We start from the raw sequence: 109,359 nt of genomic DNA on the forward strand, positions 1-109,359 counted from the left end.
CCCGATCCGGTGCTTGAGCCCGTCGAGCAGGACACCAGCCCGCCTGTGGTCGACACCGAGGCACATCATTTCCGCACCTTCCGCCAGCTTTGGAACGGCGGCGAACGCCGTGCGGCCTATGCGCTGGTGCAGGCCGGCCAGTTCGCGGAGGACGAGTTTTCAGCCCTGCTGAACGAGTTCCCCGACCTTCTCAAGATCATCAACAGCTAAGGGCCGAGCCCTTCAGGAGTCAGAAAATGGCCGATAACGAAATCCCGATGATCCGGGTCATCAGCTTCAAGACCTCATATGAGAACCGCCCCATCAAGGGCGATCCGGTCACCGAAAAGTGCGATGCGAAGGGCTACAAGGTCGATGTCAGCGGCCGGCGCCTGACCGAGCTCCAGGCCGTCGACTATGTGACCTATTCCCCGTCGCACTCGCCGCTCAACACCCGCACCACGGAGCGCGTGCATCTGCTCATTCCCGATCCAGACCGCATGGGCCTCGATCAGGATGGCGAGAAGCTGCGCTTCATGACGCACCGGTGGAACCAGATCGAGCCGGCCTATCGCGCGTTCAAGGAAGGCGCCGAAATCCCGATCAACGGCACACCGCTGGCCGCATGGTCCGGCGTCACGCCCGAGCAGGCCGATGTGTTGCGCACGTCCGGCATCCGCACGGTCGAGGAAGTCCGCGACATGACGGAAGGCCAGGCCGACAAGGTGCGCCTGCCGAACATGCGCGACATGCGCAAGCAGGCCAAGCTGTTCCTCGAGAACACCGACACCGCCAAGGCCGCCGAGCGCGAAGCCGCCAAGGACGCCACAATCGCCGAACTGGTCGAGCGCCAGGCAGCGATGGAAGCGATGATCGAGGAACTGACCAAGCCCAAGGGCAAGGCTGAAAAGGTCGCCTGATGGCAATTCTCGATGTGGTGCAAGGTGCTGCGACCGTCCTCGGCCTCGACGTGCCGACACAGGTCTATGGCAACACCGCACGAGAAATGGTCGAAATGCAGGACCTTGCCAACGTCATGGCGTCGGAGATTGCCGACGCTTATGACTGGCAGAAATTGCTGATCTACAACACGTTCACCGGCGACGGGATTGCATCGACGTTCGATCTCCCGGCCGACTATAGCCGCATGCAGAAATCGTCCTCGCTGTGGTCCTCGCGCTGGCTGTGGAGGACGAACCACCTCACCAGCCCCGATCTGTGGACCCAGCTTCAGGTGACGCCCGTCGCCTCGGTCAATGGCTATTGGATCATCTTCGGTGACCAGTTTCACCAATGGCCGGTCATGGCCGCCGGCGAGACGGTGAAATTCTTCTACGTCTCCAACCAGATCGTGCTGGCAAGCAACGCATCGCTGAAGACCGAATTCACGGAAGACGCCGACACCTTCCGGCTCGATGAGCGCCTGCTCAAGCTCGCTATCATCTACCGGTGGAAGCAGAACAAGGGCCAGGCATACGAGCAGTGGTTTGACGACTATCAGACCTTGCTTTTGCGCAACATGGACAAGGACAGCGGCTCGAAGCCCGTCATTTCCGGCCAGCCGCCGCTTAGCTGGCGCGGCCGCAACATCGCGTGGCCAGGCACGGTCACAGGTGCCCCGTGAGGGTTGAGCGCTTCCCCGGCAAGCGCAAGGCCGTCCCGCTTCAGGCGAGGGCGCAGGCGCAACCCTACACCTTTGGCGCTCCCGTCGCCGGCTGGGTGACGAACCGCAGCCTTGTGAAGTCGGCGCCGTTCTCCGCGCACACGCTTGAAAACTGGTTCCCGACCTCCACCGGCATTGCCTTGCGTGGTGGATCGATCAAGCGCGCCACGATCTCGGCGCTCCCCGTCGAAAGCTTCATCACCTACAATGCCGGCGGCACCAAGAAACTCTGGGCCTGTGATGCGAACACCATCCGCGATGTGACCAGCCCGGCCGATCCGGTGACGCCGCCGGCCGCCGATGTTTCCGGGCAGACCTCTGGCTATTATGCCTACGTGAATTTCACCACGTCGGGCGATAGCTTCGTGGTCGCGGTCAACGGCACCGACTTCATGCAGCTTTACAGCCAGACTTTCGGCTGGTCGGCTGTCAACGGCTTGGCCACTTATCGCCTCAACTTCGATGCGCAGACGGTCAATTTCCCAAGCTCTGGCACGGTGACGGGCGGGACGAGCGGCGCAACCGCGACCATCGTCAAGAACGTCGACAACGGCACCACTGGCTCCCTGCTGGTTCAGTCGATCACCGGCACGTTCCAGGACAACGAGACCATCACCGGTGGCGGCGGTTCGGCCAAGGCGGATATTCCGACCGGCGTTGTTCAGGTCTCGGCAGCGATCACAGGCGTCAACACGTCCTTGCTCTCGCATGTCTGGCTCTACCGTAACCGGCTGTTCTTCATCGAAGGCGGCACGATGCGCGCCCGTTATCTCCCGGTGGACAGCGTGACGGGCGCGATCGGAACGTTGAACCTGTCGGGCGTCTTCCAGCGCGGCGGCTCGCTGCTGTTCGGCGCAACCTGGTCGATGGAAACCGGCAACGGCATCGATGACAAGTGCGTCTTCATCACCACGGAAGGCGAGGCGGCGATTTATGAGGGCTCAAACCCAGCCGGGGCAACCGCGGCGGATTGGAACCTTGTCGGGCGCTATGACATCACGACGCCCATGGGCAAGCGCGGCACGATGCGCGCCGGTGGCGATCTGATCATCCTCACCAAGGAAGGGTTGGTCCCGATCTCGGCGGCGATCACCAAGGATGCCGCCGCCCTGTCGCTGGCCGCCATCTCTCGCAATATCGAGCCGGACTGGAAGCGAGAGGCCGCGCGCCGCTCCTCGATGCCGTGGGAGATCATCAAGTGGCCCGATATGAACTATGCCATCGTCTCCCTGCCGATCACCTCGACCGGTCAGGAATCGTGGGCGTTCGTCGTCAATCTCGAAACCGGCGCCTGGTGCAAGTTCGTCGGCTGGCCGACACGCTGCCTTGAACTACACAATTCCCGGCTGTTCTTCGGCACCAACGACGGCAAGGTGTTCGAGGCCGAGATCAACGGCACCGACGATACCGGCCCGATCTACTACACCTATATCGGCAATCCCGACCACATGAAAAGCATGGGCCGGCTGAAGACGGTGCGCGAGGCTCGAGCGACGTTTCTAAGCGCCACGCCGTACATCCCGAAGATCTCGATTTCGGTCAACTATGCCATCACCTTGCCGTCTGCCCCGACTTCAGCCGATGGCGGCACGCTCGACCTGTGGGATTCCGGCCTGTGGGATACGGCGAAGTGGGACCAGGCCGCGCCGGTGGCATCCGTCGGTGGCGGCCAGTGGCAGTCGATCGGCAAGACCGGCTACGTGGTCCAGCCTCAGTTGCAGATCACCGGCTCGCTTTCCTACCGGCCGAACACCGAATTCGTGCAGATGGACGTGACCTACGAAAACGGAGGCGTTGTCGTATGAGCTACGATATCGCCATCGAGGATTTCAGCGCGGCATGGGCTGAACTCGAACCGCTGTGCAGGACGCACTACGGCGAGATGCAGGCGCGCATGGCGGCCGAAGGCATGGCGATCGGCGATTTCAAGCCGCGTGTGTCGACCTATGCCGGCGCGCCTCATCTGCTCTGCTTCGTGGTCAGGACCGAGGGCGAGGCCGTCGGCTACGCCTTCATCTGGGTCACGCAGGACATGCACAATTCCGAACTGATCGGCATGGAAGACACGATCTATATTCGCCCGGATCACCGAAACGGCATCGGCCGCCGTTTCACCAAGCATATCCTGTCCGACCTTAAGGCGCGCGGGTGTCAGCGAGCGCATGTGACCATCGCAACGGATCTTCGTGTCGCAAAGATGTGCGAACGGGTCGGTTTCAAGCGTTCGGCCATCGCCATGACATATTTCCTTCAGGAGCAATAAAATGTGCGCCCCATCAGCACCGGCCCCGCCCGATCCGAAAGAGACAGCAGCGGCATCGACCGGGACGAACGTATCGACTGCCATCGCGAACGCCAACCTCCAGAACGTCAATCAGGTCACGCCTGACGGTTCGCTGACGTATACGCAGACGGGAACCTATACCCAGAAAGACCCATACACCGGCCAAAGCTACGAAATTCCGCGCTACACCGCCACGCAGACGCTTTCGCCCGAGCAACAGGCAATCAAGGCGCAGTCGGACGCGTCCAAGCTCAACCTGAGCACGCTGGCCAATGACCAGTCGGGCTTTCTGAAGGATTACATGTCGAAGCCGTTCGACGGCTCGAACGATGCGACCGAAGCGCGGCTGATCGACCTTGGCAGCAAGCGTCTTCAGCCCATGCTGGACCAACGCCGCGCAGCCAACGAAGCCGACCTTCTCAACCGTGGCATCCGGCCCGGATCGGATAATTACGCGGCCGCGCAGACGCAGCAGGGGCAGAACGAAAACGACGCCTACAACTCACTGATCCTCAACGGGCACGGTCAAGCTTTCTCGGAAGGCCAGGCAACGCGCAACCAGCCGATCAATGAAATCACGGCGTTGCTGTCCGGTTCTCAGGTGTCGCAGCCAAACCTGATCAACCCGAACATGCCGACGATCCCGACCACGGACACCGCCGGCCTGATCAACAAGAATTACGACCAGAAGCTTCAGGCATGGCAGCAGGACGTGGCCAGCCAGAACGGCATTCTGGGCGGCCTGTTCGGTCTCGGCGCGTCGGCGATCAAGTATTCCGACCGCCGGCTGAAGCGTAATATTCGCGCCATTGGCGCCTATGCCAACGGGCTGACGAAGTACGCCTTCGATTATATCTGGGGCGGCTCTGACATCGGTGTGATGGCTGATGAGGTTCGCGCGTTCCGCCCGTGGGCTGTGCGCCAGGTTTGCGGCTTCGATGCGGTCGACTATGAAAGGGCACTTGCATGAGCGTCCAGCCGTCTTTCATCTTCGGTGGGAACACTGGTGTTTCGTCGCCGGAAGAGCTTGCCAGGCTGCGCGCCATCGCGGACGCGCTTTCCGCGCCGCGCGCGCCGAAAAACGTCGGCGAGGGGCTTTCAGCGATCGGCGATGCTCTCGGCTATCGCTTGACCGAGGGCAAAGCCGACAAGATGCAGGCGGCCGGCGATGCCAGCGCGTCCAGCGCCATTGCACAGGCGCTCGGCGGCAGCATGTTCCCGGCGGCTCCCGGTGGTGGCTCGGCACCCTCGGGCGCTGCGCCCGCGCCTGACGGCACCTTGCCTTCGGTCGATGTCAGCAAGGCCGCCCAAGGCTCTGTCGATCCTCAGACGATCTATGCCGGCCTGAAGGCGCGCGGCTTGAACGATGCGCAGGCTTTCGCCACACTCGGCAACTGGAAGCAGGAGAGCGAGTTTCGCCCCGGCGCGATCAACCCCGGAGAGGGCGCGGTCGGTTTCACGCAATGGCGCGAGGGTCGCAAGTCCTCGCTGGAGAACTTCGCCAAGGCAACCGGCCGCTCGGCCAACGATCCCGAAACGCAGATGGATTTCTATGTGCGCGAGGCGGGCATTGTCCCAGATAAGACCGGAACTGTGGTTGTCGATCCCGGTGGCTCGGCTTTTGCCAAGGCGACCGATATCCAAGGCGCAAACCGCGCGCTGAAGGGCTTCATCCGCTATGGCTCGCCATACGACAAGGGCGGCGAGGGCACGCGGCTTGCCAACGCGCTGGCCTATCAAAAGCGTTTCGGCTCGCAGGGCGGCGGTGGCGTTGCTGCTGCGCTCGCCGGTCCCCAGCCCCAGCAAGTCGCATCACTCGATCCCAGCGTCGGCATGCCGCCGGCTCCCAGCCCGGTTGCGGCGGCTCTCCAGCTACCCCAGCAAGGCCCGATCCCGCAGGGGCGTCCCGATGTCGTCGCCGCGCTCAATGGTGCGCCTGCACCACAGCCGGGCGATGTTGGCGGCCCTGGCGCCACCACGCCCGCCGGTCAGCGCGTCCTCGGCCAGATGATGAGCCCGCTTCCGATGGGCGGCAACGCCATGCAGATGCAGCCGCCAGCAGGAGCCCCGGTCGCACCGCCACTGCCTTCCAGCCAGATTGCGCCCGAACCCATGGCCGCCGCGCCCGCGCCGCAAGCGCAGCCAGCGCCCGACAATCTGCCGGTCATGGCTGGCGGGAGCGCGGACGCCATCCAACCAGGCCAAGGCGGCCCGAGCGTGCAGCAGCTCATGCAGGCCGCGCAAAACCCTTGGCTGAAGCCGGAACAGCGCGCGCTCGTCAACGGCCTTCTCGCACAGAAGATGAAGCAGAACGATCCGGCCACGCTGCTCGAGATGGAAAAGAACCGTCTCGACATGGAGAAGACGCGCATCGAGACCGAGCGCCTGCGTAATCCGCAGATGACGCCGGCCGAAAAAGCGCGCCTCGACCTCGACACGCAGAAATTCCAGGCAGACCAGAAAAAACTGATGGAGCTTTCGCCGGGAACGACCGTGTTCGATCCCGCCACGCGCGCGCCGGTCTATTCGGCGCCGAAGGAAACCGCCAAGCCAGCCGGCGTGCAGGAATACGAATACGCCAAGCAGCAGGGTTTCCCCGGCACCTACCAGGACTGGGAAGCATCGAAAAAGGGAGGCATGAGTTTCCAGACCAACCCCGATGGAACCGTGACATTCCAGCAGGGCGGAAACATCAAGCCGATGACCGAGGCGCAGAGCAAGGACACCACCTTCGCGACCCGCGCGGCCGGCGCTCTGCCGCTGCTCGACAAATACGGCGATGCGCTTACCAGCTTCGGCGGAAACCTCGCCGCCAACAGCGGCAAGATCGGCAATTATATGAAGTCGCCAGAATACCAGCAGGCCGAGCAGGCGGGCAAGGAATTCCTGCAAGCCATCCTGCGCAAGGATACGGGTGCCGCGATCACGGCCGGCGAGACGGCGGAATATGGCTCCGTCTATCTCCCCAGCCCCGGCGATAGCCCAGAATTGCTGGCGCAGAAGAAGGCATCCCGCACCCGCGCGCTCGAAGCGATGAAGGCCGGCATGACGCCGCAAGCGGTGCTGGCGCAGGAAAAGGCGCTTGCCGCCTCGCCGAACGCCCCGGATGCCGCAGCGCCAGTAGGCGGAGCGCCGAAGGCCGGCGCAGTCGAGGACGGCTATCGCTTCAAGGGCGGTGATCCGGCCGACAAGAACAATTGGGAGCCCGTGCAATAATGGCCGGTCCTTGGGAGAAATATGGGGCACCCAGCCCGGCGCCAGCCGCCCCGGCCGCGCCTTGGGAGAAATACGGTAAGCCCGCCACGCCCGAAGCCCCGACCGCAGAGCAGCCATCGACTTTGCTCGATATGGCCAAGTCCGGCCTTTCCGGTGTGCGCCAGGGTATCGAAAGCGGCATTGGCGGCTTCGGCGATGTTGGCAAATATCAGGACAGCATCGCGCAATGGGCGGCCGGCAAGCTGGGAGCTTCGCCCGAGACAGCCGCAAAGATCGGCTCTGTCGCCGGCCACCTCACGGCTATCCCCTTCGCGCCGTCGACAAGCGAGATCAGGAGCGTCACCGAGCCGGTGATCGGCAAACCCTACGAGCCGAAAACGACGGCGGGGGAATACGCTCGAACCGTCGGCGAGTTCGCGCCCGCTGCCTTGATCCCGAACGGCGCGGCAAGCTTGCCACAGCGCTTGATCATGCAGGCATTGCTGCCAGGCGTCGGCAGCGAGGCCGCCGGCCAGTTGACGGAAGGAACCAAGGCGGAGCCATTCGCGCGCATCGCGGGCGCCTTGGCGGGCGGCATGCTGCCGAGCGTTGCCGGCCGGGTTATCTCCCCGTTCCCGAACAGCCCCGAGCGCGAGGCCCTTGCGCAGACGTTGACCGGAGAAGGCGTCGACCTCACCGCCGGTCAGCGCACTGGCAGCAACATGCTGCGCTATGCCGAGAGTGAACTCGGCGGTGGCGCCGCGGCGAACATGATGGACCGGCAGGGCGAACAGTTCACCCATGCCGCTTTGTCGCGCGCCGGCATCGCCGCCAACCGCGCAACACCGGAAGTGATCGACGGCGCTTTCAACCGGATCGGCCAGCAATTCGATGACCTTGCCGCCCGCAACCGGCTGGTGCCTGACCAGCAGATGATCGGCGATCTGCGCAACACCATCAACGAATACGGCAACCTGGTGCCCGAGAGTGCCCGTGCGCCGATCGTTGAAAACCTCACCAACGACATCGTTTCGACCATCCGCGCCAATGGTCAGATCCCCGGCGATTCCTATCAATCGCTGACCTCACGTATCGCGCGTGCCGCTCGGGCGACTAAAGACCCCGAGCTTGGCAGCGCGTTGCGCGGCATTCGCGAGACGCTGGACGACGCCATGGAACGTAGCATCCAGGCCACCAACCCGGCCGATGCCGGCGCATGGCAGGATGCGCGCAACCAGTATCGCAATCTGCTGACCATTGAGAAGGCCGCGACCGGTGCAGGGGAAAACGCGGCGGCCGGCATCATCTCGCCGTCGGCGCTGCGCAATGCCACGGTCAACCAGAGCCGCCGGGCCTATGCGCGAGGCGATGGGGATTTCGCCGATCTTGCCCGCGCTGGCGAAGGCGTGATGAAAGCGCTCCCGCAATCGGGCACCGCGCCGCGAGCAGCTGTCAGGGGCGCATTCTCGACCGTAGGCGGCATTGCCGGCGCCGCTGGCGGCGGTGGCGTTCCTGGTGGGGTGCTTGGCGCGCTTGCTGGCGCTGCCCTCCCGCCTTTGGCCGGCAGGGCTATCCTGTCGGATGTTGGGCGGGCATATCTCGGGAACCAGGCGGCGGCTGGCCTACCGACTTCTGATCCGCGCACGGCCGCGATTATCGCCGCGCTGCTGAACCGACCTGACGCCAGCCGGCTTCTGTCGCCCCCGTCGAACTAGATCGATCGACTTCGACAGCAGCCATGTCACGGCCATTGCGAGGAACCCGGCATTGACCGAGGCGACGAACGGGTTGTCCATCCATTGGTACTGGACGTTCGCGAATAGGAAACCCATCGCCACGATGATCTGGAGAAGCCGCCAGCCCATCAATAGCAATTGGTGTTGACGACGCCACCCATGCCGGGCGTCGAGGTACAATTGATTGGGCGGTGCGCTGCTGCGTTGCGCTGCATGTTGGCGCCAGCGGCGGCCAGGCCATCGCCAAGACGCCGGCGCGCGTCAGCGTTTGCCTGCCGGGTAGCGACTTCCCGATTAACTTCCTGTTGCATGCAAGCATCGAACTCCGGTGAGCCTTGCGGGGCACCTTCCGCCGCGCATCGTTTGTGCAGCTCGAGCGCAAGAGCCTTCGTTTCGGCGTAGCTCATCTGTTGAATCGGCTTCGATTGACAGCCTGAAATGGCGATCGCCAAGACGAAAATCAAGCATCTGTTCATTTCGCATCCCCCGCCTGCACCATCGCAGAAATCTTGCCGAGATGGAAGTAGGAGCCTCAATGCCGCGCGCTGGTGGAGTATACTCAGCCCCTCCGGGCACAACGGCAGTCCCGAACACGACGGTTGCGAGCGCGCCTTACAACGCCCTTGTCGCCGATCTCGTAGCCGATGCCAACGCGGCGCGGCCGGTCACGGCTGGCGGCACTGGATCCGGGACAGCCGTCGGCGGCAATGACAACCTGAACGTTGCCGGCGCAAGCATCGCCTCGGCCTCCACCGTCAACCTGGCCAACGCCACCGGTGTTGCACTCACCATCACCGGAACGGTGACAATCACCAGCTTCGGCACACTCGCGGCCGGCGCCGAGCGCGTGTTGACCTTCGCCGGCATCCTGACGCTCACCTACAACGCAACGTCGATGATCCTGCCGGGTGCGGCCAACATCGTCACGGCAGCGAACGACGTTGCAACCATGCGGTCGCTTGGCGGCGGTAATTGGCAATGCGTGAGCTACCAGCGGGCAAATGGCGGCCTTATTGTCAACACGCTGGTCCAGCCGACGCTGACACTGAAGCAGAGCGCCGCGCCGACGCCAACCGCGGAAGGCGATATCCAGTGGGACACCGACGATAACGCCATTGCGATCGGCGACAGCGCCGCAACGCAGCTTTTCTTGCCGATCCCGGCCTCAACGGCGGCAGGCGATATCGAATATTTCTCAGGAGCCAAGGCCAAGGCGAGGCTTGCCAAAGGCACGGCGGGCCAATCGCTCGTCATGAATGCCGGCGCGACTGCGCCAGCATGGGGCGGGAGCCGTGTCACAGGAACTCCGGTTGCATCAACCTCGGGCACGGCGATCGATTTCACCGGCATCCCCGCATGGGCGACACAGGTAGTCATCGCATTGGCCGGGGTGTCGACCTCCGGGTCGTCGTCACTGCTCCTCAGACTCGGTTCCTCTGGTGGCGTAGAGGCGACAGGCTATGTTGGCGCCACTACGAATCCCGGAAACAATGGCACCACACTTGGAACCAACCATTCGACCGGATTCATTGTTTCAACTTTCGCCGCAGCCGAGAATGTCAGTGGCCTGCTGACCCTTAGCTTATTGGACGCCGCAGCCAACCAATGGGCGTATGGAGGCAGCGTTGGCAACGGTGTGGTCGCTTATACTGCTGGTGGCGGCGGCAACAAGTCTCTCGCAGGCGTGCTCGATCGCGTCAGGCTGACCACGATCAATGGGACTGACACCTTCGACGCCGGCAAGGTCAACATTTCGTGGATGTAGCTTGGCCGAAATGCGCCTCCCATTCGACTTTCGGGCCGCCTTCGAAGTCGTCGGCTTTAACCTTTTGCGGCTCCTTTGGCGGTGGTTTCGGCGGCTTCGGAGCAAGTCTCTCGGCAGTATTGGGCATGTAATCCCCCATCGCGACCAGCTTTTATAGCAGAATCCGAAGCGGGAAGCGAACGAAAAGGAAGAGAAATGGACCGCAATTTCGCTAAAGCGCTGGCCCTGGTCCTGAAATCCGAAGGCGGATGGTCGGACAACCCGGCCGATCCCGGCGGCGCCACAATGCGCGGCGTCACTCTGGCGAATTTCCGCCTCTATGTCCAGCAGAACGCCACCAAGGACGATCTGCGCAACATCACGCCCGAGCAGATCAGCACGGTTTACCGGCGCTTTTATTGGGATGCGGTGCTTGGCGCGGAACTGCCCGACGGCGTTGACTATGCCGTGTTTGATTTCGCCGTGAACAGCGGGCCGGGCAGGGCGGCAAAATACCTCCAGCAAGTCGTCGGCGTCCAGGTCGACGGGCGTATCGGCCCGGCCACGCTCAAGGCCACGCGCGCCATGCTGTCGTCAACCGTCATCGATGAGATTTGCGACCGGCGCTTGAGCTTCCTCCAGGGTCTTGGCACATGGGGAACCTTCGGCAAAGGCTGGGCCGCCCGCGTAAAGTCGGTGCGCGAGCAAGCGCTGATCATGGCCGCGCAGCCGGCCACCTCGCAACCCAGCATTCCCGCGCCTTCCGCGCCGATTCCCGCGCCGCAGCCGGCCGCCCCGCGCGGGCCGCAACCGCTGCCCGCCAAGCCCCCGTCCAAGACCGGAGCGGCTGTCAGCGTCCTCGCCCTGCTCGTCATGGCGCTCGCCGGCTTCTGGAGCCATATCACCGCCTTTTTCGGGAGCATCTTCCAATGAAATGGTTCAACTCCAACAGCTTTCACAACTTCATCAACACGCTGATCCTCATCATCAGCGCCGTGGCCGGGTTCGACTGGACCATGTTCGGCATCCAGCCGGAAATGGCTCTGAAGGTCACCGGCACGCTGGCGCTGCTCAAGCTGGTCATCAACGCGGTGCGCGACGGGCCGAGCGGCATGGTTGCGCCACCGCCGCCGGCCGAGGAGAAGTGAGATGGAAAGTCTCGGATCGGCAATCGGCACCATGGTCGTCTTTTTGGCCAGTGTAGCCGCGTTCGGTGTGATGGCCTTGGCGTCCGGTCTCGGGCTGGCCCTTTGGTCAATTTGGCTTCCGATCACGCTCTGGCAGGCGATAGCCGTCATGGCCGCCTTCGGCTGCTGTGGCGTGTTCTTGATATCGAGGATCAAATGACCGCGCTCCTCGGCTTCATCCTCACCAACCCGACAATCATCGGCATCGGCGCAGCAATCGTTGCGGTAGCCGGCGCATTCATCAAGGGGCGGCTGTCCGGGGCATCCGCCGAGCGCCACCGGCAGGCGGTGGAAACTGCCGCCGCCGCCACAGAAGCCCAGAAGATCGATGACGCCGTGGCAGGGCGCCCGCCAGCAGACAACCGGAAGGAACTGGGTCAGTGGTCAAAGAGTTAGACTACATGTCGCCATGTTTTCAGATTGACGACATCGGCGATTGTGCGCGGTGCGACGCGGTACTTTTTAGCCAGCATAGAGCGGCTTAACGGCGATGCCCGGATGTCTCGGATATCGCGGTCGTTCAGTCGCGCGTTGTGATGATCTTCGCCTTGTTGCCGCGTCCCATGAGCGAGCATGTCGCCAAAGTTTTGTTCGTGGGTTGCCCACCTCAGGTGACGAGGGTGGACGCATCCCAAATGGCCATTTCCGCAGGAATGAGCCGCCTCGTGTTTGGCGGTTGGTGCGGGGCCGTTGCGATGCGCGCACGATACTCTGTGGGCATAGTCCCGTATCCCTCCCCAGTAGACTTGGCCGTATCCAGCGTCGTTCCTACCGAATGGCCACAAGATACAATCACCATCCCTTGGGTCTGATGCGAAGAGCTTCTCTAGAAACCGAGCGGGCTCGCCTTTCTCTCGGCCAACCTTAAGAGGGTCCCCATGCCTATACCAACCCATGTGGTGTCTTTTACACCATCCGCGACAGACGGCCGGCTTGCCGCAATCAGGAATCGAGCATATTCGGGGAGTAGCCATGTGGAGCCTCCTGAGCTTCAGTGGTTAGAACCCGCTCGCAGCGCTCGTAACGCTCGGCGGGTTCGCTATTTGTACCAAAGAACTGTGAGCGCCGCTATCAGATTTGCGCGCTTGTTCTGTTTCTGCGCGACGGCATTTGTAAGTGCATGCACCACTTCTTCAGGGAGTTTTTGCGCCGTAGAGCATCCGATCCGCCCGACCAAGGCAGAAGTCGCCACGCTCTCGGATGCATCGGTCTCGGCGATCTTGGCTCATAACCGCAAGGGCGAAAAGCTTTGCGGCTGGAAGCCATAGCAGTGCATCAAAGGGCAGCAAGACATGGTGGATGAAACGATGGACGGCGATCTGAGGAGCCGCATGGTCAGTGCTGAACACCGAGGCGCAGAGCATGCGCAGCGGCTCACTGCGCTGGAGACCTGGAAGCAGCAGACAGACGTTTCCGACGCCCGCAAGGAAGAGCAGTGGAAAGCCATGAACGTCAAGATTGATCATGTTGGCAAGGGCGTCAACGAGGTCCAAGGCACGCTCAAATGGATCGGCCGCACGATCATTGGTGGGATTCTCGCCGCGGTGCTGGTGTTTATGGTCAAAGGCGGCTTCGCCCCCTGATCTTCCCCACTCCCTAGCCCTGCACTATATCGGCTCCATGAGCACTCTCGCGGAGATCAAAGCAGCAGGTGAAGGGCTGATGGCGAACTGTGCCGGGCCAAACTGCGGGCATGGAAAGCCGCTACCCCTGGATATGCTCATAGAGCGCTACGGCGCCGACTATGACATGATCGGTGAAACCCGGATTGCCAAGGCCTGCAAATGCGAGCGGTGCGGCCACAAGGGTGCTGTGATCCACATCATGGCGAACCATGCTCCTGTCGGCTATCGCGAGGTGAAGGGCCGATGACAGGCGGCAACGGATACGTGGCGTAAACGTCGCCGGTGTTCCGCAGGATCGCATTGACCTGATCGTTCATCGGCTTCATGCTAAGGTAGAAGCGGCTGTCTTTTTCTGACGCCACTTCGGGCAACTCTCTCTACCATTTCCGGTGTCTTTTCCTCCGCAGGCATGGCATAGAGCGGCTCTACCACGGCGTTAGTGCAGCCCTTGACATAAGCCAGCCGGTTGTTCGCGCCGTGCTCAGCATCTTCGCGCGTCAGATAGAATGACATCGCCGTGTTGTTCGTGATGACACGGTAAGCGGCTGGCGCAGATCTGGGCACAGCCTCTCGTAGCGTCTCCATCGTCTCGTCATGCAAATTCATGATGCTTTTGGTCAGCTTGCTCATTGCCTTCTCCATGGTGACAGCGCATTTACAAAGTGCTCTAAGGTCCGCCGAACCTGATTCAGTGGAACGATTTATGAACACGTGCGAAAAGGACCACTTCGCGAAGTGCTCTCTTGCCGGAGTTGTGCGGGTTTGGGTGAGGAGCCCATAGTTTACACCGAAGATGTCGGCGGTTCGAGTCCGTCATCGCCCACCAGATTTCGCATCATCGGCTGGCCGCTTTTTGTGAAGGGTGCCGCGAAAAGAGACCCCGGGCCAAGATTTGAACGTAGATGTGATGCGTTTTTGGATATTCCCTGTTCGTCGTAACATCGTCGTCTCGCTGGTCGGATGTCTGTTGGTGGCGGGCTGCTTCGACGTGAAGCAGGATCTGGCATTCCGGCGCGATGGGACCGCGACGGCCAATATCCGGATAGCGGTGGATGCCTCGCTGTTGGCGATGGCCAAGAACGCGAACGGCAAATGGTGCAGTTCCGACAAGCTGTTGTCGTCGCCGGGCATAACCGGAACCGCCGAGCAGAAAACCGAGGGCAGCGATGAGGTCTGCTCGCTGTTTTTCTCCGGCAAGACGGACGATCTCGTTGCGGCTCTTTCGAACGCCAATATCGGAGGAGACAAGAAGCAGGGCGTGCAGCTCAATCGAGTAGGGGACAATTACGAATTCGTCGTCAATTTCCCCAGTCTCAAGCCAACCGACAAGTATGCCGACGATCCGATGGCGCAAGGGCTGCAGACCCTCATATTGGCGAAGATGTCAGGCAGGCACATTGCATGGACGGTGACGGCTCCGCGCATCATCGAGACAAGTGGCACGATATCGGATGACGGACGCACGGCATCCTATTCTCGACCGCTTGCATCGGCATTTTCCAGCGATCGGCCGACGACATTTCGCGCCGTGTTCTCGCTGGAACCGCCCGGAATGCTCGAACAGCTGTTCAACTGGTTTCGGTAAGCCTTTGCAGGAAGCCGCGGAACGGCGACGGAAAGAGCGGCGACTTTTCCTCGCGGGTTAAGGAATCACGGCGGCGCCATCCGGAAATCCTTGCCTTCGGGCAGTAACTGCCCGCCGTCGACGACGATGGTCGTGCCGGTGATGTAGCTGGCATCGTCCGAGGCCAGGAACAGGAAGGCATTGGCGACGTCGCGCGGACTGCCGAGGCGGCCGAGCGGGATGGAATCCTCCATGTTCTTGATATAGGCGGCGCCGCGATGCTGCTGGATGGCCTCCGTGAGGATGTTGCCGGGCTCGACGCCGTTGACGGTGATGCCGTAGCCGGAGAATTCCAGCGCCGCCGCCCGGATGAAGCCGTTGATGCCGGCCTTGCTGGCCGAATAATGGCCATGGCCGGGACTGGTCACGTGCGGGCCGGTGATGGAGGAGGTGTAGAGCATGCGCCCGGAGCGCTGCGCCTTCATTGGCACCAGTGCGGCGCGGCTGGCATTGAACGTGCCGCGCAGATTGACGGCCATCACGCGGTCCCAGTCGTCGGCACTGGTGTTTTCGATCAGTTGCCAGGGATAGATACCGGCATTCTGCACGATGATGTCGAGGCGGCCGTGATGCTTCAGCGCCAGTGCCACCGCGGCCTCCGCGTCGGCCATTTGCGAGATGTCGGTGCGGATGAAGGGGACGCCCAGTTCGTCGGCTGTCGCTTGTCCGGCCCCGGCCTCGGCGTCGGCGAGTACCAGACTTGCGCCTTCCTCGGCGAAGCGCAGCGCGATTCCCTTGCCGATGCCGCGCGCGCTGCCGACGATCAGCGCCACCTTGTCCTTCAGTCTTCCGGTCATGCGAGCCGTCCTGTCATGCGAGTCTTTGGCGAATGGTTTGCTTGAATGCGTCGAGCAGCACCGCGGCCAGCACCAGGAGGCCATGGATGACCTGGGTGAAGTTGGCCGGCAGTCCCATCAGGTTGATCGCCGTGTTGATGGCCGAGAGCAGGAGCACGCCGGCATAGACGCCGGGCAGGGTGCCGACGCCGCCTTTCAGGCTGACGCCGCCGATGACGACCGCGGCAAAGGCGTTGAACAGCAGCCCGACGCCGAGGTTTGCCGTGGCGCCGGAGGTGCGGATCGCCAGCAGCCAGCCGGCAAGGCCGGCGATGGCGCCGGCAAGCACGAAGGCGATGATGAGGTTGCGGTTCACCCGGATGCCGGCGCGGAAGGTCGCCGTCTCGTTGCCGCCGATCATCACGAGGTGCCGGCCGAACGGCGTCTTGGCCATGATCAGCGAGAAGACGACGAAACAGGCGATGGCGATCCAGGCCGTCAGCGGCAGGCCGATCAGCCGCTGAATGCCGAACCAGCGGATGGCGGGTGCCAGATCCTGAGCCGAGCGGCCGCCCGAAATGACCAGCACCAGGCCGCGCACCCAGATGTAGGACGCCAGCGTGATGATGAAGGCGCTCATCTTGACCTTGACCACCAGAAACCCGTTGAAGGCGCCGATGAGACCGCCGACGGCCAGGGCCAGCAGCAGCGACGCAGGGACCATCAGCCATTCCGGGTGCAATTGGATGCCAAGGCCGATGCCCGACGAGCAGAACAGGATGCCCACCGCCATGGCGCTGAGCGCCGCGACGGATTCGACCGACAGGTCCATGTGCCCGGCGATGATGACCAGCGCCAGGCCGATCGACATGACGCCGAGCACGCTCGAGGCCTCGATGATGTTGGCGAAGATGCCGAGCTGGAAATAGCTCGGGATGAAGATGGAGAAGACCACCAGCACGAAGACCAGCATGAACCAGACAAGGTTGTCGAGGACGAACTCCAGGGCATGGCGGGTGCGGGGGTTCATGAGCTGATCCGGCTGGCGCATGAACCCCGAAAACTCGATTTCGGCGAGGATCTTGCGCGGATTGATGTTGCGGAGAAGCGGCTCCGGACCAGCTTGGTCCGGAGCACCTTATGCGGTCGGCCTATTCGACCGGTTTGACGGTATCCGTCGGCGCCTTCTGGTTGCCCCAGAAGGCCGGATTGTCGACGTTTTCCTTGGTGATGGCGGCACCCGGGATCTTGATGTTCGGCCCCCACGCTTCCTTGGTCACGGTCGATTTCAGGCCCAGCACGTCATAGTCGCCGGGCTTGATCTCCTGCTTGTTGGCGACCTTGTCCATGAACATGGCGACGGCCGCGGCCTGCGCGTAGAGCGGCTGCTCGACTTCGACGTTGAGCCAACCCTTGCGGATCAGGTCGAGGCCGACCGGCGCGCCATTCGAGCTCATCAGCATGACGTCGCCCGGCTTTTTGCCGGCGGCCTCGAGCGAGGCGACGGCGGCGACCGAGAGATGCGCGGCATGGCTGAAGATCAGGTCGATGTCGGGGTTGGCCAGCATCTGGTCGGCGACGATGGTGCCGGCGTTGCTGGCTTCCCATTGCATGGCCGGCAGCGAGATGATCTTGACGTCCGGGAACGCCTTCATCTTCTCCTCGAAACCCTTCTGGATGTCGAGCGTGTAGGGATCGCCGGGATCGCCGAGCACCTGCAGCACCTTGCCCTTCACCGAACCGTTCTTCGCCTTCAGCAGCTTCTCCGCCTGGTCGGCGGCGATATGGCCGATCTCGACGGTACCCGCCACCGAGGTGAAGTCGGAAGGCGTCGACGTGATCTGGCGGTCGAACTCGACCACCGGGATGCCGGCCGCGCGTGCGGCCTCGATGGACGGCTTCAACGCGTTGAAATCGACCGCCGCCAGGATGATCGCCTTTGGCTTCAGCGCGATGACGTCGTTCATCTGCGATTGCTGGGCGTCCGTCTTGTTGTCGGCGTTCAGCGTCTTTATCTCGTAGCCGACCTGTTTCAGGAACAGTTCCAGCGCGGTCACCGAGCCGGTCTGGAACTCGTCCAGCAATGTCGGCACCATATAGTAGACGGTCCCCTTGGACTGGGCGAATGCCGGCGTGAGCGTGGCAAAGGCCAGTGCCAGGATACCGAAGACAGCAAGAAGTATTCGCTTCATGTCGTTCGCTCCTGTTGAGCCGGACCCCTCTTTTTGTCCCTCAGCCAGCCGGTCCGGCACCGGCAAGCGTCTCGCCGGTGATCATGTTGATCACCGCATCGGGACTTGTTTTGTTTCTGGCGACATCGCCGGCCACGACACCTTGCCGGATCACCACGATTCGGTCGGCGACCTGAAAAGCCTGCTGCATGATGTGGGTGATGATGACGACGCCGATGCCCTGGCTCGCCACCTGGCGGATCATGTCGAGGCCGCGCCGCGTCTGCTCGACGCCAAGGGCGGCGAACGGCTCGTCGAGAAGCACCAGCTTGCCGCCCCAATGCACGAACCGGTTGAGTTCGATGGCTTGCCGCTGGCCGCCCGAGAGGTGCTCGACATTGGTGCGCAGTGATGGAATGCGGGTGCCGGCGCTGGCCAGCGCCTTCGCGACGACGGCCTCCATGGCGCGCTCGTCGAGCACGGGAATGCCCAGGACTTTCCTGGTGATCTCGCGGCCCATGAAGAAATTCGCCACCACATCGACATTGGTGCACAGCGACAGGTCCTGGTAGACGGTTTCAATGCCCGCCGCCTTCGCCTCGGCCGGCGACCTGGCAAGAAACTCCTTGCCCTCGAACAGCATGCGGCCGGAGGTCGGCTCCAGCCCGCCGGCGATGATCTTGACCAGCGTCGACTTGCCGGCGCCGTTATCGCCGAGCAGCGCGACGACCTCACCCTTGCCGATGGAGAAACTGATTCCCTTGAGCGCTTCGATCGCGCCGTAGTTCTTGGTGACGTTGTCGAGTACCAGCAGCGGTTCGCTCATGCGGCAATCTCCTTGGGCGCGAGGAGATCGCGGCCGCGTTCGCGCTCGGCCGTGAACATCTGGCCGAAGCGGGGCGACAGCACTCCGGAAACCGCGAGGGCGGCGGCACCGCGCAATACCGAATGCTGGCCGCCCCGTGCGACCATGACCCGGGGCGTCGTGCGGTCCTCGCGCGCGGAAACGGAGTTGTGGAGACCTTCGGTCGAGCCAGCCAGCCGTTCGAGCAGGTCGGTGGATGCCAGCCCACCGAGGATGACCGTTTCGGGGTCGAAGAGATTCTCGATGACGGCAATGGCATTGTGAAAGATCGGTGCGACTTCCGCGACCCAATCGGCCTCGCTGCCGTTCCAGCGTCGGAGCGCCTCGAGCGAGAGGTATCTTTCGAGACAACCCCGGTTGCCGCAAGGACAGGCCTCGCCCCCGGGAACGACAGGGATGTGCCCGACCTCGCCGGCATTTCCCCAGGCGCCACGCAGTGGGCTGCCGTCATGAACCATGACGCCGCCTAGGCCGACGCCGAAATAGAGATAGTAATATTCAGAGAATTGAGCGCCGAGGCCGTAGAGCCGCTCGCCCATGGCCGCCGCAGCCATGTCGGTTTCGAAGAAGGCCGGCAGCCCTGTCGAGGCCGCCAGCCGCTCGCGCAGCGCCACATCCTTCCAGCCGCTCATGGTGGTCGGGCCGACAAAACTCATGGATTCGACGCCGAATGGTCCGGGCAGGGCCAGGCCGACTCCAAGCACCCGTCCTCCAGCCCGCAACCTGGTCAATTCGATCGCCATCGCGCCGATCAGGTCGAAGGCATGGTTCGGCGTCGCGTTCGGGGCTTCGCGATAGGTGCTCTCGATCACGTCGCCACTCAGATTGATCAAGGCGGCATTGATGCCCAGCGGGGTGATGTGGATGCCGACTGCATAGCCGCCCTCGGGATTGATCCGCAGCGTCGCAGGAGGCAGGCCGCGCCCCTTCGGCTCTTCGCGCACCGAGAGGATGTAGCCCTGTTCTTCCAATTCGCGAACGATGGTCGAGACCGTTTGGACGGTAAGCCCGACGCGGTTGGCGATCTCGCCACGGGCGATCGGTCCATGAAGGCGGATGGACTCAAGCACGATGCGCCGGTTGTACGGCCGCCCGAACTCCTGATTGGTCCCCCGCAATGCCATGCCTTGCGCCCTCGGTTGACGCAAGGTTCGCACCAAAGATTTTTTCAGTCAAATGGAATTCAAAAATAAATCGAAGCGGCATCCCAAGCGCCCGATGGGGCGTAGGCCATACCCGGCCTAGGACCTGTTCACCTGTCGCCCTTGGCCGATTGCCGTCATGGGAAAACGCTTCAATGGTGGGCAAGCCTCGCAACCCGTTGAACAGAGCATGGAGTAGAGATGATCGAACTGCCGTTTGCCCGCGACGAATACCAGCAGCGGCTTCGCAAGATCCGCGCCGAGATGGCGAGGCGCGGTCTCGAGCTACTTGTCGTCAACGACGTTGCCAGCCAGCATTACATCACCGGCTACGATGGCTGGTCATTCTACACGCCGCAGGTGGTGCTGGTTCCCTTGGAAGAGGTCGAGCCGGTCTGGATCGGGCGCGCCATGGATGCGGCTGGTGGTCTTCTGACGGCATGGATGAAGCCCGAGAACGTGGTTGGCTTCCCGGAAGATCATGTTCAGCGGGCCGATCGCCACCCCATGGACTGGATCGCGAACTGGATCGCCGCCAGGGGATGGGGTGCCAGACATATCGGCATCGAGCTCGAAGCCTATTATTTCTCGCCAAAGGCACATGCCAGGCTCGTCGCCGGCCTTCCCAACGCCAAATGGCACGATGCAGACCTTCTGGTGAACTGGATCCGCGCGGTCAAATCGGCACCCGAGATCGCCTATCTGCGCAAGGCATCGATCCTGGCCGAGGCGGCCGTGACGCGGGCCTTCGAGGTGATCGCTCCTGGCGTGCGCGAATGCGATGCCATTGCTGCCATCCAGGCCGCGCAGATCGCCGGCAACCCGGATTTCGCGGGCGACATCACCGCTCTTCCGCCGACAATCCTCGGCGGCGAGAATGCCTCGGCCCCGCACATCATGTGGAGCGACAGGCGGTTTGGAGACAACGAGACGATTGCGCTGGAACTGGCCGGTGTATGCCGCCGCTATGCGGCCGGACTGGCAAGAACGATGCAACTGGGCAAGACGCCGGCGCGCGTCTCGGACACGGCGAAGGCAGTGATCGAGGGCATGGATGCGGTTCTCGATGCGGTCAGGCCGGGAACATCGGCCGAAGCGGTCGAAGGTGCGTGGCGCAAGGTCATCCAGCGCTACGGATTGAAGAAGGAATCGCGCATCGGCTATTCCATCGGCGTCGCCTATCCGCCCGATTGGGGCGAGCACACGATCAGCCTCAGGCCCGGCGACAAGACGGTACTTCAACCCGGCAACGTCCTTCATTCCATCCTCGGAATGTGGATGGATGGCTGGGGCATCGAGGTCTCCGAAACCATCCTGGTAACCGAAACCGGCCATGAGACCCTGACGAAGTTCCCGCGAGAGATCCATGTCAAACCCTGAGGGTTCGGCCATGGCAGGCGATGTCGCCGGTCCCGGCGCGGTCGACATCGACGCCGGGCTTCTCGACCGCATGATCGAAATACGGCGCCATCTGCACCGCAATCCCGAGCTGTCGAACCGCGAGGCCTACACGCAGCGTTATCTCAGGCAAAAGCTGGCCGGCGAGGGAATAACCGATATTCGCGATGTCGCGGGCTTTGGCCTGGCCGTCGATATTGTCGGCACCGGCAAACCGTCAAATCGAAAGATTGCCATTCGCGCCGATATCGATGCCTTGCCGATCGAAGAAGAGTCCGGCGTCGACTACGCCTCGACAAATCCCGGCGTGATGCATGCGTGCGGCCACGACGCCCACGCATCGATGGGCTTCGCGGTTGCCGCGCACCTCCATCAATCAAGGGCCGATTTTGGCGGCACCGTGCGTCTCATCTTTCAACCGGCCGAGGAGGACTCGCCCTCGGGCGGCAAACGTGTGGTGGAGGAGGGGCTGCTCGACGATATCGACGCCGCGATCTGCCTTCACGTCGATCCGTATACGCCATCCGGCAAGATCGCGGTGCGCTCTGGTCCCTACACGCTGGCGTGCGATACGTTCGATGCCGTCGTCATCGGCGAGGCGGCCCATGCGGCAAAGCCCTATGAGGGCATCGATGCGATCGCCGTGGCCTGCTCCATGGTGAGCGAGTTGCAGAAGATCGTCTCGCGCGAGATTGATCCCTACGATCCGCTGGTCATTTCAGTCACCGGTATCAACGGCGGCAGCGCTTACAATGTTATCGCCGGCAAGGTCACCTTGAAAGGGACCATCCGCAGTGGCAGCGATGCAACCCGCGAGCGGGCTTGGCGGCGTGTTCGCGAAATCCTCGAGGGCACGGCAGCGAGCCACGGCGCCAGTGTGGAACTCGCCATACACAAGGGCGAACCTGGGGTCGTCAACGACGCCGAGATGGCCGAACTGGTTGTCGCCAGCGGCAAGGCCTGCATCGGCGCCGACAATGTCCTCAACACGCCCGGATGGACCATTGCCGACGATTTTGGCTACTACAGCGAGAAGCGCCCATCGGTCTATTTCCGGCTCGGAATCCGTAATGAGCAGGTTGGCTCGGTCTTTCCGCTTCACCATCCCAAATTTCGCGTCGACGAGGCCGCCTTGAAGATTGGTGCGGCCACGCTGATTGCGGCGGCGACCGGATTTCTGTCGATACGGCCGGGGAGCACAGACTGATCAGACGATCAAAGACCGGTTCATGCTTGGCTTTCATGACAGCCCTTGAGATGCATGTTCAATATTGCTGATCCAACCCGGGCTTGCGCGCCTCAGAGATACTGGGCAACTTTCTTGCCGACGGTGAGGAAGCGGAGGGGATCGATCGCTTCGCCGTTGTGGCGCACTTCGTAGTGCAGATGTGGGCCGGTGGAACGGCCGCTGCTGCCGGTCTTGCCGACGATGGAGCCGGCGTCCAGCTTCTCGCCCACGGTCACGTCGATTTCGCTCAGATGTCCATAGCGGGTCGCAAAACCATTGCCGTGGTCGACCTCCACCATGCGGCCATAGCCCCCGTTCCAGCCCGCCTTTGTGACAATGCCGGGCGCCGTGACCTTGGCCGCCATGCCGATGGGAGCCCTGAAGTCCATTCCCGAGTGCAGCGCGGCGGTGCCGAGGATAGGATCGGTGCGCACGCCGAACGGACTGGTGACGGAGTGGCCAGGGGCGGGGTTGGCAAGCGGCAGCCGGCGCGCTTCCTTCTTTAATTGGTCAAGCGTATCCAGGGCTTCGTCCAGTTCCTTGACCTTGCTGTCGAAGATCATCGAACTGTCGAGCGGGATCAGCGGGCCGCCGACATCGCTCTCGTTCTTGCCGAAATCGCTGTCGACCGGCAGTCCGGCCGCCGCCAGCGCCTGCTGGATGGCATCCGCGCTCTTGTAGGCATTGTCGGCGAGCGTGCTGATGCGGGTGAGTTGTTCGTTCTCGATGGATTTCAGCGACTGGTTGATCGAAACGAACAGCTTGTCCGCGCGATCCGCTGCGGAATCGCTGGGCAGTGGATCGGTACGGGTCGACCACAAGGAGAACGGCCTGGTGTCGGCGGCGCCCAGGTCGACGCCCAGGCTGGCGACCGCGTAGTTCGGCGCCGGCTGGCTGATGCTGCCGGTCACGTCGGCGTGCTTGTCGGGCTTGGCAGCCGTTGCGGGATCCTCCACGGGTTCCGTTCCAACCTCATTCTCGGCGCGTTCGAGCAGCGGGCCGAGGCGGCCGTGCCGCTGGCTGAGCTGTGTCTGGCGTTCGAGCAGTTCGCTGACCTTGGTTTCCATCAGCTGCTGGTCGAGCAGCTGGCGGCTGGTGATGCGGTCGACCTGGGCGCGAAGTGCCGAGATGCGGTCTTCATAAGCCTGCTGCATGCGCGCCTGGCGCGCGGTGGTGGCGCCGATCAGGTCGTCGCGCAGCACGAGATAGGACGTGGCCAGCAGGTAGCCGATGGCAATGGCGGCGAGTGCCGAACCGATGAATGCCGCGAGCCAGGGCCGGATCGTGAAATGCCTGATCTCGTTGCCGCGCGCGATGATGACGGTGTGAGGTTCCTTGCGCCTGCCGAAGACTGCGGACTGACCGGTTGCGTTCACGGGACCAAGCTTTCGTTTACGACATCACGACGGTCGGACTACACATTATTAAGGTTAACAAAGCTTTGCGGGATTGAATGCGCGGAGGCGAATGCACGCGGAGCGGGCGGGAAGTTGCATGAAAACCGCCAAGTTGAGGCCCGGTGTCGCGAAATCCCTGGCAATCGGCATCAACTTGCTGGCAGGAGAAGCGACTGACGCTCGCGCGTTAGAGGTTAGTTTCTTAACTGTCTTCGATTGCTTTTAGTTGACGGTTTTCGAGTAAAAGCGTGCCGGGGTTTGGGATTCATTATGGTTATGGGAATGCTGAGCGATCTGGTTGGCAAGATCCTCGACAAGATTTCGGGCACTGGTCTGCTGGCGACGGGGCTTTTGCTGCTGACTGCCTTTGTCAGCGCGCTCGTGGCCTATTGGCGCACGGTCGAGACTAAGAGCTGGAAGGAGTTTTTCGAGTTCGCCATCCCGCACGAGGTCATCACCCATCCCTCGGCGAAGGCCGATCTGCTGTTCTGGGTAACGAAGAAGGCCCTGATGCCCTTCCTGATGCTGCCTGCCGGCATTGTCTTCGTCACCGCGGTTGGCTACGCGACCAACTGGCTGTTTTCGACACTCTTCCAGTTCCAGCCGCCCCTGATCGAGGGGCAGGCGGGGCCGATGACGGTGCTGGTCTTCACCATCACCATGCTGCTCGCCTACGATATTTCCTACTATCTCTATCACGTTGCCCAGCATCGCTATCCGCTGCTTTGGGAGTTGCACAAGGTGCATCACTCGGCCGAGGTGATGGTCGGGATCACCAAGGATCGGGTCCATCCGCTCGACGAGCTGATGAATCGGGCCTGGGACGGCCTCATCGTCGGCGTCTGCTTCGGCATCTGGTCGTTGATTTCGCTTAACCTTGTCGAACTGACCGTCTTTGGCGTTAACGTCTATGTCATGCGCAACATCCTGATGATGGATTTCGTCAGGCACACGCATTTCAAGATCTCGTTCGGCCCGCTCAACAATGTGATCCTGTGTCCTCATTGGCACCAGTTGCATCACAGCACCGATCCACGCCATTACGACAAGAATTTCGGCCTGCTGTTCTCGTTCTGGGACCGGCTGTTCGGAACATTGTGCGTGCCGAAGCCCGACGAGGACTTCAAGTTCGGACTGATCGACCGCGATGTGCGCGATTATCAGTCACTCGCCGGCCTCTATCTCATGCCGCTGAAGCGGATGTGGAGGCATATCGCCAGGCGCATGCGGCCTGGAAAACCAAGGACCTCACGGTCATCTGAGGGAACACGGCCATGAACGCTCCTTTCGTGCTCGCCATCCCGCGGACACGCACCTTCGAAGTCGTGACATCGGCGGAGCGGCTGGCCGAGATCACGCCGGCCTGGAGCGCACTTTGGCGGCGCGTCGACGGGCTGGTCTTCCAGCACCCGGAATGGATCGCGGCCTGGTGGCGCACGACCCCGCAGCAGGAACTGCGCACGCTCAGGATCGGGCTGGCCTGGAACGGCGACCGGCTCGATGGCGTGATTGCGCTCGCCACTTTCAAGCGCTCCGGGATCCGCATGCTCGAATGGGCGGCGAAGGATCACAGTGACTATGGCGACGCACTGCTGGCCCCGGACTGTGATCCGCAGGCGCTCTCCCGGCTCTGGCAGTACGTCCTTGATCAGGGTGGCTTCGACCTGGTCTATCTCAACCGTCTGCTGCCGGATGCCGGTGTTGGTGCTCTGCTGGACCCGGCCTCGCGCCATGGCAAGGCACTACGGCCCAACCACCGCAGTGAAATCAGCTATCGCGTCGCCGGTCCCTGGCAGGGTGGGGCGAAATGGTTCGAGACACTGTCCAAGAAGGCCCGGCAGAACTACCGCCGTGGCCGCAAGTTCATGGAGGAAGGCGGCGAATTGCGTTTCCGCCTGCTGGATGCGGACGAGCCGCGCGAGCCCGTGCTCGCGCGGGTTGCTGCGCTCAAGCGCCTCTGGCTTGCCCGGCATGGCCGCGTCTCGGACCTGTTCGACGAGGGCTCGCCCGTTCTTGCCGCGCTTGTTTCCGTGCTGGCCAAACTCGGGCTGTTGCGCATCTTCGTGCTGGAGCTTGACGGCACGATCATCGCCGTCTCCATCAATTTCGAGCAGCATGGCACGATGATGGCTTTCGTCACCACCTACGATCCCGAATACGAGCGCGCCTCACCGGGCATGGTACTGATGATGGACTACATCCAGTGGTCGCTCGACCGTGGCTTGGCCAAGGTTGATTTTCTCTGCGGCGGCGAGGATTTCAAGCGCCGCTTCGCCACTGAATCAGTCACGCTGTGGTCGATGATGGGCGCGCGTGGTCTGCGCGGCCATCTCGCCGCGCTGGCCGATCATGCGAACCATGTTGCGAAATCCTGGCGGGCGCGGCGGCAGCCGAAGGCGGAGACGTCAGACGAGTAAGGTCGGCTCGTGTGAACCTGCCATCGCGCGTTCAAAGCGCGCGAACGGCTTCCAGCACTTCCTCGGCATGGCCCTTGACCCGGACCTTGCGCCAGATCCTGGCGATCCGCCCGTCGCGGCCGATGAGGAACGTCGCGCGCTCGACGCCCATGTATTTGCGGCCATACATCGATTTCTCGACCCAGAGATGGTAGGCTTCGATCACCTTGCGTTCCTCGTCGGCGGCGAGATCGATGGTGAGATTGTATTTCGACTTGAACTTGTCATGCTTCTTGACGGGATCGGGCGACAGGCCGATCACGACGGCACCGGCCTTCTCGAAGTCCGGCTTCAGCTGTGAAAAGCTGATCGCCTCCTGCGTGCAGCTTGTGGTGTCGTCCTGCGGATAGAAGTAGAGCACCACGGGTTTGCCGGTCGATGCGGCCAGGCTGAGCGAACCGCCGCCATCTCGCGGCAGGTCGAATTGCGGCGCAAGATCGCCCACGTCGAGGTCAGCCATATCGATGCCCTTGTTTGAGGTTACGCGCGAAGCCACACCGATATAGTGTCGAGCGGGGATTCGTCCACGAGCGAATTTGTACAACGGAAGATGGCGTGGATCAGGAGCAACCGCAGCACGAGAAGATCAGGTTCAGGCGGGATGAAATCACCGACCTGGGGGCTTTGCCGTCCGCGTGCCGCGTGCCGCCGCTCGGTCAGGCGTCGATCGGCCGCGGCTTCCGCATCCTTTCGCGCGTGTTCGCCGGCGTTGTCAGCCTCGTGCTGCTGGCAGCGGTCGTCGTCTATCTGGTCGGGGCGTCCGGCATCGGCTCCGAGCGGCTTCGGGCGGAAGCCGAGATCGCCATCGAGAGACTTGCCGGCGTCGATGTCCATGTCGCTGTCGGGCCGGCGCGCATCACGCTCGACAGTTCGAGCTTCGTCGCGCTTCAGGTCAGCGACGTCAGCCTGAAGACATCGGATGGCAAGCCGATGGCGGATGCCGGCCGTGTTCGCTTCGGCATGCGCCTGATACCACTGCTGTGGGGGGAGGTGCGGCTGACCAGCGCCAGGATCTCCGACGCGCGCATCGTCACGGCCGCGATGCCGTCGGGCGGTGACTGGACAGCCGGCTTGCGCAATGAGGATGGCCTCGTCGATCCCGAGAAACTGTCCGACGCGGTGTTCGGCAACATCCATCAGGCGCTCGACGCCGTGCGGGAAGATTCGCTGCGTCGGATCGATCTCAGCAATGTCGAATTCGTGTTGCCCGAAACCGGGACGATCAAGCTGGTCACGATCACCGACGCCACCGTCGTGCAGTCAGGCCCGGGCGGTATGGAGTTTTCCTCCGAGGCGAATGTCGACGGCAGAAAGGTTACCCTTGCCGCGTCCGCCACCCGTGATATCGCGGCGCACCGCGTGACGGCGCTGACCGCGAACATCGACCTGGCGGCTGCCGACAACACCGCGGCCGGTGCCGGGAAGCTGGGTGCGGTCGCATTGAAGCTGACCGGCTCTGAGGGATCCGGCGCGAATGCATCGCGGCTGACAGCCGCCATCTCGTCCGCCGGGTCCGTGCTTGATCTTGGCACGCGCGGCCTGCTGCCGGCCGATTTCGATGTCGATGCCACGCTTGTCCATGGCAGCAACAAGATCCAGGTCGACAGGCTGCTTCTGAAAACCGGCCGGTCTTCTTTCAATTTCGGCGGCTCTATAGGGCCAAAGCCGGCGACAGGGGAGGCGGGCGAGGAACCCTCCTATCGTTATGACCTGACCAGCGACGGTTCGACCTTGGCGCCATCGGAATCGCCCGAGCCCGCGCTGCCATTCATCGCCCGCATTGCCGGCGTCTATCAGACCAAGAGCCATAAGCTGGTGGCCGAGCAGATCGCGGTTCGATCCGACGCTTCCGGCGAGGTGCTTGGCACCGCGGCCGTTGAATTCGTTGACGGCAAGGCTCCCGGTGTCAATCTTGCGCTCAACGTCCATGACATGCTGGTCTCGCACGTCAAGCAGTTGTGGCCGTGGTTCTCGGCGCGCAACGCGCGGCTCTGGGTGCTGGACAATCTATTCGGCGGCCGCGTCGTCGATGCCAATCTTCAGTTCCAGGTCGTGCCGGATCGCCTCGGCAACGGCGTTCCGCTTTCGGCCGACGAAGTGTTCGGCCGCTTCCAGATCGAGGGGGCTCGCTTCGACACGGCAGGCCGCATTCCGCCGATACGCGACGCGGTCGGCGTCGTCGCCTTCCACGGCAACGACGTCGACATTTCGCTCTCATCGGGCACCGTCTTCATGCCCAGCGGCCGCACCGTGGCGGCCAGCAACGGCACACTGTCGGTCAAGGCGGCGAACCACCCGCCGGTCATCGGCGCACTCGACATTGACGTGGAGGGAGAGGCGTCGGCTGTCGCGGAACTCGCCTCATACGAACCGATCAACGCCATGCGCCATGTCGGCTTCCTGCCGGAGGACCTGTCCGGCAGCGTTACCGGCCATGTCAGGGCCGACATTCCGTTGCAGTCCGGCGTCGACACCTCGAAGCTCGACTGGCTGGTGTCCCTCGACTACACCGGCCTGTCGCTGGCCAAGCCGTTCGAGGGACAGACCGTCACCGATGCCGACGGCTCGATCACGGTCGACCCTGTAAAGGCGGTGATTTCCGCCAAGGCGTCGCTGAACAACATTCCTGCCGAACTCGACCTCGTCGAACCGTTGGCGGATGACGGGCCGCCGCGCAGCCGCAAGGTGGCCCTGGTGCTTGACGACAAGATCCGCGCCGCCGCCATGCCCGGCCTGACGCCGATGCTGGGCGGAACGGTGAAAGTCGCGATCGACAAGAGCGGCAGCGGCAATCAGAATGTGTCGGCCGACCTGACCAATGCCAGGCTGGACATTCCCTGGGCCGGCTGGAGCAAGGGGGCAGGGGTCCCGGCCAGTGTCACCTTCGTCATGACCAAGTCCGGTGACACCACGACACTGTCCGATTTCAACCTCGATGGCAAAACATTCTCCATCGACGGCGGCATCGTGCTGATCAACGGCGCCCTGTCGTCGGCAAAATTCAGCAAGGTCACCTTGAACAGGGGTGACGATGTCGCGATTTCGGTGAAGCGGTCGGGCAAGGGCTACGCGGTCGACATCAATGGCAATGCGCTCGACGCCCGATCGCTCATCAAGCAGTTCATGTCGGATGTGGACACCGCAACCAAGACCACGGGGACAGACAACATTTCCGTCAGCGCCGACGTCGGGCAGCTTACCGGTTTCCACGACGAACAACTGTCCAACCTGAAGCTGGACTACAGCGCGGCCGGTTCAAGGGTGAACGGCCTGAAGGTCAGCGCCACGGCCAGTTCTGGCGCGGCCATAGCAGTCAGCAACACTGCCGGCGACGGTCGGCGCTCGCTCAACGTGCAGTCGGCGGATGCCGGCGCTATCCTGAGATTTCTCAACATCTACGAACATATGGAAGGCGGGTCGATCACCCTGGCGCTGGCGGGAGCGGGCGACGGACCGATGAGGGGCAAGGTCGACACCAGCAACTTCTTCATCGTCAATGAACCGAAACTGGCCTCTATCGTCTCGACCACGCCGGCCGGGGACAACCGCAGCCTCAACCAGGCGGTCAAGGGCAATCTCGATACGTCGCGGGTGAAGTTCGAGCGCGGCTATGCCGAGATCGAGAAAGGCAGCGGTTATCTGAAGCTGGCCAATGGCGTGCTGCGCGGCCCCCGCATCGGCACGACGTTCCAGGGCATCCTCTACGACCAGAACAACAATATGGACATGACCGGCACCTTCATGCCGGTCTATGGCCTCAACCGCATCTTCGGCGAACTGCCCATCGTCGGCGCGCTTCTCGGCAACGGCCGCGATCGCGGCCTGATCGGCGTCACCTACCGGCTCAGGGGCAATGCCAACAAGCCGGTGCTCGACGTCAACCCGCTGTCGGTGATCGCGCCGGGCATCTTCCGGTCGATCTTCGAGTATCGCTAGAACAATTCCAGGAAAAGTGTGAAACGGATTTTTTCCGGGAAAAGCGCTTGGCGCTTTCCCCTGGGATTCCGTGAAATGGTGAACGGCTGCAGGCGGCCTCAGCCTGGCCGCACCAGAACGTGTTTTTTCTTGCCGAGTGAAAGCTTTACGACGTTTTCCGGACTCAGATCCTGAAGCGTGACCATGCGGCGATCATCGCTGACCGTTTGGTCGTTGATGCGAACCGCACCGCCCTGGATGTGCCTGCGCGCTTCGCCATTGGACGATGCCAGCCCGGCCGTGACCAGCAGCGACAGGATGCCGACGCCTGCCTCCAGCGCTGCCTTGTCGGCCTTGACGGTCGGCAATGTGTCGGCAAGCGCCCCTTCTTCGAAGGTTTTTCGCGCGGTTTCCTCGGCCAGCTGCGACGCTTCGCGGCCATGGACGATCGCCGTCGTCTCCGTGGCCAGCACCTTCTTGGCCTCGTTGATCTCGGAGCCGCCGAGCGCCGCCAGGCGCGCGATCTCATCGAGGGGCAGGCGGGTGAATATCTTCAGGAAGCGCTCGACGTCGGCGTCCTCGGTGTTGCGCCAGTACTGCCAGAAATCATATGGCGAGAAGAGGTCGCCATTGAGCCAGACCGCTCCCTTCGCCGATTTACCCATCTTGGCGCCCGACGATGTCGTAAGCAGCGGCGTGGTCAAAGCGTAAAGCTGCGGCGTGCCCATGCGATGGCCGAGATCGACGCCGTTGATGATGTTGCCCCACTGGTCTGAACCGCCCATCTGCAGGCGGCAGTTCTGGCGCCGGGCGAGTTCGACGAAATCATAGCCCTGCAGGATCATGTAGTTGAATTCGAGGAACGACAGCGACTGCTCGCGGTCGAGCCGAAGCTTGACGCTGTCGAAGGTCAGCATGCGGTTGACGGAAAAATGCCGGCCGACGTCGCGCAGGAACTCGACATAGTTGAGTTTCATCAGCCAGTCCGCATTGTTGACCATTATGGCGTCGTTCGGGCCGTCGCCGAAACGCAGGATGCGGCCGAAGATGCGCTTGATGCCCTCGATGTTGGTGGCGATCGCCTCAGGTGTCAAAAGGCTGCGCTGGTCGTCACGGAAGGACGGGTCGCCGATCATCGACGTGCCGCCGCCCATCAGAGCGATCGGCCGGTGCCCCGTCTCCTGCAGCCAGTAGAGCATGGTCGCGGAGATCAAATTGCCGATATGCAGGCTGGTGGCGGTGGCGTCGTAGCCGACATAGGCGGTGACCGTTTCCTTGGCGAAAAGTTGGTCGAGGCCGGTCTCATCCGAAATCTGGTGGATGAAGCCGCGCTCGCTCATCGTGCGCAGGAAATCGGATTTGAAGGCAGGCATGGTTTCTTTCCCGAAAGCGTCCGCCCGGTCCGGCGCGGGCGTATGTGAACGGGCGCGTTTAGCATCCAAGCGCGATCAGCAAAAGTGGAATCCGGTTTTGCGTTCGATCGCGCGGCAACCAGGAGTTCGCGATCAGCAAAAGTGGAATCCGGTTTTGCATCCGCTCGCCTGCGCCCGAAGGACCACAAGATGTCCTGATGATCACCGGTTGTTGAAACGGCGCGTCGCGCCGTCCGGCACCAATGCTTGCTTCATCGTTTCGGCTGGCGTAATGAGGCGCCGCGCCAAAGGTTCTTGCAGCCCACGACCTCGAGCGGCACCGCACGGCATCCAGGAATGCCATATCCGACGACAGAGCCCCGACGCGACATGCCGGACGCATTGATATCCATCGTCATTCCTTGCAGGAACGAGGCGGCAAACCTGCCGCTGCTGATCGACGAGATCGAGACGGCGATGGCCGGGCGCGACTTCGAACTGATCATCGTCAACGACGGCTCGACCGACGAGACGGCTGCCGTGCTGACCGAGCAGGCGGCCCTTCGCTCCTTTCCGGTACGGGAATTGCGGCACCAGAAATCCGCCGGCCAGAGCCTCTCCGTGCGTTCGGGCGCCTGGGCGGCGCGCGGCGGCATCGTTGCCACGATCGACGGTGACGGCCAGAACGATCCGCAATACATCCCCGTGCTGGTGGACGCCTTGCGGCGGGCCGGCCCCGATTTCGGCGCCGCCCAGGGGCAGCGCCTCAAGCGCCGCGACAGCAAGGTCAAGCAGCTGGCGTCGCGCTTCGCCAACTGGCTGAGAAACGCCATATTGCATGATGAGACGCGCGATACCGGCTGCGGCCTGAAGGCTGTACACACCGATATCCTGCGCAAGCTGCCGTTTTTCGACGGCACGCACCGCTTCGTTCCGGCCCTGGTCATCCAGGAGGGCTATCGCGTCGTGCATTGCGACGTCGTCGACCGCTCGCGGCGGCACGGCAAGTCGAACTACGGCATTTTCGACCGTGGCCTGCAGGGCGCGCTCGATCTCGGCGGTGTCTGGTGGCTGCGCCGCAGGCGCCGCAGAATGCCAAAAGTAGAGGAAATCAAGCGTGTTTAACGTGCTTCAGGAACTGGCGACGTGGCTTCACCAGGTTTTCATCAAGCAATTCGATGCGTGGGTCCTGCTCGGCTTCATTGCCCAGTTCTTCTTCACCATGCGCTTCGTCGTGCAGTGGCTCGCCTCGGAAAAGGCCAAGCGCAGCGTGGTGCCGGTGGCCTTCTGGTTCTTCTCCCTGTTCGGCGGCGGCCTGCTTCTGATCTATGCCATCCAGCGCCAGGATCCGGTGTTCATCGCCGGCCAGGCCATGGGCATGTTCATCTACATCAGGAATCTCTGGCTGATCGCCAATGAGCGCAAGGCGGCGATGACCAAGGTCGATTGAGCGGCCTGTCCCATCAAGAAATGACCAGAGAGGCTCGAGCATGGCGTTGAACAGGAACTACATTTTTCTCTTCCTGTTCAGCCTGGTGATGACGGTTTCGGGGCTGGCGTCCCTGCCGCCGATCGACCGGGACGAGTCGCGCTTCGTCCAGGCCACCAAGCAGATGGCGGAGAGCGGCGACTATGTCGACATCCGCTTCCAGGAAGCCTCGCGCTACCAGAAGCCGATCGGTATTTATTGGCTGCAATCTGCCGCCGTGACCTTGAGCGGCAAGGGGGCCGAAGCGCCGATCTGGGTCTACCGCACGGTCTCGGCGCTCGGCATTGCCATTGCGGTGCTGGCGATCGCCTGGACAGGGACCAATCTTTTCGGCGCCAATGCCGGCCTCGCCGCCGGCCTGGTGATGGCGGCGATCTTCGCCACGGCCTTCGAGGGCCGCGATGCCAAGACCGATGCGATGCTGCTTGCCTGCTGTGTGGCGGCGCAAGGCGCGCTGGCGCAGATCTACCTGTCAGCGCGCCGCAACGAACCGGTCGCCGGGCACCTCTGGTGGATATTCTGGATCGCGCAAGGGGCGGCGATCCTCATCAAGGGGCCGATTGCGCCGTTGCTGTCGGCGCTGACCATCGCGGTGCTGTTCGCCTTCGAGCGCGATGGGCGCTGGCTGTCGAAACTCAGGATTGGACGCGGCCTGTTGCTGGTCGTGGTGATTGCGCTGCCCTGGCTCGCCGCGATCACCTGGAAAAGCCATGGTGCTTTCCTGCAGCAGGCTGTCGGCAAGGACATGCTTGGCAAGGTCGCGTCGGGCGAGGAATCGCACGGCCTGCCGCCGGGCTTTTACATGCTGACCTATTCGCTGTTCATGTGGCCCTTCGGCTTGATCGCGGTCAGCGCCGGCCTCCAGGCCCTCAACCGTCTGCGCGACGATCCCAGGCTGCGCTTCTGCCTCGCCTGGTACATCCCTTTCTGGCTCGTATTCGAGCTCATTCCGACGAAGCTGCCGCACTATGTCCTGCCGGCATATCCCGGCATGGCGCTGCTGATCGGCTGGCTGCTGACGCTGCAGCCGCAGGATGCCAATGCACCGCTCAGGCGCTGGCAGCAATGGCTGTGGTGGTCGACCGCATTCGGTCTGGCCGTGGTCAGCCTTGGTCTGGCGGCGGTCTGTATCGGAGCGCCGATCTATCTCACCCACACATTTTCCTGGTGGAGCATTCCGGCCGCCGCTGCCGCGCTCGGCACTGGCTACCTGGGTTTTTCGCGACAGTTGCAGGTGCCGCTGCCTCGCATCGGAGCCACCGCCGCCTGTGCCGGCATCACCTATGCCTTGCTGTTCGGCGTCATCGCTCCATCCCTGAAGCCGATATGGCTGAGCCCGGCGATCAGGCAGGCGGTGCTTGCCAACAAGGCTTGCGACACGACGGTGCTGGCCTCGGCGCGCTATCAGGAACCGAGCCTGGTCTTCCTGGTCGGCACCAAGACGGTGCTGACCGATATTGGCGGGGTGGCGGAACATCTGCTTGCCGATCCGGGCTGCGCGTTGGGGCTGGCGCCGATCGAGGATGAGCAGAAGCTGAATGGCATGCTGTCGGTGCGAGGCAAATCGGTGAACCGCGTCGCGGAAGTCGACGGCCTCAACTATTCGTCGGGAGACAAATTGTCGCTCGGCCTTTATCGTATCGCGCAATGACTTCGGCGATGAGGTCGACTTCCCAATGCTCGTGAAATCGCGCCCACCCGTTTCTGGCAGGCTCCTGGGGACAGGGCGCCGGTCGGTCGACAATTTTCTCGACACGATGCGGATCGTGAGAGGGCGCTTTGCTGCCCGCCCCGCCAGATACCCGAACATAGTATGGTCGGTCTGGGGCCTGGGCTGGGTTCTGCTGACGGCGGCCGCGTTTGTCCGTCTCGACACCCCGGCGGGGATGCTCCGTGATCAATGGTCGCCGGGATTCGTCCGTCTGGCCGACTTTTTCACGCAGTTCGGCCTCGGCGGCTGGTATCTCATTCCGCCCGCGCTTTTGCTTGTCGCGGCCAATCTGATCGATTGGCGAAGTCTCTCGAGGCGATCATTGATGCTGGCCTACAACTGGACCTGCCTGGCTTTCCTGGTGCTGAGCGCCGTCGGCCTGTCCGGCCTGACGGTCAATGTCCTGAAATACGCCATCGGCCGGGCTCGCCCGCTCTACTTCCAGGATTTTGGTGTGCTGGCCCTGCATCCTTTTGCTTTCGATGCACGCTTCGCAGGCTTTCCATCCGGCCATGCAACGACGATGGGCGCGGTGTTCGGCGTTCTTCTGCTCTTGTTTCCGCGACGCTGGTATATTGCGCTGGCGGTGACGGCCTGCATCGCCTCGACCCGGGTCTTCGTTGGTGCCCACTACCCCAGCGACACGGTCGCCGGCTTCGGCCTCGGCTGCGCCTTCGCGCTCGCCTGCGGGGTGGTCTTTGCCCGTCTCGGCTTCATCTTCCGGCCGATGCAGTCGGGATTGCCGGTCCGCAAAGCATCGTTCCGGCTGATTGCCCCCGACAGATAGTTCGCAGGGCGGATGGGTCTAATTGGTGTCCAGTCCGCCGTAGGATCTCACCAGGCGAGCCATGTCGGACGAATTAGCCGTTTCGCTTTCGAGCCCTTGCGCGACGCCCGCGCGATCGGCGACGGGACGGTTCTGGCTGACCTTCCACTTGCCGTGGATCTCGCTGATCGCGATCTCCAGTCCGATGATCCCCTTGATCTGCGACTGGATGAAGGGCGGCGGCGCATCGGTCACCGCCCAAGGGGCTTCGCGGGGGCCTTCCTGCGATAAGGTCAGGTCGGCGATCTGCTGTGCCAGCCAGTCCTGGTCGTCGATCACTTTTGCCGTGCCGCGTACCTGGACAATGGCATAGTTCCAGGTCGGCACCACCTTGCCGGTCTCACGCTTGGTCTCGTACCAGGAGGGCGTCACATAGGCGTCGGTGCCCTGGAAGACGATCAGCACGGGTGATGACGGGTCTTCCGCAATAAGTTTCCAGTGCGGGTTGGCCTTGGCCAAGTGGGCGCGCAGCCTGCCGTTCGGCGACGCCCCGGCGTCGAGCAGGAACGGAATGGCGTCGGCGACCGGACCGTCAGGGCCGTTCGAGATCAGCATGCCGAGCGGATGCGACCGGATCAGTCCGTGCAGGACATCGGGTCGGGTTTCCTGGAAATGAGGAGGCTCGTACATCGGCGCTGGCGCCTTCCCGGTTTATCTCAGCCGCTTCGGCCGCGGATCGGACAATTCGCCCGCCAGCCGGCGATCGAGATAGTCGGCGCATTCCTCGATCAGCAGGTCGGCGTCGTTGGCGAAAAAGTGGTTCGCACCGGGCAGCGTCTTTTGCGTGATGGTGATGCCCTTCTGCGTGTGCAACTTGTCGACCAGGCCTTGCACATCCTTCGGCGGCGCCACCTTGTCGGCATCGCCATGGATGATGAGGCCCGATGACGGGCAGGGCGCCAGGAACGAGAAGTCATAGGTGTTGGGCTGCGGCGCGATCGAGATGAAGCCTTCGATCTCCGGACGGCGCATCAAAAGCTGCATGCCGATCCACGAGCCGAAGGAGTAGCCGGCGACCCAGCAGCTCTTGGAATCCGGGTGCAGCGACTGGACCCAGTCGAGTGCGGCCGCCGCATCCGACAATTCGCCGGTGCCGTGGTCGAACTCGCCCTGGCTGCGGCCGATGCCGCGGAAATTGAAGCGCAGCGTGGTGAAATCACGCTTCTGGAACATGTAGAAGAGGTCGTAGACGATCTTGTTGTTCATCGTGCCGCCGAATTGCGGGTGCGGATGCAGAACGATGGCGATCGGCGCGCTCTTTTCCTTGGAGGGCTGGTAGCGTCCCTCCAGGCGACCGGCCGGACCGGTGAAAATGACCTCAGGCATGAAATACTCCACTTAGGTAATACGAATGCGCGGCGCCCGGGAACGTGTCTTCCTCTGGCCTTGACGCAGGGCGAGCGTCTTCTTAGAAGCTAGTTTAGAACTATTCAAAACTGAGTGGCCAGACGTCGAGCCCGGCAACCCGCGCCGCAAGCCGCGTAAATAGGACGGCTCGCCTTGGAATTTCAAGGAAATAACGCCATACGACGACCGAATGGCTTCTGACGGGATCAACTGGACGAAAATGGCCGCAAAACGTGCCTATCTCGACTACAATGCCAGTGCGCCGCTGCTTGCAGCGGCGCGCGAGGCCATGGTCGCGGCACTTGATGTGGCGGCCAACCCTTCGTCTGTTCACGCCGAGGGCCGGGCCGCGCGGCGCTTGATCGAGACGGCAAGGCGCGAGGTCGCGGCATTGGTGAATGCCAGGCCCGAACATGTCGTGTTCACCTCCGGCGCGACGGAGGCGGCCTCGACGCTGCTCTCCCCCGATTGGCGGATGGGGCGCGGCAGCGTGCGCATGAGCCGGCTTTACGTCTGCGAGGCCGATCATCCCTGTCTGTTGAATGGCGGGCGCTTTCCGGCGGCGCAAATGACGCGCATCGGCGTCGACGCCGATGGCATTGCCGATCTTGCGGCCTTGGCGACGGCGCTTTCCGGTCATGACAAGGCCGATGGCCTGCCGCTGGTGGCGATCCATGCCGCCAACAACGAGACCGGCGTCATCCAGCCGATCGATCGGATCGCGGCGATTGTCAAAGCCGCAGGCGGCATTCTGGTTGTCGACGCGGTTCAGGCCACCGGCCGCGTTTCCATCGATATGTCAGCGGGTTACGCCGATTATCTGATTCTGTCTTCGCACAAGATTGGCGGCCCCAAGGGCGTCGGCGCCATTGTTGCTGCCGCCGATCTGATGATGCCGAAGCCCCTGATCAATGGCGGTGGCCAGGAAAAGGGCCATCGCGGGGGCACGGAAAACCTCGCCGCCATATCAGGCTTTGGCGCCGCCGCACGCGAGGCCGTGGCCGGACTGCCGGCGATCGATGTGGTGCGCGAGCGTCGTGACGAGATCGAGGCAATCGTCAAAATGCTGGTCCCGGACGCGGAAATCTTTGGAACCGGCGCGCCAAGGCTTGCCAACACGACATTCTTCGCTATTGCGGGCGTCAAGGCCGAAACCGCGCAGATCGCCTTTGATCTCGCCGGCGTGGCGCTGTCGGCCGGCTCAGCCTGTTCGTCGGGCAAGGTCGGACCGAGCCATGTGCTGAAGGCCATGGGCTACGGCGATAGTCTCGGCGCCCTGCGTGTGTCTATTGGCCCGGCGACGGGTGCCGAGGACGTCGAACTGTTCCGCAGTGCGCTGGCGGGTATCGCCGCTCGTAGGGCGGATAAGGAAAAGGCCGCTTGAGCGGTTGGACGATTTTGGGCCTTTCGGCCTGGTAGAGCCGTGCGTTTCATGCTGGCCGGGTGAATTTCCGGTCGAGGCGCACTATATGGAACTTACGCTGCCGCGAGCGCTTCTTGGGCGTTCATTTCGGCGGTGCCATAGTTTGAAAACTGTCGGGCCTTGACCCCGGCGTGGATGGAGAACGCATATGCCTGCTGTGCAGGACACGATCGATCGGGTCCGAAAGATCGACGTCGACCAATACAAATACGGATTCCAGACCGAGATCGCTGTCGACAAGGCCCCCAAGGGCCTGAGCGAAGACATCATCCGTTTCATTTCGGCCAAGAAGGACGAGCCGTCCTGGATGCTGGAATGGCGCCTGGAAGCCTATCGGCGCTGGCTGACGCTGGAAGAGCCGACCTGGGCGCGCGTCCACTATCCGAAGATCGATTTCCAGGACATCTATTATTACGCTGCGCCCAAGAGCACGCCCGGCCCGTCGTCGCTCAACGATGTCGATCCAGAGCTCCTGAAGGTCTACGAGAAGCTCGGCATTCCGCTACGGGAACAGGAAATCCTCGCCGGCGTGCAGAAGACCGATGCCTCCGATCTCGAGGAGCCCAGCGACAATGTCTACAAGTCGGGCCGTGTCGCCGTCGACGCGGTGTTCGATTCCGTCTCCGTCGTCACCACCTTCAAGAAGGAGCTGGCGCAGGCCGGCGTGATCTTCTGCTCGATCTCGGAAGCCATTCGCGAGCATCCGGAACTGGTCCAGAAATATCTCGGCTCGGTCGTGCCGACATCGGATAATTTCTACGCCACGCTGAATTCAGCTGTCTTCACCGACGGCTCGTTCGTCTTCGTACCCAAGGGCGTGCGCTGCCCGATGGAGCTGTCGACCTATTTCCGCATGAACGAGAAGAACACCGGTCAGTTCGAGCGCACGCTGATCATCGCCGAGGAGGGGGCTTACGTCTCCTATCTCGAGGGCTGCACGGCGCCGCAGCGCGACGAGAACCAGCTGCATGCCGCGGTGGTCGAACTGGTGGCGCTCGACGATGCCGAGATCAAATATTCGACGGTGCAGAACTGGTACCCCGGCGACGCCGAGGGCAAGGGCGGCATCTACAATTTCGTCACCAAGCGCGGCGATTGCCGTGGCGACCGTTCGAAGATCTCGTGGACGCAGGTCGAGACCGGTTCGGCGATCACCTGGAAATACCCGAGCTGCATTCTGCGCGGCGACGATTCCTCCGGCGAGTTCTATTCGATCGCCGTCTCGAACGGCTATCAGCAAGTCGACAGCGGCACCAAGATGATCCATCTCGGCAAGAACACGTCGAGCCGCATCATCTCCAAGGGCATTGCCGCCGGCTTCTCGCAGAACACCTATCGCGGCCAGGTTTCCGCGCACCGCAAGGCGACCAACGCCCGCAACTTCACCAATTGTGACAGCCTGCTGATCGGCGACCAGTGCGGCGCGCACACCGTGCCGTACATGGAAGCCAAGAACTCGACGGCGCAGTTCGAGCACGAAGCGACGACGTCCAAGATTTCCGAGGACCAGAAGTTCTACGTCATGCAGCGCGGCATTCCCGAAGAGGAAGCCATCGCGCTCATCGTCAACGGCTTCGTCAAGGACGTCATCCAGCAACTGCCGATGGAGTTCGCCGTCGAGGCGCAGAAGCTGATTGGCATCTCGCTCGAGGGCTCGGTCGGCTGACCGGACAGATATTCAGGAAACAAAAGAATGCTTGAAATCAGAAACCTGCACGCCCGCATCGTCGATGACGGCACCGAAATCATCCGCGGCCTGAACCTGACGGTGAAAGCCGGCGAGGTCGCCGCGATCATGGGGCCGAACGGCTCGGGCAAATCGACACTGTCCTATATCCTCGCCGGCCGCGAGGACTATGAGGTGACCGAAGGCGACATCCTGTACAATGGCCAGTCGATCCTCGAAATGGATCCGGCCGAACGCGCGACTTCGGGCATCTTCCTCGCTTTCCAGTATCCGATGGAGATACCGGGCGTGGCGACCATGGAATTCCTGAAAGTGGCGATGAACGAGCAGCGCAAGGCGCGCGGCGAGGAGCCGCTGAAGATCCCGGAATTCCTCAAGCGCGTGAAGGAAGCCGCCGCCTCGCTCAGCATGGACATGGCCATGCTGAAGCGGCCGCTCAATGTCGGCTTCTCCGGCGGCGAGAAGAAGCGCGCCGAGATCCTGCAGATGAAGCTTTTGGAGCCGAAGCTGTGCGTGCTCGACGAGACCGATTCCGGCCTCGACATCGATGCTCTGAAGATCGTTTCCGACGGCGTCAACGCGCTGCGCGCGCCGGACCGGGCTTTCCTGGTCATCACCCATTATCAGCGCCTGCTCGAACACATCGTGCCCGACAGCGTGCACGTGCTCTACAAGGGCCAAGTCATCAAGTCCGGTGACAAGTCGCTGGCGCTCGACCTCGAGGCCAATGGCTATGCGGGCGTGATCGGCGAAGCCGCGTGAGATGCCAGAAGGCAAGGTCAAACTGATGAACATGCACACACAGCCGCAGCGGACACCGGCCGAGACGGCGTTGATCGACGCGTTCGGCGACCGGCTGTCGCTGCTGCCGGGCGACGGCGCGGTAATGCTGAAGCGCGACGACGCGATCGAGGCGATCAAGCACGGCCTGCCGACGCGGCGCGTCGAATCCTGGCACTACACCGACCTGCGCCGGCTGTTGAATGCGGTGCCGGACTTCGATCCGGCCGCCATGGCCAAGGCCGTCGCCCCGATCGTCGAAGGCTCCGCCGTTCTGCCGGTCCTGAACGGCAAGTCCGACGCGAAGGTGCCTGATATCGAGGGTGTCACCATCCAACGCCTGTCGGACAAGCTGATCGACGGCAGCATCGCGCCCGGGCTCGATCGCTACGGCGCCGATGATGCGATCGGCGCGCTGAACACCGCCTTCGTCGCCGATGGCTACTTTGTCGACATCGCCGATGGTACGGAACTCGAGAAGCCGATCGAATTGCAGAATATACAGGCCGGCGGCCAGACCCATGTGCGTCTGCCGGTGCGCGTCGGCGCTGGGGCCAAGGCGGTCATCGTCGAGCGTCAGGCGGGTGACGGGGCTGCCCTGGTCAGTTCGGTCAGCCAGCTTGTGCTGGGTGAGGGTGCCGAGGTGACGTGGCTGATCGTCCAGGAACAGCCGGAGACGGCGACCCATCTGGCGCAGTTCAAGGCCCATATCGGCAAGAATGCGAAACTGACCCTGTTCGTGATGAACGCCGGCGGCAAGCTTGTGCGCCAGGAGGTCATGGTCAGGACGACGGGCGAAGGCGCCGACTTCAAGCTGCGCGGCATCAACCTGCTCGCTGGCGACACCCATAGCGACGTGACGATGGTGCTCGACCACGCGGTGCCGCACACGACCTCCACCGAGATCATCCGCAATGTGGTGACCGGCAAGGCGCGCGGCGTTTTCCAGGGCCGCATCAACGTCCACCAATACGCGCAGAAGACCAACGCCAAGATGGCCTGCAACACATTGCTCCTGTCGGACGACGGCGAGTTCTCGACCAAGCCGGAGCTGGAAATCTTCGCCGACGACGTCGTCTGCGGCCATGGCGCGACCGTCACCGAAATCGACCACGACCATCTGTTCTACCTGATGGCGCGCGGCGTCGACGAGAAGTCGGCCCGTGGCCTGCTGGTCAAGGCGTTCGTCGCCGAGGTGATCGAGGAACTGGATGACGAGTCGATCGTCGAGGCGCTGGAAGCACGGCTGGACGACTGGTTTTTGACACACGGGTGAAATAATGAACGCTCCAGGCAAGATCGGAGATTTCTACGACGTCGAGGCGATCCGTCGCGACTTTCCGATCCTGTCGCGGGAGGTGTACGGCAAGAAGCTGGTCTATCTCGACAATGGCGCCTCGGCGCAGAAGCCGCAGGTGGTGCTGGATACGATCCAGCACGCCTATTCCCAGGAATACGCCAACGTCCATCGCGGCCTGCATTTCCTGTCGAATGCCGCGACCGACGCTTATGAAAAAGCGCGTGAGACGGTGCGCCGCTTCCTCAACGCACCGAGCACCGACAACATCGTTTTCACCTCCAACACGACCTCGGCGATCAACACGGTCGCCTATGGCTATGGCATGCCCAATATCGGCGAGGGCGACGAGATCGTGCTGTCGATCATGGAGCACCACTCCAACATCGTTCCCTGGCATTTCATCCGCGAGCGGCAGGGCGCCAAGCTGGTTTGGGTGCCGGTCGACGATCTCGGCGTCTTCCATATCGAGGAATTCGAGAAGCGGCTGACAGACCGCACCAAGCTTGTCGCCATCACCCAGATGTCGAATGCGCTGGGCACGGTGACGCCGATCAAGGAGATCGTGCGCATCGCGCATGCGCGCGGCATTCCCGTACTCGTCGACGGCAGCCAGAGCGCCGTGCACATGCCGATCGACGTGCAGGATCTCGACTGCGACTTCTTCGTCTTCACCGGCCACAAGGTCTATGGCCCCTCGGGCATCGGCGTGCTCTACGGCAAGAAGGACATTCTCCAGGGTATGCGGCCCTTCATGGGTGGCGGCGAGATGATCGAGGAGGTGACGGAAGACATCGTCACCTACAACGAGCCGCCGCATCGCTTCGAGGCCGGCACGCCGCCGATCGTCCAGGCGATCGGGCTCGGTGCCGCGCTTGACTACATGGAAAAGATCGGCCGCGAGCGCATCGCGGCGCATGAGGAAGACCTCAAGACCTATGCGCATGAGCGGCTGCGCGCCATCAACTCGCTGCGTATCTTCGGCGACGCGCCGGGTAAAGGCGCGATCATCTCCTTCGAACTGCAAGGCATTCATGCCCATGACGTGTCGATGGTGATAGACAGGCAGGGCGTTGCCGTGCGCGCGGGCACCCATTGTGCCCAGCCGCTGTTGAAACGCTTTGGCGTAACCTCCACATGCAGGGCATCGTTCGGCATGTATAATACCAGGGCCGAAGTCGACGCTTTGGCCGAGGCGCTCGAAAAAGCGCGAAAGTTCTTTGGGTGATGACGACCATGGACGATGTGAGCACAACCGCTGAGACCGCGCCGGGAACGGCTGCAGATGGCATCGTATCGGCCTCCGCCATTCCCGCCGACGAACTTGCGCGGCTGACAGACGATATCGTCTCGGCGCTGAAGACGGTCTACGACCCGGAAATCCCGGCCGACATCTACGAGCTTGGCCTCGTCTACAAGATCGACATCGAGGACGACCGCTCGGTCAAGATCGACATGACGCTGACCGCGCCGGGCTGCCCGGTGGCCGGCGAAATGCCGGGCTGGGTGGAAAATGCCGTCGGCGCCGTCGAAGGCGTGTCCGGCGTCGAGGTCAACATGACCTTCGACCCGCCCTGGTCGCCCGACCGCATGTCGGAAGAGGCACAGGTGGCGGTGGGCTGGTACTAAAGCATGTCGCCCAAAAGTGACCTCGGTTTTGGGACAACGACATGCATAAACCAAAAACCTAAAGCGCGTCACGCTTTAGCAGGTCGAGCCCGGTACACTTGCGCCGGTGGTAAAAGTTCACCATTTTAGGTGAGGAATCATTCGGCAGGCCTTGAACCTGCATGGAATGGAGAAGGAAAGAGAATGGGACGCTTTGCCGTCATCACGATGACCGAAAAGGCCGCCGACCGGGTGCGCGAGATCGTGGCTACCCGTGACAACGCGCATGGCATCCGCCTCGGCATCAAGAAGGGCGGCTGCGCCGGCATGGAATACACGGTAGACCTGGTGACTGAACCCAACACCAAGGACGACCATATCGAGCGCGACGGCGCCCATGTCTATGTCGCGCCGGAGGCGGCGCTCTTCCTGTTCGGCACCGAGATGGATTTCGAGCAGACGACGCTGCGCACCGGCTTCACCTTCCACAACCCGAACCAGAGTTCGGCCTGCGGCTGCGGCGAGTCCGTCGAACTGAAGCCGGCTGACCTCAAAGCGCTGGCAGAGGCACGCGCCTCGGCCTGATCTTTCCTTCGCCCTGCTTGCGGGGCGAAGGAAACTACTCCACCCACATACCCGTCCGCTTGTGCCAGTCGGCGATCGACTCTTCCGGGTAGATATCGAACACCTTGTCGCGCTTGCCGATCACGGGTTCGACCCAGTTTGCCTTGTATTTCAGCATAAGATGCACCTTTTCAGGCGGTTTCGGCAGGTCGCTGTCGATCGCCGAGGCGAAGGGATGCACCAGTTCCGGCCAGGTCGGATCGTAGAGCCAGAGCGCCGCCCCGCATTTGCGGCAGAAATTGCGTTCGCCGGTCGAGACCTCGCAATGCGGACGCTCGTCGTCCTCGATCTCGGCACGGTAGACGCCAAGGCTCCTCTTGCCCCTGATGTTCAGCGTTTCGTAGTCGGCACCGAGATTGATGGCGAAACCGCCGCCGCCCTGCTGCTTGCGGCAGATCGAACAGTAGCACAGCATGAACGGGACGGGCGTGTGGCTCTCCACCTCGAAACGCACGGCGTTGCAGCGGCAGGATCCCTTGAGCAGAAGCGGCATGACAAAAACTCCGACTGAATGATCTCAACCTGTCAGCATGATCTTGGTTGCGCGGTGACAATGTCAAATGCCGGTGACATGATCGCGGCATGGACAATGAACGCATCGCCGAACTGTTCGCCGGCCTTGGCCCGGTCAGCATCCGCAGGCTGTTCGGCGGCAAGGGCATCTATTTCGACGGCGTCATCGTCGCCATCGTGCTGCGCGGCGAATTGCTGATGAAGGCCGACGAGCAAAGCGTCCCCGACTTCGAAGCCGAGGGCTGCAAGCAATGGACCTATACCGGCTCGCGCCACGGCAAGCTGGTCGCCATGCCCTATTGGAGCATTCCCGACAGTGCCTTTGACGATCCGGACGAGATGACGGTGTGGGCACGCCGCGCCCATGAGGCTGGAAGGCGCGCAGGCAAGTAGCCGCCGAACCTACAGCGCCTTTGCTATCTCGGCCGCCAGCCTCGCATTGTTTTCGACCAGCGCGACGTTGGTCTTCAGGCTGCGGCCGCCGGTGAGTTCGAGTATCTTCGACAGCAGGAACGGCGTCACCGCCTTGCCGGTCACGTGCAGAGCCTCGGCGGCCTTTTGCGCCGCTTCGATATAGCCCGCCATTTCTTCGGCCGGGATTTCGTGGTCCTGCGGCACCGGGTTGGCGATCAGCATGCCGCCGCCGAGCCCAAGCGCAGCCCGGGTCTGGTGGAAATGCGCGATGTCTTCCGGCTTGTACAAGGTGAGAGGCGCGCGGAACGGCGACTGCCGCGACCAGAAGGCGGGCATGGTCTCGCAGCCATGGCCGACAACAGGCACGCCGCGCGTCTCCAGCACTTCCAGCGTTTTTTCGATATCGAGAATGGCCTTGGCGCCGGCCGAGACGACGATGACCGGTGTGCGCGCCAACTCATCGAGATCGGCCGAAATATCGAAACTCGTTTCCGCCCCCTTGTGCACGCCGCCAATGCCGCCGGTGGCGAACACTTTTATCCCGACCATATGGGCGGCGATCATCGTCGCGGCGACCGTGGTGCCGCCGGTACGTCCTTGCGCGACGGCGAAGCCGAGGTCGGCGCGCGACAGCTTCATGGCGTCGCCGGTCATGGCGAGCGATTCGCGTTCGCCGTCGGAAAGGCCGATCTTGATGCGCCCGCCGACCACGGCGATCGTCGCCGGCACGGCACCACCGTCGCTGATGATCTTCTCGACGTTCGCCGCCATGGCGCCATTGTCGGGGTAGGGCATGCCATGGGTGATGATGGTGCTTTCCAGCGCCACCACCGGGCGTCCGGCGGCCAGGGCTTGCGCCACCGGCGCGTGGATATCGATGAAGGGGCGTGCGGTCTCTGGCGTCATCTCTAATCTCCAACCGGTGTGCGTTGCATCCATCAAGACGCGCGGCGGCACTCCGGTACTATGAATTTGCCGGTCTCATGCCACTTCCTGCACATCGGGCACAAGGGCCAGCGCTTCCATGAAGGCGGCTGCGGTGAAATCGGGAACGGCGTCGGCGCTCTCGATGGCCAGGGTTGCCGCGGCGACGCCTTCCCGCAACGCCGCCCGCAAGGGTATGCCGCGCAGCAAGGCGGCGACCGTTGCCCCCGCCAGCGCATCTCCCGCGCCGGTGACGTCCACAACTTTCCTCGGGGCGGGCGGCATGATGGCAAACATGCCGTCGCGATCGAAACCCAGCACCGGGCCGCCGCCCGCCGTTACCACCGCGCTGGCGAGGCCGGCGCGCTTCAACCCGTCAACGATGCCGCGCTGGGAAGCCGCGCCGTCCAGGCCTGCCAGCGCGAGGGCCTCGCGCTGGTTCATGAAGACGACGGCCAGATTGCCGAGCACCGGCTTCAGGCGCACGATCTTGGCCGGCGAAATGGCAATGGCGAATACGGGCTTGCCGGCGGCAAGCGAAACCAGTCGCTCCAGTGCCGCCGACGGCAGATTGGCGTCACACAGGATGGCGTCGGCGGCCGCGATCGCCTCCCGCACCTTGGATCGGCGGATCTGCTTGGGAAACGCCAGGTCGTACAGCGCCATGTCGGCAAAGCCGACGATCAACTCGCCTTCGCGATCGATCAACGCGGTATAGCTTGGTGTCGTGCGGTCAAGGAACACCGCTGACAGATCTGCAATCCCTGCCTTCGCTATGGCGCGTGAAACGGTGTCGCCCGCCGCATCGCCGCCGCGCATCGAAAGCAGCGAAGCGGAGACGCCGCGCAACACTGTGTTGCGCAGCGCGTTGAAGACGCCGCCGCCGACATCCTCGCGCATCGTGCCGGGGTTGGACGCGGCCGGCACGTAGAGGCCGGACACCTGGCCGCGCCGGTCGATGTGGGCCCCTCCCACGGCCAGTATCTTTGCGGATTTCACCATGGCGGCGATATGACCTTTGTTGTTGCAGCCGCACAAGCGCTAGGCTGCGCGACAGAGCTTCGCATGCAAGGCAGCGATTCGGCAGGCCGGGACAACGGCGCCGGCTGGCCCAATGGGAGGCGGGTTGCTGCTCGCGTTTCTGGTACGAAAAAAGAACAAATCAGGATATCGTTTATTTTTCAAACGGTTGTTGCCTCTTGCCAAATGAGAACAAAAAAGGTACAAAATGCCAGGGATTGCGGATTGTCCGGCCTTCATTGACGACCAAGGGGTGATGTATCATGGCTCAGAATTCTTTGCGGCTTGTAGAGGATAAGGCAGTGGACAAATCAAAGGCTCTGGATGCGGCGCTGTCGCAAATCGAGCGGGCTTTCGGCAAGGGCTCGATCATGCGGCTCGGCGCCAACGAGCAGGTCGTCGAGATCGAAACGGTGCCGACCGGTTCGCTCGGCCTCGACATCGCCCTCGGGGTTGGTGGCCTGCCGCGCGGCCGCATTATCGAGATCTACGGGCCGGAAAGCTCGGGCAAGACGACGCTGGCGCTGCATACGGTGGCCGAAGCCCAGAAGAAGGGCGGCATCTGCGCCTTCGTCGATGCCGAGCATGCGCTCGATCCGGTCTATGCCCGCAAGCTCGGTGTCGATCTTGAAAACCTGCTGATCTCGCAGCCCGACACGGGCGAACAGGCGCTGGAGATTTGCGACACGCTGGTGCGTTCCGGCGCCATCGATGTGCTGGTGGTCGATTCGGTCGCGGCGCTGACGCCGCGCGCGGAAATCGAGGGCGAGATGGGCGATTCGCTGCCCGGCCTGCAGGCCCGCCTGATGAGCCAGGCGCTGCGCAAGCTGACCGCCTCGATCTCGCGCTCCAACACCATGGTCATCTTCATCAACCAGATCCGCATGAAGATCGGCGTCATGTTCGGTTCGCCCGAAACCACGACCGGCGGCAACGCGCTGAAATTCTATGCATCGGTGCGCCTCGACATCCGCCGCATCGGCTCGGTCAAGGATCGCGACGAGGTCGTCGGCAACCAGACCCGCGTCAAGGTCGTCAAGAACAAGCTGGCGCCGCCCTTCAAGGTGGTCGAATTTGACATCATGTATGGCGAGGGCGTGTCCAAGACCGGCGAACTGGTCGATCTCGGCGTCAAGGCCGGCGTGGTCGAGAAGTCGGGCGCCTGGTTCTCCTACAATTCGCAGCGTCTCGGCCAGGGCCGCGAAAACGCAAAACTGTTCCTGCGCGACAATCCCGATACCGCGCGCGAGATCGAACTGGCGCTGAGACAGAATGCCGGGCTGATCGCCGAGAAATTCCTCGAGAATGGCGGCTCCGAGGGCAACGGCGACGACGGTTTTGAGGACGAAGCCGGCGCGATGTAGGACACTGCCAGAGTTCGGCCATAAAGCCGGCCTATGACCTGATGCTTAAGTAATCGAGTTCTTTCGTACCGCGTTCAAAACCGCCGGCCTTCGAGCCGGCGGTTTTTGTTTTTGGACAGTGCGGAGCCGGCCTGACAAGCTCCTGAAGCGCTTCGCGTCTGAGCGGATTCACGCGACACGCTTCAGGTCTTTATCCTCATGCATGTCGCTATGCCAAAACCGAGGTCGTTTTGGGCGACGTGCATTGGATTGGCCCAATTCCGTGTTTCTGGACAGGGTGCGGTGTGCCCGCTAAAAGGCCAAGTCAATCTTCTAAAAAGCAGAGACCAGTTTCCGCCGGCCGCGCCGGCGGTTTTCGCGAAAAGGCAGCAGTCATGAGTGGCGTGAACGAGATCCGGTCGACATTTCTCGACTATTTCCGCAAGGAGGGCCACGAGGTCGTGGCTTCGAGCCCGCTCGTGCCGCGCAACGATCCGACATTGATGTTCACCAATGCCGGCATGGTGCAGTTCAAGAACGTCTTCACCGGTTTGGAGAAGCGGACCTATTCGCGCGCCACCACTGCCCAGAAGAGCGTTCGCGCCGGCGGCAAGCACAACGACCTCGACAATGTCGGCTACACCGCGCGTCACCTGACCTTCTTCGAGATGCTCGGCAATTTCTCCTTCGGCGATTATTTCAAGGAGCGCGCCATCGAGCTTGCCTGGAACCTGATCACCAGGGAATTCGGGCTGAAGAAGGACAAGCTGCTGGTCACCGTCTACCACACCGACGATGAGGCGGCGGGCTTCTGGAAGAAGATCGCCGGTTTCTCGGACGATCGCATTATCCGCATCCCGACCTCGGACAATTTCTGGGCGATGGGCGACACCGGTCCTTGCGGGCCGTGCTCGGAAATCTTCATCGATCGTGGCGAGCACATCTGGGGTGGCCCTCCCGGCAGTCCCGAGGAAGACGGCGACCGGTTCCTTGAATTCTGGAACCTGGTGTTCATGCAATATGAACAGGTGACGAAGGACGAGCGCATCGACCTGCCGCGTCCTTCGATCGACACCGGCATGGGTTTGGAGCGCATGGCGTCCATCCTGCAGGGCGTGGAAAGCGTTTTCGAAACCGACCTGTTCCGTCACCTCATCGATGCGGCGTCTTCCGCGCTTGGGCGCGCGCCGGATGCCGAAACGGTGGCGTCCTATCGTGTCATTGCCGATCATTTGCGCTCGTCCTCCTTCCTGGTCGCCGACGGCGTGCTGCCGTCGAACGAAGGCCGCGGCTATGTGCTGCGCCGCATCATGCGCCGCGCCATGCGCCACGCGCAGCTGCTCGGCGCGAGCGAGCCGCTGATGTGGAAGCTGGTGCCGGCCCTGGTGCGCGAGATGGGCCAAGCCTATCCCGAATTGCTGCGCGGCGAACAGCTGATCACGGAAACGTTGAAGCTCGAGGAGACGCGCTTCCGCAAGACGCTGGTGCGCGGCCTCGGCCTGCTCTCCGAGGCGACGGACACGCTGCATGCCGGCGACATGCTGGATGGCGAAACGGCTTTCAAGCTCTACGACACCTACGGCTTCCCGCTCGACTTGACGCAGGACGCGCTACGCCAGCGCAACATCTCGGTTGATCTTGCCGGCTTCACCAATGCGATGGAGCAGCAGAAGGCCGAGGCGCGCAAACACTGGGCGGGATCTGGCGAGGCTGCCACCGAGACGGTGTGGTTTTCGGTGCGCGAAAAGACCGGTGCCACCGAATTCCTCGGCTACGAGACTGAAGCCGCGGAAGGCCTCATCCAGGCGCTGGTCCGGGACGGCAAGACCGTCGACAGCGCCGGCAAGGGTGACGCGGTTGCGGTGGTCGTCAACCAGACGCCATTCTATGGCGAGTCCGGCGGCCAGATGGGCGATACTGGCGTCATTTCGGGCGAAGGCTTCTCGATCGAGATCTCCGACACGCAGAAGAAGGCGGATGGGCTGTTCGTGCATCTGGGCAAGGTGGCGAGCGGCACGGTCAAGACGGGCGCTGCCGTTGAGCTCAAGGTCGACCATAACAGGCGCTCCAGGCTGCGCGCCAACCACTCCGCCACCCACCTGATCCATGAGGCGCTGCGCGAGGTGCTGGGCACCCATGTCGCGCAGAAGGGCTCGCTGGTCGCGCCGGAGCGCCTGCGCTTCGATATCTCGCACAACAAGCCGATTTCGGCCGAAGAGCTCGAAGAGGTCGAGCGCATGGCCAATGAAATCGTCGTGCAGAACGGCCCGGTGACCACGCGCCTGATGTCGGTCGACGACGCCATTGCCGAGGGCGCCATGGCGCTGTTCGGCGAGAAGTATGGCGATGAAGTGCGCGTCGTGTCGATGGGCACCGGGCTGCACGGCGCCAAGGCCAACCGGCCCTATTCGGTCGAGCTCTGCGGCGGCACCCATGTCAGGGCGACCGGCGACATCGGTCTGGTGCGCGTCGTTTCCGACAGCGCGGTTGCCGCCGGCGTGCGCCGTATCGAGGCATTGACCGGCGAGGCGGCCAGAAAACATCTCGACGAGCAGGATCGGCGTCTGAAGGCGACGGCAGCGACGCTGAAGATCTCGCCCGCCGACGTGCCGGCGCGCGTCGAGGCTTTGCTTGAGGAGCGCAAGAAGCTCGAGAAGGACCTCACCGAAGCGCGCAAGAAACTGGCGCTGGGCGGCGGTGCCGCGGCCGGCGCGCCCTCGGAGAACGAGACGGTCGCGGGCATCGGCTTCCTCGGCAAGGCCGTCTCCGGCGTCTCGCCGAAGGACCTGAAGCCGCTGGCCGATGCCGGCAAGACCTCGCTCGGCTCCGGCGTCGTCGTCTTCGTGGGTGCCGGTGAGGATAACAAGGCAAGCGTCGTAGTTGCCGTCACCGACGATCTCGTCGGCCGCTTCAGCGCTGTCGACCTGGTGCGCGTCGCCTCCGCCGCCTTGGGCGGGCAGGGCGGTGGCGGCCGGCCCGACATGGCCCAGGCCGGTGGCCCTGACGCCTCGAAGGCCAATGATGCGATTGCGGCGGTCAGGGCGGCACTCGAAGCCGCCTGAAAGCCGCGACATGAAAATACTCGTCCTCGGCGGCTATGGTTTGATCGGGGACGCCGTCATTGGCCGTTTGCTTCGCGACGGTCATCAGGTGACCGGTCTCGGTCGCGAAGTCGGGGATGCCGGGCGGCGCCGGCCGGCGGTTCGCTGGATCGCGGCGGACATGTCGAAACTGCTCGCCGCTGAAGACTGGCTGCCGGTGGTTGCGGGCATGGACGCGGTTGTCAACGCCGCGGGCGCCTTGCAGGACGGCCCGCGCGACCGTCTGGACGCCGTTCACCGGGGCTCGGTGGTGGCACTTGTCGCGGCTTGCGAACAGGCCGGTGTGCATCGCTTTGCGCAGATATCCGCGATCGGCGCCGATCTCGCTTCGCCAAATCCTTTCTTCAGCACCAAGGCGCAAGGCGACAAAGCCGTCGCAAGCTCATCCCTGGAGTGGACCATTCTGCGGCCGGGCCTTGTGATCGCGCCCGCCGCCTATGGCGGCACGGCGCTTCTGCGTGCCCTTGCGGCATTCCCTGGTTTTATTCCGGCCGTCATGCCGCGCCAACCGATCCAGACTGTATCGGTCGCCGATGTTGCCGAAGCGGTGTCGCGCGCGGTCGCCGGATCGCTGCCACCCCGACTTGCCATCGATCTCGTCGAGGGCAATGCCAGATCTCTCTCCGATGTTCTGCTGTCCTTTCGCGCATGGCTTGGTCTGCCGCAAGCACGGGTCATGCCGATGCCGGCCATCCTTGGCCGGTTCGCCAGTGTCGTTGCCGATGCCGTTGGCGTCCTTGGTTGGCGCTCTCCTCTACGCAGCTCGGCACTTGCCGCGCTGGCGGACGGCATCACAGGCAATGCCCGGTCCTGGAATGCCGTTTGCGACCATCCGCTTCAGCCGCTGGAGGCAACGCTGGCCGATATGCCGGCACATGCTCAGGAACGATGGTTCGCGCGCCTTTGGCTGGCGAAGCCTGTTATCTTCGCTTGCCTGTCTCTGTTCTGGCTCGTTTCGGGCATCATTGGCATGATCCGGCAAGATCAGGCCGCGGACATTCTCGCCTCACGCGGTGTGTCGGTGGATTTCGCGCATATTTGCGTTCTGGTCGGCAGCGCCGCGGATATCGTCGTTGGCGCGGCGGTTCTGGTCCGGCCTTTCGCCAAGCCCGCGCTGCTGGCGATGATTGCGATCACACTCTCCTATCTGGCGGGGGCGACGCTTTTTGTTCCAAGTCTATGGCTTGATCCACTGGGTCCGCTGGTCAAGACGATACCCGGGCTTTGCCTGGTGCTGGTGGCGCTCGCGGTGCTGGACGAGCGATGAGCCTCTGGGCTGACATATTGCGCTGGGCGCATGTCATCGGCGGCACGGTTCTGTTCGGCACCGGTGCCGGCATCGCCTTCTTCATGCTGATGGCGCAACGCAGCGGCCGCGCCGATATCGTCGCCCATGTCGCGGGTACTGTCGTCATCGCCGACACCATTTTTACGGCGACCGCCGTCATCGTGCAGCCAATCACGGGCGTGTTGCTGGCGCAAGCGGTTGGCTGGCCGCTCTCCGAAGGCTGGATTGTGCTGTCCTTGCTGCTTTATGTCGTGACCGGTCTGTTCTGGCTGCCGGTGGTCTGGATTCAGATTCGGATTCGGAATCTGGCGCGGCAGGCGGCCATCGAAAACGTGGCACTGCCCGCCGAAGAGAAGCGCCTGTTTCGCATCTGGTTTGCTTGCGGCTTCCCGGCTTTCGCCGCCGTGCTTGCCATTCTCTGGCTGATGGTCACAAGGCCCGAGATAGGGTTTTAGCCGGGCCACCGGCTCTCAATCGGCCTTTTCGGTCACGCCAAAGGCCTGTCTGTCAGTGATCCGATCCCACCACGCCTGAATCTCGGCAAACCCGGCCATCAGCTTTTGCCCGTCGGCAGCCTTCAGGAAATAGGCGATGATCGGCGCCGCATGCAGGTCGGCCAGCGTCACCTGATCGCCGAGCAGCCACGGTCCGGGAACCTTGAGTGCGGTGAGCACCCTGAGGACCGTTTCCGCCTGGCTCAGGCCATCGGCGATCAGGCTCTCATCCGGCTCCGCCTTTTCCAGCCGCTCGACGGCGACGTCCCAGACCATGGCGCGATAGCCATAGGCGTCGAGCATGCCTGTCATCTGGCCCATCCTGGCGCGGCCGCGCGGATCGGCGGGCTGCAGCGCCGGGCCGTCGAAAGCCTCGTCGACATAGCGCGCGATGGCGTTCGTCTCGAAGAGCCGAAACCCGTCATGCTCGAAGGCCGGGATGCGGCCGAACGGGTGATGTTCGAGATACCAGGACGGGATGCCTTCGGCTGCGAAGATGTCGAGCGGTATGAGTTCGTAGCCGACGCCTTTTTCCTCCAGCGTCATCCGCGCTATGCGCACGTAAACGCTATAGTCCGCTCCGTAGAGGATTGGCTTGGTCATGCTACCGGCCCTTCGTCGCTTCATCGGCCCAAAAAACGAAGGCTCCTTTCGGAGCCTTCGGCATGTGGAGCTGCGAGTACTTACGCCATCGCCTTCTGCAGATTCTCGTCGATCTTGTCGAGGAAGCCGGTGGTCGAGAGCCAAGGCTGGTCCGGGCCGATCAACAGCGACAGGTCCTTGGTCATGAAGCCGCTCTCGACAGTCTGGATGCAGACCTTCTCCAGCGTCTCGGCAAAGCGCTTCAGCTCGGCATTGTCGTCGAGCTTGGCACGGTGCGCGAGGCCGCGCGTCCAGGCGAAGATCGAGGCGATCGAATTGGTAGAGGTTTCCTCGCCCTTCTGGTGCTGGCGATAGTGGCGGGTGACGGTGCCGTGCGCGGCTTCAGCTTCCACCGTCTTGCCGTCCGGCGTCATCAGAACCGAGGTCATCAGGCCGAGCGAGCCGAAGCCTTGCGCCACCGTGTCGGATTGCACGTCGCCGTCATAGTTCTTGCAGGCCCAGACATAGCCGCCCGACCATTTCAGGCTGGAGGCCACCATGTCGTCGATCAGCCGGTGCTCGTACCACAGCTTCTTCGACTTGAACTCTGCCTCGAATTCAGCCTCGTAGACCTCCTGGAAGATGTCCTTGAAGCGGCCGTCATAGGCCTTGAGGATGGTGTTCTTGGTCGAGAGATAGACCGGATAGTTGCGCAGCAGGCCGTAATTCAGCGAGGCGCGCGCGAATTCGCGGATCGACTCGTCGAGATTGTACATGGCCATGGCGACACCGGCGCCGGGCGCGTCGAACACGTCGTGCTCGATCACCTGGCCGTCCTCGCCGACGAACTTGATCGTCAGCTTGCCCTTGCCGGGGAAGCGGAAATCGGTGGCGCGATACTGGTCGCCGAAGGCGTGACGGCCGACGATGATCGGCTTGGTCCAGCCGGGCACCAGGCGCGGCACGTTCTTCATGATGATCGGCTCGCGGAAGATGGTGCCGCCGAGGATGTTGCGGATGGTGCCGTTCGGCGACTTCCACATCTTCTTCAGCTTGAACTCCTCGACGCGCTGTTCGTCCGGGGTAATGGTCGCGCATTTCACACCGACGCCGTATTTCTTGATGGCGTTGGCCGAATCGATCGTCACCTGGTCGTTGGTGGCGTCGCGATGCTCGATGCCGAGGTCGTAATATTCCAGCTTCAGGTCGAGATAAGGGTGGATCAGCTTGTCCTTGATGAACTGCCAGATGATGCGGGTCATCTCGTCGCCGTCGAGTTCGACGACCGGGTTCGCCACCTTGATCTTCGCCATGGAAAGAATGCCTCGTTGCTGGGATATGGGACGGCCTTGCCCGCGTGGCGTTCGGCCGGGAGATGCCGCCCGTATATCAAAGGGTTTTTGGCCGCGCAAACGGCGATCGGTCACGAATGCGAGGCAATGGCCGCCGTCATTTGCGAATGCTTCATTTTCGCGGCCGAATATGGCAGGGGACGCTGAAATGCCGCAAACAGCAGTTCTTTGACAATCATGCCCGTCACCAAAGGTCCCGATAACATCCCACCCGCCGGCCCGGCGATCATCCTGGTCGAGCCGCAGCTTGGCGAGAACATCGGCATGGTTGCACGCGCCATGGCCAATTTCGGCCTGGTCGAACTGCGCCTTGTCAATCCGCGCGACGGCTGGCCGAGCGAGAAGGCGCGCGCCGCCGCCAGCCGCGCGGACCATGTCATAGACGCCGTGAAAGTGTTCGACGATCTTGCCTCGGCGCTTGCCGATTTGAATTTCGTTTTCGCCACCACCGCCAGGCAGCGCGACGGCTTCAAGGCCGTGCGCGGCCCCGTGGAAGCGGGCAGGGTGCTCCGCGCCCGCCACGGTATGGGGCAGCGCACTGGCATCCTGTTCGGCCGCGAGCGCTTCGGTCTCTACAATGACGAAGTCGGGCTTGCCGACGAGATCGTCACCTTTCCCGTCGATCCCGATTTCTCCTCGCTCAACATCGCCCAGGCCGCGCTGCTGATGTCCTATGAGTGGATGAAGTCAGGCCTGGAGGACGAGACCAAGACCAACTTCACCGGGCCGGAGATGAAACCGGCCAGCAAGGAAGAATTGCACGGCCTGTTTGCCTATCTCGAAGGCGCATTGGAAGCGCGCGGCTATTTCCGGCCAGCGCCGAAGAAGCCGAAAATGGTCGACAATCTGCGTGCCGTGCTGACGCGTGCCGGCTTTGCCGAACCGGAGCTCAAGGTGCTGCGCGGCATCATCTCGTCCCTCGACAGGTTCTCGCCGGCGATGCCGCGCGGCGACGGCTCGCCGGGCGATGATCCCAGGCGGCTTCCGGCCGCCGCGCGCGCCGGCAAGGCAGAAGCCGATCGCCCGGCGCACCGGCCTGCCGGTGACGATGAGGACGCACCGCCGCTGGGCGGCAAGGGAACCGACAATGACTGACCTGCCGATCCTGATGTTCGATTCCGGCGTCGGCGGGCTGACCGTGTTGCGCGAGGCACGCGTGCTGATGCCGGACCGGCGCTTCATCTATGTCGCGGACGACGCCGCCTTTCCCTTCGGCGCCTGGGAAGAACCGGCGTTGCGCACCCACATACTCGATCTCTTCGCCAAGCTGCTCGACAGGTTCACGCCGGCGATTTCCGTCATCGCCTGCAACACCGCCTCGACGCTGGTGATCGACGCCTTGCGCGATGCCTTTCCCGGTCATCCCTTCGTCGGCACCGTGCCTGCGGTCAAGCCGGCGGCGGAGCGCACCCGCTCGGGCCTGGTCTCGGTGCTGGCGACGCCGGGCACGGTGAAGCGTCAATACACACGCGACCTGATCAGCAAGTGGGCGCAGAAATGCCATGTCCGCCTTGTTGGCAGCGACAGGCTGGCGGGTCTTGCGGAAGTCTATATGCGCGAGGGCTTTGTCGACGAGGAGGCCGTGCGGGCCGAGATCGCGCCTTGCTTCATCGAGCGTGACGGTATGCGGACCGATATCGTCGTGCTCGCCTGCACGCATTATCCGTTCCTGGTCAATCGCATGCGCAAGACGGCGCCCTGGCCGGTCGACTGGATCGATCCGGCCGAAGCGATCGCCCGGCGGGCGCTCTCACTGCTGCCGCTCGTCGATGGGGCGCTGCCGCAAGGCGAACCCGATATCGCGGTCTTCACCTCGGGCAAGGCCGATTTCGCCGTCAGCCGGCTGATGCAGGGCTTTGGACTGGTGGTGGAAACGTCCGCCGCTTAAACAGGCTCGAAGACGATGCTGCGTTGATCCGGATCGGCCGAGGCCAGCCTTAACGTCAGGCTGTCGCCCTGTCTTAACCCGGTGGCCTTTACCGTGGCAACGACTGGCATGTCGGCAAGCTGAACGCGTACGCCATGGTCGACGAAGTCGGTAACTGCGGCTTTGAACGTTTCCCCCTCGCGTCCCCTGAGCATGACCGCCTCTGCAAGGTCGATGGCCGCATGGTTGATCTGCGAAGCGCGGCTATCCGCACGCCCCATCACCTTCGGCAATTTGGTGAACGCATCGGTGACAGGTTGCGGCACGGACTGGCCGTTGGCGATTGCCAGCGCGCAGCGCACGACATAGCGATCGGCCAGCCGCCTGAGCGGCGCGGTGGCATGGGCATAGGTCGCGGCCATCGCCTCATGCCAGGGAACGACACCTTCCTGGTAGGGCTGGTAGGATGCGCCGTTGCCGGCGCGGCGGATTTCCAGCATCAACGCAGCCTGTTTCGGGTCAGCCGGATCGAGCGTGCGCTGGTAGTCGCGCAGGCTGGTTGAGGCGGGCCAGGACAGGTCGAGCGCCTGCGCCGCGTTGCGAAGTCTCTGCACCTTGGACGCGTCCGGCCCGGACATCACGCGGAACAGCCCGGTCTTGTGCGCAAACATGGCGTCGGCGATCGCTATGTTGGCAGCCAGCGAAAGCGCGGCATTGTCCTGTTCGGATTGCAGGAGCGGTCTGAAGGACAGCCGGAATGTGCCATCGGCGAGCCTTTCAACCTCCTGCTCGGGTGGGTCGACACGTGACGCGCCACGACGTTTTTCGTTCATCGCCATGCGCCGCGCCATTTCAGCGAAGCCGGCCGGAACGTCGGAAGCCTTGACGCTGTCATAGGCGAGCTTCGCACGGCTTCGAATGATTGCCCGCTCCGCGCCGTCCAACTTCGCCGCGCCGTCTTCGGCGACCCGGACGGTGAAGATGACAGCAGGACGCGGTCCATCCGGCAACAGGCTCGCCGCACCCTCGGCAAGTGCCGGCGGGTAGAGTCCGGCCTTGCCGTCCGGCAAGTAAAATGTCTCGCCCCGCGTCCAGGCTTCGAGGTCGATCGCGTCACCGTCCTCGACGAACCAGGCCACGTCGGCAATGGCATAGCGCAGCAGAAGATCGCTGCCGCTCGCCTCGATCGAGAACGCCTGGTCAAGGTCGGTGGAGGTTGCCGGATCGAGCGTAACGAAGGGCATGTCCGTTCGATCGGCATGCTGGTTCGGCACACGTCGGGCCGCCGCCTCCGCAGCGGCCATGACCTCAGCCGGAAATCCATCCGGCACGTGGAATTCGGTGCGGATTTTCGTCAGGCCGGAGGAGAGAGCTTGTGAGGGGTCTGTCAGAGACTTCATCCAGCCGTCCTACACTGGAGTTCCGGACACGGAAAGGCCGCGAATTGATCCCGGCGAGGAACTGGACCACTGGCGCTGGAACTGCCGCACAAGCGCGGCGTTTCTTCTGACAGAAGAGGAGAAACCGCCATGCCTGCCACCTCGAAAGCCCAGCAGAAAGCCGCCGGCGCCGCGCTCTCCGCCAAGCGCGGCGAGACCAAAAAGAGCGAACTCAAAGGCGCCTCACGCGAAATGTACGAATCGATGAGCGAACAACAACTCGAGGAATTCGCCGAGACGAAGCGCAAAGGTCTGCCGGAGAAAAAATCCAAGGACTGAGGGCTTAGAGCCGGGCTCCGGCACTCATTGAATGAAAAAGGGCCAGCGACAGTTCGCTGGCCCTCGGAGATTGCTGGACTGTTCGCCTTACCAGCGGTGGCAACGCCGCACCTTCTGCACGATCACCTTGCGATGGCCGTGCCGCCACACCACCCGCTTCTTGACGATGACGCGGCAGACCTGTTTATGGCCCTGCCAATGGCGCGCCATCGCCGGCTCCGGCGCAACCGCCATAGATCCGGCCAGTACCGCGGCACCGGCCAGGGTAAGGAAGAACTTCTTCATGCTAATTGGACTCCTCTAGCTCCAGATCCCTTCCTGGTGCCGTTGGCGCAAACCTCCCGCCCACATCCGGCATCGCATAACGCCGGGAACGCTATAGGGTTGCGTTGCGCCGCGCCACTCACAAGCTTGACACCGGTTAAATCTCGGTTTAACCAGCCGCCAACGCCGGGCAGCGATGTCCGGTGTTTGTTTTATATGCGCAAGACCGGTTGCCTTGGTTGTTTCTGGTTTTGTTTGAACTGACGTGTCCCGTGGGTTTTCCGCCGCGTTGCGTGGGAAAACCCTGTCAGGTCTCGAAAACGGAGGCCAGAGGAGGGCGCGTTTCCTTCACCCGGGCCATGAGGTGCCGGGTGTGTTGTTTTGAAAAGGGAATGCGATGAGCAAGCGCGAATCCGCGAAATACAAGATCGACCGCCGTCTCGGCGAAAACATCTGGGGCCGCCCGAAGTCCCCGGTCAACAAGCGTGAATACGGCCCGGGCCAGCATGGCCAGCGCCGCAAGGGCAAGCTTTCCGACTTCGGCCTGCAGCTGCGCGCCAAGCAGAAGCTGAAGGGTCACTATGGCGACGTTTCGGAAAAGCAGTTCCGCAAGGTCTATGAAGAGGCCGACCGCCGCAAGGGCGACACCTCGGAGAACCTGATCGGCCTGCTCGAATCGCGTCTCGACGCGGTCGTCTACCGCGCCAAGTTCGTGCCGACCATTTTTGCTGCCCGTCAGTTCGTCAACCACGGCCACATCAACGTCAACGGCAAGCGCGTCAACATCGGCTCGTACCGCTGCAAGCCGGGCGACGTCGTCGAAGTGCGCGAGAAGTCGAAGCAGCTGGTCATCGTCCTGGAATCGGTCGGCCTCGCCGAGCGTGACGTTCCGGACTACATCGAAGCCGATCACAATAAGATGGTCGCGACCTTCTCACGTATTCCCGGCCTTGCGGACGTTCCGTTCGCGGTCCAGATGGAGCCGAACTTGGTCGTCGAATTCTATTCGCGCTAAGCGAACGCTTTTCTGCGATATCGGAAAGGCCGCCCTCGAGGCGGCCTTTTTGTTTGGCGCATCCGCTTTGCCGTTTCGATTTTCCGGCCGATGCGCTAATCCGGGCGGAAGTCACATCTCCGGGGCCGCCGCGCCATGAATATGCTGCCAGACATCGAGACGCTTGAACCTGTTGCCGAAGGCGGCTCCCACCCGCTGTTCGCCGATGTGCCATCCTCGGTCGAGTTCAACAAATTGCGCAAGCGGCTGCTGCGGCTGACTCGCCAGGCGATCGAGGATTTTTCGATGGTGGAGCCGGGCCAGCGCTGGCTGGTCGCGCTGTCGGGCGGCAAGGATTCCTACGGCCTGCTCGCTATCTTGCTCGATCTCAAATGGCGCGGGCTGCTGCCGGTCGATTTGCTGGCCTGCAATCTCGACCAGGGCCAGCCGAACTTTCCCAAGCACATCCTGCCGGACTACCTCAACGCCAATGGCATTGCGCACCGCATCGAGTACCAGGACACCTATTCGGTCGTCACCGACAAGCTGCCGCAGGGAAGTACCTATTGCTCGCTCTGCTCGCGGCTGCGGCGCGGCCATCTCTACCGCGTCGCGCGGGAAGAGGGCTGTTCGGCGCTGGTGCTCGGCCATCACCGCGAGGACATTCTAGAGACCTTCTTCATGAACCTGTTCCATGGCGGCCGCCTCGCCGCCATGCCGCCAAAACTGCTCAATGACGAAGGCGACGTCATGGTGCTGCGGCCGCTGAGCTACAGCGCCGAGATCGATCTCGAAAAATTCGCCGCGGCGATGCGGTTCCCGATTATCCCTTGCGACCTTTGCGGCAGCCAGGAAGGCCTCCAGCGCAATGCCATGAAGGCGATGCTGGATGACATCGAAAAACGCATGCCCGGCCGCAAGGACACGATGACCCGTGCGCTGTCCAACACCAGGCCGTCACATCTGCTCGACAGGAAACTGTTCGATTTTGCCGCCCTGAACCAAACCCTCATCACAGGACAAGACACTTCCGATGACATTTGACGACAACGAGATCGACTGGCTGGCCAGCCTGCTGGCCGAGGCGGCCGACACCGAAATCATGCCCCGCTTTCGCCGGCTGGGCGGTGGCGACATCAGACAGAAGACCTCCGCCGCCGACCTGGTGACGGAAGCGGACGTCAACGCCGAGCGGCTGATCACCGTTAGGCTGCGCCAGCGTTATCCCTCGGCCATGGTTGTCGGCGAGGAAGCCTGTTCCGACGACCCGGCGCTGCTCGACGGTCTGGGTGATGCCGATCTGGCCTTCGTCATAGACCCGGTTGACGGCACCTTCAATTTCGCCTCAGGGGTGCCGCTGTTTGGTGTCATGCTTGCCGTCGTGGTCCAGGGCGAAACCGTCGCCGGCATCATCCACGATCCGGTCGGCAAGGACTGGCTGATCGGCGCCAAGGGCGCCGGCAGCCATATCCGCCATGCCCACGGCACGCTCGAGCGGGTGCGGGTTGCCGCGAGTGCGCCGATCTCGGAGATGACCGGCGCGGTCTCATGGCAATACATGGCCGAGCCGGACCGTACGCGGCTGGCCTGCAACCAGACCAAGACGCTGTCGCAGTTCAACTACCGCTGCGCCGCCCATGAATACCGCTTGCTAGCCAGCGGTCACGGCCATTTCGTCGTCTACAACAAGCTGATGCCGTGGGATCATCTCGCCGGTGCGCTGATCCATGCCGAAGCCGGCGGCCATGCCGCGCGCTTCGACGGCAGCCCTTACCTGCCGTCGCATGTCGGCGGCGGCCTGCTGGTCGCTCCCGACAAGGAGAGCTGGCGTGAACTGCGTCGCGAGCTGTGGGCTGAGCAGGCTTAACTCCCGCGGCGGACGGCAAGATCTAGTGCAGGTCGGTTATATGCCCTGAAACGGGTGGGTTGTGCGGCTGGAACATCTTGCCGCGCTCGGCGATGAGGATCATCAGCAGCGCCGCGACCGAGACGCTGCAGAAGCCGGCGGCAAGCGGCGTCACCGTGCCGTTGAACGCCTGGCCGATCAGCGTGCCGAGAATGCCGCCGAGGAACGTCTGCATGAAACCCAGGATGGACGACGCGGTGCCGGCCAGTTGGCCGAGCGGCTCCATGGCCAAGGCGTTGAAATTGGCACCGAGCGCGCCGAAGGGAAGCATGGCGCTGGCAAAGAAGGTGACGAACAGCCAGAGCGGCATCTTGATTTCCAGCGAAACGACCAGCCAGACCAGGCTGATGACCAGAAACAAAAGCAGCGCGCTTTGCGACAGCCGGCGCATGCCGATACGGCCGACAAGGCGCGAATTCAGAAAATTGGAGAAGGCGAGCACGCCCGCGACCCCGGCGAAGATGACGGGGAACATCTCGCCGACATGGAAGATGTCGACATAGATCTGCTGTGCCGAGGCGATGAAGCCGAACATGGCAGCGAAGACGAAGGTGCTGGCAAAGGCGTAGCAGAGCGCGATGCGATTGGTGAGCACGATGCGGAATCCGCCGACGACGGAGGAGAACGTCAGGGACCGGCGATATTCGGGGTGCAGCGTTTCAGGCAGCCGCACCAGCGACCACGCCGACACGATCAGCGCGCCGACGGCCATGGTAACGAAGATGTAGTGCCAGGTCGCGAACAGCATGATGAACTGGCCGATGCCGGGCGCGATGACCGGTATCGCCATGAACACCATGAAGATCAGCGACATGACTTCGGCCATGCGCCGGCCGTCGAATGTATCGCGCACGATCGAGACCGCGATGACGCGCGTGGCGGCCGCGCCAATGCCTTGCACGGAACGACATATCAGCAGCGTTTCAAAGCTCGGCGCGATGGCCGCGGCGGCCGCTGCCGCCACGTAGATGATCAGACCCGCGACAAGCGGCGAGCGGCGGCCGAAACGATCCGATATCGGTCCGAAGAACAGCTGGCCGCCACCAAAACCCAGAATGTAGGCGGTGACCACATATTGCCGGTGGTTTTCATTCTCGACGCCGAGCGAGGCGCCGATCTGCTGCAGCGCTGGCAGCATGATGTCGATGGCCAGGGAATTCAGCGCCATTAGCGCCGCGCACAGCGCAATGAACTCCCAGCGCGGAATAGGCAGTTTGCTTGCCGATTGCGGCGCTGATGATTGCTGATCCACGGCAAGTCCGATCTTCTAGAGCAATTCCAGGAAAAGTGTGGGCGGTTTTCCCGGGACAAGCGCGTAGCGCTTGCCCTTGGGAATTGCGTCAAAACAGAGATTTAGAGCGGTTCGCCGTTTCCATGAAACGGTGAAACGCTCTAAAACAAAAATGCGCCGGCGGGCCGGCGCATTGGCTCGTCTTGGTCCCGATATCGGGACATAAAAATTGCCGAGGCGGGGCTACCCGATACTCAGCGCGGTCGCTGCGACGGACCTGAAACCGAAATCAGGCGGCGCCTTTGACGCTCACGCCCTTTTCGACCAGGAAGGTCTGCAACTCGCCGGCCTGGAACATCTCGCGGATAATATCGCAGCCGCCGACGAATTCGCCCTTGACGTAGAGCTGCGGGATCGTCGGCCAGTTGGAGTAGTCCTTGATGCCTTGGCGCAGTTCAGCCGAGTCCAAGACATTCACGCCTTTGTAGTCGGCGCCGATATAGTCGAGGATCTGGACAACCTGGCCGGAGAAACCGCATTGCGGAAAACCGGGCGTGCCCTTCATGAAAAGGACGACGTCGTTGCCCTTCACTTCATTGTCGATGTAGTCGTTGATACCGCTCATGGAACATCCTTTCACGCCTGTGGGAGTCAGGCTCGAAGCATGTCTTTCAAATAAACCCATAGGTTGCCCGAAACAAGACATTAGCCGCGCCATGGCCGAAATGGCGCAAAGGATGGGCGGTATTGGGCCAAGCGGGTATGGGCTGGAACTGCTCTCAGTCGGGGACGCTGGTCTGCAGGGCAAGCGCGTGCAGCACGCCGCCCATATTGCCCTTCAGCGCGTCATAGACCATCTGGTGCTGCTGGACGCGGCTTTTTCCGCGAAAGCTCTCGGCGACGACTTCCGCCGCGTAGTGGTCGCCATCGCCGGCGAGGTCGCGGATCGTCACGCGGGCATCCGGTATGCCGTCCTTGATCAGTTTTTCTATGTCGCGGGCGTCCATTGCCATTGCAGAATTCCTGTTTCGGGCGGGCGGCAACGCGCCCGTGCGATGAGAGTCGGGGTAAACCTAAAGCCTTTCCGGCCGGGATTGAAGCCGTTCCGTCCGGCACTGGCGCGATTGTCACCTAGGCCGCGTTCTCGTCCGGACGGTTCGCATCGGCCGCAGGGTCGTCTTCGCGCATCGAGAAGGCGCGGCCGAGGCTGAAGACCAGCACGTAGAGGGGGAGGTTGACCGCCAGATTGGCGATCGGCAAATAGCTGGTCATTTTCCAAGCGGGCGAGAAAAACGGTTGGCCGTAACCATCGCAGGCCAGCGAAGAGCCATACTCCCACAGGGCTCCGAGGACTGCCGCGACGGCGAAAAGCTTGATGCAGGTGACGATGTGCCTCGTCCGGGCCGGATCCGGCAAAAGCCGGCTCCAGAGCACCAGGCAGGCGATCGGAACCGCATAGAGGAGGGTCTGCAGGGCCAGCATCGGAAGCGTGCCATTGGCCGCGCCAAGGAACTCGGCGCGCGTTTCCAGCCTGGTGCAAACCTCGCTCGATGTCGTCGACAGCAGGAAGAAGACGAACGGCCCGAGAAACCAGAAGAAGAACAGCGACGGCCAGAAGACGACTGCGAGCAGCGCCCGGGCAGCCAGTGTGCTCAACTGGCCTGGTCCATGAAGCGCGGGAACCAGCCTTCGTGGACGGCGGTCAGGTCGCTGACAGGGATTGCCCTGCCATCGCCAAGCTTCAACGCATCGCCGCCGGTCGAGCCGATCCACGGCGCGAAGATGCCGAGTTCGCCCTGCTGCTTGCGGATGGCGTCCCATTCCTCGCCATGCGGGTCGATCGACAGCGTCAGGAGATAGCGGCCCTGGTCCTCGCCGAACCAGACCGGGATCGGATCCGTCCCGACAAGGCCGGGAACGGTCGCGCCGATGCCGGACGCCATCGCCATTTCGGCTAGCGCCACGGCGATGCCGCCATCGGAAACGTCATGCGCCGCGGTGACGATGCCGGACGCGATCAACGAACGCACGTGGTCGCCGACGCGCTTCTCATGAGCGAGGTCGACCGGCGGCGGCGGACCGTCCGTGCGGCCATGGATGTCTCTGAGATAGACCGACTGGCCAAGATGCGTTCCCCAGGCGGCGGGGGCGCCGACCAGCAGGATCATCTGGCCCTGCGCGGCAAAGCCGATCCGCACCATCTTCGACCAGTCTGATATCAGGCCGACGCCGCCAATGGTCGGTGTCGGCAGGATACCCTGGCCGTTGGTCTCGTTGTAGAGCGAGACATTGCCGGACACGATCGGAAAGCCGAGCGCGCGACAGGCATCGCCGATGCCCTTCACCGCCCCGACCAGCTGGCCCATGATCTCGGGCCGCTCCGGGTTGCCGAAATTGAGGTTGTCGGTGGCCGCCAGCGGCACCGCGCCGGTGGCGGTCAGGTTTCGCCAGCATTCGGCAACCGCCTGCTTGCCGCCCTCATAGGGATCGGCCTCGCAATAGCGCGGCGTCACGTCGGACGAGAAGGCAAGCGCCTTGGTCGCATGGCCTTCCACCCGCACCACGCCGGCATCGCCGCCCGGGAGCTGCAGCGAATTGCCCTGGATCAGCGTGTCGTACTGCTCCCACACCCAGCGGCGCGAGGACAGGTCCGGGCCGCCGAGCAGTTTCAGCAGCGTGTCCGCAACATCGGCCTGCGGAACGTCATTGGCGGCAAGCGGCGCCGGCTTCTTCGGCTCGATCCATGGCCGGTCATATTCCGGCGCCTTGTCGCCGAGATCCTTGATCGGCAGGTCGGCGACCTGGTCGCCTTGATGCAGGACGCGGAAGCGCAGGTCATCGGTGGTCTTGCCGACGATGGCGAAGTCGAGGCCCCATTTGTGGAAGATCGCCTCGGCTTCCTTTTCCTTCTCGGGGCGCAGCACCATCAGCATGCGCTCCTGGCTTTCCGACAGCATCATCTCATAGGCGCTCATGCGCTCTTCGCGCACCGGCACCTTGTCGAGGTCGAGCTCGATGCCGAGGTCGCCCTTGGCGCCCATCTCGACCGCCGAACAGGTGAGGCCGGCCGCGCCCATGTCCTGGATGGCGATGACGGCACCCGAGGCCATCAGTTCGAGGCAGGCCTCCAGCAGGCATTTTTCGGTGAAGGGATCGCCGACCTGCACGGTCGGGCGCTTCTCGTCGATCTTGTCGTCGAACTCTGCCGAGGCCATGGTGGCGCCGCCGACGCCGTCGCGGCCGGTCTTGGCACCGAGATAGACGACCGGCAGGCCGACGCCCTTGGCTTCCGAGAGGAAGATGGCGTTGGTCTTGGCGAGACCGGCGGCAAAGGCGTTGACCAGGATGTTGCCGTTGTAGCGGGCATCGAAATTGACCTCGCCGCCGACCGTCGGCACGCCGAAGGAATTGCCGTAGCCGCCGACGCCCGACACCACGCCGGCGACGAGATGCCTGGTCTTGGGGTGGTCGGGGGCGCCAAAGCGCAGCGCGTTCATCGCCGCGATCGGTCGCGCGCCCATGGTGAAGACGTCACGCAGAATGCCGCCGACGCCGGTCGCCGCGCCCTGGTAGGGCTCGATGAAGGAAGGGTGGTTGTGGCTTTCCATCTTGAAGACGACGCAGTCGCCATCGCCAATATCGACGACGCCGGCATTCTCGCCCGGTCCCTGGATGACCTGGGGCCCGGTGGTCGGCAGCGTGCGCAGCCACTTCTTCGAGGATTTGTAGGAGCAGTGCTCGTTCCACATCGCCGAGAAGATGCCGAGTTCGGTGAAGCTGGGTTCGCGTCCGACGAGATCGAGGATGCGCTGATACTCGTCGGGCTTCAGCCCGTGGGCGGCGATGAGCTCGGGGGTGATCGGCACGGAATTGGAAATGGTCATGGGCGGCGATTAATGTCCATGGAAGCGGGGATTTTGAGTCTCCTCTTATCGCAAGCTTTGCGGCCGATACACCCGTCGACCGAGGAAAAAGACAGAAAGCAACAAGGTGAAGACCAGGGCAGGCCCGCACCAGGGTCTTTCCGGGCGCCCATCGGGCCATCTTCGGGGCGAGACCGCACGAGGAAGGCAAAGCCGAATGCGGAACGCTATGATGTCCCGGCCGTTACGTCTCCGACCATTCAGGAGATCGCACCATGGCTACCAGGCAAGGCAAGAAAGACAACCGCCTCTCGGACAAGGAGGCCATGCGTATCGCGGAGACCACCGACGTTTCACCCGGGCAGGCCAAGGAACTGGCCGAAAAGCACGGCAAGGACAAGGCCAAGGAGGAAGCCAGCAACTTCAAGGCCGAAGGCTGATCCGGGCCCAGCGCTCTCAGGAGAAGCTGTCGTAGCCGGCACGGCCCTCATCGAGAAGCCGACGCAGGACCGAAACGCCGTTGGCGACATCGCCGCGCTGCCTCGGCTGCGAAACGCCGAAGCGGACGCCGTGAAAGACCTGTTCGGAGCGGCCAGCCTTGAACTCGTCTTCGTCGTCGATCAGCACGCCGTGTTCGAGGCAGGCATTCTTGAATGTGCCGGAAAGCCACGGATCGGGCAAAGTCAGCCAGACAAAGGGCACCTTGTCGTGTGACTTGAACGCGAAGCCGGCCAGCGTCTCGCGCACGATCGCGATGCGGGCGCTGATTTCAGCGATGCTGCGCTTGCGGATTTCGCCGGCCTGACCAGAGAGCACCAGGCGGGCATTCACCTCCGCCAACAGGAAGGGCATGCCGCCGGTCATCATCTTGTGGGCGACACGGATACGGTGGCGATAGGCGGGCGGGCAGGAGAGCCAGCCGCCGCGCACGCCGGCCGCCACCGATTTCGACAGGCCGCTGGCGACGATGGTGCGTTCGGGCGCGAATTCGGCAAGCAGCGGTGTCGGGTCATCGGTGAGGTTGCCGTAGAGGTCATCCTCGATCAGGACGACATTGTATTCGCGTGCTATCCCCGCAATTGCCTCCCGGCGCGCCGCCGACAGCGTCACCAGTGTCGGATTCTTGGCCGTCGGCATCAGGAAGATCATCCTGGGATGTTTTTGCGCGCAGACGCGCTCGAAATCCTCGGGATCGAGACCTTCGTCGTCCGACGCCACCAGCGCGGTGCGCCGGCCGATCAACCCGGCACTGCGGGAAATCTGAGAATAGGTGAGGTGTTCGAAGGCGACGTAGTCGCCGGGCGTGGTGAGTGCGGCGATCGCCGCCATCACCGCGGCATGGGTGCCGAGCGTCGGAACGATGCTGTCGACCGCTGGGCGCAAGGAGTTGCGCGACAGCCAGCGGGCGCCGGCTTCGTACCAGCGGGTTGGAAAATCGCGCGTATAGCTTGAAATCTCGTGAGGATGATCCTGCGCGGTGCGCGACAGCACATCGGCAACAATGGTGCCCTGGCCGACATCGGGTGCCGCCGTGCTGTCGAAACGCAGCTTGTCCTGCGGCGCATCGACGGTGCGGGTGCCTTCCACGCTGACGTCGGGCGCTTCCGGCTTCGCGCCGTCGGCGTGCTGGCCAAGCACATAGGTTCCACGGCCCACTTCGCCGCTCACCAGCCCGCGCTCGCGCAGCAATTGGTAGGCCCTGCCGACCGTGCCGACGGTGGCGCCGATGTCGTAGGCGAGGTCGCGCTGTGGCGGCAGTTTTGTTCCGGCACCGATCACGCCCTGGTCGATGCCCGCTTCGATGGAGTCCGCAAGGCGTTGATAGAGCGGTCCGGTGCTGGCGGTGAGATCTGGAAGCCAATTTGTCATGGTGACAATTTTCTATATTGCACCGAAATCTGAGTCAATACATATCAATCGCGCACCAAAAAGGGGGTGCAATTAATAATTTTGGCAGAAAGAAAATGGATACAATCGCGACAATCCGTCCTTCAAGAGTAGCATTTGCAGGCCAGGCGCTCCGCCCGTCGGGTCGTCGCGGCTTTGTCAACCGCCTGGTGCGGGTGGCCGGTTCGCTGGCGCGATGGATAGACCATTTGCTGGAACGCCGGCGCAGCCGGCTGGCATTGCTGGAAATGACCGACGATCAGCTCAAGGATATCGGCATCTCGCGCTGCGACGCCCACCGTGAAGGTATCAGGCGTTTCTGGGAATAGGTCCGATCCTACCGGACGCTGTTGGTCCTGAGACGCGCGACGCCGCGATCGGCCAGAACGGCAACGACGCATATCACCAGAAATAGCGCGGTGATGGCCAGCGCAGCAATGGCGACACTGGTTGCGCCGTTCTTGGCAACATCAAGGAAGGGGTAGGGCACCTCGCCGGCGAACGGCGCCCTCGCCAGCGCATAGGCCAGGTAGGCGATGGGATAGAGCACCCACCAGGAAATGTCGCTCCATCTCGTTCTACCGTCGGCACCTGATATCAGCCACCACAGCACGAACACAACCGGCGTCACGTAATGCAGCAGCACATCGCAGAGCAGGAACAGGCCCTGCGGCTGCCACAGACGCGCCAGAACGGTGGCGTAGACGATGAGGACCAGGGCGATCGACACGGCGACCCCAGCGCGCATCCGGGGGCCGGCGAAGGCGGGTAGCCACGCGTAGCCGCTGGATGACAGCAGCGAGGTATGGACCAGCACCGCGCCGATGTTGGTCAGGATGGTGAAGAAACTGAAATAGAACACGATCGAGCCGAGCAGGCTGCGGCCGGCTTCCATCGACGCTGGAATCGTGAGGCAGAATTGCAGGACAAGGCCGGCCAGACCGATGGCCAGACCCGCTACCTGCAGGAAGCGGCCCATCGTCAGGCGGTCGCTGCGCAGGCCGGATTACCGGCTTGCCAGCGCGCAATATCCGAACCGATGCGTGCGCCGAGCGGGTCGTTCATCAACGGTCCGAACACGTCGACGCGGCTCGAATTGCCTTGCGCCTGCACGACCAGCAATGGCTTTCCGCCATAGTGCTTGGCCGGCACCAAGAGGAAACGCGGCGTGCCGCTGAAGGAATTCAGCTCATTGGCCATCTGATATTGCCTGAAGGCCGGGTCCTTGCTGGCGATCCAGCATTTGTGGGCGGCGATTGCGACCTGCTCCATGGCCAACAGTGACGCACTCTTGCCCGAGGGCACAGGCGTGCTTTTCGGGGTCGATTGGCACGATGTCAGAACAAGGCCTGCGGCGGCGACGAGAACGATCGTCTTGCTCTTGATCAAGCGGCACCCATCTCGAGTTCGGACAGAAAGATTTTCAGGCCGTCGGTCATCTCGCCCCATACGCGCGACAAGGCTGGATGCTGCGACGCGATCTGCTCATAGGCATCGAATTTGGGATAGGCGTCGAGCAGGTCTTGGCGGCCCGTCATGGCGCGGAAATTGTTGAAGATGAACCGGGTCGGCGTCAGCCAGGCATCGGCGAAGCTGATGTCGTTGCCGAGGGCGAAGGGGCCCTGCGCCATGCGCGCCTCGATCGCCGCCAACCCGTCGTGCAGGCGTGCGAATTGGGCGTCGATCTCGGCATTGTTGCGCTTCGGCACGGAATGCAGTTCGAAAAGCTTCATCGTCGGCGTCAGCACGTCGAGATCGGTGATGCGGGCGAACATGCGCACCAGCGCGCGGTCCTTGGAATCGGGTGGCAGCAGCGCCGGTTCCGGAAACCGTTCCTCGAGATATTCGGCGATGACCACCGATTCGACGATGGTTTCGCCCGAGCCGGTGATCAGCACCGGAATCCGGTTCATCGGCGAGATGGCGCGAAACTCCTCGGGGATCGGAAAACCCGGCGGCGGCGCGATGATCTTGAGCGGTACGTCCTTGATATAGGCCAGCGCGCGCACGATCGACGAGTAGGGCGACAACGGCCGCGAATAGAGTTTCATGACCGTCTCTCTCCCCAGAGCAATGGACTTGATGTCCTTGTCATTTTTACCGCATTCGCGGCTGAACTCGTCAAGCGGCGATACCGAGCGCACCTTCGAAGAGTGCACGGCCGTCGCTGCCGCCATGGGCGGCTTCGATCAGGTTTTCGGGATGTGGCATCAGGCCGAGCACATTGCCTTGGTCGTTGATGATGCCGGCAATGTCGTTGATCGAACCGTTGGGGTTTGTGCCTTCCGCATAGCGGAACACCACCTGGCCTTCGCCTTCGACGCGGGCGAGCGTCTCTGTGTCGGCAAAATAGTTGCCGTCATGGTGCGCCACCGGCGAGCGGATGATCTGGCCCGGCTGATAGCGGCGAGTGAACATGGTGTTGGCGTTGGTGATCTGCAGTTTTACCTGCCGGCAAACGAATTTCAGCGAACTGTTGCGCATCAAGGCACCCGGCAGCAGGCCGGCCTCGACCAGGATCTGAAACCCGTTGCAGACGCCGATGACCATCACGCCCTTGGCCGCCTTTTCAGCGACAGCCCGCATGACCGGCATGCGCGCGGCGATGGCGCCACAGCGCAGATAGTCGCCGAAGGAAAAGCCGCCGGGAATGGCGATCAGGTCGACATCGGGGATTTCAGTGTCAGTCTGCCAGACGGTGGCTGGCGCCTTGCCGGAAATCTTGGTCAGCGCCGCGATCATGTCGCGGTCGCGATTGAGGCCAGGCAGGAGGACAACGGCTGATTTCACGTTAGGCGATCTCCACCGCGTAATTCTCGATCACCGTGTTCGCCAGCAGCTTGTCGCACATGGCTTTCAGGTCGGCTTCGGCCTTGGCCTTGTCGCTTTCCGCCAGTTCGACGTCGAACACCTTGCCCTGCCGCACCGCGCCGACGCCATCAAAGCCAAGCCCCGACAGCGCGTGTTCGATCGCCTTGCCTTGCGGGTCGAGGACGCCGTTCTTGAGAGTGACGGTAATGCGAGCCTTGATCATACTGGGGAGGTTCCTGTTCGAATTCTCGGTTAGTGCGGCTTACCCTTGAGGCCGTCGGTCGAGGCGACGAGCACTGGGCCGGTCGGGCGTGGCGGCTCGTTCTCGTTCATGATGCCGAGGCGGCGGGCGACTTCCTGGTAGGCTTCGACAAGGCCGCCCATGTCGCGGCGGAAACGGTCCTTGTCGAGCTTGTCCTGCGTCGCCACATCCCACAGGCGGCAGGAATCCGGCGAAATCTCATCGGCGACGACGATGCGCATCATGTCGCCCTCGAACAGGCGGCCGCACTCGATCTTGAAATCGACGAGCTGGATGCCGACGCCCATGAACAGGCCGGAGAGGAAATCGTTGACGCGGATGGCGAGCGCCATGACATCGTCGATCTCCTGCGGGGAGGCCCAGCCGAACGCCGTAATGTGCTCTTCCGACACCATCGGATCGTCGAGCGCGTCGGCCTTGTAGTAGAACTCGATGATCGAGCGCGGCAGAACGGTGCCTTCCTCGATGCCGAGGCGCTTCGACAGCGAGCCGGCGGCGACGTTACGCACCACCACTTCGAGCGGGATGATCTCGACTTCCTTGATCAGCTGCTCGCGCATGTTGAGCCGGCGGATGAAGTGGGTCGGAATGCCCATGCGGTTCAAATGATTGAAAATGTACTCGGAAATCCGGTTGTTGAGCACGCCCTTGCCATCGATGACCTCGTGCTTCTTCTTGTTGAACGCGGTTGCATCGTCCTTGAAGAACTGGATCAGCGTACCGGGTTCGGGTCCCTCATAGAGGATCTTGGCCTTGCCTTCATAAATGCGGCGGCGATTTTTCATCTGATTTTTTCTCTGGATTTGCGGGCAGGCGGCAAGCGACCGGTTCCTGTCCGTCCGCCTAAATTAGTGCGGCGACGGCGGGGTTCAATGCCGGGTCTATCCCAATCACATCGTTTGCTCAATCGGCAAATCCTTCCAATCAACCGCTTTCGGGACTGAAATGCCGCAGCGCAGCATATGACGAAGCGTATTGACCGGCTCGCGACCTTTTGGTTTGTGCTTCGGCAACACACATATCACCTTGCCAACGAATCGGATTTGACCGGAGGGACGCCATGAGCAGCATGAAAGACCGCGAAGAGGGCTTCGAGCGCAAATTTGCATTCGACGAGGAGCTTCGGTTCAAGGCTTCGGCGCGCCGCAACAAGGCGCTCGGCCTGTGGGCCGCCGAAAAGCTCGGAAAGTCGGGTGCGGATGCCGACGCCTACGCCAAGGAAGTGGTTGTTTCCGATATCGAGGAAGCCGGCGACCACGACGTGTTCCGCAAGATCCGCAAGGATTTCGATGCCGCCGGCGTCGATCAGTCGGACCATCAGATCCGCCGCACCATGGACGAACTGATGGCGCAGGCGATCGAGCAGATCAAAAACACCTGATCCGGGCCGGAGCAGGTTCCGCAAGAATGTCCCACGGTTTTGCGACCAAACCTGCGACAAAGAAGAATGACTGGACCAATCGACCGCCCGGCCAAGCCGGGCGGTTTTTCTTTGCCTTTGCCTTGGTTTCCGGCTGAACTGCGTGAGAGCGACGTGCGTCCTGTTGGACGCACGTCGCTCTCACGCTAATGGCGTTGTCGCACCGTGCTTCCGAAATCGAACCGGTTTTCGGTCCGATGCGACGTCAACGAGGAAAGAGATTAGATGTCGCTGAAGTCACGCCTTGCCGCCGATGAAACGCTGATCACCGCCTGGTCGGGTGTGCCGGATGCCCTGACCGTCGAGATCCTCGCCAAACAGGGCTTCGACGCCGTCACGCTCGATATGCAGCATGGCGGCCATCATGAAGACAGCGTGCTGCGCGGTCTGGCGCCGGTGCTCGCCACCGGCAAGCCCGGACTGGTGCGTATTCCCGTCGGCCGTTTCGACATGGCCAGCCGGGCGCTCGATTTCGGGGCCGAGGCGGTCATCGCGCCGATGGTGAATTCGGTGGCCGATGCAAAGCTGTTCGCCGCGGCGATGAAGTATCCGCCGCTCGGCGAGCGCTCATGGGGTCCGACCTATGCCTTTCCACGCCATGGCAAGGGCGATTATGCCGAATGGCTGCGCGACACCAACCAGCGAACGATGGCGTTTGCGATGGTTGAGACGCGCGCCGCGCTTGACGCGCTCGACGGCATTCTCGACACGCCGGGCATCGACGGCATTTTCCTCGGGCCATCGGATTTCTCGATCGCCTGGACCAACGGCGCCACGGTCAATTCCACGCTGGAGAGCATGATGGAGACGGTGGCGTCGGTTGCCGAACGCACCCGCAAGGCCGGAAAACATGCCGCCATCTATGTCGTCGAACCGGCAATTGCCGGCCGTGTCGTGGCGATGGGCTATCGTCTGCTCGCCACGGGGTCCGAGCATGCGCTGATTTCGCTGGGGGCAAAGACCCTGCTGAAAGACATCAAGGCGTCCATCGACGCCTGACGGCGCACGGCCCGAGACGCTAAGCCTTCAGGTCGGTCAGGAACTTGGCGAAGGTCATCGATCCCTCTGGCCACGGGCCAAAGCCTGAATCCGCATTGAGATGGCCGGTCTCGCCGGCATCGATGAACAGCGAACCCCAGGCGCCGGCAATGTCCTCGGCGACATCGAAGGCGCAGAACGGATCGTTGCGACTGGCAATCAGGATCGAAGGGAAGGGCAGCGGCTCGCGCGGATAGGGACCGAAGGTCATCAGGTGCTTCGGCTTGAGCTTGGGGTTGGCGACATCGGGCGGCGCCACGAAGAAGGCCCCGGCGACCGGTTTCACGAATTGCGGTATGGCCTGCACGGCCGCGGCCACACCCAGCGAATGCGCGACGATGACGACAGGCCTCTCGGCCTCGTTGACCGCTTTGGCCACGCTCGCCGTCCAGTCCTCGCGCACCGGCTTCGACCACTCCGCCTGCTCGACGCGGCGCGCCGTCGACAGTTTCGACTCCCAGCGGGTCTGCCAATGCTCGGGTCCGGAATTGGTGTAGCCCGGAACGATCAGAATATCTGCGTCTTTGACTTTCATGGCGCTGAGATAGCGAGCGCGATTGTCTCATGCAACCATCGACGGGCAAGCTCTTGAGCTGGAATGGTGAACACCATGTTCGCTTTTCGCTGTCTTGTGTGAACGATCGCGATCGACGATCTGTCGATTGAGAGAAAACAGCCGTGGAGGACCGGGATTTTGGCACTGACACGACGTACAATGATCGGCGGCGCCGGGCTCCTGGCTTTGGGAGTTTCACCAAGCGTTGCCGCAACGGAGACAATGATGAGTGAACTGCCATTTGCCGCCACCACGCCTGTGAGCGTTGCCCGCGTCGGGCTGAAGGCGCGCGATGCCGAAAGCCTCGCTGCCTATTACCGCCGGGTCGTCGGCCTTCAGGAATTGAGCCGTGCCGATGGCGCGATCACGCTCGGCGCCGCCAACCGACCGTTGCTGGTGCTGGAGCCGGATGCTTCCGCCAAGCCGGACGATCCGCGCAGCGCCGGCCTGTTCCACACGGCCTTCCTGCTGCCCAGTCGTGCCGATCTCGGCCGCTGGATCAACCATGCCATATCAGACAAGATCGCCATCGAGGGCGCCTCCGACCATCTGGTCAGCGAAGCGCTGTACCTGACCGATCCCGAAGGCAACGGCATCGAAATCTATGCCGACCGCCGTCCGCAGGACTGGAAATGGAATGGTGACAAGATCGCCATGGCGACGGAGCGGTTGAATATTCCTGCGGTCGTTGGCGAAGTGCCGGCGGGCGATGCGGGCTGGCAAGGTGCGCCGCAGAACAGCATTGTCGGCCATGTCCACCTGCGCGTCGGCAGGCCGGAAGAGGCCGAGGCCTGGTGGAACCAGGAGTTCGGCTTCGACACGGTGGCCAAATATGGCGGTCAGGCGGTGTTCCTGTCGTCAGGCCATTACCACCACCACATCGGCGCCAATGCCTGGCAAAGCGCCGGCGCCGGCCGCCGCGACCCGGCCCGCTCGGGCCTTGCCTGGGTCGAGATGCGTTCGGACAACGTCACCGGCGAAACGACCCGCGAGGACCCCTGGGGCACCGTGATCAGGACTGTGCCTGGAAAGGCCTGATTTGACTTCGGTAAAGCGTCTTTCTCCCCGTCACTATACGGGGAGAAATGCCCGGCAGGGCAATGAGGGGCAGCGCCGAGGTTTGATATTGTCAAAGGGCAGTAGGTGCGACGGTCGCCAAAGTAGGCGCCGCCCCTCATCCGCCTGCCGGCACCTTCTCCCTGCATGGTGACGGGGAGAAGGAAAGCTCGCCTCAAGCTTCCCCGAACACCCGCCTGAAGATCGTGTCGACATGCTTGGTGTGATAGCCAAGATCGAATTTCTCGCGGATTTCCGCCTCGGGAAGCGCGGCGGTGACTTCCCTGTCGGCCAAAAGTTCCTCAAGAAAATCAGCGCCTTGTTCCCACACCTTCATGGCGTTGCGTTGCACCAGCCGGTAGGAATCCTCGCGCGACAGGCCGGCCTGCGTCAGCGCCAGCATCACGCGCTGCGAATGCACCAGGCCGCGGAACTTGTTCATGTTCTTCAGCATGTTCTCGGGATAGACGACCAGCTTTTCGATGACACCGGTCAGGCGTGACAGCGCGAAATCCAGCGTCACGGTGGCGTCCGGCCCGATCATGCGCTCGACCGACGAGTGCGAGATGTCGCGCTCATGCCAGAGCGCCACGTCCTCCATCGCCGGCAGCGCCATGGAGCGCACCATGCGGGCAAGGCCGGTGAGGTTTTCCGTCAGTACCGGATTGCGCTTGTGCGGCATCGCCGACGAGCCTTTCTGGCCCGGCGAAAAATACTCTTCCGCTTCCAGCACCTCGGTACGCTGCAGATGTCGGATCTCGGTTGCCAGCCGCTCCATCGATGAGGCGATGACACCGAGCGTGGCAAAGAACATGGCATGGCGGTCGCGCGGGATCACTTGCGTCGACACCGGTTCCGGCTTCAGCCCGAGCTTCGCCGCAACATGCTCCTCGACATAGGGTTCGATGTTGGCGAAGGTGCCGACCGCCCCGGAAATGGCGCAGGTAGCGATATCTTCCCGCGCATGCACCAGCCGCTCGCGGCAGCGCGAGAATTCGGCATAGGCCTGCGCCAGCTTGATGCCGAAGGTTGTCGGCTCGGCATGGATGCCGTGGCTGCGGCCGATGGTGACGGTATCCTTGTGCTCGAAGGCGCGGCGCTTGAGGGCCGCAAGCAGGCCGTCAATGTCAGCGAGCAGAATGTCGCTGGCGCGGGTAAGCTGGACGGCAAAGCAGGTGTCCAGCACATCCGAAGACGTCATGCCCTGGTGGATGAAACGCGCGTCCGGTCCAACGAATTCGGCAAGATGGGTCAGGAAGGCGATCACGTCATGCTTGGTGACGCGCTCGATCTCGTCGATCTTCTCCACGTCGAATTTCGCGGCATTGCCCTTCTCCCAGATGGTTTTTGCCGCTTCCTTGGGAATGACGCCGAGTTCGGCCAACGCATCGCAAGCATGAGCCTCGATTTCGAACCAGATGCGAAACCGGGTTTCGGGCGACCAGATGGCGACCATTTCCGGCCGGGAATAGCGAGGGATCATCGGTCAGTCCTGATGTATCTAGAGCAATCCAGGAAACGTTCGCAGCGGTTTTCCGTCCGGAATTGCGAAAAAGAAGGAGTAGAGCGGGTCGGCGGTTCTACCAAACGCTGAACCGCTCCGGGTTAGCCCGCGTCCTAACAGAGGCGGACGAAATGCTCAACGCCGCTGCCGCGCAAACCAGAGGCTGGCGGCAAACAAGGCGATGAACCCAAGCGGAAAATAGAGCCGGATGCCCAGCACAACGAACTGGTAGAGCGCCACCGCCATTGTGAAGGCGAACTGAAGCCCCCAGGTGAGAGTGAAGACGGGCGCATGCCATTCGGCATAGTAGGACCGGTACTGCAAGGCATAGAGCCCGGCGGTCAGCCCGATCGTCACGACCGCAAGGCACACCATTGCTGCCGCGAAGGCGACCTCCCAGCCCCTTCCGAGCGAGACCAGCCGTGCCGCGAACAGGCCAACCGGAAAGGCCAGGGCGCCGCCGCCCGCGAACAGCAGCGACACTTTGCGGATTTTGTCCGGCGTCACCCAACTATCCAGCAACGACAGATTGACGAGCGCGCTGGCGCCCATTGTGGCAGCCCACAGGAGGGCACCGAGAAGGGCCGTGCGCGGCGTTGGTGTCGCGTGGCGAAAGCGGGCGAGGGCACGGTTGGACGTGGCGAGTTGAACAGGCGGTGTCACAGGCGGCCGGTCACCGCGATCCAGCGATAGTCCGGCCCCTCGAAGCCGTATTGGCGCACCGCGATCAGCACCGCATAGGCGCTGAGGCTGTCCATCGAGAATGTCTGCACCGCGCCGATGCGGTAGCCGTTCGGACATCCCCGACTCTTGGGGATCGACTTGTCTTCATGCAGCAATTTGGTGGTACCGCCGTCCTGCGCTTCGATGCGCAGCAGCCTGAACCCATTGATCTCGCCCTGGCTCTGGCAGCCTTCGGTATTGTTCATGCCGATCTCGTCCAGCCGGAACTCGAGCGGCTGGTCGACCGGAGAGAAGATCGGCCGCGGATTGACCACCATGCGGTGTGGATCCGCCGAAAGCTCGGTCACCTGGTTGAAGCCGGCGGTGATGCCGCGATTGGCGCTCAGCTCGGTCTGACTGACAATGGCCTCGCCCTTTTGCCGGACCTGGAGGCGGGCGGTGTCGAGCGTGGCATTCTCGTCGTCAAGCCGGACCCTGATTGGGGTGCCCTTGAGAAAGCTGTCATTGCTCGTGTCGATGTAATAGCGGTTGGCATAGGGAAAGCCCGACCCGTCCTGGACGCCATATTCCTCGAAGGCGAACACGCCGCCGTCCTTGGTGAAGCCAAGGATTTCAAGCTCGGCGACATCGCCGGCCTGGGCGACGATCGACGCCGCAAACTGCACGGCCAGGGAAACGGCAAACAGGAAAAGCAGTCGCATGGTTTCACTCCGACGGCCGCGATCGTTCAATCCCTAGCACGACCGAATCAAAACGTCGTGCGGGGTGAAAGCCAATGCATCCAAACGGCTTGTCATTTGTTATTGTCGGCAGTCCCAATGGAGAACCACCATGACCGACACAAGCAAGATCCGTGAGCATATGGAAGTCGTCGGCGCCGATGGCGTGCATGTCGGCACCGTCGACAAGGTTGACGGCCAGCGTATCAAACTGACCAAGGCCGACAGCGGCGAGGGTGCTCACAAGGGCCATCATCACTACATTCCCCTGGCCCTGGTTGCCGAGGTCGACGGCAAGAAGGTCTGGCTGTCGGCGAATTCCGATGTCGCGGTGACGTTCGAGGAAGAAAAGTCCGATCCGACTTGATCGACGCCGTCAGCTCCGGCGCGACCATACCGGGAACAGATCGTTGTCGGCTGGCGTCGCGGCAAACACGCCGCGGCTGATGGCGCGTGCCATGGTGGCGCCGGCCGCGGCATAGAGGTCGATTGCCGTATCGGCTTCGAGCCGGATGCCGCTCGTTCCCGTCGCCAGTGCAAACACGAGATCGCCATCGGCCGGCGTATGTGTCGGCCAGATGGCGCGCACGAAGCCGTCATGCGCCGACATGGCCAGGCGCTTCGCCGCGGCCTTGGTGAGGACCGCGTCCGTGGCGATGACGGCAATGGTGGTGTTGCCGCCGGTTTCCATCTGCATGCTTGCCCGCTTGTCGCGGTATTTCAGCAAAATCCGCTTCGCATCGTCGGGCATCGGCGAGGGATAACCGAGCCCGCCGAATTCATCGAGAATTTCGAAGGGTGCTGCCCAGAAATGGCGGGTGCGGCCGACGGTCACCGATCCGGTCGGATTGACGGCGGCCAGAGCCCCGATGGTGACGCCGCTATCCAGCCGCGTCGAGGCCGAACCCAGGCCGCCCTTCAGCCCCGCGGTCAGCGCACCGGTGCCGGCGCCCGCCGTGCCGAGCTGGAAATCGGTGGCGGCGGATTGCGCTGCCTCATAGCCGAGGTCGCGGTAAGGGGGGTAGCGACCCCAGTCCTTGTCGCCGCCATTGCGCAGGTCGAACAGGATCGCCGCCGGCACGATCGGCACGCGAAAGCCGCCGACCTCGAAGCCGATGCCGCGCTCGCGCAGCGCCGCCTGCACACCGGACGCCGCATCAAGGCCGAAAGCCGAACCTCCCGACAGCACCACGGCATGGACCGCCTCCACCGAATTGTGCGGTTCGAGCAGGTCCGTCTCGCGCGTGCCCGGCGCGCCGCCCAGGATCTGGACACCCGCCACCGCCGGTTCGTCGCAAAGCACAGTCGTCACGCCGGACTTCAACCTGGCGTCGGAAGCGTTGCCGACGCGCAGGCCGGCAACGTCGGTGATAAGATTGCGCGGGCCGGTGCGGAACATCAGTTGCCTTCCAAGGGCACGAAGCGCGTGCCGTCGAAGCGGAAGACGCGGTAGAGGCTCTGGCTGAGGTCGCCCTTGGCGTCGAAGCGGACTGGCCCGATCGCCGTGGTGAAATCGCGACCGGTCAGCGCGTCGGCGAGGGCCCCGCCCGAGCTTCCGGACAGGGACGATGCGGCCTTGGCGATCTCCACCGCTGCATAGGCCGGCAGCGTGTAGCCGTCCGGCACGATTTTCCGCGCGGAGAAGCTTTCCAGCACCTTTGCGTCGGCGACATCGGCCCATTCCGGCGGCGCGATCATCAGCGTGCCGGTCGCATAGGGCACGTCTGCGGGCGGCGTGCGTAGGTTTTCGCCGCCGGCAAAGACGATGCCGGCTTGCAGCTGCGCTGCGTCGCGGCCCATAATGGCGATGTCGTCGCCGTCGCCGCCGGCAAAGACATGCGTGGCGCCGGCCTTCTTCAATCGCCCGATCATCCCAATCTGGTTGTCGAGCTGCGGCCGGAACGTGTCGACGAACACCGGTTTCAGCGCCGCTTGCTCGGCGGCCGCGCGAAATGTCTCCGCCATCTCGCGCCCGTAGATGGTGCCGTCGTCGATGATGGCGAACAGCTCGTTCTGCCATAGGCGGGTGAGGGTGGAGGCGACGGCGTTGCGCTCGTCGTCGCCGCGCGGTCCGAGGCGATAGACCGGCCAGCCGGTCTTGGCGCGGCGGTCGGTCAGGCTCTCGGTTCGCACGCCGACGGTGATGACCGGAATGTTAGCGTCCTTGAGGATCGGCATCGCCGCCTCGATGGCTTCGGTGCAAAGGAAGCCGACCACGACACTGACCTTGGCCGCGGCAAAAACCCTGGCCGCGGCTGCACCGCCATCGGCGGTGCAGGCATCGTCCTCGGTCCTGAGTTCAATGCCGTTTGCCTGCGCCGCCAGTCCGGCACCGGCCTGGATCTGTTTGCCGAGGATGGCCGATGGGCCCGACAAGGGAGTGGCGACGCCGATCGTCAGCGTCTGTGCGCCGGCGCCGCCGGCCAGGAACAGCCAGGCCAGTGCGGCCGATATCGTTGCCCCGGGTCGCATCCTGCCGAAGAGTTCCTCCAGACCCGCGATGACAGCGCGGGCGCCAATTACCGCCAAGACCTAAAGGCTGCCCGGCCTTGGTGCAACACGCGAATTCAGGGATATGGGCCAAGCACTTCGCTTGTGGCATGTCATGTCTGGCCATATATAGCGGTAGGGGGTCTGGCTGTGGAAAAGTTCTTGTGCTGAAGAAGAATGACATTGGACCGCAGGCCTATCGCGACGCGATGAGCCATTTTGCCGGTCACGTCCATGTGGTCACGACGGACGGCCCTGCCGGCAAGCGCGGCACCACCGTGATCGCCGCCTGTTCCGTGTCTGACACCCCTCCGACAATCCTGGTCTGCCTCAACCGTGAAAATGCCAAGAATGAGCTGTTCGTGAAAAACGGCAAGTTTGCCTTGAACACGCTGGCTTCGCATCAGGAGCCGCTGTCGATCGGCTTTTCCGGCGTTACCGGCCTGCCGGTCGAGGAGCGTTTCGCGCTCGGCGAATGGGATGTGATTTCCACCGGCGCGCCTACGCTCAAGGGCGCGCTCGCGGTCTTCGACTGCGAATTGATCGACACCAAGGATCTGGCCACCCATCGTGTGCTTTTTGGCAAGGTGACAGGCCTTCGCATGGGCGATAATTTGCGGCCGCTGATCTACCACGCCCGCGGCTATCACATCCTGGACAGCGGAGCGGCGGCGTTCACGGAGAAAGAATGACCGAGTTGAAACCGCGCCCCGTGCCGCGGACGATCGACGAGACGCTCGATCTCCTGACCGGAGCGGACTATGTGGCGGACCGGTCGCTGGCGACCGTGCTGTTCCTGTCGCTGCGTATGAACCGGCCCTTGTTCCTGGAGGGCGAGGCCGGCGTCGGCAAGACCGAAATCGCCAAGGTGTTGGCGCAGGCGCTTGGCCGCCGGCTGATCCGGCTGCAGTGCTATGAAGGGCTCGATGTCTCCTCCGCCGTCTACGAGTGGAACTACGCCGCACAGATGATCGAGATCCGCATGGAGGAGGCGGCCGGCAAGGTCGACCGCTCCGCCATGGAGCGCAACGTTTTCTCCGAAAAATACCTTATTCGCCGCCCGGTGCTCGATGCGCTGACCGGCAAGGCAGGTGCCGCGCCTGTCTTTCTGATCGACGAGCTCGACCGCACCGACGAAGCCTTCGAGGCTTTCCTGCTCGAAATCCTCTCCGACTACCAGGTGACCGTGCCCGAACTCGGCACCATCAAGGCGGAAGAGCCGCCGATCGTCATCATTACCACCAACCGCACCCGCGAGATCCACGACGCTTTGAAGCGGCGCTGCCTCTATCATTGGGTCGATTATCCCAATGCCGAGCGCGAACTGGAGATCGTGCGCCGCAAAGTGCCTCGGGCCAACCAGCGGCTTTCGGCGGAGGTGGTCTCCTTCATCCAGAAGCTGCGCCAGATCGAGCTGTTCAAGGTGCCGGGCGTCGCGGAAACCATAGACTGGGCCGGCGCGCTGACCGAACTCGACAAGGTGGCGCTCGATCCAGAGACCGTATCCGACACGATCGGCGTGCTGTTGAAATACCAGGACGACATTGCCCGCATCGGTTCGGGCGAGGGCCGGCGCATCCTCGACGAGGTCAAGGCCGAGCTCGCGGCGGCGGAGTAGCGCGATGACGGCGCCGGGTGCCTACCTCAAAGAGGCCGACCCCACGGAGGCGACGGCGGATGGGCGCATCGCCGACAACATCGTCTATTTCGCCCGCACCTTGCGCAAGGCCGGCATGCGGGTCGGGCCGGCCTCGGTCAAGGATGCCATCGAGGCGGTTCTGGCCGCCGGCATCGGCTCGCGCGACGATTTCTATTGGACCCTGCATGCCGTGCTGGTGTCCAGACATGAGGATCACCCGACCTTCGACGAGGCCTTCCGGCTGTTCTGGAAATCGCGCGAACTGATCGAGAAATTGCTGGCGATGTTTTCCCCTGTGGCGCCTGACGTCAGCGAGAAGCAGAAGCCACGCGCGGCCGAAAACCGTGTCAGTCAGGCGATGTTCGAAGGCCACCAGAAGAACCAGCCACCGCGGGAAGTCCCAGAGATCGAGGTCGATGCCCGCTTTACCTTTTCCGGCAGCGAGGTGCTGCGGGGCAAGGATTTCGCCCAGATGAACGCAGCCGAGATGGCTGATGCCAGGAAGGCGATCGCCGAGTTGCGGCTGCCCGTCGACATGGTGCGGACAAGGCGCTTCAAGGCCGACGCGCATGGCCGCCGCATTGATCCGCGCGCCATGATGCGCTCAGCCGCGCGCACCGGCGGCGAATTGATCCTGCCGAAATTCCGTTCAGCACGCGAAGTTCATCCGCCGCTGGTTGTGCTGGCCGACATTTCCGGCTCGATGAGCCAGTACACGCGCATCTTCCTGCATTTCCTGCACGCGCTGACGGAAAAGCGCCGCCGCGTGCACACCTTCGTCTTCGGTACGCGGCTGACAAACCTGAGCCGGCAGATGCGCCATCGCGATCCCGATGCCGCACTTGCCGACTGTTCGATGGCGGTCAAGGATTGGTCCGGCGGCACACGCATCGGTGACACGCTGGCCGAGTTCAACCTGATATGGTCGCGGCGCGTGCTGGGACAGGGTGCGGTGGTGCTTCTGATAACCGACGGGCTGGAGCGTGACGATGTCGCCGGCCTCTCGGAGGAGATGGAGCGGCTGCACAAATCCTGCCGGCGGCTGATCTGGTTGAATCCGTTGCTGCGCTTTGATGGTTTTCAGGCGCGCGCCCGCGGCGTCAAGGCGATGCTGCCGCATGTCGACGAATTCCGCTCGGTGCACAATCTCGATGCGCTCGCCGACCTCTGCGCGTCACTCGACAAGAAGTCGGCGCAAGCCGTCGATCCGCGGCGATGGATTGACGGTGGCGAGAGGCACGCCGCATAGCCATATGTTTCTCGGCCCTTTGAAAAACAGACCCTGAGAGAAGCAACGATGAGTGACAGTCTTTATCTCGATGAGGCTCGCGATCCACTGATCATCGCGGAAGGTTGGATGAAGGACGGCAAGGATGTCGCTATCGCGACGGTGGTCGAGACCTGGGGTTCGGCGCCACGCCCGGTCGGCAGCCACCTTGTCATCGATGCTGACGGCAATTTCCACGGTTCTGTCTCCGGCGGCTGCGTCGAGGGCGCCGTGGTGACCGAAGCGATCGACGTCATCGGCTCCGGCAAGGCCAGGATGCTGGAGTTCGGCGTCGCCGACGAGACCGCCTGGCAGGTCGGCCTGTCCTGCGGTGGCCGTATCAAGGTTTATGTGGAAAGGCTTGGCTGATCCAATGGATCCCTACGCGCTGAAAACGCTCAACGAGGATCGCCGCGCCCGCCGCGCGGCGATCCTCGTCACCGATCTCGGCGATGGCCGCGACCGCATCGTGCGCGAGGGCGACCACGTCGCGGGCGATCTTGGAGCCGCGATCGCCAGGGCATTTCGATCGGGCAATTCCGGTTCCGTGGAGGCGGAAGGACGAACCTTCTTTCTCAATGCGCATCTGCCCCAACCACGCCTGGTGGTGATCGGTGCCGTCCATATCAGCCAGGCGCTGGCGCCGATGGCCAGGATCGCCGGCTATCCCCTGGAGATCATCGATCCGCGCACGGCCTTCGCCACATCGGACCGCTTTCCCGACATCGCCTTGCATGCCGAGTGGCCGGAGGATGTGCTGAAGCGCCAGCCACTCGACAGTTACACGGCGCTTGCCGCCGTCACTCATGACCCGAAGATCGACGACTTCGCGTTGAAGGCGGCGCTCGACGCCAACTGCTTCTATGTTGGTGCGCTTGGCAGCCGCAAGACGCACGCAAAGCGCGTCGAACGCCTGCTGGCGCTGGGCGCGAGCGCCGACCAGATCGCCCGCATTCATGCGCCGATAGGGCTCGACATCGGTGCCGCCAGCCCCGCCGAGATTGCTGTCGCGGTGCTGGCGCAGACCATCTACGCCTTCCGCTCGCGCGGCCTCGATGCCTCAGCATCGGCCCAAGGATCGGCATCGATTTTGGAGAAGCACGATGCGTAGGTTCAAAGCGGCAGAGCGTCCTTTGGGCGTCCAAGCGGACGCGCGGCGCCCTGCGGGCGCCGTAGCGTGAAATTCGGTCCGGTTGCCATTGAAGAGGCCGAAGGCGCGGTCTTGGCGCACGCCACCACCGCTGGCGAAAAGCGGTTTCGCAAGGCGCACAGGTTGAGTGCCGAAGACGTATCCCTGCTTAAGCGGGCAGGTATCTCGCAGGTCGTCGCTGCCGTGCTTTCCTCCGATGATCTCGGGGAGGACGCCGCGGCGCAGAAAATTGCCGAGAGCATGACTTTCAGCGGCATCGATGTCAGGCCGGCCGCTACCGGCCGGGTCAATCTCCACGCCAGGGCATCGGGCATCTTCACGGTCGATGCCGAGATGATCGACGCCATCAACGCCGTCGATCCCGCCATCACCCTTGCGACGCTGGCGCGGCATGCGCCGGTCGAAAAAGGGCAGATGGTCGCAACGGTGAAGATCATCCCATTCGCAGTCAGCTCCGCGCTGGTCGATGCGGTCGCTAAAATCTGCGCCAGCGGCGAGATCTTTGCCGTCAATACCTATCGGCCGGTGCGCGTCGGGGTCATCCAGACGGTCCTGCCGGGCATCAAGCCCAGCGTGCTCGACAAGACGCTGCGCGTCACCGAGGCACGGCTGGCGCGTTCGGGCGGCAGGCTGACGGCGGAGCGCCGCACGCCGCATGAGATCGCGCCGGTGGCGGAGGCCGCGCGCTTGCTGGCGCGCGAGAACGACATGGTGGTGATCTTCGGCGCTTCTGCCATGAGCGATTTCGCCGATGTCGTTCCGGCGGCGATCGAGATGGCCGGTGGAACTGTCATCCGCGCCGGCATGCCTGTCGACCCCGGCAATCTTCTGGTGCTGGGAACCCTTGCCGGCAAGCGCGTCATCGGCGCGCCCGGCTGCGCCCGCAGCCCCAAGGAAAACGGCTTCGACTGGGTGCTTGACCGTCTGGTTGCCGGCCTCGACGTCACCGCGAAGGACATCGCCGGCATGGGGGTCGGCGGGCTGTTGATGGAAATCCCGACGCGGCCGCAGCCGCGCGAACCCCTGCCGGCCAAGACCCATCTCAAGGTTGCCGCCGTGCTTCTTGCCGCTGGCCGGTCGAGCCGCATGGGTGGACCGAACAAGCTGATGGCGCTGTTCGATGGCAAGCCGCTGGTGCGCCGCACCGCCGAGCGCGCGCTTGACTCGAAGGTATCGGGCACGATCGTCGTCACCGGCCATCAGCGCGAACGGGTGCGCGCGGCCTTGTCGGGCCTCGACGTCACCTTCGCCGACAATCCCGATTTCGCCGATGGCCTGTCCACCTCGCTGAAAGCCGGCATTGCCTATCTGCCCGAAGACACAGCCGCCGCGATGATCGTTCTCGGCGACATGCCTGGCGTTGAATCGGACGATCTCGACCGGTTGATCGATGCCTTCCGTAGAGCCGGAGGCAATTCCGTGGTCCGCGCCTCGCACGCGGGCAAGCGCGGCAATCCGGTGCTTTTGCCGCGCTCGCTGTTCCCGGCCATCGCCCACCTCGAAGGCGACACCGGCGCTCGCCATCTGGTCGAGGCCGAAGGGCTCGATGTCATCGATGTCGAGATCGGCGAGGGCGCGTCTGTCGATGTCGACACCCGCGAAGCGCTCGAAGGCGCCGGCGGCGTGCTGCAGGATTGACAAACCCGAGTTCCATTACGCATGCCTGCGTTATGGCTTTTCGTACCCTGTCTCCATTCCACGGCTTTCTGGTCGCAGCGTTTGTTCTTTGCGCTGTCGGTTACGCCCATGCTCTCGAACTGAAACCGTTCAAGGATGATCTTTTCGCCTATCCGGCGACATTATCCACCGGCGACGGCGGCGCCTATACGGTCATCGACTATCGCGAGATGCGCGACATCAACCAGCGTGACGAGGTGCCGGAAAAGCGCGTGCACCCGCAGTACACCGACGCCGGCGTACGCAAGGTGCAGCAAGATCTGATGTTGAAGACCGATGCCGGCGATGTCAGGCATGTCGCCGTTGGCAAGACGCAAGGCGCTGCGATCATCGTGCTCTACCTCCACGGGCAGGGCGGCAGCCGCAAGCAGGGGGTCGACGACTTCACCTTCGGCGGCAATTTCAACCGCATCAAGAACCTGATGGCCGGCAATGGCGGTCTTTATCTCTCGCCGGATTTTCCCGATTTCGGCGACAAGGGCGCCGCACAGGTCGCGGCTCTGATCGATCACTATGCCGAACAGTCGCCTGGCGCGAAGATCTTCGTCGCCTGCGGCTCAATGGGTGGTGCACTGTGCTGGAAGCTTGCCGGACGCAAGGACACGGGCGGCCGCATAAATGGCTTGCTGCTGCTCGGATCGCTATGGGACGAGAGCTTTTTTGCCAGCCCCGCCTTCAAACGCCGCGTGCCGGTCTTCTTCGGTCAAGGCAGCCATGACGTGGTCTTTCCCGTGGCGAACCAGGAAGCGTTCTTCCGCTCCATCCTGGCCAAATCGAAGACCTACCCAACCCGCTTCGTCCGTTTCGAGACCGGCACCCACGGCACGCCAATCCGCATGGCCGACTGGCGCGAAACGCTCAATTGGATGCTGTCGAAGGCGCCTTGATCGACTGGCCTGAAGCCGTCCGGTGCTCAAGGCGCGGTGTTGTAGTCGACAACCGTCTGCGGGTTTTCCTCGCCGTCATAGGACGCGTCGACATCATACTGGACCAGCGAGAAATCGCCATTGCGGAACAGATAAGTGCCCGATGAAGAGGCATCACCGACGCCGCGCCATTTGTTGAACGTCGTGATCGTGTGGGCATTCTTGTCATAATCGGAATTGGTCGCCCACCCTGTCGTCAGGAAGCCGACGATGTGCATGGATTCGACCTTGCCTTCGCTGTCATTGTTCACGTAGCGAATGTCCATCTCGGGCTCGGTGAACTGCAACTGCCGGACCCCTGATACATCGTCGCTCATGTAGTAGACGGAGTTTTCATTGTAGGCTGCGGCCGAGCAGGAGAAATGGAAGAGGCGTGTTTCCTTGTCGGGGTCGGCGGGCTGCGCATCCTTGTCCTTGTATTTGATCGAAAAAGTCTCCGGCTCATTGGCCAGAAGCTCCTTGTCGCACTGGTCGCCGTAGGTCGCCAGGAAAGCCTTCTTGGCCTGCTCCAGCGCCGTGTCCTTCTTGGGCGGCTGCGGACCGTCGCCGCAGCTTGGCGGCACAGCTTTCTCGAAATCGGCGGTCGAAGGTTTCAACGCGCCTTTTTCGATGTGGATCGGATCAAAGGGCGGCGCCGCCTGGATCTGGGCATTCACCTGGCGCAGCGTGTAGCAGCCGGCAAAGACCTTCTCGCCGCCGCTCTTGTCCGTGGCACGAATGGCGACAGGGACGTTGTAGAAGATGCTGCCTGCAGCACCTTCGTCCGAAATGGCACCGGTCGCGACTTCCACCTTGTTGGTGCCGTCATAGCCTTTGACGAAGCTGTCGAAATCCTTGGCTGGCTTGGTATCGCCGTAGTAACCCCAGGCGCGGGCGAATTCGTGCCGGCTGATGGCGCTGTAGAGGGAGCGGATCACCGCCTCGGCGCTCGAGCGGTCGTCGACATAGGGCGCTTCGGGCACGGCGTCATCGGCGGCCAACGCCGTTTGGCCGGATATGGCAAGGGAGAGAAGGGAAGTCGCTGCGAGAAGGACGCGTCTCATCGGGAATCTCCGCTCGATAACGGAGATTCTACCACGGTGATTGCGGCGGCGTGGTGACGCGGTGCCCGCGGCGCTTGAAGAATCGTCCGCACAGGCGCTACGTCCCTTCGCCGGCACTCGGACCGGACAGGAGAGTTGACGTGACGATATCGATGTATGAGGCATCCGTGCCCGTGTTTTCAGCCAGGCTGAAAGCACTTTCCAGTGTGCTGGCGGCTGCCGAACAAAACGCGCTTGACCGCAAGATCGACCCGCAGGTGTTTTTGACGGCGCGGCTTGCGCCGGACATGTTCGCGCTGACCCGGCAGGTGCAGATTGCCACCGACCATGCCAAGGGGGCGCCGTCGCGCCTTGCCGGCCGCGAGGTGCCGAAATACGAGGACAATGAGGCAAGCTTTGCCGATCTCGAGGCGCGGATAGCCAAGACGCTAGCGCTTCTGGCAACGTTCTCGGCCGCTGATATCGACGGTTCCGACGACAAGGTGATCGAGTTGAAGCTTGGCGGGCGAGAAACGACATTGGGCGGCATGCAGTATCTGCTGCATGTGGCCATGCCCAACTTCTACTTCCACCTCACCACCGCTTACGACATCCTTCGCCACAATGGCGTGCCGCTGGGCAAGGCGACATTCCTGGGATCGCGTTGAGCGGATGAAAATTGCGAGATGTCCCGGGTCGATCCGGGGCATCTCGCAGGCTGCTTAGCGAATGGACATCTCGCGGGCGATGCGCGGAAAATCGGCGGGTTTTATGCCGATGTCGGCGCGGTCGGCATTGCTCATCGAATGAAGCAGCGCGAGCGCCGCGCGATATCTCAGATGTTCCTGTGGACGCGGCCGGGCGAACATTTCCGTGAAGAAACCCATGATTCAGGCTCCTGGTTGGTCCTCCACGGCTGCCAATATAGGTGAATCGTGACGATTGTGCAGTGCAGCATTTGCATGCCTGCTATGTCCGGATGATTTTCATCAAACTTTTTGCAGCCCAGTGAAACTTTGGGGCTGCATGAACCGTAGGCTTCGACGCTGGCTCATGGCCAGTTTTTCCTCGCCACTCCTGGCGAATTCCCGGACTGCATGAAAGTGCAGTCCGGCTTTTTGTTTGAGCGCCTTGTGCGATCCTTCGAATGGCTAAATTCATTAAGATCGGTGGCATGTATTTTTAACGAGCCGGTTCTATGTTCCTTGAACCTGACAGTCGGGCAAGGGGAGGCTGACATCGCTACCAGCGCCAGGCGCGATTTCGCTTCGCTGCTCGACGACCTCTTCGTTGCCTCCGACAAGGGCGACGGCATCGAGGGCGATGAGGCTGGTGCGCGTCCTTCCATTCCATTCGACTATCTCTCGGTTGCCGATGAACTCCATTCCGGCCGCATAAAAGTATCCGCCGCCGAATATCGCGAGGCCGGCGCTGATCTGGCGAGCGAATTCGCCGCCTTGCTCGACCACGCCAAACTGGCCCTGGGCGGCGAGGAACCCAAGCCTGAGGAAAAACTGCCGCCCATCGATCCTGAATCGATCGCGGCCGAACTCGGGCTGGACAAGCCCAAGGGCGTTGCCGATTTCGGCCGCATGCGCCGCAGCTTTGCTTTCAGCAACCATCCCGATCGCGTGGCCCCGCATCTGCGCCAGCGCGCCATGATCCGTATGCAGGTGGCCAACATGCTGATCGACGAGGCCAAGCGCCGCGCCGTGGCCGGCGCTCGCCGCTAGTCAACCAGCGCTGGTTCACGCAAAAGTCGGCCTGGCGAGGCTTGGAGAGCGCCGTCGCTTTCCCTATAGATGCAGCCTCCCGCGCACGCTTTCCCTCCGGAGCAGAATTTCATGCACAAACGCCGTCTCGGTCGGACCGATCTTCTTGTTACCCAGATCTGCCTTGGTTCGATGACCTGGGGCCAGCAGAACACCGAAGCCGAGGGCCACGCCCAGATGGATTTGGCTTTTTCGCGCGGCGTCAATTTCATCGACACCGCCGAGCTCTATCCGATCCCGCCCAAGGCGGAGACGCAAGGGCGGACGGAAAAGATCATCGGCAGCTGGATGAAGGCCAAGGGCAACCGCGACAAGGTGATCCTGGCCTCCAAGGTCGTCGGTCGCACGGCCAATAAATGGTTTCGCGGCGACAGGCCGTCGCAACTGGTGCGCGCCGATATTCTTGACGCCATCGACAAGTCGCTGGCCAAGCTCGGCACCGACTATCTCGATCTCTACCAGATCCACTGGCCGGAACGAGACATCCCCTGGGGCGCCAACCCGACGCGTGTCGGGGCGGTGGCGCGGCGCGCCGATGCCGACGGCGCACCGGCCAACGAAACGCCGATCGCCGAGACGCTTGGCGTCTTCGATGAATTGGTGAAGGCAGGAAAGATCCGCCATTTCGGCCTGTCGAACGAAAGTTCCTGGGGCGTCATGCGTTACCTGTCAGAGGCCGACAGGGGGATCGGCCCGCGCGTGGACTCGATCCAGAACGCCTACAATCTCGTCAACCGCACCTTCGAGGTGAACCTCGCCGAGGTCTGCGAGCGTGAGGATATCTCATTGCTTGCCTATTCGCCGCTGGCGCAAGGCTATTTGACTGGCAAATACGACCATGGCGCCCGACCGCAGGGCTCACGCTCGCAGCTGTTCAATCGCGGCCAGCGCTACGAGACGCCGAATGCCGCCGCGGTGCTGCTCGAATACAATGAGCTGGCGCGCTCCTTTGGCCTGGAGCCGGCCCTGTTCGCCAACGCCTATGTCTCGAGCCGGCCTTTCGTCACGTCGAATATCATTGGCGCGACAACCCTTTCGCAACTCGAAATGGCATTGTCTTCGGTGGATGTTGTCTGGACCGAAGAGATGCAGAAGGCGGTGGATGCGGTTCATCAGCGGGTCGGCAATCCCTGTCCCTGATCGGGAGGGGGCAGGATTATCGAGGAATAACAAAGGGTGGAGACGATGGTGGATTTTCCGATAGAGGCCGTGCGTGGAAAGTTCCCCGCTCTTTCCCTGAGCGACAAGGGACGCCGCCGCATCTATCTCGACAACCCGGCCGGCACGCAGGTACCCCAGGCCGTCGCCGATGCGGTATCGCGCTGCCTGCTCACGACCAATGCCAATCTCGGCGGCTATTTCGAAACGACGGTCGCCGCCCAGGCCGTGGTCGACGAGGCGCATCAGGCGATGGCCGATTTTCTTGGCGCCGCGAGCCCCGAGGAAATCATCATCGGCGCCAACATGACGACGCTGACCTATCATATGTCGCGCACGCTCGGCCGCTCACCGAAGCCCGGCGACGAGATCATCCTCACCCGCATGGATCACGAAGGCAATGTCTCGCCCTGGCTGCAACTGGCCGAGGACCTTGGCCTCGTCGTGCGCTGGCTGCCATTTGATGAACAGAGCTGGCAGGTCGAAGAGGCGGCCCTGGCTGGTCTGCTCTCCGACAAGACACGGCTGGTCGCATTGAACTACGCCAGCAACCTGACCGGCTCGATCAACCGGGTCAGGTCGCTCACTGCCATCGCAAAGCAAGCCGGCGCCCTGGTCTATGTCGACGCCGTGCAGTTCGCGCCGCATGGCCTGATTGACGTGCAGCACCTCGGCTGCGATTTTCTGATCTGCTCGGCCTACAAATTCTTCGGCCCGCATATGGGTATATTGTGGGGCAGGCTGGACGTCATCGAAGGCCTGAAACCCTACAAATGCCGCTGTTCGTCCAACGGCCTGCCGGAGCGATTCGAGCTTGGCACGCCGCAGATCGAGTTGATGGCCGGCCTCACGGCGGCGGTCGATCATTTTGCCGGGCTGGGCGCGGCGGTGGGCGAGACTGGTTCGCGCAGGCAAAAGATCGCCAAGGCGTTCGAAGTGTCCATCGCCTATGAAAACCCGCTGGCGCAAAGACTGATCGATGGCCTGTCCGGCATTTCTGGTCTGACGATCCATGGCATCACCGATCCGAAGCGGCTCGGCGATCGTGTGCCGACGGTTTCGTTCACCGTCGACGGCATCGTACCGGAGACGATCGTGCGGCAGATGAATGCCGAGAACATCTTCCTGTGGTCGGGCCACAACTACGCCTGGGAGATCGTCCACCAGCTCGGCATTCCAGCCGAACAGGGCGTCGTGCGCATCGGCATCGCCCACTACAACACGGCGGCTGAGATCGACGAGACGCTGGAGAGCGTCCACCGGGTCATCGCCATGCTCAGGCAGCAGCGTTCCTGACGCAAGCTTGAGCCGTCACCGCGCCTTGCCGTCGAAGCCGGTGAGGAAGGCGGTGAGATTGTCGCCAAGCGCGTCGCAGAGATAACCGCCTTCCTGGACGATGACCGTCGGCAGGCCAAGCTTTGCGATCGCTTCGCCGATGCGTGAGAAGCCGGGCGTCGTCACCGAAAGCCCGCCGAACGGGTCGCCCTCGAAGGCGTCGAGACCAAGCGCCACCACCAGCGCATCCGGTGAAAAGGCGCGGATACGCTGGAAGGCCACCGCCAGCGCTTCCAGAAACGCCGCGTCGGCGGATTTGCGCGGCAGCGGCAGGTTGAAATTGTAGCCGAGGCCCGCGCCTTCGCCGCGCTCGTCGGCATGACCCCAGAAGAACGGGTAGAAGCGCACCGGATCAGCATGCAGCGAGACGGTGAGCACATCGGGCCGCGCATAGAAGATGCCCTGCGTGCCGTTGCCGTGGTGCAGGTCGACATCGAGGATCGCCACGCGTGCTGCCTGCTTGCGCAGCACCTGCGCCGCCACCGCCGAATTGTTGATGAAGCAGAAGCCCCCGGCGACATCGGCAAAGGCATGATGGCCGGGCGGGCGGCACAGCGCATAGGCCGCCGGCGCGCCAGCAATTACCGTTTCAGCGGCTTCGACCGCGCTCCAGGCGCTCCACAATGCGCTTTGCCAGGTCTCGCCCGAGATCGGGCAGGCTGTGTCGGCCATGTGGTAGCCGGCCTGGCCAACCGCCGAGGCCGGATAGGAGCCGTTACGTGCGATCGGGTGGATGTTGGGGATCACTTCGGCGGACGCGCCGTCGATGCGTTGCCAGCGCTCGAAAATATGTTCGAGGAAGTCGAGATATTCGGGCGTGTGTACGGCGGCAACCGGCCCAAGTCCGTGATTGCGCGGTGGCTCGATCGTGCAGCCGGCGGATTTTGCGCCGGCTAACAATCTCTCGACGCGCTCGGGCTTTTCCGGGTTTGGCTGCGGCGCGCCGCTGGACAGAAAGGCCTTGGGGTCGTGCCGCTTCTGCTCCTCGGCATAAAAAGCTTTCATTCCGGCCCCCCATTTTCCAGCGCGTCGGCGAAGGCAAAAAAGGCTTCGCCGGTGATCTTCTGCGTTTGTTCGTAACTCGACCAGGCGATGCCAAGCTTCTCGTAGAAGGCCTTGGCACCTTCATTGTCGGTATCGACCGACAGCCTGAGATAGACGCCGCCTTCTTTCCGGCAGTCCGCGGCGACGCGCCGCAGCAGCCGTTCGCCGATCTTGCGGCCGCGAAAGCGGTGCTCGACATAGAGGTCCTGCACATAGACGCCGGGCCGCCCCATCCAGGTCGAGAAGATCGGGAAATGCAGGCAGAGACCGGCGAACTCGCCGCCAACCTCGGCAATCAGGGTCGAGAAAGCCGGCTTTTCGCCAAAGCCATAGCGGCGGAGATCATCTGATGTGGACGTGATCTCCTGATGCGCGCCGATATGGGTACCGAGTTTGAGAAGCGCGGCGTGGATGGTTTCGGCGTCTTCGATCCGTCCGGGACGGATCAGGACGTCACTGTGGGTTGGATTGGTCACGGCCTTGCCTCAAAACGCCACCCGGTCGCCGCCTTTCAGCGCCAGCATGTCGCGCGCCTCGGCCGGCGTGGCAACCTCCAGCGACAGCCCGTCGAGAATGCCACGGATGCGGCGCACCTGGTCGGCATTGGATTTCGCCAGCTGGCGGCCATCATAGAGACTGTCCTCCAGCCCGACTCGGACATTGCCGCCCATTGCCGCGGCGATCGAGATGAGCGGCATCTGGTTGCGACCCGCGGCCAGCACGGAGAACTGGTAGCTGTCGCCGAACAGCTTGTCGGCGATCCGCTTCATATGGATGAGATTGTCCGGGTCGGCGCCGATACCGCCCAGAATACCCAGCACGAACTGGATGAACAGCGGCCCCGACACCAGGCCCCGATCGCGGAAATGCGCCAGCGAATAGAGATGGCCGACATCGTAGCACTCGAATTCGAAGCGCGTGCCGCAGCCCTTGCCCAGCCTCTCGAGCACGCCCTCCATGTCGGCGAATGTGTTCTTGAAGATGGTGTCGCGGGTGGCTTCGAGCAGCTTTGGCTCCCACTCGTGCCGCCACTCCCGTGGCTTGTCGAGCATCGGGAACAGCGCGAAATTCATCGAGCCCATGTTGAGCGAGCACATTTCGGGCTCGGCTCGGAGTGGGGCCACCAGCCGCTGATCGAGTGTCATCAACGAGGAGCCGCCGGTGGTGATGTTGATCACCGCGTCGGTTGCCTGCTTGATGCGCGGCAGGAACTGCATGAACACGTCCGGATCGGCCGTCGGCCGTCCGTCCTTGGGGTCACGGGCATGCAGATGCAGGATCGAGGCGCCGGCTTCCGCTGCCGCGATCGCGTCGGCCGCGATCTGGTCCGGCGTTACCGGCAGATAGGGCGACATCGACGGCGTGTGCACCGAGCCGGTGACGGCGCAGGTGATGATGACTTTTCGCGGCGCCATTTCCTTACCCCCGGCCTTCGACCGGCAGGTCGAGCTCGGAAGCCAGAACCTCCAGCGAGTCGCCGATGATGGAGACGATCTCGCCGACCTGCTCGCTGGTGACGATCATCGGCGGCGCAACCATGAAATTGTCGCCGTCGACGCCGCCCTTGACCCTGCGGCCATAGATGATCAGCCCGCGCTCATAGGCGAGGTCGAGCAGACGCTGCGTGGCTTTTTTGCCTTGGTCGATCGGCCGCAATGTCTCCGGATCGGCCACCATCTCGGCTCCAGTCAGCAGGCCCTTGCCGCGCACGTCGGCAATGAACGGAAAGCGTTTCGCCAGCGCCTTCAGCCCGTCCATCAGCACGTCGCCCATGGCAGCGGCATTGGCGATCAGGTCGAGGCGGTCCATTTCGCCCAGCACCGCAAGACCGGCGGCGCAGGCCAACGGATTGCCCGCATAGGTGTGGCCATGCTGGAACCCGCCCGAAGCGAGCAGCGGCTGCACCAGCCGCATCGGAGCCGCCAGCGCGCCGAGCGGCGCATAGCCGGAGCCCAGCCCCTTCGACAGCGCGACGATGTCGGGCTTGCAGTTCCAATGGTCGCCGCCGAGGAATTTACCGGTGCGGCCGGCGCCGCTCATCACTTCGTCATGGATGAGCAGGATGCCGTAGCGGTCGCAGATTTCGCGGATGCGTGCGTAATAGCTGTCGGGCGCCACAAGAGCGGCGGTGGCGGCGCCGCCGATCGGCTCCATGATGAAGGCGACGACACTCTCCGGGCCTTCTGCAAGGATCTTGTCCTCCAGCATGTCGGCGTAGCGGACGCCGCGTTGCTCCATCGAAAGATTGTCGCGGTCTCGCCAGGCTGTTGGAGCGGGCACGGTCGGCATCACCCGCATCATCGGCTCAAAGGTTTCGGCCAGCGCATCGTCGCCGGTGATCGAGAGCGAACCCAGCGTGCCGCCGTGATAGGAGGGAAAACGCGTGATCACCTTCCAGCGGCTGGCCTGGCCGGTTGCGACCGCCCATTGCCTTGCCAGCTTGATGCAGGATTCCGTCGCTTCCGAGCCGCCCGAGACGAAAAAGATGCGGTCCATGCCTTCCGGCAGTTTGCCCGCAAGCTCGCGCGCCAGTTCCTCCGCCGGCTCGTTTTCGAAGTGCAGGCGATAGGCGAACGTGGCACGGTCCATCTGCCGCTTCATGGCGTCCAGGACGTTGCGGTTGGAATGGCCGATATTGGCGACCATCGGCCCGCTCGATCCGTCTATGAAACGGCGGCCGTCCTGCGTCCACATGTAGATGCCCTCGGCCCGGTCGATGAGCGGCCGGCGCAGGCTGGAGAGGTAGAACAGATGCGATTCTCGGCGCGCCTCGGTTGCTTGGGCGGCGGTCTGGGACTTCGACATGTCAGGACTTTCCAAGGTAGCGATCAAGGACATTCTGGGTGACGCGTTCGACCATCGGGTCTTGTCTTAGCAGGCCGGCGACCCATTCGCAGCTTCCGGCATGAAAGACCTCGCCCTTGCCGCGCGGGAAGTTGACGATCATGCCGTTGCCACGTTTGACTTTTTCAAGGTTGGCGTCGCTCCTGTCGCCAAACAGCGTCTCGGCGCTGAAACGGCCATCCTCGTCTGTGAGGAACTGGTCCTCGATCGGGATGTCGGCGCTCTCCTCGACCTGGGACGCCATGCCGACGGCGAGAACCTGCAGTCCATCAGGCGCGCCGCTGGTCGCGGTAGGGTAGGGCAGGCCGCCGCGGATCTCGAAATCGAGCCCGTCGACCTCGTAGCCATAGACATGGCTGTCGGCGCCGAGAAGGTCGCCATAATAGATGCCGGTGCCGGCAAACGCCCAGTGTTCGGGCCGATAGACCGGAAAGCCGCGCACGCCGCGCGGCGCGCAACCGCCCCAGCCGGCATAGAGGCCGCGTGTCGCGTCGAGCCCGAAGGTTGCTGAACCCGGCCGGCCGATTTCCGGCGCTTCCCAGGAATTGGTGGCGCGGGTGACGTCGCCGCCGCGATAGGCCGGGTCTTCGGCGCGGGCGCGGTATTTGTAGCAGACCTGCCGGCGGCCTTCGTCCTCCAGCCGCGTCTGCCACATGAAATTACCGGCAAAGCGCGCCGCATGGCCGCCGCGTTCGACGTAACTGTCGACCGCGTCGCGCATTTCCCAGGTCCAGTACTCGTCATGGCCAACGAAGACGGCGCAGTCATAGCCATCGAGAATATCGGGCGAGAAATGCAGATCGTGCTGGCTGGCGAGGTCAACCTCATAGCCGGCCCGTTCGGCAAAACGGAAGAAGTGGCTGTCGTAGCTTGCCCAGCCCGACGAGGCGTATTTCTTCGAATGGCCAGTGGCAAGCGCCCATTCCATATGGGGGTAGCGCGGCACCGTCTTCGGCGGCACGGCGACCTCCAGAGGCACGCGTGGCGCATCCTTCGGCAGCACGACGAAGCCACGGCACCAGGGTCGCTGCGTCGACACGATGGGCGAGTACTGGTCGCGATCCGGCCCGGTGATGCCCTGATAGTGGTTGGAGCCGCCCCAGGTGTTGTAGGCGAGCCAGGTACCCGTCGCCGCCACTTGCAGCACGCGGCCGGGCTTCTTGCCGGGCAGGGGGGAGACGATGAAAAGGTGGTGGCTGTGGATCGGCTTGCCGTCTCGGCCCTCGGCACTCAGCGTTATCCGATAGGCGCCGGACGGCCAGTCGCCGCCGACACGAAATTCGAAGGACGCTTCCCAGCCACAGCCCTCCGCCGAGCACTGGTCCGGACTGTACTGCCAGCGCGCCGCGATTCCCGACTTGTCGAACACCTTTGTCTCGGTGCCGCCGTCGCGGACGATGGTCATGCCGAAGGAGGGAGCCGTGGAGCTGACATGCAGTGTCACCGTTTCGCCGGCACGATAGGAGAAGCGGTCGCTATAGCACCAGATCTCGCCGCGCTCGCCATCCATGCCCGGCCATTCGTAGTAATGGCCGCGCACCGCGTGGCGGCGCTGCTCAGGCGTCAGTCCAAAATCGGGAAATTCCGTGGGCAATCCGGTCATCGTCGTACTCAGGAGGAAAGATATTTCTTGAGGAAAGTGCGGGTGCGTTCCTTCTGGGGAGCGCGAAAGATCTCGCCCGGCGGGCCTTCCTCGACCACCACGCCGCCGTCCATGAACAGCACCCTGTCGGCCACCTCGCCGGCAAAGCGCATCTCGTGCGTTACGATGAGCATGGTCATGTGTTCGGCGGCAAGCTGTTTCATCACCGCGTTGACCTCGTCGACCAACTCCGGGTCGAGGGCTGAGGTTGCCTCGTCGAACAGCATCACCTTGGGCTGCATGGCCAGCGCGCGCGCAATCGCCACGCGCTGCTTCTGGCCGCCCGAAAGCCGCGACGGATAGGCGTCGATCTTTTCGGCCAGCCCGACCTTGGACAGGAGGCCATGCGCCAAGGCGCGGGCTTCGCCTTTTGCCATGCCCTTCAGGATCACTGGCCCCATGGTGATGTTCTCGATCACGGTCAGGTGCGGGAACAGGTTGAAGTGCTGGAACACCATGCCCATGTGCTGGCGCACCTTGTTGATGTGCCGCTCGAAGGCCTGGCCGTGCAGTTTCTGGTTGACCTGCACACCGTCCAGCCACACTTCGCCGCCGTTCAAGGTTTCGAGATGGTTGATGGAGCGCAGCAGCGTGCTCTTGCCTGAACCGCTCGGTCCGATAATCGCGACGATCTGCCCCCGATCCACTGACAGGTCGATACCCCTGAGGACCTCGACCGCGCCGAACGATTTGCGCGCGCCGCGAACCTCGACCATTGGCCGCTGCGTGCTCATCGGGAAACCTCCACATGTCTTTCAAACCGATGCAAGGCCGCCTCGAGCACAAGGTTCAAGATGTAATAGAGCGCGGCGGCCGTGATGTAGAACTCGAACGGGCGGAAGGTTTCGCTGATCGCAAGTTGCGCCGAATGGACAAGCTCGGCGATGCCGATGACCGAGACGATGGAGGACTCTTTCAACAGTGCGATCAAATTGCTTCCGATCGGCGGTGCCGTGTTGCGGATGGCCTGCGGTATCACGACGTAGCGCAGCGCCTGCCACTTGCCGAAGCCGATGCTGCGCGCGCCTTCCGTCTGACCGGGATCGACCGCCACGATGCCGGCTCGGATGACATCGGCATTGTAGACGGCGAAGTGCAGGCCAAGCCCGATTATGCCGGCGGCAAGCGCGGGGATGTCGATGCCGATCTGCACAAGGCCGAAATAGATCAGGAAAAGCTGCAGCAGCAGCGGCGTGCCCATGAACAGCCACATGAAGGCACGAACGGGGTAGGCGAGGATCGCCGGCGCATAGAGCACGATGACGGCGAACAGGATGCCGAAGATGAAGCTGAGCGCCCCGGCCGAGACCGTAAGCAGCGCGGTCCACCAGGCGCCGGTCAGCAAAAGGTCCCAGTAGGGGGCGATGATGGTGAAATCCAAGCCTTGCATCGTGCTTCCTCTCAGACGATGGCGAAGCGCTTGTCGAGCATGTCGACGATGCGGGCGACGGCGTAGACCATGACCATGTAGAGCAGGGCCGCGACGCCGAAGATCTCGAACGGCTTGTAGGTCGAGCCGATGAAGCGCTGGGCGGTATAGGTCAGTTCCACGACCGAGATGGTGCAGACCAGTGCGGAACCCTTCAACAGCGCGACCGTGTTGACGCCGAGCGGGCGGATCATCAGCCGGGCGGCCTGCGGCAGCACGACCTTGCGCAAGGTCTGGAAGCGGCTGAAGCCGATCGTGCGGGCAGCTTCCGTCTGACCGCGGTCAACCGCCGTCACCGCGCCGCGGATCGATTCCGCCATATAGGCGCCGATATTGAGACCAAGCCCGATGACCCCGGCCGCGAACGGATCCAGATTGATGCCGATCTGCGGACCGCCGAAATAGAGCACGAAGAGTTGTATCAGGCAGGGCGTGCCGCGAAACAGGCTGACATAGGCCGTACCGATGGCGCGCGGGATCGCCGACCTCGACATCCTGGCGGCCGCGGCCAGTGCTGCCGCCGCCAGCCCGAGAACCAGGGCCAGCGCTGTCAGTTCCAGCGTCACCAAAGCGGCTTCCACGAAGAACGGGAAGACACGGCTCATCAAGGCGAAATCCATGGAATGACTCGGCTGGAGTGGCGATCGGCTCCAGGTGGTTTCACCGCCTGGAGCCGGGCAAGGATCAGCGGATGTCGCTGCCGACCCACTGCTTGGAGATCTTCTCGTAGGTGCCGTCGGCCAACATCCCGTCCAGCGCCTTCTGCATGGCGGCCTTGAGTTCCGGATTGTCCTTGCGGATGGCGATGCCGATGGCGACGCTGCCGCCCTCGATGTTGGGTGTGTCGAGCTTGCGGACCTTTTCGCCGGTTTCCTTGACGGCGACCATGACCGGAATGTTGTCGACGACGATGGCGTCGACGCGGCCGGCCTTCAGTTCGAGCAGCAGTTCCGGCAGGCCCTTATAGGTGCGGATATCCCAGCCGCCCTGTTCGCGCGCCCATTTCTCATGCGTCTCGCCGAGCGTCACGCCAAGCGTCTTGCCCTTGAGGTCGTCGAGGCTCTGCAACTTGGAATCCTGGCTCACGAAAACCGCGCGGCCGGCATGGTAGTAGGGGCCGACGAAATCGACCACTTTCTCTCGCTCGGGCGTGATCGTCATCGAGCCGACGACAGTGTCGTATTTGTTGGCGAGCAGGCCGGCGATGATGCCGTCCCAGGCCGTGGTGATGATGGTGCCCTTGACGCCGATGCGTTCAGCGATGGCTTTGCCGATATCGGCGTCGAAGCCGACGACCTCGTTCTGGTCGTTGACGAAGTTGAAGGGCGGATACTGCCCACTCATGGAAATCTTCAATTCGCCCGCCGCCTTGATCTTCTCGAGGTCGTCGGCCTTGGCCGGAACGGCGGTGAAGGCCGATGCAAGCAGCAGCGCGGCAACTGCAATGCCGGAAAATACCCTGTTCATCTAAATTCCTGTCCTCTGGATGGAGCGCGAAGGCTTGTTCTTGGGAGGCGTTGGGGCGCTCTCCTGATGTCAATGATTGCCTTTGCATCAGCATTGCGCAAATAGATAATGGGAATAGGGAGCATAGATATTAGGAATGGCCTTGCCTCGCCCCGAACGTCTGGTCTGGGATCTCGACTGGAACCTTCTGCGTACGTTCGTCGTCATCGCGGAAGTCAAGAGCATTACCCGCGCCGCCGAGCGCCTGAACCTCAAACAACCCAGCGTCAGCAACGCCTTGCGGCGGCTGGAGGATCGGGTTGGCAGGCGGCTGGTCGACCGCGACGCTACTCGCTTCGAGCTCACGGAGGTCGGGCGGCTGATCTATGAGCAGAGCGTCGAGGTGTTCGGCTGCCGCTCTTGATGCGGGGCATCAGCGACGATGTCACCGGCCATGTCATGATCGCCACGGCCAGCCATGTCGTCTCGCCGCTGTTCGATCGGGCGCTGGCGGAGTTTCACCGTAACTATCCGCGTGCCAGCATCACCATCTCGGTCGCGGCAAGCACGGAAGTGGCCAAGCAGGTGCGGGAGCGGCGCGCCTCCTTCGGCATCTGCCTTGTCAGCCAGCGCGATCCGGCGCTGGACTACGCGATGGTCTATCGCGAGTTCTTCGGCTTCTTCTGCGGCCCGCAGCACAGGCTTTACGGAAAGACCGGGCTGAAGCTTGCCGATCTGCGCGGCGAGCCCTCTGTATCCTTCCAGACCGACCACATTTCGGACGCGCTGCGGCCGGTCGCCCTGTTGCGCAGCGAAGCCCGGCTGAACGCCGACGTCGTCGGTGTCTCCTCGAGCCTGGAGGAAGTCAGGCGCATGATCGTCGCCGGGCTCGGCATTGGTCCGCTGCCGCTACACGTGGCGCGACGCGACGTGGCCGACGGCACGCTGTGGCGGCTGCCGCCCTACGACACGCCGCCGGCCATCGACATCTTCCTGCTCACCAATCCCGACAAGGCGATGAATCGTGCCGAGAAGGCGCTACTGTCGGGGCTGCAGGCACTGATCGCCGAGACGCCGCTGGACGAGCGCATCTACAACGGCTGATCGACGCAGGCCTATTCGACGAGGAAGGTCGCCGCGCGGCCGCGCATCGCTTCGTCCAGCGCCACCGAGGCACGCGCGGCAAGGTCGAAGTGTACGCTGGTGGTCCGGCTCGATGCATGGACGATGCCGTCGAGCGATCCCGACATGACCTGTTCGAAGGTGACGGAGGTGCGGCCGATCTTCACCACATGCGAGCGGATGGTGAGAAGCGAGCCGGCTTTTGTCTCGTGCCGGTAGTCGATTTCGGTGCGCACATCGGCCCATCCCCTTGCCGAGGCCTGGGTGCTATCCTGCCCGGCGATGTGGCCAAGAAGCTGGAAGCTGGCATCGTCGAACATCGCCGCGTAGTGGCGCACATTCATGTGTCCCATCACGTCGCACATCCAGGGATGAGCAACGCCGACAAAGGTGACGAGAGATTTACTCATGGGGATTGCTCCGTGACCGTCGTTGAGGATGGCGAGACGCCATATCGAAACGCGCGGCGAGAGGCAAACCGGCCGACCTGGACGATGGCCTTCGGACAGCGAGTGGCCTTGGGGCCGACATTCGTTAGCCGTGCCCTTGGCCCTCCGAACCAAACCGACTATCTCAGGGGTGGCGGCGTTTCCGCCACGGGGACAGGCATGCTCAGAGTGCAAAAGGTCAAGGTCGACGACATCTACGTGCCGACAGCGCGCAAGAAGACATTACACCCCGAGACCGTCCGCCATCTCGCCGAGGACATATTGGAGAACGGCATGAAGACACCGATCCAGGTCCGCCACGATGGCAAGCGCCATATCCTTGTTGAAGGCCTGCACCGGCTGGAAGCGGCCAAGTGGCTCGGCGAGACCGAGATCGACGCCTATCTGGTGCAAGCCAAGCGCCACTGACGCCCACCTGGTTCGCCGTCCTCCTGGCACAATCTCCAGAATCTTTTTTCGCCGGCCATGTCGGGTTGCGGTCTGTCGGCTCGTCCTTGGCGCGCGCAAGTCAGATCAAACCCGAGGAGACCACCTTGACCACCAAGCTCGACATCGCCCCCGCCAATGACCGTGAACTGGTTGTCGCCCGCATCATCGATGCGCCGCGCGAGAATGTCTATCGCTGCTGGACCGACGCCAAGCTTTTGACGCAGTGGTTCGCCCCGAAACCTTGGACGACGCCGCGCGCCGAAATGGATGTCCGCACTGGTGGTTCGAGCCTTGTCGTCATGGCCGGCCCCGACGGCAATGAATTCCCCAACTCCGGCGTGTTCCTGGACGTCATTCCCGGCAAGAAGATCGTCTTCACCGATGCCTATACAAAGGCTTGGGAGCCATCGGAAAAGCCGTTCATGACCGGCGTGCTGACCTTCGAGGATGAAGGCGATGGCAAGACCCGCTACATCGCGCGCGTCCGGCACTGGAGTGTCGCCGACCGCGAACAGCACGAGGCGATGGGTTTTCACGCAGGCTGGGGCCAGTGCACCGACCAGCTCGAAGACCTTGCCAGGACGCTTTGAAATCGGGCCGCCTTGACGACGGCCGCGCCCGGCTCAGGAAACCTTGGCGCGGCGCGGCTGCCTGAGATTCTTGATGCCGCTCATCTCGACGAAATTCGTCGCCGACTCCCAGAGATAGTCGCCGTAAAGAAATGGCTCGAAGGGCTCGGCGCCGCTTAGCGGCAAGGGCGCGATCTCGGCGTCGACGCGCGGTTCATAGAAAAACGGGATCGAAAACCGAGTTGTCTTTGGCGCGATCACCCGATGCCGCGTCGCCCGGACACGCCCGCCGGTCCAGCGTTCCAGCAACTGGCCGAAATTGACCGCCAGCGTGCCGTTGGCCGGCGGCACGTCGATCCACTCGTCGGCGCGGTTTTTTGCCTGCAAGCCTTCGACGCCATCTTGGGCCAACAAGGTGACGAAACCGGAATCGGCATGTTCGCGGCCGATGATCGTGCGTATTTCCCCCTTGTGGACCACCGAGAACTCCGGGCCGCCGGTGTCGATGCCGGCAGTGGCGTCGCGCAAGGGATAGCGGATCAGGCGCAACGTCGAGATGCCGTGCTCGAAATACGGATCGAAGATCGTTTCCGGCAGGCCAAGCCCGCGCGCTATCGACCGCATAAGCGCGTTTCCGACCCTCTCCATCGCGCGATAGTAATCCGCCGCGGCCGTGCGCCAGCCGGGCAAGGTGCCTTCGGCCGGCAAGGGTGTCGGCTCGCACAGCGGATCGTCGACAACCGAGACTCGCGCCGCATCGGCAATGTCCGGCCCCATGTCGATGCCTTCCTTGTAGGACACGGCTGCCGGCTGGAGGGGGAACCAGCCGCGATAAAAGTTCTTCCTGGTGCTATCGAAATTCCAGCGCAGCAATTTCTGCTTCTCGATGTCGGGGAGGGCGAAGATGCGTAGCAATTGCGCCCTTCTGTCCGGAGTCAGCCAGGCGTCGCCGGGAAAATCCCGGACCGCCATGAAGCCTATTCCCGAGGCCGCGGCCATGATGCGGCCGTCGGCGCGGTCACGGGCGGGCGAGGGTGGCCCGAACAGATCCGCAATGCCGATGGTTTCGATGTCTCGGGTCATGATGAGCCTCGCATCACGGTTATCGATGGCATCGTATCAAGGTATTTCAATTGACCCTATCGGCTGGACGACTAACCTTGACGCCTATTCTCTCCATCTTGGATCAAGGCCATGGCAAGGTATGAAGGCGGATGCCTGTGCGGAGCGGTGCGTTACAGCACCGAGGCGGCTCCCATCAACGAGCGCATCTGCCATTGCCGGCTTTGCCAGAAGGCGATTGGCGCCGCCTTCAACGCGCGCGTGCTGTTTCGCATCGACGATGTGACGGTTGAGGGGCCGCTGGCAACAGTCAACACCTCGCCCGATCTCAAGCGCGGTTTTTGCCCGAGCTGCGGCACGACGATGTTTTCGCGGCGCGACTCGGCCGGCATCATCGGCATCACCACGGGCTCGCTCGACGACCCTTCGCTGTTCCGGCCGCAGATGCATATTTTCACCGCCTCGAAGCAGCCTTGGGTGCTGCTCGACGACGACCTGCCGCAACATGAGGGCGCTCCGCCGGCCTAGTTCTTCCGTTCCGCCTTCAAGAGCGGAAGCAAGCGCCCACCATGACAAAAAATTAATCCATATCGACACGCGATAGCCGGCAAAGCGTCATTGGCGAGCCATCTTTGTCGTCCTATCTACGCTGCGCGGGCCGGCATTCGAGGAGACGACGGATGAACGACAGCATCAGCACCCTGGACGAGCTTTTGAACGATCCGATGGTCCTGCTTGTGATGGAGCGCGACCGGGTGCGCCCCGAACAGGTACGCCTCCTGCTCGAACGGGCCCGCGGCCGGGCGGCCGATGACGCATCCACGGACGTGCCGGTCGTTCCACCGGCGCATATGGTGGTCAGGAGCTGTTTCCAGCAATGGCTGCGCAATTAGCGCGGTCAGTTCGAGCTGGCTGGCAAATAGCTGTAATGGCTGCGGAAATAGGCAATCCTGAAGCCGAGGCGGGCATAGTTGCGATAGGCCGGTCCATCGCGCTCCTCGTGCGGCGCCTCGATGTCGGCGACAAACAATTTCGCGCCGGCCGCGATGCCGTCGCGCACCAGCGCTTCTCCAAGCACGGCGTCCAGGTCGAAGCTCGGCGTCATTATGCCGGGCACCGGCGCGTCGATGCCGCTCCAAGCAGCACCGTCGGCGCCGATGAACAGCGAGCGCGCCGCAGCCACCGCGCCATTTCGCTTCGCTATGTAGTGATGCCAGCCCGGCCGGCCGACCAGAGCCAGCAGCCAGGGCGAGGTTGGCAGCCGGTAGCTTCTGTCGATGAAACCGGCCCAATCGCTTGCCGTTGCCATCGTCACGCGTTCGATCGAAACGCCGTCAACCGTGAAGAGCGGCTCGGATGGCAGTGGTTCCGCCTCCCGATAAATCCGCTCCCAGCCGCCCTGGCGCTGCAGGCCACGCGCCTCGAGCCAGCATCTGAGGCGTGATGGTTCGCTGTGCGGATTGACATAGAACCAAGGCCGCGAAATGCCCGCGGCGCGGTAATGCGCCAGCAGCGCGTCGAGCTGGCTTTCGTTGGCCTCGCTGTCGACGCCGAAATTCTTCACGCAGTTGAAATGGATGAACGGGATCGTTGTGCAGGTGGTCCAGGCAAGGTCGCCCTGTCTCGCCAGCGAAAGTTCTTGCCGCGCGGCGAAATCGGCCGGCGCGGCGGCGTAGAGGTCGAGCCAGGCCTGCACTTCGGCGCGCTCGAGAATACGGCTGAGGTCGCGCGAGACATCCTCGATCGCGATGACAGGCGGATGAGGTTCAGGTGGGAGTTGCAATTCTGACAGGGCGGTCTGCATGCTCTCCTCCATCGTCAGACTTACAGTGTAAGATTAGCGAATAATAATATTGTGGCGCGACTTGTCAACGGGAAAGACGCCTTACAAATCCGTAAATTGGCTTTCAGGTGTCGCGAGTCTATTGCGAGGCGGGGATTGCCCCTTACGATTATCCGACGGAAAGGCTCGACATGGCTGACATCTGCACCCAGGGCGTGGACACCGGCTTCGTCGGCCTGGGATTTGCCAAGGTCGCCTTCCTCGGCCTGGTGCAGGGCATCACCGAATTGCTGCCGATTTCGTCGACCGCCCATATGCGCATCGTACCGGCGGTGCTCGGCTGGCAGGATCCGGGTTCCGCCTTCTCCGCCGCCATGCAGCTTGCCGCTCTTGCCGCCGTGATCAGCTATTTCTGGGGCGATGTCAGGGACCTCCTGTTCGGCTCGCTCGACGCGCTCACGCGGCGCGATTTCGCCGACCGGAGTTTCAGGCTGGCTTCCTGGATCGTGCTGGCGACGATCCCGATCATTGTCGCGGGCGTCGCGCTGTCGGGCATCCTCAACGCCTGCAATTCTCCGCTGCGCAGCCTGAGCGTGATCGGCTGGTCCTGCATCGCCATGGCGATCCTTTTGGCGCTTGCCGAGATTTTCGCCCGCCACAAGCGGACCATCGGCGAAGCGTCGCTCACCGATGCGCTGCTTGTCGGCGTTGCCCAGATCGGCGCGCTAATCCCTGGCGTCTCGCGCTCTGGCTCGACCTTGACCGCGGCGCTCGGGCTCGGCTTCAAGCGGGCAGAGGCGGCGCGTTTCTCGTTTCTGCTCGGCCTGCCGGCGATCGCGCTTGCAGGCCTCAAGGAGTTATGGGAACTGCACAAGGTTCACCTTGACGCCCATGGCTGGTCGGTTCTTGCGACCGGACTGGTCGTCGCCTCTATTTCCGCCTTCTTCGCCATATGGGGCCTGATGCGCGTGCTGGAGCGCTTTTCCGCCTGGCCCTTCGTCATCTATCGCGGCCTGCTCGGCGTCATCCTGCTGCTGAGCGTGGCGATGGGGTGGCTGGCTTAATCAGGACCGGTGTTGCGCGCGGGCAACCACTCGGATGCATGCATCGATCCGCAAAGATGTGATCGGCCGGGTTCATTGACTTCGGAATATAACAGCCCTTAACGTTCTGTTAACAAAACAGATGGGTGGGGCCGCATGGCATCCTCGATGGGTTGGCGCCGCAAGGCGAAGGGGCTGGGGCTGGCGTTTGCCCTGACAGTTTTCTGTGCGGCGGTGGGTTCGGCCCATGCCGCGCCTGCTTCCATGGTTGTCGGCGGATCGACGTCGCAGCCGATCGGCCACTATGATTTTTGCAAGATCCATCTCGACGAATGCTCGATCCGCTCGCCTGACAGCGTGCCGGAACAGATGACCAGCAAGCTGCTGCACGATATCTCGGCCGTTAATTTCTCCGTCAACGCGCGCGTCAAGCCGATGAGCGACATGGACAATTACGGCAAGGACGAGTGGTGGGCCTATCCGGACAACGGCTTCGGCGACTGCGAAGACTACGCGCTGGAAAAGCGGCGTGAGCTCAACAGCATGGGCATTGCCATAGCTAATCTGTTGATGACGGTGGTCCGCAAGCCCGATGGCGAAGGCCATGCCGTGCTGACGGTGCGCACCGACAAGGGCGACTTCATCCTCGACAATCTGACCGATAAGGTCCGCCTCTGGAACCAGACGAGCTATCGCTACCTGAAGCGGCAGGCGAGCGACA

The 109,359-nt window shown here is 62.9% G+C and carries 119 protein-coding genes (2 of these 119 only partly in view); 68 read left to right on the plus strand and 51 right to left on the minus strand.

Annotation, left to right across the window (positions count from 1 at the left end; translation table 11 throughout):
* The 8 genes in view from AC07SZ_RS04075 to AC07SZ_RS04110 are tightly spaced (at most 26 nt apart) and all read left to right on the plus strand, a layout consistent with a single transcriptional unit that may run on beyond the window.
* Positions 1-210: the 3' portion of a hypothetical protein gene (locus AC07SZ_RS04075; RefSeq protein WP_494913343.1), read on the plus strand. It extends 120 nt beyond the left edge of the window; 210 of the gene's 330 nt are visible here — the last part of the coding sequence; its start codon lies beyond the left edge, outside the window; its stop codon occupies positions 208-210.
* A gap of 26 nt (positions 211-236) precedes the next feature.
* Positions 237-899 (plus strand): hypothetical protein, encoded by a 663-nt coding sequence (locus tag AC07SZ_RS04080; protein WP_494913344.1) that lies wholly within the window; start codon positions 237-239, stop codon positions 897-899.
* On the plus strand, positions 899-1,603 hold the full coding sequence (locus tag AC07SZ_RS04085; protein ID WP_494913345.1) for a phage adaptor protein: 705 nt from the start codon (positions 899-901) through the stop codon (positions 1,601-1,603). Before AC07SZ_RS04080 ends, AC07SZ_RS04085 begins: the two co-directional genes overlap by 1 nt.
* Positions 1,600-3,447, plus strand: coding sequence for a hypothetical protein (locus AC07SZ_RS04090; protein ID WP_494913346.1), 1,848 nt, complete (start codon positions 1,600-1,602; stop codon positions 3,445-3,447). The genes AC07SZ_RS04085 and AC07SZ_RS04090 overlap by 4 nt, the downstream gene beginning before the upstream one ends.
* The gene (locus tag AC07SZ_RS04095) at positions 3,444-3,905 is read left to right on the plus strand and encodes a GNAT family N-acetyltransferase (protein ID WP_494913348.1); all 462 of its coding nucleotides are present in this window, start codon (positions 3,444-3,446) and stop codon (positions 3,903-3,905) included. The genes AC07SZ_RS04090 and AC07SZ_RS04095 overlap by 4 nt, the downstream gene beginning before the upstream one ends.
* 1 nt (position 3,906) lies before the next feature.
* Positions 3,907-4,896, plus strand: coding sequence for a tail fiber domain-containing protein (locus AC07SZ_RS04100; protein WP_494913350.1), 990 nt, complete (start codon positions 3,907-3,909; stop codon positions 4,894-4,896).
* Positions 4,893-7,142, plus strand: coding sequence for a phage tail tip lysozyme (locus tag AC07SZ_RS04105; protein ID WP_494913352.1), 2,250 nt, complete (start codon positions 4,893-4,895; stop codon positions 7,140-7,142). Before AC07SZ_RS04100 ends, AC07SZ_RS04105 begins: the two co-directional genes overlap by 4 nt.
* Positions 7,142-8,836: a hypothetical protein gene (locus AC07SZ_RS04110; protein WP_494913353.1), complete on the plus strand. Its 1,695-nt coding sequence runs from the start codon at positions 7,142-7,144 to the stop codon at positions 8,834-8,836. Before AC07SZ_RS04105 ends, AC07SZ_RS04110 begins: the two co-directional genes overlap by 1 nt.
* A 149-nt stretch (positions 8,837-8,985) precedes the next feature.
* Here AC07SZ_RS04110 and AC07SZ_RS04115 read toward each other — a convergent pair whose 3' ends face one another.
* Complete coding sequence (locus AC07SZ_RS04115) at positions 8,986-9,321, minus strand: hypothetical protein (RefSeq protein ID WP_494913354.1); 336 nt, start codon at positions 9,319-9,321, stop codon at positions 8,986-8,988.
* Positions 9,322-9,392: 71 nt separating this feature from the next.
* On the opposite strand from AC07SZ_RS04115, the gene AC07SZ_RS04120 reads away from it, so the two are divergent.
* The 7 genes from AC07SZ_RS04120 (at position 9,393) to AC07SZ_RS04150 (ending at position 13,660) form a co-directional block, all read left to right on the plus strand.
* Complete coding sequence (locus tag AC07SZ_RS04120; RefSeq protein WP_494913356.1) at positions 9,393-10,622, plus strand: hypothetical protein; 1,230 nt, start codon at positions 9,393-9,395, stop codon at positions 10,620-10,622.
* Positions 10,623-10,703: 81 nt separating this feature from the next.
* A complete protein-coding gene (locus AC07SZ_RS04125; protein WP_494913635.1) occupies positions 10,704-11,534 on the plus strand; it encodes a glycoside hydrolase family 108 protein in 831 nt (276 codons plus the stop codon).
* Entirely contained in the window at positions 11,531-11,749 is a 219-nt protein-coding gene (locus tag AC07SZ_RS04130) for a hypothetical protein (RefSeq protein WP_494913357.1), read from the plus strand. The genes AC07SZ_RS04125 and AC07SZ_RS04130 overlap by 4 nt, the downstream gene beginning before the upstream one ends.
* Position 11,750: 1 nt before the next feature.
* Positions 11,751-11,948, plus strand: coding sequence for a hypothetical protein (locus AC07SZ_RS04135; protein ID WP_494913358.1), 198 nt, complete (start codon positions 11,751-11,753; stop codon positions 11,946-11,948).
* Positions 11,945-12,184, plus strand: a complete 240-nt coding sequence (locus AC07SZ_RS04140; protein WP_494913359.1) for an ABC transporter permease — start codon at positions 11,945-11,947, stop codon at positions 12,182-12,184. The genes AC07SZ_RS04135 and AC07SZ_RS04140 overlap by 4 nt, the downstream gene beginning before the upstream one ends.
* Before the next feature lie 911 nt (positions 12,185-13,095).
* Complete coding sequence (locus tag AC07SZ_RS04145; RefSeq protein WP_494913361.1) at positions 13,096-13,371, plus strand: hypothetical protein; 276 nt, start codon at positions 13,096-13,098, stop codon at positions 13,369-13,371.
* Between the two features lie 37 nt (positions 13,372-13,408).
* Positions 13,409-13,660, plus strand: coding sequence for a hypothetical protein (locus AC07SZ_RS04150; protein ID WP_494913362.1), 252 nt, complete (start codon positions 13,409-13,411; stop codon positions 13,658-13,660).
* An 80-nt stretch (positions 13,661-13,740) separates the two neighbouring features.
* Here AC07SZ_RS04150 and AC07SZ_RS04155 read toward each other — a convergent pair whose 3' ends face one another.
* The gene (locus AC07SZ_RS04155; RefSeq protein WP_494913363.1) at positions 13,741-14,043 is read right to left on the minus strand and encodes a hypothetical protein; all 303 of its coding nucleotides are present in this window, start codon (positions 14,041-14,043) and stop codon (positions 13,741-13,743) included.
* A gap of 277 nt (positions 14,044-14,320) precedes the next feature.
* On the opposite strand from AC07SZ_RS04155, the gene AC07SZ_RS04160 reads away from it, so the two are divergent.
* Complete coding sequence (locus AC07SZ_RS04160) at positions 14,321-14,998, plus strand: hypothetical protein (RefSeq protein ID WP_494913365.1); 678 nt, start codon at positions 14,321-14,323, stop codon at positions 14,996-14,998.
* 65 nt (positions 14,999-15,063) lie between these two features.
* On the opposite strand, the gene AC07SZ_RS04165 is transcribed toward AC07SZ_RS04160, so the two are convergent.
* From AC07SZ_RS04165 to AC07SZ_RS04185, 5 genes are all read right to left on the minus strand, one after another.
* Positions 15,064-15,834: an SDR family oxidoreductase gene (locus AC07SZ_RS04165; protein ID WP_494913367.1), complete on the minus strand. Its 771-nt coding sequence runs from the start codon at positions 15,832-15,834 to the stop codon at positions 15,064-15,066.
* Positions 15,835-15,847: 13 nt separating this feature from the next.
* Complete coding sequence (locus AC07SZ_RS04170) at positions 15,848-16,843, minus strand: ABC transporter permease (RefSeq protein WP_494913369.1); 996 nt, start codon at positions 16,841-16,843, stop codon at positions 15,848-15,850.
* A 121-nt stretch (positions 16,844-16,964) separates the two neighbouring features.
* A complete protein-coding gene (locus AC07SZ_RS04175) occupies positions 16,965-18,005 on the minus strand; it encodes a sugar ABC transporter substrate-binding protein (RefSeq protein ID WP_056562324.1) in 1,041 nt (346 codons plus the stop codon).
* Positions 18,006-18,045: 40 nt separating this feature from the next.
* Positions 18,046-18,810, minus strand: a complete 765-nt coding sequence (locus AC07SZ_RS04180; protein ID WP_056562321.1) for an ATP-binding cassette domain-containing protein — start codon at positions 18,808-18,810, stop codon at positions 18,046-18,048.
* Complete coding sequence (locus AC07SZ_RS04185; protein WP_494913370.1) at positions 18,807-19,973, minus strand: ROK family transcriptional regulator; 1,167 nt, start codon at positions 19,971-19,973, stop codon at positions 18,807-18,809. The genes AC07SZ_RS04180 and AC07SZ_RS04185 overlap by 4 nt, the downstream gene beginning before the upstream one ends.
* A gap of 219 nt (positions 19,974-20,192) precedes the next feature.
* Here AC07SZ_RS04185 and AC07SZ_RS04190 point away from each other — a divergent pair, with 219 nt between their 5' ends.
* Positions 20,193-21,371 (plus strand): M24 family metallopeptidase, encoded by a 1,179-nt coding sequence (locus AC07SZ_RS04190; protein WP_494913372.1) that lies wholly within the window; start codon positions 20,193-20,195, stop codon positions 21,369-21,371.
* Entirely contained in the window at positions 21,358-22,596 is a 1,239-nt protein-coding gene (locus AC07SZ_RS04195; RefSeq protein WP_494913373.1) for a M20 metallopeptidase family protein, read from the plus strand. The genes AC07SZ_RS04190 and AC07SZ_RS04195 overlap by 14 nt, the downstream gene beginning before the upstream one ends.
* Positions 22,597-22,688: 92 nt before the next feature.
* Here AC07SZ_RS04195 and AC07SZ_RS04200 read toward each other — a convergent pair whose 3' ends face one another.
* Complete coding sequence (locus tag AC07SZ_RS04200; protein WP_494913375.1) at positions 22,689-23,993, minus strand: M23 family metallopeptidase; 1,305 nt, start codon at positions 23,991-23,993, stop codon at positions 22,689-22,691.
* Between the two features lie 303 nt (positions 23,994-24,296).
* On the opposite strand from AC07SZ_RS04200, the gene AC07SZ_RS04205 reads away from it, so the two are divergent.
* Positions 24,297-25,292: a sterol desaturase family protein gene (locus tag AC07SZ_RS04205; protein WP_494913377.1), complete on the plus strand. Its 996-nt coding sequence runs from the start codon at positions 24,297-24,299 to the stop codon at positions 25,290-25,292.
* A complete protein-coding gene (locus AC07SZ_RS04210) occupies positions 25,289-26,431 on the plus strand; it encodes a GNAT family N-acetyltransferase (protein ID WP_494913379.1) in 1,143 nt (380 codons plus the stop codon). Before AC07SZ_RS04205 ends, AC07SZ_RS04210 begins: the two co-directional genes overlap by 4 nt.
* Positions 26,432-26,462: 31 nt before the next feature.
* Here AC07SZ_RS04210 and AC07SZ_RS04215 read toward each other — a convergent pair whose 3' ends face one another.
* Positions 26,463-26,930, minus strand: coding sequence for a peroxiredoxin (locus tag AC07SZ_RS04215; protein WP_494913381.1), 468 nt, complete (start codon positions 26,928-26,930; stop codon positions 26,463-26,465).
* Between the two features lie 95 nt (positions 26,931-27,025).
* On the opposite strand from AC07SZ_RS04215, the gene AC07SZ_RS04220 reads away from it, so the two are divergent.
* Positions 27,026-30,406, plus strand: coding sequence for a hypothetical protein (locus AC07SZ_RS04220; protein WP_494913383.1), 3,381 nt, complete (start codon positions 27,026-27,028; stop codon positions 30,404-30,406).
* 98 nt (positions 30,407-30,504) lie between these two features.
* On the opposite strand, the gene tyrS is transcribed toward AC07SZ_RS04220, so the two are convergent.
* Entirely contained in the window at positions 30,505-31,758 is a 1,254-nt protein-coding gene (gene tyrS, locus AC07SZ_RS04225; RefSeq protein WP_494913385.1) for a tyrosine--tRNA ligase, read from the minus strand.
* 369 nt (positions 31,759-32,127) lie between these two features.
* Between tyrS and AC07SZ_RS04230 the strand changes: the two genes are divergently transcribed.
* From AC07SZ_RS04230 to AC07SZ_RS04245, 4 genes are all read left to right on the plus strand, one after another.
* Complete coding sequence (locus tag AC07SZ_RS04230; RefSeq protein WP_056562295.1) at positions 32,128-32,862, plus strand: glycosyltransferase family 2 protein; 735 nt, start codon at positions 32,128-32,130, stop codon at positions 32,860-32,862.
* Positions 32,855-33,187 carry a lipid-A-disaccharide synthase N-terminal domain-containing protein gene (locus tag AC07SZ_RS04235; protein ID WP_056562293.1) on the plus strand — a complete coding sequence of 111 codons (333 nt, stop codon included), beginning with the start codon at positions 32,855-32,857 and terminating at the stop codon, positions 33,185-33,187. The genes AC07SZ_RS04230 and AC07SZ_RS04235 overlap by 8 nt, the downstream gene beginning before the upstream one ends.
* A 40-nt stretch (positions 33,188-33,227) precedes the next feature.
* Positions 33,228-34,877: an ArnT family glycosyltransferase gene (locus AC07SZ_RS04240; RefSeq protein WP_494913386.1), complete on the plus strand. Its 1,650-nt coding sequence runs from the start codon at positions 33,228-33,230 to the stop codon at positions 34,875-34,877.
* 106 nt (positions 34,878-34,983) lie between these two features.
* Positions 34,984-35,724, plus strand: a complete 741-nt coding sequence (locus tag AC07SZ_RS04245) for a phosphatase PAP2 family protein (protein ID WP_494913636.1) — start codon at positions 34,984-34,986, stop codon at positions 35,722-35,724.
* Between the two features lie 18 nt (positions 35,725-35,742).
* On the opposite strand, the gene AC07SZ_RS04250 is transcribed toward AC07SZ_RS04245, so the two are convergent.
* Positions 35,743-36,393, minus strand: a complete 651-nt coding sequence (locus tag AC07SZ_RS04250; RefSeq protein WP_494913388.1) for an FMN-binding negative transcriptional regulator — start codon at positions 36,391-36,393, stop codon at positions 35,743-35,745.
* A gap of 21 nt (positions 36,394-36,414) precedes the next feature.
* Positions 36,415-37,089, minus strand: coding sequence for an alpha/beta hydrolase (locus tag AC07SZ_RS04255; protein ID WP_027042409.1), 675 nt, complete (start codon positions 37,087-37,089; stop codon positions 36,415-36,417).
* Positions 37,090-37,330: 241 nt separating this feature from the next.
* Between AC07SZ_RS04255 and AC07SZ_RS04260 the strand changes: the two genes are divergently transcribed.
* The 7 genes from AC07SZ_RS04260 (at position 37,331) to sufA (ending at position 44,490) form a co-directional block, all read left to right on the plus strand.
* Positions 37,331-38,494: a cysteine desulfurase family protein gene (locus AC07SZ_RS04260; protein WP_494913389.1), complete on the plus strand. Its 1,164-nt coding sequence runs from the start codon at positions 37,331-37,333 to the stop codon at positions 38,492-38,494.
* Positions 38,495-38,681: 187 nt separating this feature from the next.
* Positions 38,682-40,199: a Fe-S cluster assembly protein SufB gene (sufB, locus tag AC07SZ_RS04265; protein WP_494913390.1), complete on the plus strand. Its 1,518-nt coding sequence runs from the start codon at positions 38,682-38,684 to the stop codon at positions 40,197-40,199.
* Between the two features lie 27 nt (positions 40,200-40,226).
* Positions 40,227-40,982: a Fe-S cluster assembly ATPase SufC gene (gene sufC / locus AC07SZ_RS04270; RefSeq protein ID WP_056562278.1), complete on the plus strand. Its 756-nt coding sequence runs from the start codon at positions 40,227-40,229 to the stop codon at positions 40,980-40,982.
* A 25-nt stretch (positions 40,983-41,007) separates the two neighbouring features.
* Positions 41,008-42,276: a Fe-S cluster assembly protein SufD gene (gene sufD / locus AC07SZ_RS04275; protein WP_494913392.1), complete on the plus strand. Its 1,269-nt coding sequence runs from the start codon at positions 41,008-41,010 to the stop codon at positions 42,274-42,276.
* A 4-nt stretch (positions 42,277-42,280) separates the two neighbouring features.
* Positions 42,281-43,525: a cysteine desulfurase gene (locus AC07SZ_RS04280; protein ID WP_056562276.1), complete on the plus strand. Its 1,245-nt coding sequence runs from the start codon at positions 42,281-42,283 to the stop codon at positions 43,523-43,525.
* 8 nt (positions 43,526-43,533) lie between these two features.
* On the plus strand, positions 43,534-43,926 hold the full coding sequence (locus tag AC07SZ_RS04285) for an SUF system Fe-S cluster assembly protein (protein WP_081294794.1): 393 nt from the start codon (positions 43,534-43,536) through the stop codon (positions 43,924-43,926).
* Positions 43,927-44,109: 183 nt separating this feature from the next.
* Positions 44,110-44,490 (plus strand): Fe-S cluster assembly scaffold SufA, encoded by a 381-nt coding sequence (gene sufA, locus AC07SZ_RS04290; protein WP_013532156.1) that lies wholly within the window; start codon positions 44,110-44,112, stop codon positions 44,488-44,490.
* Between the two features lie 34 nt (positions 44,491-44,524).
* Here sufA and AC07SZ_RS04295 read toward each other — a convergent pair whose 3' ends face one another.
* The gene (locus AC07SZ_RS04295) at positions 44,525-45,022 is read right to left on the minus strand and encodes a GFA family protein (protein WP_056562270.1); all 498 of its coding nucleotides are present in this window, start codon (positions 45,020-45,022) and stop codon (positions 44,525-44,527) included.
* Between the two features lie 89 nt (positions 45,023-45,111).
* Here AC07SZ_RS04295 and AC07SZ_RS04300 point away from each other — a divergent pair, with 89 nt between their 5' ends.
* On the plus strand, positions 45,112-45,435 hold the full coding sequence (locus AC07SZ_RS04300) for a TfoX/Sxy family protein (RefSeq protein ID WP_056562267.1): 324 nt from the start codon (positions 45,112-45,114) through the stop codon (positions 45,433-45,435).
* A gap of 9 nt (positions 45,436-45,444) precedes the next feature.
* On the opposite strand, the gene AC07SZ_RS04305 is transcribed toward AC07SZ_RS04300, so the two are convergent.
* Together AC07SZ_RS04305 and AC07SZ_RS04310 are read right to left on the minus strand one after the other, a co-directional pair.
* A complete protein-coding gene (locus AC07SZ_RS04305) occupies positions 45,445-46,362 on the minus strand; it encodes a pseudouridine-5'-phosphate glycosidase (RefSeq protein WP_494913394.1) in 918 nt (305 codons plus the stop codon).
* 75 nt (positions 46,363-46,437) lie between these two features.
* Positions 46,438-47,382, minus strand: coding sequence for a carbohydrate kinase family protein (locus AC07SZ_RS04310; protein WP_172373979.1), 945 nt, complete (start codon positions 47,380-47,382; stop codon positions 46,438-46,440).
* 281 nt (positions 47,383-47,663) lie between these two features.
* On the opposite strand from AC07SZ_RS04310, the gene recA reads away from it, so the two are divergent.
* The 4 genes from recA to AC07SZ_RS04330 all read left to right on the plus strand — a co-directional run bounded on the left by recA (position 47,664) and on the right by AC07SZ_RS04330 (position 53,587).
* Positions 47,664-48,764 carry a recombinase RecA gene (gene recA, locus AC07SZ_RS04315; protein ID WP_013895892.1) on the plus strand — a complete coding sequence of 367 codons (1,101 nt, stop codon included), beginning with the start codon at positions 47,664-47,666 and terminating at the stop codon, positions 48,762-48,764.
* A 374-nt stretch (positions 48,765-49,138) separates the two neighbouring features.
* On the plus strand, positions 49,139-51,805 hold the full coding sequence (gene alaS, locus AC07SZ_RS04320) for an alanine--tRNA ligase (protein ID WP_494913396.1): 2,667 nt from the start codon (positions 49,139-49,141) through the stop codon (positions 51,803-51,805).
* Positions 51,806-51,815: 10 nt separating this feature from the next.
* Positions 51,816-53,111 (plus strand): SDR family oxidoreductase, encoded by a 1,296-nt coding sequence (locus AC07SZ_RS04325; RefSeq protein WP_494913397.1) that lies wholly within the window; start codon positions 51,816-51,818, stop codon positions 53,109-53,111.
* Positions 53,108-53,587 carry a DUF2269 family protein gene (locus tag AC07SZ_RS04330; RefSeq protein WP_056562257.1) on the plus strand — a complete coding sequence of 160 codons (480 nt, stop codon included), beginning with the start codon at positions 53,108-53,110 and terminating at the stop codon, positions 53,585-53,587. Before AC07SZ_RS04325 ends, AC07SZ_RS04330 begins: the two co-directional genes overlap by 4 nt.
* 15 nt (positions 53,588-53,602) lie before the next feature.
* Here AC07SZ_RS04330 and AC07SZ_RS04335 read toward each other — a convergent pair whose 3' ends face one another.
* Both AC07SZ_RS04335 and AC07SZ_RS04340 read right to left on the minus strand, forming a co-directional pair.
* A complete protein-coding gene (locus AC07SZ_RS04335) occupies positions 53,603-54,229 on the minus strand; it encodes a glutathione S-transferase family protein (RefSeq protein ID WP_494913399.1) in 627 nt (208 codons plus the stop codon).
* An 80-nt stretch (positions 54,230-54,309) separates the two neighbouring features.
* Positions 54,310-55,521, minus strand: coding sequence for an NADP-dependent isocitrate dehydrogenase (locus tag AC07SZ_RS04340; protein ID WP_172350807.1), 1,212 nt, complete (start codon positions 55,519-55,521; stop codon positions 54,310-54,312).
* A 216-nt stretch (positions 55,522-55,737) separates the two neighbouring features.
* On the opposite strand from AC07SZ_RS04340, the gene AC07SZ_RS04345 reads away from it, so the two are divergent.
* Complete coding sequence (locus tag AC07SZ_RS04345; RefSeq protein ID WP_494913401.1) at positions 55,738-56,655, plus strand: RNA methyltransferase; 918 nt, start codon at positions 55,738-55,740, stop codon at positions 56,653-56,655.
* A complete protein-coding gene (murI, locus tag AC07SZ_RS04350; protein ID WP_140767835.1) occupies positions 56,648-57,448 on the plus strand; it encodes a glutamate racemase in 801 nt (266 codons plus the stop codon). Before AC07SZ_RS04345 ends, murI begins: the two co-directional genes overlap by 8 nt.
* Here the strand turns inward: murI and AC07SZ_RS04355 are convergent.
* On the minus strand, positions 57,445-58,827 hold the full coding sequence (locus AC07SZ_RS04355; protein ID WP_494913403.1) for an RNB domain-containing ribonuclease: 1,383 nt from the start codon (positions 58,825-58,827) through the stop codon (positions 57,445-57,447). The two genes, murI and AC07SZ_RS04355, sit on opposite strands and share 4 nt — an antisense overlap.
* A gap of 129 nt (positions 58,828-58,956) precedes the next feature.
* On the opposite strand from AC07SZ_RS04355, the gene AC07SZ_RS04360 reads away from it, so the two are divergent.
* Positions 58,957-59,145: a DUF3008 family protein gene (locus AC07SZ_RS04360; protein WP_056562242.1), complete on the plus strand. Its 189-nt coding sequence runs from the start codon at positions 58,957-58,959 to the stop codon at positions 59,143-59,145.
* An 87-nt stretch (positions 59,146-59,232) separates the two neighbouring features.
* Here the strand turns inward: AC07SZ_RS04360 and AC07SZ_RS04365 are convergent, their stop codons facing one another.
* The gene (locus AC07SZ_RS04365; protein WP_056562239.1) at positions 59,233-59,430 is read right to left on the minus strand and encodes a hypothetical protein; all 198 of its coding nucleotides are present in this window, start codon (positions 59,428-59,430) and stop codon (positions 59,233-59,235) included.
* 376 nt (positions 59,431-59,806) lie between these two features.
* Between AC07SZ_RS04365 and rpsD the strand changes: the two genes are divergently transcribed.
* The 3 genes from rpsD to AC07SZ_RS04380 all read left to right on the plus strand — a co-directional run bounded on the left by rpsD (position 59,807) and on the right by AC07SZ_RS04380 (position 62,270).
* A complete protein-coding gene (gene rpsD / locus AC07SZ_RS04370; protein WP_056562236.1) occupies positions 59,807-60,424 on the plus strand; it encodes a 30S ribosomal protein S4 in 618 nt (205 codons plus the stop codon).
* A 135-nt stretch (positions 60,425-60,559) separates the two neighbouring features.
* Positions 60,560-61,447 (plus strand): tRNA 2-thiocytidine(32) synthetase TtcA, encoded by an 888-nt coding sequence (gene ttcA / locus AC07SZ_RS04375; RefSeq protein WP_494913404.1) that lies wholly within the window; start codon positions 60,560-60,562, stop codon positions 61,445-61,447.
* Positions 61,437-62,270 carry an inositol monophosphatase family protein gene (locus tag AC07SZ_RS04380; RefSeq protein WP_056562230.1) on the plus strand — a complete coding sequence of 278 codons (834 nt, stop codon included), beginning with the start codon at positions 61,437-61,439 and terminating at the stop codon, positions 62,268-62,270. The genes ttcA and AC07SZ_RS04380 overlap by 11 nt, the downstream gene beginning before the upstream one ends.
* Before the next feature lie 22 nt (positions 62,271-62,292).
* Here AC07SZ_RS04380 and AC07SZ_RS04385 read toward each other — a convergent pair whose 3' ends face one another.
* The 5 genes from AC07SZ_RS04385 to purL all read right to left on the minus strand — a co-directional run bounded on the left by AC07SZ_RS04385 (position 62,293) and on the right by purL (position 67,424).
* The gene (locus AC07SZ_RS04385) at positions 62,293-63,561 is read right to left on the minus strand and encodes a multidrug effflux MFS transporter (protein ID WP_494913405.1); all 1,269 of its coding nucleotides are present in this window, start codon (positions 63,559-63,561) and stop codon (positions 62,293-62,295) included.
* Positions 63,562-63,829: 268 nt separating this feature from the next.
* Positions 63,830-64,165 carry a Grx4 family monothiol glutaredoxin gene (grxD, locus tag AC07SZ_RS04390; RefSeq protein WP_013895877.1) on the minus strand — a complete coding sequence of 112 codons (336 nt, stop codon included), beginning with the start codon at positions 64,163-64,165 and terminating at the stop codon, positions 63,830-63,832.
* Positions 64,166-64,319: 154 nt separating this feature from the next.
* Positions 64,320-64,553 (minus strand): BolA/IbaG family iron-sulfur metabolism protein, encoded by a 234-nt coding sequence (locus tag AC07SZ_RS04395; protein WP_056562227.1) that lies wholly within the window; start codon positions 64,551-64,553, stop codon positions 64,320-64,322.
* A gap of 118 nt (positions 64,554-64,671) precedes the next feature.
* A complete protein-coding gene (locus tag AC07SZ_RS04400) occupies positions 64,672-65,196 on the minus strand; it encodes a hypothetical protein (protein ID WP_056562225.1) in 525 nt (174 codons plus the stop codon).
* Complete coding sequence (purL, locus tag AC07SZ_RS04405) at positions 65,193-67,424, minus strand: phosphoribosylformylglycinamidine synthase subunit PurL (protein WP_056562222.1); 2,232 nt, start codon at positions 67,422-67,424, stop codon at positions 65,193-65,195. The genes AC07SZ_RS04400 and purL overlap by 4 nt, the downstream gene beginning before the upstream one ends.
* A gap of 254 nt (positions 67,425-67,678) precedes the next feature.
* Between purL and AC07SZ_RS04410 the strand changes: the two genes are divergently transcribed.
* Positions 67,679-67,843 carry a hypothetical protein gene (locus tag AC07SZ_RS04410; RefSeq protein WP_171883315.1) on the plus strand — a complete coding sequence of 55 codons (165 nt, stop codon included), beginning with the start codon at positions 67,679-67,681 and terminating at the stop codon, positions 67,841-67,843.
* A gap of 16 nt (positions 67,844-67,859) precedes the next feature.
* Here AC07SZ_RS04410 and AC07SZ_RS04415 read toward each other — a convergent pair whose 3' ends face one another.
* Complete coding sequence (locus AC07SZ_RS04415) at positions 67,860-69,272, minus strand: aminotransferase-like domain-containing protein (protein WP_494913406.1); 1,413 nt, start codon at positions 69,270-69,272, stop codon at positions 67,860-67,862.
* A 95-nt stretch (positions 69,273-69,367) separates the two neighbouring features.
* On the opposite strand from AC07SZ_RS04415, the gene AC07SZ_RS04420 reads away from it, so the two are divergent.
* Positions 69,368-69,619, plus strand: a complete 252-nt coding sequence (locus AC07SZ_RS04420; protein ID WP_056562216.1) for a DUF1127 domain-containing protein — start codon at positions 69,368-69,370, stop codon at positions 69,617-69,619.
* Positions 69,620-69,627: 8 nt separating this feature from the next.
* On the opposite strand, the gene AC07SZ_RS04425 is transcribed toward AC07SZ_RS04420, so the two are convergent.
* The 6 genes from AC07SZ_RS04425 to purC form a co-directional block, all read right to left on the minus strand.
* Positions 69,628-70,269: a Pr6Pr family membrane protein gene (locus AC07SZ_RS04425; RefSeq protein WP_494913408.1), complete on the minus strand. Its 642-nt coding sequence runs from the start codon at positions 70,267-70,269 to the stop codon at positions 69,628-69,630.
* A 2-nt stretch (positions 70,270-70,271) separates the two neighbouring features.
* Positions 70,272-70,679, minus strand: coding sequence for a hypothetical protein (locus tag AC07SZ_RS04430; protein WP_056562211.1), 408 nt, complete (start codon positions 70,677-70,679; stop codon positions 70,272-70,274).
* Positions 70,676-71,341: a glutathione S-transferase family protein gene (locus tag AC07SZ_RS04435; protein WP_056565397.1), complete on the minus strand. Its 666-nt coding sequence runs from the start codon at positions 71,339-71,341 to the stop codon at positions 70,676-70,678. The genes AC07SZ_RS04430 and AC07SZ_RS04435 overlap by 4 nt, the downstream gene beginning before the upstream one ends.
* 70 nt (positions 71,342-71,411) lie before the next feature.
* Positions 71,412-72,080 carry a phosphoribosylformylglycinamidine synthase subunit PurQ gene (gene purQ, locus AC07SZ_RS04440; protein ID WP_172373974.1) on the minus strand — a complete coding sequence of 223 codons (669 nt, stop codon included), beginning with the start codon at positions 72,078-72,080 and terminating at the stop codon, positions 71,412-71,414.
* A 1-nt stretch (position 72,081) separates the two neighbouring features.
* Positions 72,082-72,324 carry a phosphoribosylformylglycinamidine synthase subunit PurS gene (gene purS / locus AC07SZ_RS04445; protein WP_027051636.1) on the minus strand — a complete coding sequence of 81 codons (243 nt, stop codon included), beginning with the start codon at positions 72,322-72,324 and terminating at the stop codon, positions 72,082-72,084.
* A 29-nt stretch (positions 72,325-72,353) separates the two neighbouring features.
* Positions 72,354-73,148, minus strand: coding sequence for a phosphoribosylaminoimidazolesuccinocarboxamide synthase (gene purC / locus AC07SZ_RS04450; protein WP_013532127.1), 795 nt, complete (start codon positions 73,146-73,148; stop codon positions 72,354-72,356).
* 275 nt (positions 73,149-73,423) lie between these two features.
* Between purC and AC07SZ_RS04455 the strand changes: the two genes are divergently transcribed.
* Both AC07SZ_RS04455 and AC07SZ_RS04460 read left to right on the plus strand, forming a co-directional pair.
* Positions 73,424-73,744: a DUF1476 domain-containing protein gene (locus AC07SZ_RS04455; RefSeq protein WP_056562205.1), complete on the plus strand. Its 321-nt coding sequence runs from the start codon at positions 73,424-73,426 to the stop codon at positions 73,742-73,744.
* Between the two features lie 264 nt (positions 73,745-74,008).
* Complete coding sequence (locus AC07SZ_RS04460) at positions 74,009-74,782, plus strand: HpcH/HpaI aldolase family protein (protein ID WP_056562202.1); 774 nt, start codon at positions 74,009-74,011, stop codon at positions 74,780-74,782.
* A gap of 19 nt (positions 74,783-74,801) precedes the next feature.
* On the opposite strand, the gene AC07SZ_RS04465 is transcribed toward AC07SZ_RS04460, so the two are convergent.
* A complete protein-coding gene (locus AC07SZ_RS04465; protein WP_056562199.1) occupies positions 74,802-75,356 on the minus strand; it encodes an RBBP9/YdeN family alpha/beta hydrolase in 555 nt (184 codons plus the stop codon).
* Between the two features lie 246 nt (positions 75,357-75,602).
* Here AC07SZ_RS04465 and AC07SZ_RS04470 point away from each other — a divergent pair, with 246 nt between their 5' ends.
* On the plus strand, positions 75,603-76,415 hold the full coding sequence (locus tag AC07SZ_RS04470; protein ID WP_494913411.1) for a VOC family protein: 813 nt from the start codon (positions 75,603-75,605) through the stop codon (positions 76,413-76,415).
* 193 nt (positions 76,416-76,608) lie between these two features.
* On the opposite strand, the gene purB is transcribed toward AC07SZ_RS04470, so the two are convergent.
* From purB to AC07SZ_RS04485, 3 genes are all read right to left on the minus strand, one after another.
* Positions 76,609-77,916 (minus strand): adenylosuccinate lyase, encoded by a 1,308-nt coding sequence (gene purB, locus AC07SZ_RS04475; protein ID WP_494913413.1) that lies wholly within the window; start codon positions 77,914-77,916, stop codon positions 76,609-76,611.
* 156 nt (positions 77,917-78,072) lie between these two features.
* Positions 78,073-78,600: a hypothetical protein gene (locus tag AC07SZ_RS04480; protein ID WP_065005068.1), complete on the minus strand. Its 528-nt coding sequence runs from the start codon at positions 78,598-78,600 to the stop codon at positions 78,073-78,075.
* Positions 78,597-79,322 carry a DUF2259 domain-containing protein gene (locus AC07SZ_RS04485; protein WP_494913415.1) on the minus strand — a complete coding sequence of 242 codons (726 nt, stop codon included), beginning with the start codon at positions 79,320-79,322 and terminating at the stop codon, positions 78,597-78,599. Before AC07SZ_RS04485 ends, AC07SZ_RS04480 begins: the two co-directional genes overlap by 4 nt.
* Positions 79,323-79,452: 130 nt before the next feature.
* On the opposite strand from AC07SZ_RS04485, the gene AC07SZ_RS04490 reads away from it, so the two are divergent.
* Positions 79,453-79,707, plus strand: coding sequence for a DUF2171 domain-containing protein (locus AC07SZ_RS04490; protein ID WP_027051645.1), 255 nt, complete (start codon positions 79,453-79,455; stop codon positions 79,705-79,707).
* Between the two features lie 9 nt (positions 79,708-79,716).
* On the opposite strand, the gene AC07SZ_RS04495 is transcribed toward AC07SZ_RS04490, so the two are convergent.
* Positions 79,717-80,739, minus strand: coding sequence for a P1 family peptidase (locus tag AC07SZ_RS04495; RefSeq protein WP_494913417.1), 1,023 nt, complete (start codon positions 80,737-80,739; stop codon positions 79,717-79,719).
* Entirely contained in the window at positions 80,739-81,812 is a 1,074-nt protein-coding gene (locus AC07SZ_RS04500) for a branched-chain amino acid ABC transporter substrate-binding protein (protein ID WP_494913419.1), read from the minus strand. Before AC07SZ_RS04500 ends, AC07SZ_RS04495 begins: the two co-directional genes overlap by 1 nt.
* Before the next feature lie 182 nt (positions 81,813-81,994).
* On the opposite strand from AC07SZ_RS04500, the gene AC07SZ_RS04505 reads away from it, so the two are divergent.
* The 7 genes from AC07SZ_RS04505 to AC07SZ_RS04535 all read left to right on the plus strand — a co-directional run bounded on the left by AC07SZ_RS04505 (position 81,995) and on the right by AC07SZ_RS04535 (position 88,450).
* Entirely contained in the window at positions 81,995-82,522 is a 528-nt protein-coding gene (locus tag AC07SZ_RS04505) for a flavin reductase (protein ID WP_494913421.1), read from the plus strand.
* A complete protein-coding gene (locus tag AC07SZ_RS04510) occupies positions 82,519-83,448 on the plus strand; it encodes an AAA family ATPase (RefSeq protein ID WP_056562179.1) in 930 nt (309 codons plus the stop codon). Before AC07SZ_RS04505 ends, AC07SZ_RS04510 begins: the two co-directional genes overlap by 4 nt.
* Positions 83,449-83,452: 4 nt before the next feature.
* Entirely contained in the window at positions 83,453-84,718 is a 1,266-nt protein-coding gene (locus AC07SZ_RS04515) for a vWA domain-containing protein (RefSeq protein WP_494913423.1), read from the plus strand.
* A gap of 48 nt (positions 84,719-84,766) precedes the next feature.
* A complete protein-coding gene (locus AC07SZ_RS04520; protein ID WP_137930017.1) occupies positions 84,767-85,105 on the plus strand; it encodes an XdhC family protein in 339 nt (112 codons plus the stop codon).
* 4 nt (positions 85,106-85,109) lie between these two features.
* Complete coding sequence (locus AC07SZ_RS04525) at positions 85,110-85,847, plus strand: XdhC family protein (RefSeq protein WP_494913638.1); 738 nt, start codon at positions 85,110-85,112, stop codon at positions 85,845-85,847.
* A 66-nt stretch (positions 85,848-85,913) separates the two neighbouring features.
* Positions 85,914-87,524, plus strand: a complete 1,611-nt coding sequence (locus tag AC07SZ_RS04530; protein ID WP_494913424.1) for an NTP transferase domain-containing protein — start codon at positions 85,914-85,916, stop codon at positions 87,522-87,524.
* Positions 87,525-87,556: 32 nt separating this feature from the next.
* Entirely contained in the window at positions 87,557-88,450 is an 894-nt protein-coding gene (locus AC07SZ_RS04535) for an alpha/beta hydrolase family protein (RefSeq protein ID WP_494913425.1), read from the plus strand.
* A 26-nt stretch (positions 88,451-88,476) separates the two neighbouring features.
* Here AC07SZ_RS04535 and AC07SZ_RS04540 read toward each other — a convergent pair whose 3' ends face one another.
* Complete coding sequence (locus AC07SZ_RS04540) at positions 88,477-89,532, minus strand: DUF1176 domain-containing protein (RefSeq protein WP_056562159.1); 1,056 nt, start codon at positions 89,530-89,532, stop codon at positions 88,477-88,479.
* A gap of 140 nt (positions 89,533-89,672) precedes the next feature.
* Here AC07SZ_RS04540 and AC07SZ_RS04545 point away from each other — a divergent pair, with 140 nt between their 5' ends.
* Positions 89,673-90,179 carry a DUF1993 domain-containing protein gene (locus AC07SZ_RS04545; protein ID WP_140767805.1) on the plus strand — a complete coding sequence of 169 codons (507 nt, stop codon included), beginning with the start codon at positions 89,673-89,675 and terminating at the stop codon, positions 90,177-90,179.
* A 54-nt stretch (positions 90,180-90,233) separates the two neighbouring features.
* Here AC07SZ_RS04545 and AC07SZ_RS04550 read toward each other — a convergent pair whose 3' ends face one another.
* The gene (locus tag AC07SZ_RS04550) at positions 90,234-90,398 is read right to left on the minus strand and encodes a hypothetical protein (RefSeq protein WP_081294723.1); all 165 of its coding nucleotides are present in this window, start codon (positions 90,396-90,398) and stop codon (positions 90,234-90,236) included.
* A 384-nt stretch (positions 90,399-90,782) separates the two neighbouring features.
* Here AC07SZ_RS04550 and AC07SZ_RS04555 point away from each other — a divergent pair, with 384 nt between their 5' ends.
* The 3 genes from AC07SZ_RS04555 (at position 90,783) to AC07SZ_RS04565 (ending at position 93,737) form a co-directional block, all read left to right on the plus strand.
* Entirely contained in the window at positions 90,783-91,244 is a 462-nt protein-coding gene (locus AC07SZ_RS04555) for a hypothetical protein (protein WP_081294796.1), read from the plus strand.
* 111 nt (positions 91,245-91,355) lie between these two features.
* Positions 91,356-92,423, plus strand: coding sequence for an aldo/keto reductase (locus AC07SZ_RS04560; RefSeq protein WP_494913427.1), 1,068 nt, complete (start codon positions 91,356-91,358; stop codon positions 92,421-92,423).
* 45 nt (positions 92,424-92,468) lie between these two features.
* Positions 92,469-93,737, plus strand: a complete 1,269-nt coding sequence (locus AC07SZ_RS04565; RefSeq protein WP_494913428.1) for a cysteine desulfurase-like protein — start codon at positions 92,469-92,471, stop codon at positions 93,735-93,737.
* A gap of 15 nt (positions 93,738-93,752) precedes the next feature.
* Here the strand turns inward: AC07SZ_RS04565 and AC07SZ_RS04570 are convergent, their stop codons facing one another.
* The 9 genes from AC07SZ_RS04570 to AC07SZ_RS04610 all read right to left on the minus strand — a co-directional run bounded on the left by AC07SZ_RS04570 (position 93,753) and on the right by AC07SZ_RS04610 (position 102,202).
* On the minus strand, positions 93,753-94,781 hold the full coding sequence (locus AC07SZ_RS04570) for a histone deacetylase family protein (RefSeq protein WP_172373968.1): 1,029 nt from the start codon (positions 94,779-94,781) through the stop codon (positions 93,753-93,755).
* Complete coding sequence (locus tag AC07SZ_RS04575; protein WP_172373967.1) at positions 94,778-95,296, minus strand: GNAT family N-acetyltransferase; 519 nt, start codon at positions 95,294-95,296, stop codon at positions 94,778-94,780. The genes AC07SZ_RS04570 and AC07SZ_RS04575 overlap by 4 nt, the downstream gene beginning before the upstream one ends.
* A gap of 9 nt (positions 95,297-95,305) precedes the next feature.
* Positions 95,306-96,235 carry a 3,5-dioxohexanoate:acetyl-CoA acetone transferase gene (gene kce / locus AC07SZ_RS04580; protein ID WP_494913429.1) on the minus strand — a complete coding sequence of 310 codons (930 nt, stop codon included), beginning with the start codon at positions 96,233-96,235 and terminating at the stop codon, positions 95,306-95,308.
* Positions 96,236-96,239: 4 nt separating this feature from the next.
* Positions 96,240-97,625 (minus strand): aminotransferase family protein, encoded by a 1,386-nt coding sequence (locus AC07SZ_RS04585; RefSeq protein WP_056562141.1) that lies wholly within the window; start codon positions 97,623-97,625, stop codon positions 96,240-96,242.
* Between the two features lies 1 nt (position 97,626).
* A complete protein-coding gene (locus AC07SZ_RS04590) occupies positions 97,627-99,267 on the minus strand; it encodes a N,N-dimethylformamidase beta subunit family domain-containing protein (protein WP_494913431.1) in 1,641 nt (546 codons plus the stop codon).
* 8 nt (positions 99,268-99,275) lie between these two features.
* The gene (locus AC07SZ_RS04595; protein WP_494913433.1) at positions 99,276-100,040 is read right to left on the minus strand and encodes an amino acid ABC transporter ATP-binding protein; all 765 of its coding nucleotides are present in this window, start codon (positions 100,038-100,040) and stop codon (positions 99,276-99,278) included.
* On the minus strand, positions 100,037-100,696 hold the full coding sequence (locus AC07SZ_RS04600; protein WP_494913435.1) for an amino acid ABC transporter permease: 660 nt from the start codon (positions 100,694-100,696) through the stop codon (positions 100,037-100,039). Before AC07SZ_RS04600 ends, AC07SZ_RS04595 begins: the two co-directional genes overlap by 4 nt.
* An 11-nt stretch (positions 100,697-100,707) precedes the next feature.
* Positions 100,708-101,355: an amino acid ABC transporter permease gene (locus tag AC07SZ_RS04605; RefSeq protein ID WP_494913437.1), complete on the minus strand. Its 648-nt coding sequence runs from the start codon at positions 101,353-101,355 to the stop codon at positions 100,708-100,710.
* Between the two features lie 64 nt (positions 101,356-101,419).
* Complete coding sequence (locus AC07SZ_RS04610; RefSeq protein ID WP_056562125.1) at positions 101,420-102,202, minus strand: ABC transporter substrate-binding protein; 783 nt, start codon at positions 102,200-102,202, stop codon at positions 101,420-101,422.
* A 136-nt stretch (positions 102,203-102,338) separates the two neighbouring features.
* On the opposite strand from AC07SZ_RS04610, the gene AC07SZ_RS04615 reads away from it, so the two are divergent.
* Positions 102,339-102,605, plus strand: coding sequence for a LysR family transcriptional regulator (locus AC07SZ_RS04615; protein ID WP_494913438.1), 267 nt, complete (start codon positions 102,339-102,341; stop codon positions 102,603-102,605).
* Positions 102,605-103,285, plus strand: coding sequence for a substrate-binding domain-containing protein (locus AC07SZ_RS04620; protein ID WP_494913440.1), 681 nt, complete (start codon positions 102,605-102,607; stop codon positions 103,283-103,285). The genes AC07SZ_RS04615 and AC07SZ_RS04620 overlap by 1 nt, the downstream gene beginning before the upstream one ends.
* 11 nt (positions 103,286-103,296) lie before the next feature.
* On the opposite strand, the gene AC07SZ_RS04625 is transcribed toward AC07SZ_RS04620, so the two are convergent.
* Positions 103,297-103,713, minus strand: coding sequence for an acyl-CoA thioesterase (locus AC07SZ_RS04625; RefSeq protein WP_056562120.1), 417 nt, complete (start codon positions 103,711-103,713; stop codon positions 103,297-103,299).
* Positions 103,714-103,911: 198 nt separating this feature from the next.
* On the opposite strand from AC07SZ_RS04625, the gene AC07SZ_RS04630 reads away from it, so the two are divergent.
* Positions 103,912-104,160: a ParB N-terminal domain-containing protein gene (locus tag AC07SZ_RS04630; protein WP_008875526.1), complete on the plus strand. Its 249-nt coding sequence runs from the start codon at positions 103,912-103,914 to the stop codon at positions 104,158-104,160.
* Positions 104,161-104,285: 125 nt separating this feature from the next.
* Positions 104,286-104,771: an SRPBCC family protein gene (locus AC07SZ_RS04635; RefSeq protein ID WP_056565385.1), complete on the plus strand. Its 486-nt coding sequence runs from the start codon at positions 104,286-104,288 to the stop codon at positions 104,769-104,771.
* 33 nt (positions 104,772-104,804) lie between these two features.
* Here AC07SZ_RS04635 and AC07SZ_RS04640 read toward each other — a convergent pair whose 3' ends face one another.
* Positions 104,805-105,833 carry an isopenicillin N synthase family dioxygenase gene (locus tag AC07SZ_RS04640; RefSeq protein WP_494913442.1) on the minus strand — a complete coding sequence of 343 codons (1,029 nt, stop codon included), beginning with the start codon at positions 105,831-105,833 and terminating at the stop codon, positions 104,805-104,807.
* Positions 105,834-105,944: 111 nt separating this feature from the next.
* On the opposite strand from AC07SZ_RS04640, the gene AC07SZ_RS04645 reads away from it, so the two are divergent.
* A complete protein-coding gene (locus AC07SZ_RS04645) occupies positions 105,945-106,340 on the plus strand; it encodes a GFA family protein (protein ID WP_056562115.1) in 396 nt (131 codons plus the stop codon).
* Positions 106,341-106,492: 152 nt separating this feature from the next.
* Entirely contained in the window at positions 106,493-106,705 is a 213-nt protein-coding gene (locus tag AC07SZ_RS04650) for a hypothetical protein (RefSeq protein WP_056562112.1), read from the plus strand.
* 5 nt (positions 106,706-106,710) lie between these two features.
* Here the strand turns inward: AC07SZ_RS04650 and AC07SZ_RS04655 are convergent, their stop codons facing one another.
* On the minus strand, positions 106,711-107,616 hold the full coding sequence (locus AC07SZ_RS04655) for a hypothetical protein (protein WP_494913443.1): 906 nt from the start codon (positions 107,614-107,616) through the stop codon (positions 106,711-106,713).
* 170 nt (positions 107,617-107,786) lie between these two features.
* On the opposite strand from AC07SZ_RS04655, the gene AC07SZ_RS04660 reads away from it, so the two are divergent.
* Complete coding sequence (locus AC07SZ_RS04660) at positions 107,787-108,659, plus strand: undecaprenyl-diphosphate phosphatase (protein ID WP_056562108.1); 873 nt, start codon at positions 107,787-107,789, stop codon at positions 108,657-108,659.
* 135 nt (positions 108,660-108,794) lie between these two features.
* Positions 108,795-109,359, plus strand: partial view of a transglutaminase-like cysteine peptidase gene (locus AC07SZ_RS04665; RefSeq protein ID WP_494913444.1) — the 5' portion only. The gene runs 62 nt beyond the window's last position; the window shows 565 of its 627 coding nt (coding positions 1-565); the start codon lies at positions 108,795-108,797; its stop codon lies off the right edge, out of view.

The organism is Mesorhizobium sp. GW821-FHT07A06 (genome assembly GCF_059419085.1).

Bases quoted from the DNA above. Each gene is read 5' to 3' on its own strand.
- AC07SZ_RS04080 (WP_494913344.1), top strand. From the start codon at position 237: ATGGCCGATAACGAAATCCCGATGATCCGGGTCATCAGCTTCAAGACC.
- AC07SZ_RS04085 (WP_494913345.1), top strand. From the start codon at position 899: ATGGCAATTCTCGATGTGGTGCAAGGTGCTGCGACCGTCCTCGGCCTC.
- AC07SZ_RS04095 (WP_494913348.1), top strand. From the start codon at position 3,444: ATGAGCTACGATATCGCCATCGAGGATTTCAGCGCGGCATGGGCTGAA.
- AC07SZ_RS04100 (WP_494913350.1), top strand. From the start codon at position 3,907: ATGTGCGCCCCATCAGCACCGGCCCCGCCCGATCCGAAAGAGACAGCA.
- AC07SZ_RS04105 (WP_494913352.1), top strand. From the start codon at position 4,893: ATGAGCGTCCAGCCGTCTTTCATCTTCGGTGGGAACACTGGTGTTTCG.
- AC07SZ_RS04110 (WP_494913353.1), top strand. From the start codon at position 7,142: ATGGCCGGTCCTTGGGAGAAATATGGGGCACCCAGCCCGGCGCCAGCC.
- AC07SZ_RS04120 (WP_494913356.1), top strand. From the start codon at position 9,393: ATGCCGCGCGCTGGTGGAGTATACTCAGCCCCTCCGGGCACAACGGCA.
- AC07SZ_RS04130 (WP_494913357.1), top strand. From the start codon at position 11,531: ATGAAATGGTTCAACTCCAACAGCTTTCACAACTTCATCAACACGCTG.
- AC07SZ_RS04135 (WP_494913358.1), top strand. From the start codon at position 11,751: ATGGAAAGTCTCGGATCGGCAATCGGCACCATGGTCGTCTTTTTGGCC.
- AC07SZ_RS04140 (WP_494913359.1), top strand. From the start codon at position 11,945: ATGACCGCGCTCCTCGGCTTCATCCTCACCAACCCGACAATCATCGGC.
- AC07SZ_RS04145 (WP_494913361.1), top strand. From the start codon at position 13,096: ATGGACGGCGATCTGAGGAGCCGCATGGTCAGTGCTGAACACCGAGGC.
- AC07SZ_RS04150 (WP_494913362.1), top strand. From the start codon at position 13,409: ATGAGCACTCTCGCGGAGATCAAAGCAGCAGGTGAAGGGCTGATGGCG.
- AC07SZ_RS04155 (WP_494913363.1), bottom strand. From the start codon at position 14,043: ATGAGCAAGCTGACCAAAAGCATCATGAATTTGCATGACGAGACGATG.
- AC07SZ_RS04160 (WP_494913365.1), top strand. From the start codon at position 14,321: ATGCGTTTTTGGATATTCCCTGTTCGTCGTAACATCGTCGTCTCGCTG.
- AC07SZ_RS04165 (WP_494913367.1), bottom strand. From the start codon at position 15,834: ATGACCGGAAGACTGAAGGACAAGGTGGCGCTGATCGTCGGCAGCGCG.
- AC07SZ_RS04170 (WP_494913369.1), bottom strand. From the start codon at position 16,843: ATGAACCCCCGCACCCGCCATGCCCTGGAGTTCGTCCTCGACAACCTT.
- AC07SZ_RS04175 (WP_056562324.1), bottom strand. From the start codon at position 18,005: ATGAAGCGAATACTTCTTGCTGTCTTCGGTATCCTGGCACTGGCCTTT.
- AC07SZ_RS04180 (WP_056562321.1), bottom strand. From the start codon at position 18,810: ATGAGCGAACCGCTGCTGGTACTCGACAACGTCACCAAGAACTACGGC.
- AC07SZ_RS04185 (WP_494913370.1), bottom strand. From the start codon at position 19,973: ATGGCATTGCGGGGGACCAATCAGGAGTTCGGGCGGCCGTACAACCGG.
- AC07SZ_RS04190 (WP_494913372.1), top strand. From the start codon at position 20,193: ATGATCGAACTGCCGTTTGCCCGCGACGAATACCAGCAGCGGCTTCGC.
- AC07SZ_RS04195 (WP_494913373.1), top strand. From the start codon at position 21,358: ATGTCAAACCCTGAGGGTTCGGCCATGGCAGGCGATGTCGCCGGTCCC.
- AC07SZ_RS04205 (WP_494913377.1), top strand. From the start codon at position 24,297: ATGCTGAGCGATCTGGTTGGCAAGATCCTCGACAAGATTTCGGGCACT.
- AC07SZ_RS04210 (WP_494913379.1), top strand. From the start codon at position 25,289: ATGAACGCTCCTTTCGTGCTCGCCATCCCGCGGACACGCACCTTCGAA.
- AC07SZ_RS04215 (WP_494913381.1), bottom strand. From the start codon at position 26,930: ATGGCTGACCTCGACGTGGGCGATCTTGCGCCGCAATTCGACCTGCCG.
- tyrS (WP_494913385.1), bottom strand. From the start codon at position 31,758: ATGCCTGCCTTCAAATCCGATTTCCTGCGCACGATGAGCGAGCGCGGC.
- AC07SZ_RS04230 (WP_056562295.1), top strand. From the start codon at position 32,128: ATGCCGGACGCATTGATATCCATCGTCATTCCTTGCAGGAACGAGGCG.
- AC07SZ_RS04240 (WP_494913386.1), top strand. From the start codon at position 33,228: ATGGCGTTGAACAGGAACTACATTTTTCTCTTCCTGTTCAGCCTGGTG.
- AC07SZ_RS04245 (WP_494913636.1), top strand. From the start codon at position 34,984: ATGCGGATCGTGAGAGGGCGCTTTGCTGCCCGCCCCGCCAGATACCCG.
- AC07SZ_RS04250 (WP_494913388.1), bottom strand. From the start codon at position 36,393: ATGTACGAGCCTCCTCATTTCCAGGAAACCCGACCCGATGTCCTGCAC.
- AC07SZ_RS04255 (WP_027042409.1), bottom strand. From the start codon at position 37,089: ATGCCTGAGGTCATTTTCACCGGTCCGGCCGGTCGCCTGGAGGGACGC.
- AC07SZ_RS04260 (WP_494913389.1), top strand. From the start codon at position 37,331: ATGGCCGCAAAACGTGCCTATCTCGACTACAATGCCAGTGCGCCGCTG.
- sufB (WP_494913390.1), top strand. From the start codon at position 38,682: ATGCCTGCTGTGCAGGACACGATCGATCGGGTCCGAAAGATCGACGTC.
- sufC (WP_056562278.1), top strand. From the start codon at position 40,227: ATGCTTGAAATCAGAAACCTGCACGCCCGCATCGTCGATGACGGCACC.
- sufD (WP_494913392.1), top strand. From the start codon at position 41,008: ATGAACATGCACACACAGCCGCAGCGGACACCGGCCGAGACGGCGTTG.
- AC07SZ_RS04280 (WP_056562276.1), top strand. From the start codon at position 42,281: ATGAACGCTCCAGGCAAGATCGGAGATTTCTACGACGTCGAGGCGATC.
- AC07SZ_RS04285 (WP_081294794.1), top strand. From the start codon at position 43,534: ATGGACGATGTGAGCACAACCGCTGAGACCGCGCCGGGAACGGCTGCA.
- sufA (WP_013532156.1), top strand. From the start codon at position 44,110: ATGGGACGCTTTGCCGTCATCACGATGACCGAAAAGGCCGCCGACCGG.
- AC07SZ_RS04295 (WP_056562270.1), bottom strand. From the start codon at position 45,022: ATGCCGCTTCTGCTCAAGGGATCCTGCCGCTGCAACGCCGTGCGTTTC.
- AC07SZ_RS04300 (WP_056562267.1), top strand. From the start codon at position 45,112: ATGGACAATGAACGCATCGCCGAACTGTTCGCCGGCCTTGGCCCGGTC.
- AC07SZ_RS04305 (WP_494913394.1), bottom strand. From the start codon at position 46,362: ATGACGCCAGAGACCGCACGCCCCTTCATCGATATCCACGCGCCGGTG.
- AC07SZ_RS04310 (WP_172373979.1), bottom strand. From the start codon at position 47,382: ATGGTGAAATCCGCAAAGATACTGGCCGTGGGAGGGGCCCACATCGAC.
- recA (WP_013895892.1), top strand. From the start codon at position 47,664: ATGGCTCAGAATTCTTTGCGGCTTGTAGAGGATAAGGCAGTGGACAAA.
- alaS (WP_494913396.1), top strand. From the start codon at position 49,139: ATGAGTGGCGTGAACGAGATCCGGTCGACATTTCTCGACTATTTCCGC.
- AC07SZ_RS04325 (WP_494913397.1), top strand. From the start codon at position 51,816: ATGAAAATACTCGTCCTCGGCGGCTATGGTTTGATCGGGGACGCCGTC.
- AC07SZ_RS04330 (WP_056562257.1), top strand. From the start codon at position 53,108: ATGAGCCTCTGGGCTGACATATTGCGCTGGGCGCATGTCATCGGCGGC.
- AC07SZ_RS04335 (WP_494913399.1), bottom strand. From the start codon at position 54,229: ATGACCAAGCCAATCCTCTACGGAGCGGACTATAGCGTTTACGTGCGC.
- AC07SZ_RS04340 (WP_172350807.1), bottom strand. From the start codon at position 55,521: ATGGCGAAGATCAAGGTGGCGAACCCGGTCGTCGAACTCGACGGCGAC.
- AC07SZ_RS04345 (WP_494913401.1), top strand. From the start codon at position 55,738: ATGCCCGTCACCAAAGGTCCCGATAACATCCCACCCGCCGGCCCGGCG.
- murI (WP_140767835.1), top strand. From the start codon at position 56,648: ATGACTGACCTGCCGATCCTGATGTTCGATTCCGGCGTCGGCGGGCTG.
- AC07SZ_RS04355 (WP_494913403.1), bottom strand. From the start codon at position 58,827: ATGAAGTCTCTGACAGACCCCTCACAAGCTCTCTCCTCCGGCCTGACG.
- AC07SZ_RS04360 (WP_056562242.1), top strand. From the start codon at position 58,957: ATGCCTGCCACCTCGAAAGCCCAGCAGAAAGCCGCCGGCGCCGCGCTC.
- AC07SZ_RS04365 (WP_056562239.1), bottom strand. From the start codon at position 59,430: ATGAAGAAGTTCTTCCTTACCCTGGCCGGTGCCGCGGTACTGGCCGGA.
- rpsD (WP_056562236.1), top strand. From the start codon at position 59,807: ATGAGCAAGCGCGAATCCGCGAAATACAAGATCGACCGCCGTCTCGGC.
- ttcA (WP_494913404.1), top strand. From the start codon at position 60,560: ATGAATATGCTGCCAGACATCGAGACGCTTGAACCTGTTGCCGAAGGC.
- AC07SZ_RS04380 (WP_056562230.1), top strand. From the start codon at position 61,437: ATGACATTTGACGACAACGAGATCGACTGGCTGGCCAGCCTGCTGGCC.
- grxD (WP_013895877.1), bottom strand. From the start codon at position 64,165: ATGAGCGGTATCAACGACTACATCGACAATGAAGTGAAGGGCAACGAC.
- AC07SZ_RS04395 (WP_056562227.1), bottom strand. From the start codon at position 64,553: ATGGCAATGGACGCCCGCGACATAGAAAAACTGATCAAGGACGGCATA.
- purL (WP_056562222.1), bottom strand. From the start codon at position 67,424: ATGACCATTTCCAATTCCGTGCCGATCACCCCCGAGCTCATCGCCGCC.
- AC07SZ_RS04410 (WP_171883315.1), top strand. From the start codon at position 67,679: ATGGCTACCAGGCAAGGCAAGAAAGACAACCGCCTCTCGGACAAGGAG.
- AC07SZ_RS04415 (WP_494913406.1), bottom strand. From the start codon at position 69,272: ATGACAAATTGGCTTCCAGATCTCACCGCCAGCACCGGACCGCTCTAT.
- AC07SZ_RS04420 (WP_056562216.1), top strand. From the start codon at position 69,368: ATGGATACAATCGCGACAATCCGTCCTTCAAGAGTAGCATTTGCAGGC.
- AC07SZ_RS04425 (WP_494913408.1), bottom strand. From the start codon at position 70,269: ATGGGCCGCTTCCTGCAGGTAGCGGGTCTGGCCATCGGTCTGGCCGGC.
- AC07SZ_RS04435 (WP_056565397.1), bottom strand. From the start codon at position 71,341: ATGAAACTCTATTCGCGGCCGTTGTCGCCCTACTCGTCGATCGTGCGC.
- purS (WP_027051636.1), bottom strand. From the start codon at position 72,324: ATGATCAAGGCTCGCATTACCGTCACTCTCAAGAACGGCGTCCTCGAC.
- purC (WP_013532127.1), bottom strand. From the start codon at position 73,148: ATGAAAAATCGCCGCCGCATTTATGAAGGCAAGGCCAAGATCCTCTAT.
- AC07SZ_RS04455 (WP_056562205.1), top strand. From the start codon at position 73,424: ATGAGCAGCATGAAAGACCGCGAAGAGGGCTTCGAGCGCAAATTTGCA.
- AC07SZ_RS04460 (WP_056562202.1), top strand. From the start codon at position 74,009: ATGTCGCTGAAGTCACGCCTTGCCGCCGATGAAACGCTGATCACCGCC.
- AC07SZ_RS04465 (WP_056562199.1), bottom strand. From the start codon at position 75,356: ATGAAAGTCAAAGACGCAGATATTCTGATCGTTCCGGGCTACACCAAT.
- AC07SZ_RS04470 (WP_494913411.1), top strand. From the start codon at position 75,603: ATGAGTGAACTGCCATTTGCCGCCACCACGCCTGTGAGCGTTGCCCGC.
- purB (WP_494913413.1), bottom strand. From the start codon at position 77,916: ATGATCCCTCGCTATTCCCGGCCGGAAATGGTCGCCATCTGGTCGCCC.
- AC07SZ_RS04485 (WP_494913415.1), bottom strand. From the start codon at position 79,322: ATGCGACTGCTTTTCCTGTTTGCCGTTTCCCTGGCCGTGCAGTTTGCG.
- AC07SZ_RS04490 (WP_027051645.1), top strand. From the start codon at position 79,453: ATGACCGACACAAGCAAGATCCGTGAGCATATGGAAGTCGTCGGCGCC.
- AC07SZ_RS04495 (WP_494913417.1), bottom strand. From the start codon at position 80,739: ATGTTCCGCACCGGCCCGCGCAATCTTATCACCGACGTTGCCGGCCTG.
- AC07SZ_RS04500 (WP_494913419.1), bottom strand. From the start codon at position 81,812: ATGCGACCCGGGGCAACGATATCGGCCGCACTGGCCTGGCTGTTCCTG.
- AC07SZ_RS04510 (WP_056562179.1), top strand. From the start codon at position 82,519: ATGACCGAGTTGAAACCGCGCCCCGTGCCGCGGACGATCGACGAGACG.
- AC07SZ_RS04515 (WP_494913423.1), top strand. From the start codon at position 83,453: ATGACGGCGCCGGGTGCCTACCTCAAAGAGGCCGACCCCACGGAGGCG.
- AC07SZ_RS04520 (WP_137930017.1), top strand. From the start codon at position 84,767: ATGAGTGACAGTCTTTATCTCGATGAGGCTCGCGATCCACTGATCATC.
- AC07SZ_RS04525 (WP_494913638.1), top strand. From the start codon at position 85,110: ATGGATCCCTACGCGCTGAAAACGCTCAACGAGGATCGCCGCGCCCGC.
- AC07SZ_RS04535 (WP_494913425.1), top strand. From the start codon at position 87,557: ATGGCTTTTCGTACCCTGTCTCCATTCCACGGCTTTCTGGTCGCAGCG.
- AC07SZ_RS04540 (WP_056562159.1), bottom strand. From the start codon at position 89,532: ATGAGACGCGTCCTTCTCGCAGCGACTTCCCTTCTCTCCCTTGCCATA.
- AC07SZ_RS04550 (WP_081294723.1), bottom strand. From the start codon at position 90,398: ATGGGTTTCTTCACGGAAATGTTCGCCCGGCCGCGTCCACAGGAACAT.
- AC07SZ_RS04560 (WP_494913427.1), top strand. From the start codon at position 91,356: ATGCACAAACGCCGTCTCGGTCGGACCGATCTTCTTGTTACCCAGATC.
- AC07SZ_RS04565 (WP_494913428.1), top strand. From the start codon at position 92,469: ATGGTGGATTTTCCGATAGAGGCCGTGCGTGGAAAGTTCCCCGCTCTT.
- AC07SZ_RS04570 (WP_172373968.1), bottom strand. From the start codon at position 94,781: ATGAAAGCTTTTTATGCCGAGGAGCAGAAGCGGCACGACCCCAAGGCC.
- kce (WP_494913429.1), bottom strand. From the start codon at position 96,235: ATGGCGCCGCGAAAAGTCATCATCACCTGCGCCGTCACCGGCTCGGTG.
- AC07SZ_RS04585 (WP_056562141.1), bottom strand. From the start codon at position 97,625: ATGTCGAAGTCCCAGACCGCCGCCCAAGCAACCGAGGCGCGCCGAGAA.
- AC07SZ_RS04590 (WP_494913431.1), bottom strand. From the start codon at position 99,267: ATGACCGGATTGCCCACGGAATTTCCCGATTTTGGACTGACGCCTGAG.
- AC07SZ_RS04595 (WP_494913433.1), bottom strand. From the start codon at position 100,040: ATGAGCACGCAGCGGCCAATGGTCGAGGTTCGCGGCGCGCGCAAATCG.
- AC07SZ_RS04600 (WP_494913435.1), bottom strand. From the start codon at position 100,696: ATGCAAGGCTTGGATTTCACCATCATCGCCCCCTACTGGGACCTTTTG.
- AC07SZ_RS04605 (WP_494913437.1), bottom strand. From the start codon at position 101,355: ATGGATTTCGCCTTGATGAGCCGTGTCTTCCCGTTCTTCGTGGAAGCC.
- AC07SZ_RS04610 (WP_056562125.1), bottom strand. From the start codon at position 102,202: ATGAACAGGGTATTTTCCGGCATTGCAGTTGCCGCGCTGCTGCTTGCA.
- AC07SZ_RS04615 (WP_494913438.1), top strand. From the start codon at position 102,339: ATGGCCTTGCCTCGCCCCGAACGTCTGGTCTGGGATCTCGACTGGAAC.
- AC07SZ_RS04620 (WP_494913440.1), top strand. From the start codon at position 102,605: ATGCGGGGCATCAGCGACGATGTCACCGGCCATGTCATGATCGCCACG.
- AC07SZ_RS04625 (WP_056562120.1), bottom strand. From the start codon at position 103,713: ATGAGTAAATCTCTCGTCACCTTTGTCGGCGTTGCTCATCCCTGGATG.
- AC07SZ_RS04630 (WP_008875526.1), top strand. From the start codon at position 103,912: ATGCTCAGAGTGCAAAAGGTCAAGGTCGACGACATCTACGTGCCGACA.
- AC07SZ_RS04640 (WP_494913442.1), bottom strand. From the start codon at position 105,833: ATGACCCGAGACATCGAAACCATCGGCATTGCGGATCTGTTCGGGCCA.
- AC07SZ_RS04645 (WP_056562115.1), top strand. From the start codon at position 105,945: ATGGCAAGGTATGAAGGCGGATGCCTGTGCGGAGCGGTGCGTTACAGC.
- AC07SZ_RS04650 (WP_056562112.1), top strand. From the start codon at position 106,493: ATGAACGACAGCATCAGCACCCTGGACGAGCTTTTGAACGATCCGATG.
- AC07SZ_RS04655 (WP_494913443.1), bottom strand. From the start codon at position 107,616: ATGCAGACCGCCCTGTCAGAATTGCAACTCCCACCTGAACCTCATCCG.
- AC07SZ_RS04660 (WP_056562108.1), top strand. From the start codon at position 107,787: ATGGCTGACATCTGCACCCAGGGCGTGGACACCGGCTTCGTCGGCCTG.